The organism is Pseudomonas sp. LBUM1663 (assembly GCF_059695905.1).
Map to the genome: position 1 here is coordinate 4,060,713 of NZ_CP166792.1, position 113,323 is coordinate 4,174,035.

110 protein-coding genes and 7 pseudogenes (2 of these 117 only partly in view) are annotated in these 113,323 nt (G+C 59.0%); 57 read left to right on the forward strand and 60 right to left on the reverse strand.

The window, feature by feature from the left end; translation table 11 throughout:
* The 6 genes and pseudogenes from ACA075_RS18590 to ACA075_RS18615 all read left to right on the forward strand — a co-directional run.
* A protein-coding gene (locus ACA075_RS18590) for a chorismate mutase (protein ID WP_497294484.1) crosses the window boundary here: on the forward strand, positions 1-4 show its 3' end. Its footprint begins 569 nt before the window's first position; the window shows 4 of its 573 coding nt (coding positions 570-573); its start codon lies off the left edge, out of view; its stop codon occupies positions 2-4.
* 131 nt (positions 5-135) lie between these two features.
* The gene (locus ACA075_RS18595; protein ID WP_497294486.1) at positions 136-498 is read left to right on the forward strand and encodes a hypothetical protein; all 363 of its coding nucleotides are present in this window, start codon (positions 136-138) and stop codon (positions 496-498) included.
* A 197-nt stretch (positions 499-695) separates the two neighbouring features.
* Positions 696-1,124: a nuclear transport factor 2 family protein gene (locus tag ACA075_RS18600; protein ID WP_219097290.1), complete on the forward strand. Its 429-nt coding sequence runs from the start codon at positions 696-698 to the stop codon at positions 1,122-1,124.
* A 221-nt stretch (positions 1,125-1,345) separates the two neighbouring features.
* Positions 1,346-2,377, forward strand: a complete 1,032-nt coding sequence (gene ahr, locus ACA075_RS18605; protein WP_497294488.1) for an NADPH-dependent aldehyde reductase Ahr — start codon at positions 1,346-1,348, stop codon at positions 2,375-2,377.
* Positions 2,378-2,379: 2 nt separating this feature from the next.
* Positions 2,380-2,658, forward strand: a pseudogene (locus tag ACA075_RS18610) (Dyp-type peroxidase); the annotation flags it as partial.
* A gap of 47 nt (positions 2,659-2,705) precedes the next feature.
* On the forward strand, positions 2,706-3,158 hold the full coding sequence (locus ACA075_RS18615; protein WP_497294490.1) for a hypothetical protein: 453 nt from the start codon (positions 2,706-2,708) through the stop codon (positions 3,156-3,158).
* Positions 3,159-3,172: 14 nt separating this feature from the next.
* On the opposite strand, the gene ACA075_RS18620 is transcribed toward ACA075_RS18615, so the two are convergent.
* From ACA075_RS18620 to ACA075_RS18630, 3 genes are all read right to left on the reverse strand, one after another.
* The gene (locus ACA075_RS18620; protein WP_497294491.1) at positions 3,173-3,631 is read right to left on the reverse strand and encodes a MarR family winged helix-turn-helix transcriptional regulator; all 459 of its coding nucleotides are present in this window, start codon (positions 3,629-3,631) and stop codon (positions 3,173-3,175) included.
* Between the two features lie 253 nt (positions 3,632-3,884).
* Positions 3,885-5,090 (reverse strand): epoxide hydrolase family protein, encoded by a 1,206-nt coding sequence (locus tag ACA075_RS18625; protein ID WP_497294492.1) that lies wholly within the window; start codon positions 5,088-5,090, stop codon positions 3,885-3,887.
* 261 nt (positions 5,091-5,351) lie between these two features.
* Positions 5,352-5,804 carry an Ohr family peroxiredoxin gene (locus ACA075_RS18630; protein ID WP_497294494.1) on the reverse strand — a complete coding sequence of 151 codons (453 nt, stop codon included), beginning with the start codon at positions 5,802-5,804 and terminating at the stop codon, positions 5,352-5,354.
* Between the two features lie 354 nt (positions 5,805-6,158).
* Between ACA075_RS18630 and ACA075_RS18635 the strand changes: the two genes are divergently transcribed.
* Positions 6,159-7,076 carry a LysR substrate-binding domain-containing protein gene (locus ACA075_RS18635; protein ID WP_497294495.1) on the forward strand — a complete coding sequence of 306 codons (918 nt, stop codon included), beginning with the start codon at positions 6,159-6,161 and terminating at the stop codon, positions 7,074-7,076.
* 20 nt (positions 7,077-7,096) lie between these two features.
* On the opposite strand, the gene ACA075_RS18640 is transcribed toward ACA075_RS18635, so the two are convergent.
* From ACA075_RS18640 to ACA075_RS18650, 3 genes are all read right to left on the reverse strand, one after another.
* Positions 7,097-7,591, reverse strand: coding sequence for a cupin domain-containing protein (locus ACA075_RS18640; RefSeq protein ID WP_497294497.1), 495 nt, complete (start codon positions 7,589-7,591; stop codon positions 7,097-7,099).
* Positions 7,592-7,766: 175 nt separating this feature from the next.
* On the reverse strand, positions 7,767-9,626 hold the full coding sequence (locus ACA075_RS18645; RefSeq protein WP_497294499.1) for an ABC transporter ATP-binding protein: 1,860 nt from the start codon (positions 9,624-9,626) through the stop codon (positions 7,767-7,769).
* A gap of 266 nt (positions 9,627-9,892) precedes the next feature.
* Positions 9,893-10,255 (reverse strand): DUF6124 family protein, encoded by a 363-nt coding sequence (locus ACA075_RS18650; RefSeq protein WP_497294501.1) that lies wholly within the window; start codon positions 10,253-10,255, stop codon positions 9,893-9,895.
* A gap of 587 nt (positions 10,256-10,842) precedes the next feature.
* On the opposite strand from ACA075_RS18650, the gene ACA075_RS18655 reads away from it, so the two are divergent.
* Entirely contained in the window at positions 10,843-11,538 is a 696-nt protein-coding gene (locus ACA075_RS18655) for a tRNA (adenine(22)-N(1))-methyltransferase (protein ID WP_497294503.1), read from the forward strand.
* A gap of 59 nt (positions 11,539-11,597) precedes the next feature.
* On the opposite strand, the gene ACA075_RS18660 is transcribed toward ACA075_RS18655, so the two are convergent.
* From ACA075_RS18660 to ACA075_RS18675, 4 genes are all read right to left on the reverse strand, one after another.
* Positions 11,598-11,948, reverse strand: coding sequence for an antibiotic biosynthesis monooxygenase family protein (locus tag ACA075_RS18660; RefSeq protein WP_497294505.1), 351 nt, complete (start codon positions 11,946-11,948; stop codon positions 11,598-11,600).
* A 33-nt stretch (positions 11,949-11,981) separates the two neighbouring features.
* Entirely contained in the window at positions 11,982-12,965 is a 984-nt protein-coding gene (locus tag ACA075_RS18665; protein WP_497294506.1) for a zinc-dependent alcohol dehydrogenase family protein, read from the reverse strand.
* Positions 12,966-13,028: 63 nt separating this feature from the next.
* Complete coding sequence (locus ACA075_RS18670) at positions 13,029-13,331, reverse strand: ArsR/SmtB family transcription factor (RefSeq protein WP_497294508.1); 303 nt, start codon at positions 13,329-13,331, stop codon at positions 13,029-13,031.
* A gap of 91 nt (positions 13,332-13,422) precedes the next feature.
* A complete protein-coding gene (locus ACA075_RS18675; protein WP_497294510.1) occupies positions 13,423-14,349 on the reverse strand; it encodes a Gfo/Idh/MocA family protein in 927 nt (308 codons plus the stop codon).
* 897 nt (positions 14,350-15,246) lie between these two features.
* On the opposite strand from ACA075_RS18675, the gene wecB reads away from it, so the two are divergent.
* The 7 genes from wecB to ACA075_RS18710 are packed head-to-tail and all read left to right on the forward strand — an operon-like array spanning position 15,247 to position 25,834.
* On the forward strand, positions 15,247-16,419 hold the full coding sequence (wecB, locus tag ACA075_RS18680; RefSeq protein ID WP_497294512.1) for a non-hydrolyzing UDP-N-acetylglucosamine 2-epimerase: 1,173 nt from the start codon (positions 15,247-15,249) through the stop codon (positions 16,417-16,419).
* 41 nt (positions 16,420-16,460) lie between these two features.
* Complete coding sequence (locus ACA075_RS18685; RefSeq protein ID WP_497294513.1) at positions 16,461-18,674, forward strand: hypothetical protein; 2,214 nt, start codon at positions 16,461-16,463, stop codon at positions 18,672-18,674.
* Between the two features lie 12 nt (positions 18,675-18,686).
* A complete protein-coding gene (locus ACA075_RS18690; protein WP_497294514.1) occupies positions 18,687-20,801 on the forward strand; it encodes a glycosyl transferase family protein in 2,115 nt (704 codons plus the stop codon).
* Positions 20,798-23,341, forward strand: coding sequence for a bacteriophage N4 adsorption protein A (locus ACA075_RS18695; protein ID WP_497294515.1), 2,544 nt, complete (start codon positions 20,798-20,800; stop codon positions 23,339-23,341). The genes ACA075_RS18690 and ACA075_RS18695 overlap by 4 nt, the downstream gene beginning before the upstream one ends.
* An 8-nt stretch (positions 23,342-23,349) precedes the next feature.
* The gene (locus tag ACA075_RS18700; protein WP_497294517.1) at positions 23,350-24,003 is read left to right on the forward strand and encodes an alginate O-acetyltransferase AlgF; all 654 of its coding nucleotides are present in this window, start codon (positions 23,350-23,352) and stop codon (positions 24,001-24,003) included.
* Positions 24,004-24,011: 8 nt separating this feature from the next.
* Positions 24,012-24,974 carry an alginate O-acetyltransferase AlgX-related protein gene (locus ACA075_RS18705; protein WP_497294519.1) on the forward strand — a complete coding sequence of 321 codons (963 nt, stop codon included), beginning with the start codon at positions 24,012-24,014 and terminating at the stop codon, positions 24,972-24,974.
* The gene (locus ACA075_RS18710; protein ID WP_497294521.1) at positions 24,971-25,834 is read left to right on the forward strand and encodes an alpha-amylase family protein; all 864 of its coding nucleotides are present in this window, start codon (positions 24,971-24,973) and stop codon (positions 25,832-25,834) included. Before ACA075_RS18705 ends, ACA075_RS18710 begins: the two co-directional genes overlap by 4 nt.
* Positions 25,835-25,860: 26 nt before the next feature.
* On the opposite strand, the gene ACA075_RS18715 is transcribed toward ACA075_RS18710, so the two are convergent.
* The 5 genes and pseudogenes from ACA075_RS18715 to ACA075_RS18735 all read right to left on the reverse strand — a co-directional run bounded on the left by ACA075_RS18715 (position 25,861) and on the right by ACA075_RS18735 (position 38,889).
* Positions 25,861-26,340: a VOC family protein gene (locus tag ACA075_RS18715; protein ID WP_497294522.1), complete on the reverse strand. Its 480-nt coding sequence runs from the start codon at positions 26,338-26,340 to the stop codon at positions 25,861-25,863.
* 47 nt (positions 26,341-26,387) lie between these two features.
* The gene (locus tag ACA075_RS18720; RefSeq protein ID WP_497294523.1) at positions 26,388-27,596 is read right to left on the reverse strand and encodes an MFS transporter; all 1,209 of its coding nucleotides are present in this window, start codon (positions 27,594-27,596) and stop codon (positions 26,388-26,390) included.
* A 171-nt stretch (positions 27,597-27,767) separates the two neighbouring features.
* Positions 27,768-36,866 (reverse strand): annotated as a pseudogene (locus ACA075_RS18725) (non-ribosomal peptide synthetase); the annotation flags it as partial.
* A gap of 631 nt (positions 36,867-37,497) precedes the next feature.
* A complete protein-coding gene (locus ACA075_RS18730; protein ID WP_497294524.1) occupies positions 37,498-37,887 on the reverse strand; it encodes a c-type cytochrome in 390 nt (129 codons plus the stop codon).
* 36 nt (positions 37,888-37,923) lie between these two features.
* Positions 37,924-38,889 carry a GlxA family transcriptional regulator gene (locus tag ACA075_RS18735; protein WP_497294525.1) on the reverse strand — a complete coding sequence of 322 codons (966 nt, stop codon included), beginning with the start codon at positions 38,887-38,889 and terminating at the stop codon, positions 37,924-37,926.
* A 106-nt stretch (positions 38,890-38,995) separates the two neighbouring features.
* On the opposite strand from ACA075_RS18735, the gene ACA075_RS18740 reads away from it, so the two are divergent.
* Entirely contained in the window at positions 38,996-39,571 is a 576-nt protein-coding gene (locus ACA075_RS18740) for a thioesterase family protein (RefSeq protein ID WP_497294527.1), read from the forward strand.
* Between the two features lie 67 nt (positions 39,572-39,638).
* The gene (locus ACA075_RS18745; RefSeq protein ID WP_497294529.1) at positions 39,639-39,944 is read left to right on the forward strand and encodes a DUF7693 family protein; all 306 of its coding nucleotides are present in this window, start codon (positions 39,639-39,641) and stop codon (positions 39,942-39,944) included.
* Here the strand turns inward: ACA075_RS18745 and ACA075_RS18750 are convergent.
* The 3 genes from ACA075_RS18750 to ACA075_RS18760 are packed head-to-tail and all read right to left on the reverse strand — an operon-like array spanning position 39,941 to position 42,069.
* A complete protein-coding gene (locus tag ACA075_RS18750; RefSeq protein WP_497294531.1) occupies positions 39,941-40,909 on the reverse strand; it encodes a saccharopine dehydrogenase family protein in 969 nt (322 codons plus the stop codon). The genes ACA075_RS18745 and ACA075_RS18750 overlap by 4 nt on opposite strands.
* Entirely contained in the window at positions 40,906-41,307 is a 402-nt protein-coding gene (locus tag ACA075_RS18755) for a VOC family protein (RefSeq protein ID WP_497294532.1), read from the reverse strand. The genes ACA075_RS18750 and ACA075_RS18755 overlap by 4 nt, the downstream gene beginning before the upstream one ends.
* An 18-nt stretch (positions 41,308-41,325) precedes the next feature.
* Entirely contained in the window at positions 41,326-42,069 is a 744-nt protein-coding gene (locus ACA075_RS18760; RefSeq protein ID WP_497294533.1) for an SDR family NAD(P)-dependent oxidoreductase, read from the reverse strand.
* Between the two features lie 138 nt (positions 42,070-42,207).
* Here ACA075_RS18760 and ACA075_RS18765 point away from each other — a divergent pair, with 138 nt between their 5' ends.
* Positions 42,208-43,101 (forward strand): AraC family transcriptional regulator, encoded by an 894-nt coding sequence (locus ACA075_RS18765; RefSeq protein WP_497294535.1) that lies wholly within the window; start codon positions 42,208-42,210, stop codon positions 43,099-43,101.
* Between the two features lie 7 nt (positions 43,102-43,108).
* Here the strand turns inward: ACA075_RS18765 and ACA075_RS18770 are convergent, their stop codons facing one another.
* Positions 43,109-43,258: a hypothetical protein gene (locus ACA075_RS18770; RefSeq protein WP_497294537.1), complete on the reverse strand. Its 150-nt coding sequence runs from the start codon at positions 43,256-43,258 to the stop codon at positions 43,109-43,111.
* Between ACA075_RS18770 and ACA075_RS18775 the strand changes: the two genes are divergently transcribed.
* Positions 43,257-44,942: a sensor domain-containing diguanylate cyclase gene (locus ACA075_RS18775; RefSeq protein ID WP_497294539.1), complete on the forward strand. Its 1,686-nt coding sequence runs from the start codon at positions 43,257-43,259 to the stop codon at positions 44,940-44,942. The two genes, ACA075_RS18770 and ACA075_RS18775, sit on opposite strands and share 2 nt — an antisense overlap.
* 158 nt (positions 44,943-45,100) lie before the next feature.
* Here ACA075_RS18775 and ACA075_RS18780 read toward each other — a convergent pair whose 3' ends face one another.
* The gene (locus ACA075_RS18780) at positions 45,101-45,436 is read right to left on the reverse strand and encodes a hypothetical protein (RefSeq protein ID WP_497294541.1); all 336 of its coding nucleotides are present in this window, start codon (positions 45,434-45,436) and stop codon (positions 45,101-45,103) included.
* Positions 45,437-45,616: 180 nt separating this feature from the next.
* On the opposite strand from ACA075_RS18780, the gene ACA075_RS18785 reads away from it, so the two are divergent.
* The 3 genes and pseudogenes from ACA075_RS18785 to ACA075_RS18795 all read left to right on the forward strand — a co-directional run.
* On the forward strand, positions 45,617-45,991 hold the full coding sequence (locus ACA075_RS18785) for a hypothetical protein (protein ID WP_497294542.1): 375 nt from the start codon (positions 45,617-45,619) through the stop codon (positions 45,989-45,991).
* A complete protein-coding gene (locus ACA075_RS18790; RefSeq protein ID WP_497294544.1) occupies positions 45,988-46,194 on the forward strand; it encodes a helix-turn-helix transcriptional regulator in 207 nt (68 codons plus the stop codon). Before ACA075_RS18785 ends, ACA075_RS18790 begins: the two co-directional genes overlap by 4 nt.
* Positions 46,195-46,200: 6 nt before the next feature.
* Positions 46,201-46,353, forward strand: a pseudogene (locus tag ACA075_RS18795) (alpha/beta hydrolase); the annotation flags it as partial.
* A gap of 48 nt (positions 46,354-46,401) precedes the next feature.
* On the opposite strand, the gene ACA075_RS18800 reads toward ACA075_RS18795, so the two are convergent.
* From ACA075_RS18800 to ACA075_RS18810, 3 genes and pseudogenes are all read right to left on the reverse strand, one after another.
* The gene (locus ACA075_RS18800) at positions 46,402-46,818 is read right to left on the reverse strand and encodes an MFS transporter (RefSeq protein WP_497299294.1); all 417 of its coding nucleotides are present in this window, start codon (positions 46,816-46,818) and stop codon (positions 46,402-46,404) included.
* 24 nt (positions 46,819-46,842) lie between these two features.
* Positions 46,843-47,325: pseudogene (locus tag ACA075_RS18805) on the reverse strand (MFS transporter); the annotation flags it as partial.
* A gap of 130 nt (positions 47,326-47,455) precedes the next feature.
* On the reverse strand, positions 47,456-47,728 hold the full coding sequence (locus tag ACA075_RS18810) for an RNA-binding protein (RefSeq protein WP_497294546.1): 273 nt from the start codon (positions 47,726-47,728) through the stop codon (positions 47,456-47,458).
* A gap of 136 nt (positions 47,729-47,864) precedes the next feature.
* Here ACA075_RS18810 and ACA075_RS18815 point away from each other — a divergent pair, with 136 nt between their 5' ends.
* Positions 47,865-48,065 (forward strand): Com family DNA-binding transcriptional regulator, encoded by a 201-nt coding sequence (locus ACA075_RS18815; RefSeq protein ID WP_424481137.1) that lies wholly within the window; start codon positions 47,865-47,867, stop codon positions 48,063-48,065.
* A complete protein-coding gene (locus ACA075_RS18820; protein WP_497294548.1) occupies positions 48,026-48,610 on the forward strand; it encodes a DNA cytosine methyltransferase in 585 nt (194 codons plus the stop codon). The genes ACA075_RS18815 and ACA075_RS18820 overlap by 40 nt, the downstream gene beginning before the upstream one ends.
* 726 nt (positions 48,611-49,336) lie before the next feature.
* On the opposite strand, the gene ACA075_RS18825 is transcribed toward ACA075_RS18820, so the two are convergent.
* A complete protein-coding gene (locus ACA075_RS18825; protein ID WP_497294550.1) occupies positions 49,337-49,762 on the reverse strand; it encodes a DUF1801 domain-containing protein in 426 nt (141 codons plus the stop codon).
* Between the two features lie 129 nt (positions 49,763-49,891).
* A complete protein-coding gene (locus ACA075_RS18830; RefSeq protein WP_497294552.1) occupies positions 49,892-50,827 on the reverse strand; it encodes a Ppx/GppA phosphatase family protein in 936 nt (311 codons plus the stop codon).
* Between the two features lie 213 nt (positions 50,828-51,040).
* Here ACA075_RS18830 and ACA075_RS18835 point away from each other — a divergent pair, with 213 nt between their 5' ends.
* Together ACA075_RS18835 and ACA075_RS18840 are read left to right on the forward strand one after the other, a co-directional pair.
* Entirely contained in the window at positions 51,041-51,493 is a 453-nt protein-coding gene (locus tag ACA075_RS18835) for a thiol-disulfide oxidoreductase DCC family protein (RefSeq protein WP_497299295.1), read from the forward strand.
* Positions 51,490-51,858, forward strand: a complete 369-nt coding sequence (locus ACA075_RS18840) for a DoxX-like family protein (RefSeq protein ID WP_497294554.1) — start codon at positions 51,490-51,492, stop codon at positions 51,856-51,858. The genes ACA075_RS18835 and ACA075_RS18840 overlap by 4 nt, the downstream gene beginning before the upstream one ends.
* A 70-nt stretch (positions 51,859-51,928) precedes the next feature.
* Here the strand turns inward: ACA075_RS18840 and ACA075_RS18845 are convergent, their stop codons facing one another.
* Positions 51,929-52,528, reverse strand: coding sequence for an HD domain-containing protein (locus ACA075_RS18845; protein ID WP_497299296.1), 600 nt, complete (start codon positions 52,526-52,528; stop codon positions 51,929-51,931).
* A 327-nt stretch (positions 52,529-52,855) separates the two neighbouring features.
* On the opposite strand from ACA075_RS18845, the gene ACA075_RS18850 reads away from it, so the two are divergent.
* A complete protein-coding gene (locus ACA075_RS18850; RefSeq protein WP_497294556.1) occupies positions 52,856-53,920 on the forward strand; it encodes an alpha/beta fold hydrolase in 1,065 nt (354 codons plus the stop codon).
* Between the two features lie 94 nt (positions 53,921-54,014).
* On the opposite strand, the gene ACA075_RS18855 is transcribed toward ACA075_RS18850, so the two are convergent.
* The 7 genes from ACA075_RS18855 to ACA075_RS18885 all read right to left on the reverse strand — a co-directional run bounded on the left by ACA075_RS18855 (position 54,015) and on the right by ACA075_RS18885 (position 58,036).
* On the reverse strand, positions 54,015-54,473 hold the full coding sequence (locus ACA075_RS18855) for a metallophosphoesterase family protein (RefSeq protein WP_497294557.1): 459 nt from the start codon (positions 54,471-54,473) through the stop codon (positions 54,015-54,017).
* A 56-nt stretch (positions 54,474-54,529) separates the two neighbouring features.
* On the reverse strand, positions 54,530-55,138 hold the full coding sequence (locus ACA075_RS18860) for an eCIS core domain-containing protein (RefSeq protein ID WP_497294559.1): 609 nt from the start codon (positions 55,136-55,138) through the stop codon (positions 54,530-54,532).
* A 90-nt stretch (positions 55,139-55,228) separates the two neighbouring features.
* On the reverse strand, positions 55,229-55,393 hold the full coding sequence (locus tag ACA075_RS18865) for a DUF2986 domain-containing protein (RefSeq protein ID WP_497294560.1): 165 nt from the start codon (positions 55,391-55,393) through the stop codon (positions 55,229-55,231).
* A 354-nt stretch (positions 55,394-55,747) separates the two neighbouring features.
* Positions 55,748-55,873 (reverse strand): hypothetical protein, encoded by a 126-nt coding sequence (locus ACA075_RS18870; protein ID WP_497294562.1) that lies wholly within the window; start codon positions 55,871-55,873, stop codon positions 55,748-55,750.
* A 173-nt stretch (positions 55,874-56,046) separates the two neighbouring features.
* Positions 56,047-56,487, reverse strand: coding sequence for a hypothetical protein (locus ACA075_RS18875; protein ID WP_497294563.1), 441 nt, complete (start codon positions 56,485-56,487; stop codon positions 56,047-56,049).
* Positions 56,447-57,445 (reverse strand): acyltransferase family protein, encoded by a 999-nt coding sequence (locus ACA075_RS18880; protein ID WP_497294565.1) that lies wholly within the window; start codon positions 57,443-57,445, stop codon positions 56,447-56,449. The genes ACA075_RS18875 and ACA075_RS18880 overlap by 41 nt, the downstream gene beginning before the upstream one ends.
* A gap of 249 nt (positions 57,446-57,694) precedes the next feature.
* On the reverse strand, positions 57,695-58,036 hold the full coding sequence (locus tag ACA075_RS18885; protein WP_497294567.1) for a hypothetical protein: 342 nt from the start codon (positions 58,034-58,036) through the stop codon (positions 57,695-57,697).
* Between the two features lie 206 nt (positions 58,037-58,242).
* Between ACA075_RS18885 and ACA075_RS18890 the strand changes: the two genes are divergently transcribed.
* Both ACA075_RS18890 and ACA075_RS18895 read left to right on the forward strand, forming a co-directional pair.
* Positions 58,243-58,479, forward strand: coding sequence for a hypothetical protein (locus tag ACA075_RS18890; protein WP_497294568.1), 237 nt, complete (start codon positions 58,243-58,245; stop codon positions 58,477-58,479).
* Positions 58,480-58,586: 107 nt separating this feature from the next.
* The gene (locus tag ACA075_RS18895) at positions 58,587-59,762 is read left to right on the forward strand and encodes a GGDEF domain-containing protein (RefSeq protein ID WP_497294570.1); all 1,176 of its coding nucleotides are present in this window, start codon (positions 58,587-58,589) and stop codon (positions 59,760-59,762) included.
* Here ACA075_RS18895 and ACA075_RS18900 read toward each other — a convergent pair.
* Complete coding sequence (locus ACA075_RS18900; protein WP_497294572.1) at positions 59,749-60,132, reverse strand: VOC family protein; 384 nt, start codon at positions 60,130-60,132, stop codon at positions 59,749-59,751. The genes ACA075_RS18895 and ACA075_RS18900 overlap by 14 nt on opposite strands.
* Before the next feature lie 196 nt (positions 60,133-60,328).
* On the opposite strand from ACA075_RS18900, the gene ACA075_RS18905 reads away from it, so the two are divergent.
* Positions 60,329-60,811: an HIT family protein gene (locus ACA075_RS18905; protein WP_497294574.1), complete on the forward strand. Its 483-nt coding sequence runs from the start codon at positions 60,329-60,331 to the stop codon at positions 60,809-60,811.
* Positions 60,812-61,414: 603 nt separating this feature from the next.
* Here the strand turns inward: ACA075_RS18905 and ACA075_RS18910 are convergent.
* Entirely contained in the window at positions 61,415-63,088 is a 1,674-nt protein-coding gene (locus ACA075_RS18910; protein ID WP_497294576.1) for a cyanophycinase, read from the reverse strand.
* Between the two features lie 381 nt (positions 63,089-63,469).
* Here ACA075_RS18910 and ACA075_RS18915 point away from each other — a divergent pair, with 381 nt between their 5' ends.
* The 4 genes from ACA075_RS18915 (at position 63,470) to ACA075_RS18930 (ending at position 67,871) form a co-directional block, all read left to right on the forward strand.
* Positions 63,470-64,246, forward strand: a complete 777-nt coding sequence (locus ACA075_RS18915; RefSeq protein ID WP_497294578.1) for an ABC transporter substrate-binding protein — start codon at positions 63,470-63,472, stop codon at positions 64,244-64,246.
* 58 nt (positions 64,247-64,304) lie between these two features.
* On the forward strand, positions 64,305-65,417 hold the full coding sequence (locus ACA075_RS18920; protein WP_497294580.1) for a succinylglutamate desuccinylase/aspartoacylase family protein: 1,113 nt from the start codon (positions 64,305-64,307) through the stop codon (positions 65,415-65,417).
* Between the two features lie 69 nt (positions 65,418-65,486).
* Complete coding sequence (locus ACA075_RS18925) at positions 65,487-66,413, forward strand: MurR/RpiR family transcriptional regulator (protein WP_219097347.1); 927 nt, start codon at positions 65,487-65,489, stop codon at positions 66,411-66,413.
* A 528-nt stretch (positions 66,414-66,941) separates the two neighbouring features.
* Positions 66,942-67,871, forward strand: coding sequence for an alpha/beta fold hydrolase (locus ACA075_RS18930; RefSeq protein ID WP_497294581.1), 930 nt, complete (start codon positions 66,942-66,944; stop codon positions 67,869-67,871).
* 249 nt (positions 67,872-68,120) lie between these two features.
* Here the strand turns inward: ACA075_RS18930 and ACA075_RS18935 are convergent, their stop codons facing one another.
* Positions 68,121-68,591: a hypothetical protein gene (locus ACA075_RS18935; protein WP_497294583.1), complete on the reverse strand. Its 471-nt coding sequence runs from the start codon at positions 68,589-68,591 to the stop codon at positions 68,121-68,123.
* 463 nt (positions 68,592-69,054) lie between these two features.
* Complete coding sequence (locus ACA075_RS18940; RefSeq protein WP_497294585.1) at positions 69,055-69,966, reverse strand: SDR family NAD(P)-dependent oxidoreductase; 912 nt, start codon at positions 69,964-69,966, stop codon at positions 69,055-69,057.
* A gap of 190 nt (positions 69,967-70,156) precedes the next feature.
* Here ACA075_RS18940 and ACA075_RS18945 point away from each other — a divergent pair, with 190 nt between their 5' ends.
* Positions 70,157-71,053 carry a LysR family transcriptional regulator gene (locus ACA075_RS18945; RefSeq protein WP_497294587.1) on the forward strand — a complete coding sequence of 299 codons (897 nt, stop codon included), beginning with the start codon at positions 70,157-70,159 and terminating at the stop codon, positions 71,051-71,053.
* Between the two features lie 39 nt (positions 71,054-71,092).
* Here ACA075_RS18945 and ACA075_RS18950 read toward each other — a convergent pair.
* Positions 71,093-71,449 (reverse strand): annotated as a pseudogene (locus tag ACA075_RS18950) (KUP/HAK/KT family potassium transporter); the annotation flags it as partial.
* Between the two features lie 261 nt (positions 71,450-71,710).
* Between ACA075_RS18950 and ACA075_RS18955 the strand changes: the two are divergent.
* The 6 genes from ACA075_RS18955 to ACA075_RS18980 all read left to right on the forward strand — a co-directional run bounded on the left by ACA075_RS18955 (position 71,711) and on the right by ACA075_RS18980 (position 75,656).
* Positions 71,711-72,175 (forward strand): thiol-disulfide oxidoreductase DCC family protein, encoded by a 465-nt coding sequence (locus tag ACA075_RS18955; protein ID WP_497294589.1) that lies wholly within the window; start codon positions 71,711-71,713, stop codon positions 72,173-72,175.
* A gap of 153 nt (positions 72,176-72,328) precedes the next feature.
* The gene (gene folE, locus ACA075_RS18960) at positions 72,329-72,889 is read left to right on the forward strand and encodes a GTP cyclohydrolase I FolE (RefSeq protein WP_497294590.1); all 561 of its coding nucleotides are present in this window, start codon (positions 72,329-72,331) and stop codon (positions 72,887-72,889) included.
* 35 nt (positions 72,890-72,924) lie between these two features.
* Positions 72,925-73,635, forward strand: a complete 711-nt coding sequence (locus ACA075_RS18965) for an SDR family NAD(P)-dependent oxidoreductase (RefSeq protein WP_497294591.1) — start codon at positions 72,925-72,927, stop codon at positions 73,633-73,635.
* A gap of 14 nt (positions 73,636-73,649) precedes the next feature.
* Positions 73,650-73,955, forward strand: coding sequence for a DUF6482 family protein (locus tag ACA075_RS18970; RefSeq protein ID WP_219097325.1), 306 nt, complete (start codon positions 73,650-73,652; stop codon positions 73,953-73,955).
* A gap of 25 nt (positions 73,956-73,980) precedes the next feature.
* Positions 73,981-75,519 carry a cryptochrome/photolyase family protein gene (locus ACA075_RS18975; RefSeq protein ID WP_497294592.1) on the forward strand — a complete coding sequence of 513 codons (1,539 nt, stop codon included), beginning with the start codon at positions 73,981-73,983 and terminating at the stop codon, positions 75,517-75,519.
* Complete coding sequence (locus ACA075_RS18980; RefSeq protein WP_497294594.1) at positions 75,516-75,656, forward strand: DUF2256 domain-containing protein; 141 nt, start codon at positions 75,516-75,518, stop codon at positions 75,654-75,656. The genes ACA075_RS18975 and ACA075_RS18980 overlap by 4 nt, the downstream gene beginning before the upstream one ends.
* A 943-nt stretch (positions 75,657-76,599) precedes the next feature.
* Here the strand turns inward: ACA075_RS18980 and ACA075_RS18985 are convergent.
* Positions 76,600-77,400, reverse strand: coding sequence for a GNAT family N-acetyltransferase (locus ACA075_RS18985; RefSeq protein ID WP_497294595.1), 801 nt, complete (start codon positions 77,398-77,400; stop codon positions 76,600-76,602).
* Positions 77,401-77,698: 298 nt separating this feature from the next.
* On the opposite strand from ACA075_RS18985, the pseudogene ACA075_RS18990 reads away from it, so the two are divergent.
* Positions 77,699-78,124 (forward strand): annotated as a pseudogene (locus tag ACA075_RS18990) (alanine--glyoxylate aminotransferase family protein); the annotation flags it as partial.
* Positions 78,125-78,370: 246 nt separating this feature from the next.
* On the opposite strand, the gene ACA075_RS18995 reads toward ACA075_RS18990, so the two are convergent.
* Positions 78,371-78,733 carry a DUF6124 family protein gene (locus tag ACA075_RS18995; RefSeq protein WP_497294596.1) on the reverse strand — a complete coding sequence of 121 codons (363 nt, stop codon included), beginning with the start codon at positions 78,731-78,733 and terminating at the stop codon, positions 78,371-78,373.
* Between the two features lie 647 nt (positions 78,734-79,380).
* On the opposite strand from ACA075_RS18995, the gene ACA075_RS19000 reads away from it, so the two are divergent.
* Genes ACA075_RS19000 through phnE form a run of 4 tightly spaced genes read left to right on the forward strand, consistent with a single transcriptional unit; the run spans position 79,381 to position 82,611 of the window.
* Positions 79,381-80,232, forward strand: coding sequence for a putative selenate ABC transporter substrate-binding protein (locus tag ACA075_RS19000; protein ID WP_497294598.1), 852 nt, complete (start codon positions 79,381-79,383; stop codon positions 80,230-80,232).
* On the forward strand, positions 80,229-81,026 hold the full coding sequence (locus ACA075_RS19005) for a phosphonate ABC transporter ATP-binding protein (RefSeq protein ID WP_497294600.1): 798 nt from the start codon (positions 80,229-80,231) through the stop codon (positions 81,024-81,026). Before ACA075_RS19000 ends, ACA075_RS19005 begins: the two co-directional genes overlap by 4 nt.
* Positions 81,020-81,847 carry a PhnE/PtxC family ABC transporter permease gene (locus tag ACA075_RS19010; RefSeq protein ID WP_497294602.1) on the forward strand — a complete coding sequence of 276 codons (828 nt, stop codon included), beginning with the start codon at positions 81,020-81,022 and terminating at the stop codon, positions 81,845-81,847. Before ACA075_RS19005 ends, ACA075_RS19010 begins: the two co-directional genes overlap by 7 nt.
* Positions 81,844-82,611: a phosphonate ABC transporter, permease protein PhnE gene (phnE, locus tag ACA075_RS19015; RefSeq protein ID WP_497294604.1), complete on the forward strand. Its 768-nt coding sequence runs from the start codon at positions 81,844-81,846 to the stop codon at positions 82,609-82,611. Before ACA075_RS19010 ends, phnE begins: the two co-directional genes overlap by 4 nt.
* A gap of 21 nt (positions 82,612-82,632) precedes the next feature.
* Here phnE and ACA075_RS19020 read toward each other — a convergent pair whose 3' ends face one another.
* On the reverse strand, positions 82,633-83,025 hold the full coding sequence (locus tag ACA075_RS19020) for a GFA family protein (protein WP_497294605.1): 393 nt from the start codon (positions 83,023-83,025) through the stop codon (positions 82,633-82,635).
* A gap of 29 nt (positions 83,026-83,054) precedes the next feature.
* Positions 83,055-83,387 carry a hypothetical protein gene (locus ACA075_RS19025; RefSeq protein ID WP_497294606.1) on the reverse strand — a complete coding sequence of 111 codons (333 nt, stop codon included), beginning with the start codon at positions 83,385-83,387 and terminating at the stop codon, positions 83,055-83,057.
* Between the two features lie 86 nt (positions 83,388-83,473).
* On the opposite strand from ACA075_RS19025, the gene ACA075_RS19030 reads away from it, so the two are divergent.
* The 5 genes from ACA075_RS19030 (at position 83,474) to ACA075_RS19050 (ending at position 87,409) form a co-directional block, all read left to right on the forward strand.
* Complete coding sequence (locus ACA075_RS19030) at positions 83,474-83,644, forward strand: hypothetical protein (protein ID WP_497294607.1); 171 nt, start codon at positions 83,474-83,476, stop codon at positions 83,642-83,644.
* Between the two features lie 31 nt (positions 83,645-83,675).
* Positions 83,676-83,912, forward strand: a complete 237-nt coding sequence (locus ACA075_RS19035) for a hypothetical protein (RefSeq protein WP_497294609.1) — start codon at positions 83,676-83,678, stop codon at positions 83,910-83,912.
* Positions 83,913-84,136: 224 nt separating this feature from the next.
* Positions 84,137-85,681: a multicopper oxidase family protein gene (locus tag ACA075_RS19040; protein ID WP_497294610.1), complete on the forward strand. Its 1,545-nt coding sequence runs from the start codon at positions 84,137-84,139 to the stop codon at positions 85,679-85,681.
* Positions 85,682-85,693: 12 nt separating this feature from the next.
* Positions 85,694-86,830, forward strand: a complete 1,137-nt coding sequence (locus tag ACA075_RS19045; RefSeq protein ID WP_497294611.1) for a hypothetical protein — start codon at positions 85,694-85,696, stop codon at positions 86,828-86,830.
* Positions 86,831-86,833: 3 nt separating this feature from the next.
* Positions 86,834-87,409: an SCO family protein gene (locus tag ACA075_RS19050; protein ID WP_497294613.1), complete on the forward strand. Its 576-nt coding sequence runs from the start codon at positions 86,834-86,836 to the stop codon at positions 87,407-87,409.
* A gap of 36 nt (positions 87,410-87,445) precedes the next feature.
* Here ACA075_RS19050 and ACA075_RS19055 read toward each other — a convergent pair whose 3' ends face one another.
* From ACA075_RS19055 to ACA075_RS19070, 4 genes are all read right to left on the reverse strand, one after another.
* The gene (locus ACA075_RS19055; protein ID WP_497294614.1) at positions 87,446-88,243 is read right to left on the reverse strand and encodes a transporter substrate-binding domain-containing protein; all 798 of its coding nucleotides are present in this window, start codon (positions 88,241-88,243) and stop codon (positions 87,446-87,448) included.
* A gap of 69 nt (positions 88,244-88,312) precedes the next feature.
* Positions 88,313-89,482 (reverse strand): NAD(P)/FAD-dependent oxidoreductase, encoded by a 1,170-nt coding sequence (locus tag ACA075_RS19060; protein WP_497294615.1) that lies wholly within the window; start codon positions 89,480-89,482, stop codon positions 88,313-88,315.
* Between the two features lie 4 nt (positions 89,483-89,486).
* Positions 89,487-91,142, reverse strand: a complete 1,656-nt coding sequence (locus tag ACA075_RS19065; RefSeq protein ID WP_497294616.1) for an FAD-dependent oxidoreductase — start codon at positions 91,140-91,142, stop codon at positions 89,487-89,489.
* A gap of 46 nt (positions 91,143-91,188) precedes the next feature.
* Entirely contained in the window at positions 91,189-92,535 is a 1,347-nt protein-coding gene (locus ACA075_RS19070) for an NAD(P)/FAD-dependent oxidoreductase (protein ID WP_497294617.1), read from the reverse strand.
* 127 nt (positions 92,536-92,662) lie between these two features.
* Here ACA075_RS19070 and ACA075_RS19075 point away from each other — a divergent pair, with 127 nt between their 5' ends.
* Positions 92,663-93,535, forward strand: coding sequence for a LysR substrate-binding domain-containing protein (locus ACA075_RS19075; RefSeq protein ID WP_497294619.1), 873 nt, complete (start codon positions 92,663-92,665; stop codon positions 93,533-93,535).
* 209 nt (positions 93,536-93,744) lie between these two features.
* Entirely contained in the window at positions 93,745-95,451 is a 1,707-nt protein-coding gene (locus ACA075_RS19080; protein ID WP_497294620.1) for an amidase, read from the forward strand.
* A 278-nt stretch (positions 95,452-95,729) separates the two neighbouring features.
* On the opposite strand, the gene ACA075_RS19085 is transcribed toward ACA075_RS19080, so the two are convergent.
* From ACA075_RS19085 to ACA075_RS19115, 7 genes are all read right to left on the reverse strand, one after another.
* Positions 95,730-96,881: a carboxylate-amine ligase gene (locus ACA075_RS19085; protein WP_497294622.1), complete on the reverse strand. Its 1,152-nt coding sequence runs from the start codon at positions 96,879-96,881 to the stop codon at positions 95,730-95,732.
* Between the two features lie 167 nt (positions 96,882-97,048).
* Positions 97,049-97,873: a DUF3618 domain-containing protein gene (locus tag ACA075_RS19090; RefSeq protein ID WP_497294624.1), complete on the reverse strand. Its 825-nt coding sequence runs from the start codon at positions 97,871-97,873 to the stop codon at positions 97,049-97,051.
* Complete coding sequence (locus ACA075_RS19095; RefSeq protein ID WP_083377121.1) at positions 97,870-98,301, reverse strand: phage holin family protein; 432 nt, start codon at positions 98,299-98,301, stop codon at positions 97,870-97,872. Before ACA075_RS19095 ends, ACA075_RS19090 begins: the two co-directional genes overlap by 4 nt.
* Positions 98,301-98,927 carry a hypothetical protein gene (locus ACA075_RS19100; RefSeq protein WP_497294626.1) on the reverse strand — a complete coding sequence of 209 codons (627 nt, stop codon included), beginning with the start codon at positions 98,925-98,927 and terminating at the stop codon, positions 98,301-98,303. Before ACA075_RS19100 ends, ACA075_RS19095 begins: the two co-directional genes overlap by 1 nt.
* 318 nt (positions 98,928-99,245) lie before the next feature.
* Positions 99,246-100,571, reverse strand: coding sequence for an OprD family porin (locus ACA075_RS19105; protein ID WP_497294628.1), 1,326 nt, complete (start codon positions 100,569-100,571; stop codon positions 99,246-99,248).
* Positions 100,572-100,709: 138 nt separating this feature from the next.
* Positions 100,710-102,059, reverse strand: coding sequence for a GntP family permease (locus tag ACA075_RS19110; protein ID WP_497294629.1), 1,350 nt, complete (start codon positions 102,057-102,059; stop codon positions 100,710-100,712).
* A 184-nt stretch (positions 102,060-102,243) separates the two neighbouring features.
* Entirely contained in the window at positions 102,244-102,624 is a 381-nt protein-coding gene (locus tag ACA075_RS19115; protein WP_109632739.1) for a RidA family protein, read from the reverse strand.
* Positions 102,625-102,786: 162 nt separating this feature from the next.
* Between ACA075_RS19115 and ACA075_RS19120 the strand changes: the two genes are divergently transcribed.
* Positions 102,787-102,942 carry a hypothetical protein gene (locus ACA075_RS19120; RefSeq protein WP_497294631.1) on the forward strand — a complete coding sequence of 52 codons (156 nt, stop codon included), beginning with the start codon at positions 102,787-102,789 and terminating at the stop codon, positions 102,940-102,942.
* A gap of 63 nt (positions 102,943-103,005) precedes the next feature.
* On the opposite strand, the gene ACA075_RS19125 is transcribed toward ACA075_RS19120, so the two are convergent.
* The gene (locus ACA075_RS19125) at positions 103,006-104,022 is read right to left on the reverse strand and encodes a M14 family metallopeptidase (RefSeq protein WP_497294633.1); all 1,017 of its coding nucleotides are present in this window, start codon (positions 104,020-104,022) and stop codon (positions 103,006-103,008) included.
* Positions 104,023-104,195: 173 nt separating this feature from the next.
* Here ACA075_RS19125 and ACA075_RS19130 point away from each other — a divergent pair.
* Positions 104,196-104,681: pseudogene (locus ACA075_RS19130) on the forward strand (TetR/AcrR family transcriptional regulator); the annotation flags it as partial.
* Here ACA075_RS19130 and ACA075_RS19135 read toward each other — a convergent pair.
* The 5 genes from ACA075_RS19135 to ACA075_RS19155 form a co-directional block, all read right to left on the reverse strand.
* Positions 104,637-105,644 carry a DMT family transporter gene (locus ACA075_RS19135; protein ID WP_497294635.1) on the reverse strand — a complete coding sequence of 336 codons (1,008 nt, stop codon included), beginning with the start codon at positions 105,642-105,644 and terminating at the stop codon, positions 104,637-104,639. The pseudogene ACA075_RS19130 and the gene ACA075_RS19135 sit on opposite strands and share 45 nt — an antisense overlap.
* Positions 105,644-106,342, reverse strand: a complete 699-nt coding sequence (locus tag ACA075_RS19140; protein ID WP_219097633.1) for an ABC transporter permease — start codon at positions 106,340-106,342, stop codon at positions 105,644-105,646. The genes ACA075_RS19135 and ACA075_RS19140 overlap by 1 nt, the downstream gene beginning before the upstream one ends.
* A 5-nt stretch (positions 106,343-106,347) precedes the next feature.
* Positions 106,348-107,061, reverse strand: a complete 714-nt coding sequence (locus ACA075_RS19145) for an ABC transporter permease (protein ID WP_077748790.1) — start codon at positions 107,059-107,061, stop codon at positions 106,348-106,350.
* A 131-nt stretch (positions 107,062-107,192) separates the two neighbouring features.
* Positions 107,193-107,981, reverse strand: coding sequence for a transporter substrate-binding domain-containing protein (locus ACA075_RS19150; RefSeq protein ID WP_497294637.1), 789 nt, complete (start codon positions 107,979-107,981; stop codon positions 107,193-107,195).
* A gap of 28 nt (positions 107,982-108,009) precedes the next feature.
* Positions 108,010-110,013 (reverse strand): aminotransferase class I/II-fold pyridoxal phosphate-dependent enzyme, encoded by a 2,004-nt coding sequence (locus ACA075_RS19155; protein WP_497294639.1) that lies wholly within the window; start codon positions 110,011-110,013, stop codon positions 108,010-108,012.
* A 735-nt stretch (positions 110,014-110,748) separates the two neighbouring features.
* Between ACA075_RS19155 and ACA075_RS19160 the strand changes: the two genes are divergently transcribed.
* Entirely contained in the window at positions 110,749-112,503 is a 1,755-nt protein-coding gene (locus ACA075_RS19160; protein WP_497294640.1) for a caspase family protein, read from the forward strand.
* Positions 112,504-112,526: 23 nt separating this feature from the next.
* Complete coding sequence (locus tag ACA075_RS19165) at positions 112,527-113,231, forward strand: NlpC/P60 family protein (protein WP_497294641.1); 705 nt, start codon at positions 112,527-112,529, stop codon at positions 113,229-113,231.
* Positions 113,232-113,267: 36 nt separating this feature from the next.
* Here the strand turns inward: ACA075_RS19165 and glcC are convergent, their stop codons facing one another.
* Positions 113,268-113,323: the end of a transcriptional regulator GlcC gene (gene glcC, locus ACA075_RS19170; RefSeq protein WP_497294643.1), read on the reverse strand. It continues 712 nt past the right edge of the window; only the last 56 of its 768 coding nucleotides appear in the window; its start codon lies beyond the right edge, outside the window; it ends in the stop codon at positions 113,268-113,270.

Here is a 113,323-nt window from a genome sequence, read left to right on the forward strand (position 1 = left end):
GTGACAGGCCGACGGCGGTCTCTGGCAGCCATTGACCGCATCAATAGTCACCATTAACTCAATGAAGTTCTCTTAAAAACTCCGGGGCGTACCATCGCCTCCATACCAAACAACTACACCCCGGAGCACACCATCATGAAACGCCAAATCCTTCTCAGCATCGCTTTCTCGGTTTTTGCAGTTAACGCTTTCGCCGCTACATCTGCTCACCCGGTTGTCGCTGAAGGCGGCTCGGATCGTCTGATTGAAAGTCGTGTGGCTGAGGGTGGTTCGGATCGTCTGATCGAAAGCCGCGTTGCTGAAGGTGGTTCCGACCGTCTGATCGAAAACCGTGTTGCTGAAGGTGGTTCCGACCGTCTGATCGAAAACCGCGTCGCTGAAGGTGGTTCCGACCGTCTGATCGAAAACCGCGTCGCTGAAGGTGGTTCCGACCGTCTGATCGAAAACCGCGTCGCTGAAGGTGGTTCGGATCGTCTGATCGAAAGCCACGCTGCATAAATGAATGGCTATACCGATGCACCCAACGAAAAGCCCGGCCTAATCAGCCGGGCTTTTTCGTGAGCTACTTTTAATAAATTCGCATAGCCGCCAGTCGATCCTCGCGGCACTATTGAAGTTCTGCAGCAAGCCATCGTGCAATTCTGCATATGCAACACTGAAGCGTTCACAGAACAACAAAAATACAGGAGTTGAAAATGTCTGAGCTGAACCTGCATCCCAACGCCGCAAAGTCCTTGCACCAATGGCACGACATGATCCTCAAGGGCAACTTGAGCGCCCTGCCCGAGTTGTTGGACCCGCAAGCGGTGTTCCGCTCGCCCATGGCCCACAAGCCTTACCCGGGAGCGCCCGTGGTATCGATGATTCTCAACACGGTCGTCAAGGTGTTTGAGGATTTCACCTACCACCGCGAACTGTCGACCGCCGACGGCTTGAGCGTCGTCCTGGAGTTCAGCGCCAAAGTCAGCGGTAAAGAGTTAAAGGGCATCGACATGATCCGGTTCAACGAACAAGGGAAAATCGTTGAATTCGAGGTGATGGTCCGCCCCTTCAGTGCCTTGCAAGCCTTGGGCGAGCAAATGGGACAACGCCTTGGCGCTTACCTGGCGGCCAGCAAAGCCTGATTGCGTTGCGTCGTCCGGAGTGAGGTGCTGCCGCTTGGCACCTCGCTTGCGGGTGCAGATCGCGATCAAGGCGCAATGGCAACCCGGACGAACTGATTGTCGGGCCACGCCCTCGGTTCCAGATCCCGGACTATCCTTTCATGCGGTCGCCGCGCTTGCCTTGCTCCGCCGCGACACCCTGAGCAGCCAAATCCCCATGTCTCCTGATCTGGAGGTATTCCATGAGTGACAGCACCGAAGTCACGACTTTCACCGGCTGGGCCGCAATGGCCGCCGGCGCGCCACTGGAGCGTTACAGCTACGACCCCGGCCCATTGGGGGATGAGGAGGTGGAAGTCGCCGTGGAATATTGCGGCGTCTGCCACTCCGACCAGTCGTTGATCGACAACGAATGGGGCGTCAGCCACTACCCTTTTATCCCTGGCCACGAGGTGGTCGGCAGCATTGTGCGGGTGGGTGCGCAGGTCCGCGGCCTCGAAGTAGGTCAACGGGTGGGCATTGGCTGGTACAAGGGCAGTTGCATGCATTGCTCCTCATGCATCGGCGGCGCCCACCATCTGTGCAGCATCGCCAAACCCACCATCATCGGCAGCAACGGAGGCTTCGCTGACCGGCTGCGTTCGCACTGGGCCTGGGCACTGGCGATACCGGGTGAGCTCGACCCGTCGATGGCCGGGCCGCTGTTCTGCGCCGGTTCGACGGTGTTCAACCCGCTGGTGGAGTTTGGTGTCAAACCCACTGACCGGGTCGGTGTGGTGGGCATCGGCGGCCTCGGTCATCTGGCGCTGCGCTTCCTCAACGCCTGGGGCTGCGAGGTCACGGCGTTTACCTCGTCGTTGAACAAGACGGACGAAGCCCGGCGCCTGGGCGCGCACAACGTCGTCGCCTCGACCGACACTGACGCGTTGAACGCCATTGCCGGCACCCTGGATTTCTTGCTGGTGACCGCCAACGCCAACCTCGACTGGACAGCCATGCTCGCCACCCTGCGCGGCAAGGGTCGCCTGCACTTTGTCGGCATCGTGCCCGACGCTATTCCCGTGCATGTGTTCAACCTGATTCCTCAACAAAAGACCTTGTCCGCCTCGCCGGTCGGCTCGCCGAGTACCACTGCGACCATGCTGGAATTCTGCGCCCGTCATCAGATCCTGCCGCAGGTCGAGCTCTTTCCCATGAGCCGGGTCAACGAAGCGATTGATCACCTGCGCAGCGGCAAGGCGCGTTACCGCGTGGTGCTGGATGCGAGCAAATGAAGGACCAAGTGAAAATCCTGCGCGACAACATGCCTTTTGGTCGGCCGGGCGCGGGGGAATCTGGTACTTATTTCATTGGCTATGCACGGTCGCCTGCGCCGCTTGAGCTGATGCTGGAGAACATGCTCGTGGGCAGGCCGGAAGGCAACTATGACCGGCTGCTGGATTTCAGTACGGCGGTGACCGGGGGGTTGTTTTTTGTGCCTTCCGTGGAGGGGTTGGAGGGATTGGCTGAGCGTCAGGGAGAATTGGCACAAGCAGCACCGGGCGGCGATAAATGAGCTATACCGGCTAATCACCCATTGCAGTTCTTACGCAGGAGTTGGCAATGAACCTCAGACACTCACTTGCAACCCTAATGATCAGCGCAAGCCTCTTCGGCTGCGCCACTTCAACAGACCATGGCGTGTCTGTCCCCTTGGTCGCCACCCGACAGAACACCGGGCAGATCGGCAACGTGACGCTGACAAGCTGGGACAAACAAACCGGACTCAGCTTCTTCATCACGGGTGCTCCAAGCGGAGCGACTCTACCCTTGCGTCTCTATAGCTTCATCCATAAAGGCAGCTGCCAGCAACCCGGGCCAGTGGCCTTTGCAATGAACGACAAGGTCAACACCCAGCGCGAAGCTGTACGCGGCTGGTCGTTCTCAAGAAGTGCACCGATAGCCCTGCAAGACCTGCTTTCCGGCGGGTATTCCATCGTCGTGCGAACGGCTCCAGAGAGTGGCAACGTCGATATTTTTTGCGGTGACATCAAGCAGGGAGGCGCAGTGAAGTAGCCATTCGAAACGGCTTATTCCCTGTCTTTCGTAGTACGGATGAGGTTGTCCCGTAATTTCACAATGGCTTTCTGCATTTGCACGAATTCGTCGGGATCAAGACCGGTTTGCGGGAAGCCTTCTTCCGTGAGGCCTTCACGCAGTTTACGTCCCTCGTTTGTGAGGCTGATGCGGACCTGGCGCTCGTCTTCCGGGTCGCGTTGGCGCAACAGGTAACCCATCGCTTCCAGTTTCTTCAGGATCGGCGTGAGGGTGTTGGATTCGAGGAACAGCTTTTCGCCGAGGCTGCCAACGGTCTGGTTGTCTTCTTCCCACAGCACAACAAGGGTGATGTATTGCGTGTAGGTAAGTCCGAGCCGTTCGAGCATTGGCTTGTATGCCTTGCCGAAAGCGAGGTTAGAGGAATAGACCGCAAAGCACAGGAAGTCGGCAAGCTTCAGGTCGAGGGCGGCTGTTTTTTCGGTGGGTTTCATGAGCGTTCTCTGGGGCCGAAGACGGATGGACTGCAAGGCCAGACTATACATCGCATGCGATGGTATCGGAAGTGCTCACTGCTACGGTCGTCGCTTTCAGGTCGATCAGGCCTGTGAAGGCCGACGACCGGTTCAACGGGAACGCCCTCTGATCGCGCGGTTCGGGTCACTTTCACGCATGACGATCAACGATCCGAACCGAGCCATCCTGATCATGACAAGATCAGTACTTCGATGCCTTCGGGCCTGTCACTTACCTCATCGGCTTGAACCCGGCCCGGACTTCCTGTGAGAACAGCTCCGGCTGCTCCCACGCAGCAAAGTGCCCGCCTTTGGGAAGCTCGTTGTAATGCACAAGTTTGGGATAGGCCTGTTCCGACCAACTTTTCGGCGCCGCATACAACTCATCGGGAAACACGCTGACCGCGACCGGGATGTTGACGCCCTTGACGGCGAAGAATGTTGACTTGTTCTCCCGATAGAGTCGCCCCGAGGAAACGGCCGTTTTGGTCAACCAGAACAACGTGATGTTGTCGAGGACGTCATCGGGCGTGAGACCTTCCGGGTGCCCGTCGATGGAGCGCGCAATCATCTCGTAGCTTTTCGGATCGTGATCAAGCATGAAGGCCGCCAGCCCAACGGGTGAATCATTGAGACCTGTCAGCGACTGAGGCCGATCTCCCATCATGATTGCGTAACCGATGTGCTTGTAAGTATTGGCGAGTTGATCAGCCGCTCGCTTCTCTTCCTCCGACAGACCACTGGGCACCGGGTCGCCGCGAAACAACGCCGCATCAAGGTCGGGGGGGATTACGCCAGGCATGTTCGAATGAATACCGATCAAGCCAGCTGGCGCCTTTACAGCCATCAGATCGACAACGATAGCCCCCCAATCGCCACCTTGCGCCCCATACCGGGTGTACCCGAGGCGCTTCATCAGCTCGATGTAGGCATCGGCGATACGATCGGGATTCCAACCGGCCACGGCCGGTTTTTCCGAAAAGCCGTAACCCGGCATCGATGGAATCACCAGGCTGAACGCCTCGCAAGCGCTGCCGCCATACGCCACAGGATCGGTAAGTGGCCCGATGACTTTCATCAACTCGATCACTGACCCAGGCCAGCCATGCGCCATCAGCAGCGGCAACGCATTCTCGTGTTTTGAGCGGACATGAATGAAATGGATGTCCAGGCCATCAATATGGGTGATGAAGTTTGGAACTGCGTTTATCTTCGATTCGATGACTCGCCAGTCGTACCGGGTCGCCCAGTGTTTGGCCAGTTTTTGGATCGTCGCCAGTTGTACACCTTGAGAGGAATCATTGACGGTTTCCTTGTCCGGCCATCGTGTTGCTTCTATACGCCTGCGCAACTCTGAAAGATCAGCCTCTTTAGCGCTGAAATGAAAGGGGCGTATTTCAGCGGAAACACTATTTGTTTTTGTTGAAGTATTAGTCATAGCGTCAGTCCTGATGGATAAACCGAGTAACCCTAGCGGTGCGACAGCGCAAGTCACTGCAGCAGCGCCGCAAAAATTACGTCTGGTCAGGGAAAGTTGTTTGATGTGTTTTGACATATCAGGCTCCCAAGGCGCGAAGCCACCCTTAGATCCCCTCTTTGATTGACGGGACCCTAACGACAAATAGGTATTTATGGCGGGCGTTGTAACAACCCGGATCGGTGTTTTTTTATAGCCTGGGTAACAAAGCAGAAAGTTAAATCACGACGTCTGCACATTTAATGAAACATCGATATTGCCGCGCGTTGCCTTCGAGTAAGGGCACATCTGGTCCGCAGCATGTGCGACAGCGCAAGCGACCTCATGCGACAGACCTGGCAGCCGTACATTGAACCGCGCCTGCAGGAAGTAAGCGTTCCCGGTTTGACCCAGATCGATCTCGACCTCGATGGACACGTCGGCTGGAATCGTTACCTTCAGTTCTTTGCCGGCCAAGCCAACGGCGGCGATGTAGCAGGCCGACCATGCCCCGGCAAACAACTGTTCGGCGGTCGGATGCGGTTGAGTAGCGGCGAAGACGTGGGCCGGTTTGGCGTTCCCCGGCGTCGAGAGTTCGATGTCGAGGTTGCCGTTGTGCCCGCGAGAAGTGTTTCCAGTGCTGCTCAGGGCGGTGTGGGTTTTGCCGGTAACCAGGACTTTTTCGATGTTGCTCATCGGTGATTCCTTGAGATTTTAGTGAGCGTCAAACAGCAGGAAAGTGACGTAACTGTCTGACGGGATTGATTTTATAGGCGTGACCAAGGGGTCGAGAAGAACGGAAAAAGCGATCACCTTCGGCTTTTCCGCCCACCACCGCTCGTCGCCAAGGCGTAACGTCCGCTTTGACATCACTGGGGGTTTAGTTGAATATTTATACATCGCATGCGATCTAATCGACTACGATAACAACCCACCACATCCCCTGCCGTTAGGAGATTCAGTCATGAACACCGGAAGCAGCCACACCCTGTTGAGCAATGCCCATCACGCTTCCTGTGGCCACAACGGCAACAACTGGATCATTGCTTCATGAAGCTGATTCAGCTTCGAGCCTTCTGCTCAGTGGTCGACAGGGGCAGCTTTCGTTCGGCGGCACGGGAACTGGACGCCGCCCAAAGCACGCTGACAGAGTCGGTTCAAAGTCTGGAAAGAGAACTCGGGGTCACCTTGTTGGTGCGCTCCAATCAAGGCATCAGCCTGACCCTGGCCGGCAAGGTGTTCCTGAACCGGGCACGCTCGATCATTCTGGATTGCGATCGCGCGGTACAAGACGTCCGACAATGGAATGGAACGCCCGAAGGCCAGATCGCCTTGGGCGTCACAGCGGAACCAATGGCCGCGTGCCTGATGCCGGTCTTCAGCAGTTTTACCCGCCGATTTCCAAAAGTGCAGCTGCACGTCGCCAGCGGAAAGACCAGGATGCTGATCGAGATGATTCGCGCTGGCCAACTCGACTTCGTGATGGGTCCACTGAGTCCCGACGTCTGTGATATCGACCTGCACATCGAGCGCCTTTACAGCTCGCAAACCAGCGTCATTGCACGTAAGGGGCATCCCCTGGCGGGAGCACGCTCAGTGCACGACCTGGCCGATAGCGAGTGGATCAGCGTCCGGCCGGCGGGAGTCGTAGGCAGCGCGGAGAACCATTTGATCGAGCTGTTCAAAGCCCAAGGCTTATCCCCTCCGAAGATCGCAATCACGACTGAATCGCTGCTGGAAATCCTGCACATCATTTCCGAAACGGATTACCTGACCATAGAGCCCAGCTTGCTTCCCGGCATGAAGCTGTTTTCCTCGTCGCTTATCAGCATTTCGATCCGCGAGCCCTTGGAGTCGTGCGAGGTGTGCTTGATCAGCCGCCGAGTGTCACCGCTCACCCACGTGACGCAGGAGCTGACCAGCATGCTGATTTCATACTCGCGCTTGCGTCACCGGGCCAAGGGCTGAGCCTGCCCCGCCTCTCCTTTTCACTTTGACGCATGACGAGGATCGTCACGACGGTCAATGTACTCAAGCCCCAGCGGACCTGTTCCATACACCTGAGAAATATATTCCCCCGATCTGGCCCAATGAAAATGCGGAGTATTGGCCGGGAGCACCACGACACTGCCCGGGCCATAAGCGATCAACTTGTCCGGATCAAATACCGAGCCAAAACCAATGTAAAACACACCGGACATGACGGTGTATATACGGTCTTCAGGATGGGTATGGGGCATTAACTTCGTGCCATTCGGCACTTTGACTCGCACAACGTAGGGGCCTGGCTTGGCAGGATCACCGACCAGCACCGCCAGTTTTACTTCTTGCGGAAACGCTGGAAAGCTACGCCACTCCACGTCTTCGTTATACAAAGCACCGGTTTTACCGAGCGGCAATGGTTGTGCTTGAACCACCGACAGGGTTGTACACAGGGCAAGAAACGTTGTCAGGCAAGCAGTTTTCATAATGCTCTGAATCATGGGAGGCACCCGAGAAAAATGTCCTCTCTACTGTAGTGGTAGTGCTCTCCTGTGATAATGCCGCTGATGCGTATTTCAGTTGATGCGCAATGTAATCAATAAAAAAACAGAGGTAATAGGCCGGTCGGCACCGCCAAAAAAACCATACCGATACATTCGTACCTCCCTCCCCCCCTCACACCTGATCCATCGCCTCGAACACGCCCTTGTCCTCTCCCAGGAACCCGCCGCTTTGATGCTGCCACAGCCGCGCATAGACGCCGTTCTTCCCAAGCAATTCGCTGTGAGTGCCCTGTTCGATGATGCGTCCGTCGTCCATGACGATGAGCCGGTCCATGGCCGCAATCGTGGACAGCCGATGGGCGATAGCGATCACGGTCTTGCCCTGCATCATTTCATCTAGGCTTTCCTGAATGGCGACTTCGACTTCCGAGTCCAGCGCGCTGGTGGCCTCGTCAAGCAGCAGGATCGGGGCGTTCTTGAGCATCACACGGGCAATCGCGACGCGTTGGCGCTGGCCGCCCGACAGCTTGATGCCGCGCTCACCCACAAGGGTGTCGTAGCCGGTACGGCCTTGCCGGTCGCTCAGTTGGCTAATGAACCCATCGGCCTGGGCATTTGCGGCGGCGCTGCGAATTTGCGCGTCGGTCGCATCGGGACGGCCGTAGGCGATGTTGTCGCGAATAGAACGGTGCAGCAGGGAGGTGTCCTGCGTGACCATGCCGATGGAGCCGCGCAGGCTTTCTTGCGTCACGTGTGCGATGTTTTGGCCGTCGATTCGAATCACCCCGCTGTCGACGTCATAGAAGCGCAGCAGCAAGTTGATCAGCGTGGATTTGCCAGCACCAGAGCGGCCAACCAGGCCGATTTTTTCGCCCGCGCGGATGCTCAGGCTCAGGCCATCGAGCACTTGGCGCTCGCCATTGTAGTTGAAGCTCACCTTATCGAAGGTTACCGCGCCGCCAGAAGTCGCTAGCGCGCCCGCACCCGGTGCATCCTGCACCTTGGCGCCCAGGGTCAGCGTTGCCATACCATCCTGTACGGTGCCGATGCTCTCGAACAGCGAAGTCATTTGCCACATGATCCAGTGCGACATGCCATTGATACGCAACGCCATGGCGGTGATCGCCGCCACGGCACCCGCGCCGACTTCACCCTGGTGCCATAGCCACAGGGCATAACCGCCTGCTGCCATGATCAGCGCCACTACCAATGCCTGGTTGACGATCTCGAACAGGCTGACCAGGCGCATCTGGCGAAAGCCGGTTTGCTTGAAATCCTCCATCGCTGCACGCGCGAAGTGCGCTTCACGATTGGAGTGGGAGAACAGCTTCACCGTCGTGATGTTGGTGTAGGCGTCTGAGATACGCCCGGTCATCATCGACCGCGCATTGGCCTGTTCCTGCCCTACTTTTCCCAGACGGGGTACGAAGTACAGCATGGCCAGACCGAACAACACGACCCAGGCAACGAACGGCAGCATCAGCTTCAGAGCGAAGCCGCCGGCCAGTGCGATGATCGCGATGAAATACACCCCGATTCCGGGTGCGATTTCGATCAGGGTGAAGAGCACGTCGCGCACCGCTAGCGCCGTCTGCATCACCTTGGTCGTGACTCGGCCGGAAAACTCATCGGAAAAAAACGAAAGGCTTTGGCGCAGCATCAGGCGATGGAAGTCCCAGCGCAGCCGCAACGGCAAGTTAATCGCCAATATCTGGTGCTGCACCATGGTGCGCAACGCCACCAGCCCGACACTGGTCACCATGACGATGCCCATGCCCCACAACACGCGACTTTCCTGAGCAGCCGCTTCACCGCCCGCCTGCCAGGTCGAGAGCAGGTCCACGACCTGCCCGAGGAAGGAAAACAGCCAGGCTTCGTAAATCGACACGCAGGCACTGAGCAGCGCAAGCGCAAGGATGTAACCGCGCGCACCCCGAGTACAGGCCCACAGGAAACGAGCCAGACCGGCGGGTGGCGGTGGTACCTCGTCAGGAGGAAAGGGGTCAAGTCTTCGTTCAAACGCACGAAGCATGGTGTTCTCCAATACGATCAAGTGGGGAGATTCTGCCATTGAACGGTTGCTTTGAGGGTTTTGTGAAGTTGAGGTAGGGTGCTGTTGGCCGATTGCAGTCATGCACGAACGCCCGCAAATGACCCTAAGCGCCCTGAGCAATGGACTGGGTTCTTCGTGCAAATTTTCCATTGCCGACGGCCCCTCCGGTTCGGGACCTTTGATTCTGACGCAGTAACCTCCCCTCTGTGACGACGGGTTAACCCACCGCCACAGGGGGTTCGCTCTTACTCCTTCATCTCAACCTTATCCAACGCCTGATTCACCGCCAATTCCCCCAACATCACCACTTGCGTGATCCCCAACAGCGTCTTGCGATGTGAGTTATCCAATAGCGCCGCAAAATTGCTAAGCATGGTAGTCGCCGAGCCCAGTGATTCGCTGGCGTTGGCCAGCAGGGATTCGGTGTCGTATTTGGGGTTGGCGAGGAACATGGGTTCGGGTTCGTGGTTGCTGGCCATGATGTGGGCGCCCGGATTGAGGTAATGGTCGAGGGCGCGTTCGGCGGCTTCGTGGAGTTTTCTGGAATCGAGTGATTCGTAGGGGGATGCCGGATCGGTGTCCGGTGGGTTGGGTGTTGGTTTGATCATAGATGAAACTCCTATTGCAGATTTTAAGGAGCCATCACCCTTGCTACCAAACGAGGGTGGCGGCCATACGCGGGTTGGTAGACCGGCTGCAATAGGAAACCCGGCGCTCACAAAGGAGCCCCACGCATGACCACCATATAAAGCCGAGCCCCAAAAAAGGTGGCTGCATAAGGTGTTGCCATACGGCTATTTGCAGGCGGGCTACCAAACCCGATCACTGTTTTTCAGTGACCAGGAAACGATATAGCCCACCCCAAAGCCGCACAAGCCGGCGGATTCTGGCGCACGCGTAGGTAACGACGCAAGGCGTTGTAGCCGTTAGGACGTAACACCGAGTGTCTTTAAACACGCACCTTCAAACACGTTTAAGTCAGTGCCTCCGATCACTGCGCCAGTCGCAAATTTCTAACCGCCGGACTGTCTCAGTAATGGCAAAAAGAGCTCGGATTTAGGTTCGCTTCGAGCGCTAAGGCACGGGTCGAACCATGGCCCCGGTCGCAGGAATTTGAAATGCGCGGCGTTGCTCGACAGAATGGCGCCCCGATTCGGCCAAAGTGCCGGACGTTCGTGGTGAAAAGGGGTTGCGGTTGAACGAACAGACATTGTCCATGCGCCTGGAACGCGTGGCGGCGCATGTGCCCGCCGGTGCGCGCCTCGCCGATATCGGCTCGGATCACGGCTACCTGCCGGTGGCGTTGATGCGCCGCGGCGCCATCGCATCGGCGGTGGCCGGCGAAGTGGCATTGACGCCGTTCCACTCGGCCGAACGCACCGTGCGCGAGAACGGCCAAGACCTGTGGATCACCGTGCGCCTGGCCAATGGCCTGGCGGCCATCGAGCCGGGAGACGGGATCACGGCGATCAGCATCTGCGGCATGGGTGGCGAGACGATCCGCGACATCCTCGACAGCGGCAAGGCGCACCTGAGCGGCCAGGAACGCCTGATCCTGCAGCCCAACGGCGGCGAGCCGCCGTTGCGCCAATGGCTGATGGACAACGGCTACCGCATCCTCTGTGAGGAACTGCTGCGGGAAAACCGTTTCGACTATGAAATCATCATCGCCGAGCGCGCCGCTCCGGTGCTGTACACCGCCGAGGAGCTGTACTTCGGCCCACTGCAGATGCAGGCACGCAGCCCGGCGTTCCTGCTCAAGTGGCAGCGCATCCTGCGCCACAAGCAGCAGACCCTGACCCACTTCGCCCGGGCGCGGCAGGCCGTGCCCGAGGAGAAGGTGCAAGACATCGCCCGGCAGGCCCGATGGATCACCGAACTGCTGGCTTGAGATTGTGAAGGGCTTACGCGAACAGTGCCGAGCGGTGATCCGGCAAAGCTACAAACGCCTCAGGCAACAGCATTCCCCATGCCGACGGCGCTGTTCGGATCATCATATTCACCTGTAGCAAAAGCTCCCCCCTCAAGGTGATAGACCGTCGGTTCTTCCGAAAAATACTCCTCCAAGCCCATCATGAATAGCCGATGGTCTTCACTCGCCTCGAAGCCAGGCGTGTGATCCTCGAGTGATTGCCATCGCACGATCAGGTTGAATAGCTGGGGGGTTTCGATCCCTTGCGCGAGCAAGTGACCGCGGTATCCCTTTGCGCGGCTGAGCAAAGGAGCGACCTCGGCAAAAGCACGCCTGAACGTTTCAATGTGTTCTTTGTGAACGGGTAGCAAAGCGATTTCATAAATCATGGCGTTCCCCTAAAGTGAGTTCAACGGTCAAAATTACGCACTGACGAGATGGGACGACGGCCCTACGGCAATCGCGATTTTTCCTTGAAGACCGTTGTTGGGCCTCTCCAGAAGCGCATGGGCGAGCGGAATGTCGGCAAGCGAATAGACGGCGCCAACGTGCGGCCGCAGCTGACCGCGCGCTATCAATGCGCTCAACTCATCAAGCTTGCCGCGGTTTTGTCTTGTGAAAACGAAGTGATAACTCGCGTTCTTGCCCCAAGCCTGAACGACGTTTTGTGGCTGGGCAATGTCCACAATCGAGACCACGCGGCCCAGTTGCGCGAGCACGTCGGGGCTACGCGACAGTGTGTTGCCGCCGATGGTGTCGAACACGACATCGACTCCGCGACCACCCGTTTCACGGATGATGGCGTCGACGTAATCCTCCTTTTCGTAGTCGATGATCACGTCGGCACCCATACTTCGTGCGAACTCAACGTTTGCTTCGCGCACGGTGGTGTAGACCTTTGCTCCGATGGCTTTTGCCAGCTGGATCGCCACATGACCGACGCCTCCCGCGCCGCCGTGGACCAGGATGCTTTCCCCCACTCTGAGCGCCGCACGCACGACCAGTGCTTCCCACGCCGTTCCGCCGACCAGGCTCAGGCTTGCCGCCTCAAGATGGCTGAGCGAAGGAGGCTTCTTCCCGACAATGCTTTCGGCAGCAACGTGGTACTCGGCATAACTGCCTGGCCCGTCGAAGATTTGCGGGGTGTACCAGACTTCGTCTCCCGGAGCGAAGGTCGTCACACCCGGCCCGACGGCTTCGACAACGCCAGATACGTCGTGTCCGGTAATGGCCGGCAGTTGCACCAGGTCGGGATAATCGCCACGTCGTACCTGGTAATCCAGCGGATTGATGGAGGTTGCGTGTACCCGGACCAGGACCTGTCCTGTGTGCGGCACTGGCTTGGGCACGTCGCGAAGTTCGAACGATTCCGGGCCGCCAAACGATTTGAGTATGAGCGCTTTCATGGTCAATCCTCGTTTCGATAAAAAGGGATATCGGGATTTCTCGATATCTTGTGTTAAAAAAAACTACAGCTCTTGCCCTATGATCTCGGCAAGAGCGCTGATGGTTGCTTCATTCCGCTTGTAGTAGGTCCACTGACCGATGCGCCTGACTTCGACCAAGCCCACTCGTTGCAGCGTTGCAAGATAATCAGACACCGTCGACTGCGACAGGCCGACGCCTTCTTGAATACTACTGACGCAGACGCCCACCGTATGAACGTCACCTTCATCCTGAGGAGGGAAGTTCTTGGCGGGATCCTTCAAACCTTTCAAGATTTCAAGGCGTGTACGATTTGAGAGAGCTTTGAATATTTCGAGTAATTCCATGACCCGAAGATATCGAAATTTACCGATATGTCAATATATCAATGCGCGAGCCTCGGGCTGACGCTTGCGTCAACCTTTGCCCGAGCGGCCGTTAATCGTAGAACGGCTCAACCGATACCCGACTGCCGACAAAAAAACTGTCGGCAACCAATCGCAGCGGCTGGAGGTCCAGGTCACTGGTTTTGTCGCCAATCAGCTGTTGAAAATGTCGATACACCGCCGCGTACTCGCCCTCCTCCGAGACGGCCTGGCGCACGCCGTCGATACTCAACAGCGCGCCACCATTGTCCAGTCGCAGGGTGCCTTCGTTGCAGCGAATCTCGATGCTCCAGAGCTCCTCATGACCGTGGTCGAAATCGAACTCTGCGCGGACGTCGAGGTGACGGGCGTCAGACATTTTGATGGAAGCGGCAATCGGCGACTGGCAGTTGCTGGGGACTCGCAGCTCGGCAGACTCGACAAACAGCGGCAGCGCCAGCAGATGGGTTGCAATCGACAATGCATTGATACCCGGGTCGAAGACGCCCAGGCCGCCGGGTTGCCAGATCCAGGCCTGACCGGGGTGCCATTTGCGCACGTCTTCCTTCCAGTCGATCTGCACGCTTTGCAGGGTACGGGTGGCCAGCCAGGCACGGGCGGCTTCGATACCGGGCGCGTAGCGTGAATGCCAGGCGAACAAACCGCTGACGCCTTGCTCCTGCGCCTGGCTCACCAATGCCATCGCTTCACCCAGCGTGGCACACGGCGGTTTTTCGACCAGCACGTGTTTGCCAGCGGCCAGCGCTTGTTGCACCAGCGCGAAGCGACCTTGTGGCGGCGTGCAAAACGCAATCGCATCGACCCGCGGGCCATTGTCGAGCAGCTCGCCCAGGGACCGAAAGTTTTCGACCCCGGCGCAGGGCTGCCCTTGCGTTGCGACAGACACCAGCTGGAACGCGGGGTTGGCGTGGATAGCGGGAACGTGTTGATCCTGGGCAATCTTGCCGTAGCCCACCAGACCGAGACGGATCGGTTGCATCAATGACTCCTGATTCTTTGTCTTGTTTTAGTTGTCGAGTCGGCAAGATTACGTTTGTGCAGCAGGGAAGTCATTGATGACGTGCTGACGCTCCGTCCAGCACATTGCGCAGGTCAGCCAACTATTAAATCGACCTGCGAGGGACAGCGCACAGGTGCAATCGCTTAGCGGGCCAACCGGGCCTGGCTGACCCACCGTGACACGTCCGCACTTGTTACAGGAAGGGCGCGACAGTTGGCCAATATCAGCAGCCAAGTACGTTGGCAACGTGTTTACACGGCACAACCGAACACGCTGCCCGCGACGAGTGCGCAACAGCGGTATTGGCATAAACTTTATTAGTTCAATAATAGTATCCAGTGTATCGTGACATTATTCAGGCGTCATATAAGTGACTGAAACTCCAAAAAACCACATCGCAATAACGCCGATCTCGACTGCAATAACCAATCAAAAATTCAACACTGCCGACGAACGGACCATAAAACAATAAACACTTTAAAAACAATCACTTACACCTATAAAAAACACTAAAACAAAATTTTAAAAAAAACATAAAACCCAAAAAAGACAGACCACAACTATAAAAGTTTCAAACTTATTTATTAAATAAAAAATCCCATATAACGCTTTGAAACTTCGTTCTTCGATGCTAATAATTCGGCCGCTTCCGGGTTTACAGGCGATACACCCTCTCACAAGAAGTGAACATCGGCGCCCACGCTGCCCCCCCGGCATTACGCAAACTCAAATAACACCAGCTTGCTCAAGTCTTAACAAAACTTGGGCCCGCATTGTGCTGCGCATAAAAACCGCGCGAGGAAGGACATCATCGTTCGCCATCATTCAAGGATTAAAATCCTTTCGATCTTCGGTACCCGTCCAGAAGCCATCAAGATGGCGCCGTTAGTCAAAGCCCTCGCTGCGGAACCCGGCATTGATTCGCAGATATGCATCACTGGCCAACATCAAAGCATGCTCAAGCAGGTGTTGGATCTGTTCGACCTCAAGGCCGATCACACCCTCGATGTCATGACCCCGCAGCAAACACTCAACTCCCTGACGGCGGCACTTTACGGTGCGATTGACCCGGTGCTGGAAATGACCTGCCCGGACCGGGTGCTGGTGCACGGCGACACCACCTCGGCCATGGTCGCCGCGATGGCGGCGTTCCATCGACGCATCCCGGTCGGTCATGTGGAAGCCGGGTTGCGAACCGGCGATATCTATAGCCCGTGGCCGGAAGAAATGAACCGTCGCTGCATCGACCTGGGGGCGGACATGCTGTTTGCGCCAACCCACGAGTCGCGCCAGAACCTGCTCGACGAACGCCTGCAAGGTCGCACCTTCGTCACCGGCAATACGGTGATCGATGCGTTGCAGATGACCGCACGGCGCATTGAGCAGGACGCCGACCTGCGTGCCAGCCTGGACCGGCAGTTCTCGTTCCTGCAGACCGGCCGCAAGGTCCTGCTGGTAACCGGGCATCGTCGGGAAAATTTCGGCGAAGGCTTCCTGGATATCTGCAAGGCCCTGAGCCATCTGGCCCGGCGCACGGACATCCAGATCGTTTATCCGGTGCACCTGAACCCGAACGTAATGGGCCCGGTCACCGAGCATCTGGGCGACCTGCCCAACGTGCACCTGATCCAGCCGCTGGACTATCTGGCCTTCGTGCGCCTGATGCAACGGGCCCATGTGATCCTCACCGATTCCGGTGGCGTGCAGGAAGAAGCGCCGTCCCTGGGCAAACCGGTGCTGGTCATGCGTGATGTGACCGAACGCCCTGAAGCTGTCGCGGCCGGCACTGTGCGCCTGGTCGGCACCTCACCGGACTCGATCATCGCCGGCGTCAACGCGCTGTTCGATGACGACCTGTTGTGGCGCCGTTGCTCCCAGGCGGCCAACCCTTACGGCGACGGCAAGGCCAGCGCGCGCATCGTCGATGCCCTGATGGGTCGCCCGGTGAGCGAGTTCATCGTGACCGGACAGCCCTTGCCCAGGTTTCTGCACGCTCCGTCAGCACAGCCTGTGCCCGAGAAGCATTACCCGGCTTTTACCTCTCGATAAACCAAACCGCTCCTCCCCTTATCAGCTCGAGATCTACCTGAATGAAGTCTTCCGTTGCCATCCATACGGGTGCACTCAGCGCCCTTGCCTGTGGTGTGAGCCTGCTCGCGCTCATGCCGACCTTTGCCTTGGCCGCGGACAGTCCGCTCACCCAGGCGATCAACCGGCTCAACGCCGACACCCGGCAAGAGCGTGAGGTGCGCTTGAGCGATCTGGGGATCGATGCACCGATCATCCTCGGCTCCACCGATGCCCGCCGCGAACTGTATCTGCCGGTGCCGGCAGGTGTTCCGCTGACGGATGCGACGTTGAATTTCGACGCCAGTTACCTCAACGGCGAAGGTGGCCGCAACACACTGCTGCTGTCGCTGGACGGTTATCCGGTGCGTGCCGAAGGGCTCAGCGAACCCCAAGGCGACGCCAGTGCCACGCTGGGCGTAGACAAGAAAGCACGGGACAGCGGCTCGGTGCGCTTGGGCATCGCCTGGTCGTCGATCGTGTCCCGTGTGCTGTGCGAAGACGAACGCGCCATCGGCAACGTCCTGCGTATCGAACCGGACACCCGCCTGACTTACAGCTACGACGCCAGCCAGTTGCGCGACGTCGGTGCAGCGTGGACGGCATTGCCCGGCAAACCGGGGATCATGGTCGCGCCGGGCACCTTATCCGCTGAAAGCTACGATTCGGCATGGCGTTTGGGTGTGGCACTGGAGCGGATTGGCAAGCGCAGTCAAATCCTGCCCTTCCCTGCCGTACAAGACAGCGTTGACCTGAGTGGCCTGCGCATTCCGGCCGAACTGCAAGGTATTCCAGCGTTCGCCAGCCTCAACGGCAAAGGTCCACACACGTTGGCGAACCCGGCGGAGATCGGCGCATTGCTGGTATTGGGCCAGACGCCGAACGTCCGGGCGGATCTGGCGGTCAACGACCCGCAACTGCTGCAAGCGATCAATGAATCCCTCGACGCGCTGCAGAGCCAGATCCAGGGCCTCGATGCCACGGCGGCCAATGCGTTCACGCAATGGCGTGAGAAACATATCAATGCGGGCCTTGCCGCCGATGGCACAGACAATGTGCGCCTGGCCTTGGTAGGCACGCGTCCGGTTCTGATGATCGCGCCGCATGCCACCGGCAAGGCGCTGGCCTTGTTCGGCACAGCCTGGAACAAACTGGCACGCAGTCGCCAATTGACCGTCAGCGAAGCGCAGCTGCCTTTGAGCACCGACGGCCGTGTCGCCCTGTCGCGCCTGGGTGGTCATCCCGGCGCTATCGACGTGCTGGCCAAGTCTGACTGGAGCACTTCGTTCCCGCTGGGCAGCGTGGCCTACGACGGTCGCTTGCCGGTGAAGGCTGTGGTCGACGTGTCTGCCGCGCCCGGCGCCTCGGACACCGCGCCGGTGGCCTCGCTGTTTCTCAATGATTACCTGATTGGTGCGCAGCAGTTGGTGGCCAACGGTGAAAAGCAACGCATCGAAGCGCGCATCCCGCGTTACGCCGTCGGCGCGACCAACGTGCTGCGCGTGTCGTTCCAGCGTCAGCCAGTGAGTGATCGCTGCCTGGAAACGCCACAAGCCTTCCCGGTGTCGGTGCTGCCGACCAGCCACATCGTGCTGGAAAAAACCGCCTTGGGTAATGACTTCTCCGGCATGGCCGCGCGCTTTGCCGAGGACACGCAACTCCTGGTGCCGCGGGCCTACCTCGAACATCCGGCGAGCAGCTTGCCGCAGGTGATTTCGGTCGCCGACGCCGCCGGTGTCTCGCCGCTGCGAGCGCAATTGAAGGTCGTCACTGACCCGAGCGCCTCGGCCACGCAGGACAAGGCCTTCCTCGCCTTCGAGCTGCCGATCAAGGACAGCAAGGAGTCGGTGCAGGTCGATGAGCAGGGGCGTCTGCGCATCAATCACAAGGACCAGGTGTTGCTTGACGTGCATCCCCTCAACCACCTGGCCTCGTTGCAAGTGGTGGATGCCGGTGGCCAGCATGGCATGGTCTATCGCGCCCTGGGCAATGACACGCCACGTTTTGCCAAACAGATTCTGCTGACCCGCGGCGATGTGGCGATCCTCGATGACAACGGCGCCCTGACCACCTTCGACACTCAAGATCCAAGCGGAAGCCAATTGATCGACAACGAAGAACCCAAAGGCCTCGACGCCTGGCGGACACCGTCGCTGTTGTGGCTGATTCCGGGTGGCATCCTGTTGGTTCTCATCCTGTTGCTGGCTGGCCGTAACGCCCGTCGCAATCGCCAGTAACGGAACCCTTCGATGACGTCGCTTTATTGGCCCTATTGGCTGGCCCACTACTACAGCTTCCTGGAGTTCTCGACCATTGTGGTCGCGGTGCTGATCCTGATTTCCAGCCTGGATGACCTGTTCATTGACCTGTGGTACTGGTCCCGCCGCCTGTTTCGCAAGTTCACCGCGGACCGCAAATACCGGCCGCTGACCGCCGAGCAGTTGATGGCCCGGGATGAACAGCCGCTGGCAATCATGGTCCCGGCCTGGCTGGAATATGACGTCATCGCGCCGATGATCGAAAACATGGTGTCGACCCTCGATTACCAGAACTATGTGGTTTTCGTCGGCACCTACATCAACGACCAGCGCACCATCGATGAAGTCGAACGCATGCGTCGACGCTACAAGCAGTTGCATCGCGTGGAAGTCCCGCATGCCGGGCCGACCTGCAAGGCCGACTGTCTGAACTGGGTGATCCAGGCGATTTTCCTGCACGAGAAAACCCACGGCATGACCTTCGCTGGCGTCGTGCTGCACGACAGCGAAGACGTGCTGCACCCGATGGAATTGCGGCTGTTCAACTACTTGCTGCCGCGCAAGGACATGATCCAGTTGCCCGTGGTGTCGCTGGAGCGCAACTGGTACGAATGGGTTGCTGGCACCTACATGGACGAATTTGCCGAATGGCATGGCAAGGATCTGGTGGTGCGTGAAAGCATGACCGACACGGTGCCCTCCGCCGGCGTCGGCACCTGTTTTTCCCATCGTGCCCTGCGTGTGCTGGCCGGGGAAACCCAGAACCAGCCGTTCAACACCGACAGCCTCACAGAGGACTACGACGTCGGCGCACGCCTGGCCAAGGTCGGCATGAACGCGATCTTCGTGCGCTTCCCGGTGCAATTTCGTGTGCTGCGCAAATCCTGGTTTCGCAAGCCTTACGAATCGACCTTGAAGATGCCGTTGTGTGTACGGGAATTTTTCCCCGACACCTTCCGCACCGCGTTCCGCCAGAAGGCTCGCTGGACACTCGGCATCGGCCTGCAAGGCTGGGAGCAAATGGGCTGGAATGGTTCACTGGCCAACCGCTATTTGCTGTTTCGTGACCGCAAAGGCGTGGTGACGGCGTTCGTCAGCATCATCGCCTACGTGATTCTGGTGCAGCTATTGGGCCTGATCATCTTGCGCCAGAGCGGCCTGTGGGACGTGAGTTTCCCGACTCCATTTGAGTCCAATAGCTTCATCAAATACTTGCTGCTGGGCAACGGTGTCGCGCTGGCCTGGCGCATCGCCCACCGCTGTTATTTCACCACGGTGCTGTACGGTTGGCAGCACGGTCTGCTGTCGATCCCGCGCATGGTCGTGGGCAACTTCGTCAACTTCATGGCCGCGTCACGGGCCTGGCGCATGTTCCTGGTCGGCAAGGTCATGAACCGCAAACTGGTGTGGGACAAGACCATGCACGACTTCCCGTCCACTGACCTGGTTGCCGCCGCACCGCGCAAGCTGGGCAGCGTATTGCTGTCCTGGCAGGCGATCAACGAAAGCGACCTGCAAAGCGCCCTCGCCGAACAGAAAACCCGGCACATGCCATTGGGGCGGATCTTGCTCAGCAATGGCTGGCTGGACGACGAGACACTGGCCGAAGCCATCGCTTTCCAAAATGACCTGCCGCGAGTGTTCGATGTGGCCCATAAGGCGCAAGCATCGACCCTGACCCTGGACGATGAATTCGCCCTGCGCTGGCGTGTGGTGCCGGTGGGCTTGAATGCTGAAGGCCGGGCGCAACTGGCCGTGGCCAGTCCGTTGCCGGCCGAAGGTCTGCAACAAGTCAGCGAGGTGCTGGGCAGCGAACCGGTGCAGTTGATTGCCCGGGAAAGCGAAATCGTCGCGCAGTTGCGCCTGATGAACGTGCGCGAAGGCCAATCCGTACCGGATGCCCGTGCGCCACTGCTGGGTGACCTGTTGATCGAAATGGGCCTGCTGGATCGCGACGTGTTCAACCACACCATGTTGCAGTACCGCCCGCAGCGTCACGGACGCATCGGCGACTATCTGGTCGACAGCGGCGTGCTGCCCCGCGCCACCATCGAAAAGGCCGTGGCACGCCAGCACAGCCACTACCCTGCGGAGCTTCCGGCATGAATCGCCCCTTGCTGACCCTCATGGCCACAGGGCTGAGCCTGATACCGACGCTGGCTCATGCCGAGACGCTACCATTGCCGTTGACCGGCCCGGCCTATGTCACCGCCAACGAGGCATACAGCGCCTACGAGCGCAAAGACTACGACCTGGCCATCGCCAAGGCTCGCGAAGCGTTGCGTCAGCGCGCCGACATCACCCGTTTGAACACGCTGATCGTGCTGGCGCAACGCGACAAGGACCTGCGCGATCATCCCAAGCGCTACCCGCAGTCGCGTCAGGCGCCGGGTTTCGGCGCCGCCGCCCAAGCTTTCAAGGCCTATGATCGCGACGATTTCGGCGCGGCGGCACAGGCGTCACGCAAAGCCATCGCTCAGGCACCCAAGCGCATGGATTATCGACTGCTGCTGATCGAGTCGTTGCAGCGTCAACAACATCTTCAAGAAGCGGATCAAGCCACCACCCAGGCACTCGCCGTATTCCCGGACGACGACACCTTGCTGATGCGCCGCGAAGCGATTCGTCGGCAATTGGCGGCGCCGCTGGCAGTCGAGGGTTATCGCGCCCTGGAGCAAGGCCAGGTTCCGTTGGCCGTGGACCGGGCCAGGAAAGCCGTCGCCTGGGCGCCGGAGATCGGCGCCAATCAGCAACTGCTGATCAGCGCCCTGCTCGCGGCCAAGGATTACCGAGGGGCCGAGCTGGCCGCGTCCGGCGCACTGGCGCAGGACGATGGTGAAATTGCACCGTGGATTCTGCGCAGCTACGCCCTTGATCGTCAGGGCAAAACAGCGGCGGCCCAAGCTGACCTGAACCAGGCTCTGGCGATCGATGGTCTGCTGGAAACGGAAACCCGTGACATTCGTTTCTTCGCCGCCGACGCCGCGCTGGCCCATGGCGAGCCTCAGCGGGCGCTCGATCAGCTGCAGCCTTTGGCCGACGACGAAGGCGGCGAAGTGGCCCGCCGACGTACCGCCGCCCGAATGGCGCTCAGGCAAAAAAACAATGGGTTGAACGCTGTTGCCCAGTTCCCGGCCCCGGCTTTGAACTGTCAGGAAACGGCCTTTGGCCTGGTCTGTGATATCTGGCCGGGCAACCAGCGCGACGGCGGAACCGACAAGGCCGGCCAGGCCTACGCCGCCCTCGCCAGCAAGGACCCCGCCTCAGCCGTCGTCCTGGCCAACGAAGCCATTGCCCGTGCGCCGCAGAATCCGGCGTATCGGCGACTGCTCGTCAGCGCCTTGAGTGACCAGAAACGAGTGCCAGAAGCTATCGCGGCAGCCAGCGAAGGCCTCAAGCTCACCGGCGATGACGCGCGGCTACTGGCCCAACGCGGTCGTCTGCGCCAGCAATCAGGTGACGACGCCGGGGCCCGTCAGGACTTTACCCAGGCCTTGGCGCTGGGCAGCCTGCCCGCTTACGAAGAAGCCAGTCTGTATAGCGCGATCGGCCAGCGCCGAACCGCGCGCGAGCGCCTGCAACAAGCGCGGGACACCGGCGAACTGGAATCGATGAGCGACCTGCAAATCGCCTACTTGTCGGTCCAGGCCGGCGACGATGATGCGGCCCACGCATCGTTCCGCAAAGCCGATGCCGACACCCGACTCACGCCGACCGCCACTCAGGATGCCGCCTACAACGCCATGCGGGTCAACGAGGACGAGCAAGCCGTCAGCTACTTCAAGCGCGTCATCGACGCCAACAATGCCGGTGAACTGAACATGCCGCCGCAGCAGCTGTTCGACACCCGTCGCGCCGTGGCCGATGTATCGCGCACCTGGGGTTTGACCAACACCACCAGTTATCGCGGCAACAGCACCAGCAGCGGCCTGAGTTCGGCCCCGAGCGGCGGCAATAGCAGCAATGACAGCCTGCAAAACAGCACCGAACTGTCATGGCGCCCTTTGGGCTATCGCAACGCACGTTTTGTCGAACTCTACGGCCGCGTCACCGACACGCTGTGGAGCAAGAACAGCGATTCGGACACCGGTTTCGATGCGCTGCAAGGCGCGGTGGGTGTGCGGGTCAAACCCTTCACGTCGCTGAACGTGATGGCCGCCGTCGAGCGCACGTTCCCTCTGGGATCGTCGGACGTCGACGGTGACTGGCTGCTGCGTCTGGGCTATGGCGCAAGCGTCGGAACCGACCTGCGTGTGGATGCTTCCAGCTGGTGGACTTCGCAGTTGTTCGCCGAGGCCGGGCATTACGTCAACGACTCGCGGGACTATTTCAACAGCGAATGGCAGGTCGGTCGCAGCTATGCCATCGGTGGCACGGGCTCGCGCTGGGTGACGTTCCCCCATGTGGTGGCCGCGTTCGATTACGACTCGAAGATGAACAGCGGGACCGACTCCGACGGCAAGACAGACTCATCGTCCGGCAAGGCCGGTGGCATCGGTGTCGGCAACAACGTGCGCTACTGGTTCCGCGAAGATGCGTACAACGCGCCCCGCTCCTATGTCGACTTCTCCCTGCAGTACCGCGTCAAGGTACTGGGCGATGATCGCGCTCAAGGTGTCTTTGGTCGCCTGACTTATTCCTATTGAGGACGTGCATGAACATTCGATTCTTTTTGTGGCTGGGACTTGGCCTGAGCCCGATGTGGGCAAACGCCGCCCCTGAAATTGCCCAGTTGTACGCGCCAAAACTGCCCGAGGGTTCGGCCTGGGTGCGAGTGGTCAACCCCTCCGACACCGCCATGCAGGTCGAAGTGGGCCAGGGCGCGAGTTTCGCCCTTTCCACCCAGGCGACGGTGGCCAGTCCTTTTCAGGTTGTGGACTCGCGACAGCCGCTACAAGTGACCGTCAACGGTCGCGAGATAAAGGGCCTGAGCGCGCCGAAAAGTGCGTGGGTCACGCTGATTCTCGACAGCGACCCGGCACGGGCACCCCGCCTGGTCATCGATCCGCCGCTGCGCGGCAAAGACCTGCGCGCCGAACTCAATATCTACAACCTGGCCAACGGTTGCGAAAAGGCCGAGGTCAAACTGGCTAACCATGCCCCGGTGTTCAATCAGGTGCCGTTCAACGGCCAGGCCCAGCGCACGATCAACCCGGTGCAAGCGACGCTGGTTGCCAGTTGCGAGCAGAACATCAGCCTGCCGTTCAAGCTGGCGCCCTTCAAGGCCGGTGATCGTTACAGCCTGTTCCTGGTCGGTTCCCGGCAGGCTCCACGCCTGATCGGCCTTGTCGACCAGACCGCGCCATGATCCTTGCAATGAAGTCTCGCTTGCCGGTTGCAGCCATGATCGCCGGTGTGTTGTTGAGTCTGTCAGGCCCCGGCGTTGAAGCGGCCTCGGCGGTCATCACTGGCGAAGGTGGCTGGCTGTTCCCGGCCTGGGAAAGCTTGAGTAAGGTCGATAACCCCGGCATGGACCGCAACATTGCGCTGGTGAAACAACTCCAGCAGAACCTTGCCCGGGAACACATCAGTCTGGTCGTATTGGTGGTGCCGATGAAAGCGCCGTTTTATGCCTCGCGCCTGCCCGCCAATCAGCCCTTGAGCCCGGTCGTGATGCAGCGCTACGAGCACTTGCAGAGCGACCTGACCCAGGCAGGCCTGACCACGCTGAACATCAAGCCCGTCCTGCAACGCACCGAACACGGCAAACTGACTGCGTTTTACCGCGCCGACTACCACTGGACAGCCTGGAGCGCGGAAAACACCGCCGACGCCACGGCGCAACTGATTACCGAGCGTTACCGTCTGCAAGGCGAACCCGGCGGTGGCGCGGCGCTGGGCGACTGGTTCGACCGACGCGCGTTCGGTGATCTGGCGAGCAATTTCCTGCCGGCCATCAAGCGTAAATCGATTGGTCGCGACATCTACACCGTTCGCCATCAGGCACAGAACGACTTGCTGATCGATGACGCACCGGCACCGGTTCAGGTGATCGGCAACAGCTTCGTCCAGCCTTACTTGGGCTTCACGCAAAAGCTTTCCAATGCCCTTGACCGTCCCGTCGCGCTGACCTGGAATCCTGGCGATGTCGGCCCATGGGCTACGCTGCTGCAATACTTGGAGTCTGCGGATTTCGCCCAACACAAACCGCAGGTGATCGTCTGGCAATTCAACGAGGGCCAATTTCACCTGGGCCCCGATGCTGCAGGCCAGTGGAACGCCAAAGGCGTCACCTCGCTGAGCCAATGGCATCAGCGCATCAACAAGGCCCTTCCGTGAACATTCTTGGTTACACCGCCAGTCGCGCGACCGTTGTGGGTCTGTTGTTTACCGTCATTCTCGGCACCGGGACCGGCGTGCTCTACGTGACGGACAAAAAGGCTCAGCCCCCAGGGATCGTCGGCATCGTCTGGCAGCCGGACAACAAGACCGTCGGCATCAACGGCCATTGGGAAAAACTTGGGGCCCGTGAACTGCTTGTGCAGTGGACCGTCGTCGACGATCAGGCATTCGTTGCCGGGACCGGCCTGCCCAGCGTACCGGTTCTGCCCGATTGGGCACGAATCGCCAAGGCCCCTTGGGCGCAAGACGTCATCCTCGGCCTGGCCGGTTATTTCAGCGAGAACCGCTCACGGGACAACATCGAGCAATTGGCTGCAGTCTCGGAACGCATTGCCAAATTGCCGACGCCCTTGCACGTCACCGGCTGGTATTTCCCCGCCGAAGTCGACCCCAGCTGGACCCGCGCCAAGGAACTGCCCGCCCTGCTGGCCAAGCTACCGCGACCGTTATGGATCAGCGTGTATGACGGCGCCAACATCGGTCCCGTTGCCACGGCTGAATGGCTCAAGCAGTGGCTGCCGAATGACATTGGCGTGTTCTTCCAGGACGGCGTCGGTGTCTACGCCCGCACTGCACCGGTCGCCAGGACATACGCTGACGCCTTGCGCCAGCGCCTGGGCAAAGACCGGGTGCGAATCATCGTCGAAGCCTTCCGGCCCAACTTCGGTGGTGGATTCCGCTCCGCGACCGCCGCCGAGCTCAAACCGCAATTGGCGGCCTATGACGGCTATCCGCTGTACCTGTTCGACGGACCGCACTACGTGACGCCAAAGCTGGTGGAGCAACTGGCGCGATAACATCGATCACGCAGCGTCAGGCCGGGTTAACCCTTGACCGCCGCTTCGATCGCCGCGACGTCGATTTTCCCCATCTGCATCATGGCGTTGAACGCGCGCTTGGCCGCCGCTGGATCAGGATTGTTGATGGCGTCCGTCAACACCCGGGGCGTGATCTGCCACGACAGACCCCATTTGTCCTGGCACCAGCCACAGACGTTTTCCTGACCGCCGTTTCCGACAATCGCGTTCCATAAGCGGTCGGTTTCGGCCTGGTCGTCGGTCGCCACCTGGAAGGAGAACGCCTCATTGTGCTTGACCCCCGAGCCACCGTTCAAGCCGAGACACGGAATGCCCATCACTGTGAACTCGACCGTCAACACATCGCCCTGCTTGCCCGCCGGATAGTCGTCAGGCGCGCGAAGGATGGTGCCCACCGCGCTGTCGGGAAACGTCTCGGCGTAGAACGTCGCGGCGTCCAGCGCGGCGCCGTCGTACCAGAGGCAAATCGTGTTTTTGCTGACCATGCTGGTTCTCCAATATTGGGGAATGAATGATCATTCTAGCTGGCTGATTACTGGAAACTCGGCTCAGCACACACCGCAGACGTGGCACGAAGTGTCCGCAGCCCCAACAGCACGATCACCACCATGATCAGCCCCGCGCCGATGGCGACGCCGAACCCTGCCCGTGCGCCATAGGCGTCGACGACCAGACCCGCGAGTACGCCACCGAGCGCCACGCCGATGCTGATGCCCGTCGTCATCCACGTCAGGCCTTCTGTGATCCTGGACGGTGGAACGATGATCGTGCCGAGGTTCATGACGACGACCATCGTTGGCGCGAACGACATGCCTGCCACAAACAGCATCCCGGAAAGGATGTAGACATCCGGCGAGAACATGGGCAAGACGGCTGTGACTGCCGTGATCAGTACCCCGACGAAGAACTGCTTTTCGATCGACAAGGAGACCCTCAACGCGCCGAACGTCAGGCCCGCGATCATTGAGCCGAGCGCATAGGCTGCGAGGATGAAGCTGGCGGACGCTGGCCAGTCTTGTGCGTTGGCGAAGGCCACCACCGCCACATCAATTGATCCGCCAATCACCCCCATCGCCAAGAGTGCCAGAACGATGGTGCGAACGCCGGGAATCAGCAAAGTCGAGCCGGTGCTCTTCCTGACGCCCACGACCACCTTCGGTTCTGTCTGCTTTTGCAGAAGAAAAGCGGTCACGCCGATGACCAGCAGCAAGACCGCGACAAGAGGTCCGGCTTCGGCGAAAAAGCTGACGCTCAAACCAATGGCAAGGGGTGGACCGATAATGAACGCGAGTTCAGTCAGCACAGTGTCCAGGGAGAAGGCCGTGTGCAGCTGCGGCTTGCCACGGAAAAGCTGTGTCCAGCGTGCTCTTATCATCGCGGGCATGCTGGGCATCGTGCCCGCCAGTGCTGCAAGAATAAACAGCAGTGGGGTCGGCGCCCTCATAGAGACGGCAACGATCAGCGCCAGCAACATACCAATGCTGAAGGTGGTCACTAAGGGCAGCACCCGACTCTGCCCCCGCTGATCGACGAGCTTCGACACGTGCGGGCCGATCAGCGCATTTGCCAGGGTAAAGGTACCGGCGACCGAGCCAGCCAGCCAATACAGACCCGTCTGCTGCACCAACATGGTAATGATGCCGATGCCGATCATTGCCTGCGGCAGACGGGCAATGGAACTCGCGATCACCAACCCCATGACGCCTGGGGTGGTGAGCAGTTCGCGGTAGGGATTTGCCATGATTTCTCCTTTTTATAATGCTTCGCTGATGGGTACCCCGCTGCACGCACGCAAACTATTGCGGGCGGCTTATCGGCGACTCAATGGCGCATGTGAACAAGCACGCAAGCGAGGCAGTTACAACCGTTGTAACAGCCCGCTTGCAAGCCGATGAGCGTTACGCTCGACCGCTTACAAAAGCGCTCGACTGAACGCTTCTGCCAAGTGTTTGCGATGACTGATGTCCTCCATCATGGACACATGCGTGCCTGGAATAGAAACCGAACTTATCGCCAGATCCGGCAATAATTCTCTCCACCCCCCGACCATATCCACCTGCGGCAGACGGGTACGCTCACGGTCAGCCGCGTAGAAATGGTAGAGATTGATCGGCAATGGCGAGGGCTTATAGGCGCCGGCAATCTGTGAAAAATGATAAATGGCTTGCCATTTGATTGTTTCCAGCAAGAGGTCGGCATTTGAGTCATAGCCACCCAGATCCTGGGCTTTTTTAATCAGCTCAGCCAACTCGTCAGCCTCATTCAGCCCATCGAATTTATGACAATCAGCCTCCGGGGCCACCGCCTTAAAATGCTCAATAAAGTACTGCTTTATGTCTCGGTTCTTATAAAGCAACTTATGAGGCGCAGGCACGTCAACAAACCCTAAAAACTCGACACTCGCTTCTTTGCGCATCAGCGCGTGGGCGATGGCATAAGCGAGGATCCCGCCAGAGGAATAGCCTGCGATTCGATACGGCCCTTCCGGCTGGATCGCCTGGATGAGCGGGATCATTCGTTCGGCCATATCCTCCATGGATTGAGGTTGCGGCTCACCAATGGCCGACCACGGCAATACGTGGATCGGGCAGCTCACCCGGAGCTGTTGCGCCAGCGATATCGCATACGAATAATCAGCCAGTCCCGACGGCACAAAAAAGACCGGAGGCTCAGTCCCGTCCGCACGCACCGTGATCGCTCCGACAGGCGGCTTGAGCGCAGGAGACTGTGCGATCCGAGAAGCAAGATTAGCCAATCGCGGGTGTTCAAAAATGTCGCTCAGCGAACACTCCAGACCATAACGCCTGACTCTTTGCATCAGCTGGACGGCCATGAGCGAATGGCCGCCGAGGGCGAAGAAGTTGTCATGGCGACCGACCTGCTCAACCCCGAGCAGTTCTGACCAAAGCGCGGTGAGGATCGTCTCGATCTCACCTTGCGGTTCCTCATACACCGCATGGGCAAAGGCCTCGCCCTCAGGAGCAGGCAATGCCTTGCGATCCAGCTTGCCATTAGGGGTGAGCGGCAAGCGTTCGATCAACACAAAGGCCGACGGCACCATGTAGTCGGGTAAACATTCACTCAGGTAATCACGCAGTCGTCCTGCCAGCGGCAAACCGGCCTCTGGCTGAGCCACGACATAAGCGACCAGTCGCTTGTCCGGGTCGACGCCTTGCACCTCCACAACCGCTTCGCGGATGGAAGGATGCCCGGTCAATATGGCTGCGATTTCACCCGGTTCGATCCGCAAGCCGCGGATCTTGACCTGATCGTCGTTGCGGCCCAGGAACACCAGGTTTCCGTTGGGCAGATAGCGGGCCAAATCCCCCGTCTTATACATCCGCGCGTCAGGCTTGCCGGCGAATGGATCGAGCAAGAAGCGCTCAGCCGTCAGTTCGGGCAGGTTCAGGTATCCACGTGCAACTCCAGTGCCCCCGATGTACATCTCACCCACCGCACCCAGCGGAACAGGCTCGCCATGCGCGTCCAGAAGATAAACGCGTGCGTTTGCAATCGGACGGCCTATCGGAACCGGATCAACGTCTGCAGAGGAACAGCGATGAACCGCCGCCCAGACGGTCGCCTCCGTCGGACCATACTCATTGAATAATTCAACGCGAGTGAATGCCGAGGTCACTTCCTGGACCAGCTTCGCAGGACATGTTTCACCCGCCACGATCACCTGACGCAGTTGTCCATAGCCGAGCTGGGCGACTTGCGGCAGAACCAGCCTTGCCAGAGACGGCACCATCAGCACTGAGGTGACTTGGTTTTCAATCAACAGCCTGCTGATGAGGTGTGGATCTACCACTGCATTGCTGCCTGGCAAACACAACGCACCACCGGTTGTTAACGTTCCGAAGATACCTGCCACGGAACTGTCAAACGCCACCGACGACAACAGTAAAAATACTGAATCGGTTCCCGGCTGATAGACCGTGGTCCGTGCCAGAGTCGACGCGATCAATCCACGGTGTTCGATCATGACGCCCTTGGGCTGTCCGGTTGAACCCGAGGTATAGATCAGATAAGCGAGGTTGCGCGGTGTGAGGCCCGGAATCTGGAGATTGCCTTCTGCTTCCGTCGGGACTTCATTGGGATCAAGCGCGGTATGGGCCTGCAACGCCTCACCCAGCGCCTGCCGTCCGGCCGCATCGGCCAGCACCAGGACCGGAGCGGTATCGGCCAGAATGTAAGCCAGTCGATCACCCGGATAGGCCGGATCAAGCGGCACATAAGCGCCGCCCGCCTTCAGGATTGCCAATAGGCCGACAACCATGCCTGCCGAACGCTCGACACAGATCGCCACCCGCTGGTCGGGCCCGACGCCCTGCTCGATCAACCGATGGGCCAGTCGATTGGCCCTGGCATTGAGCTCAGCGTAACTGAGGGTCCCTCCCTCAACGATCAGTGCCGTGGCCTCTGGATCGCGCGCCACTTGCGCCTCAAATAAATGATGAATGCACAGATGATCCGGGCAGGATGCATCCGTCGCGTTCCACGTCTTGAGCAGCAAGGTACGTTCAGATGCAGGCAGAATGTCCAGCTGTCGAACCGGGCGGTGCGGCGAGCGTTCCAGTGTCTGCGCCAAGCTGTCCAGCGCCTGCTCCATGTAGCCACACACGCGAGCGGAATCGAACGGCGCGACCACTTGGGTCGTCAACCCCAGTGAGTGACTGAAATCTTCCACGGACAAGGTGAACGGATAATTGGTCCGTTCTTGTTCACTCAAGAACTCGACGCCCGGCATTTTCCCCAGGGTCTGGACAATGTTGTCCGCACCCGCCAGATCGTTGTGCCGATAGTTGAGCAATGCGCTGAACAGCGGCGTACCGGTGGCGACCCCGCTGCACCTTTGTGCCAACGCCAACGAGGCATGCTCGTGGGCCAGCAGCTCGGCCAGTCGGGCATGAGCCTGCCGGACACTTTCAGCGGTCTCAATGCCGCCTGAGTCGAAGCGTATCGGCAGCGTGTTGATGAACATGCCCATGGCTCGATCCGACCCATCGCCCGCTTGCATGCGTCCGAACAGCACCGTCCCGAACACGACCTTTTCCTGGCCGCTGGTGCGTGCCAATACCTGGGCAAAGGCAACGTGACACAGACTGGCGAGACTCACATTCAATCGCCGCGCCTGCGCCCGCAGCCGATCATTGAGGTCGGCCGACACCATGCGGTGGGTCTGCCCTACCTGCGCGCCGTCCAGATGCACTTCCGCCAGTCCAAATGGCAACGTCGGCTCTTCGATGTCCGCCAGCATCGATTTGAAGAAACGCTCATGTTCCGCCACGCTCTTGCCCAAGCGCACCTGACCGATCAGGTTGCGGAACGGCTGAGGCGATGGCAGTTGCTCACCCCGACCGGCAAGGAAAGCTTGAACTTCGTTATAGAAAAACTGCAATGAAGAAGCATCGTCAATCAAGTGATGCTGCAGTTGCATCAGGATGAAGCGGCCTGCAACAGGATCATGGGCAACAATAAATCGCAGCACAGGGGCCTGGGTCAGGTCAATTCGGTGCCGGCAGGAATCAAAGCGCCGGGAAAGCTGTTCGGCAATGGCGCCATCGGCCGGATCGAGCACCACATCAGTGACCGAGAGTGGAGCCTGTCGCCACACCACTTGAGCGGCGCGAGACAACCCTTCCCAGACAAACGCGGTGCGCAAAATGTCGTGACGGTCGACCACCTGCTGAACGGCGCCGAGATAGCGTTGCAGTGTTTCACGATCAGCAAAGGCCATCTGGGCCACCAGCAAATAGGGGTCACCCTCCTTGGCCAGCATGTGGTGAAACAGGATGCCGTCCTGCATCGGTGAGAGTGCGTAAATATCCTGGACGTTGGCGGCGCCTCCAGGAACCTGCGCCACAATCAGGTCGATGTCCGACTGGCTGAGATCGATCAACGGCAGTAGTTCGGGGGTGATTGTGCTTGTCTCGGGCTTGATCCGGTTCGGCGGCACCACCACCTCTCGGTGCTGCCCAAGCGTGCTGGCCAGCACCGACAATATGGGGGTCTGGAACAGATCACGCACGGCAAGGCTCAAGCCTTGGCGGCGCAAGCGCTCGATCAACCGCACCGCCAAAAGTGAATGGCCGCCGAGGGCGAAGAAGTTGTCATGGCGGCCTACGTGCTCAACGCCAAGCAGCTCTGACCAGATCCCCGCAAGGGCCACTTCTGTCTCGCCCAACGGCGCCTCGTAGGCCGCATGGGCAAAGGCATCGCCTTCAGGAGCAGGCAACGCCCGCCGATCAAGCTTGCCATTACCTGTCAGGGGGAAGCTTTCCATCTGTACAAAGGCAGACGGCACCATGTAGTCGGGTAAACGGCTGCTCAGGTAATCACGCAACACGCCCGCCAGCGTCAAGCCGGCCTCCGCGTCTACCGACGCCTCCTCAACCTCGGGCTGCGCCACAACGTAAGCCACCAGGCGCTTGTCGGTTTTCTCGCCTTGTGCCACCACCACCGCCTCGCGGAGGGCGGGATGCTCGGCCAGTCGGGCCGCAATTTCACCCAGTTCGATTCGGAAGCCGCGGATCTTGACCTGATCATCATTGCGACCCAGGAACGCCAGATCGCCGTTCGGAAGATAACGGGCCAGGTCCCCCGACCGGTACATTCGCGCGTCTGCCTTGCCCGCAAAAGGGTCGTGCAGGAATCGCTCTGCCGTCAGCTCGGGACGGTTCAGGTAGCCGCGCGCCACCCCGGCGCCGCCGACGTACATTTCACCCACGGCCCCCATCGGGACTGGCTGGCCAAACGCATCCAGAAGATAGAGATTCAAATCCGGCAGACGCCGACCGATCACGCTGTCGTCTTGTTGCGCATCGGCTGAAGTCAGCGGGTACCAAGTGACGTGGACCGTAGTCTCCGTGATCCCGTACATGTTCACCAGTTGCGGGGCAGATTCGCCACGCATCCTGTACCAGTCGCGCAGGGTCGACGGTTGCAACGCTTCGCCGCCAAAGATGACGTAGCGCAAACGGTCCGATGAAGGTTGTGCATATTCCATCAAGGCGGTGAAGGCGCTTGGGGTCTGGTTCAGGACGGTGACGCCCTGCTCGCAAATCAACTGATAGAACGCTTGTGGAGAACGGGTAATCGCATGCGGGACCAGCACCAGGGTGCCGCCATAACGAAGGGCGCCCCACAATTCCCAGACCGAGAAGTCAAAGGCAAAGGAGTGGAACAGGCACCAGACGTCACTGGCGGCAAAACCAAAGCCGGCGTGTGTCGTGTCGAACAGGCGCGCCACCTGGGCGTGCTCGACCATGACGCCCTTGGGCTGCCCGGTTGAGCCAGAGGTGTAGATGATATAGGCGAGATTGTTGGGGGTAAGGTCGGAAACTTGAGGGTTGGCGTCCGCTGCAGCCTGGACCTCATTCGGATCGAGCACGGTAAAAGCCTGCAAAGCGTCGCCCAGCGCCTGGCGCCCGGCCGTATCAGCCAGCACCAGCACCGGGGCCGTATCGCCAAGAATGAACGCCAGTCGCTCTCCCGAGTACTCCGGGTCGAGCGGCACATAAGCGCCACCCGCCTTCAGGATCGCCATCAGGCCAACCACCATGGCCGCAGAGCGCTCGACACAGATCGCCACGCGCTGGTCAGGCCTGACGCCCAAAGCAATCAGCCGATGTGCCAGTCGATTAGCCCTGGCGTTGAGTTCGCCATAGCTGAGCGCCTCGCCCTCAAAGACCAGTGCAGTGGCTTCCGGGCTGCGCGCCACCTGCGCCTCGAACAGCTGATGCATACACAAATGAGCGGGACAGGCCTGATCCCTCGAATTCCACGTCTTGAGCAACAAGGTGCGCTCAGACACTTCAAGCAGGTCGATTTGGGCAACCGTCTGGCTGGCATCCCGTGTCATCTCGGCAAGCACAGCTTTCAGGTAACCCACATGTCGCTCGATCGTGCTCGCGTCAAACAACGCCGTCGCATAACCAAGAGCACCGATGATTCGATCGCCCGCCTCCGCCAGGTTCAGCTCCAGATCGAACCGGGCGACCTCATAGGAAGACCCCACCGGAATGGCTTCAAGGCCGGGCAAGGCCCATTGGCCGGCATCATGGTTTTGCCAGGCAAACACCACCTGGAACAGCGGCGTATGGCTCAATCGTCGTGGCGGCTGCGTTATCTCCACCACCTGCTCGAACGGCAGGTCCTGATGGTCTTGGGCCTTGAGTGCCCTCTCGCGAACTCGCGCAATGAGCTCCGCAACGCTCGGGTTGTCGCCAAGATCGATGCGCAGCGCCAGGGTGTTGACGAAGAAGCCGACCAGCGGCTCGATGTCGCAATGGCCACGGTTGGCACTTGGCGCTCCGATCACAATGTCTTCCTGCCCCGACAGGCGTGACAGCACGGCCGCCCAGGCCGACAGCACGGTCATGAACAGCGTTACCCCCTGCTGCTGGCTAAAGCGCTTGAGGGCGTTTGTCAGCTCGGCACTGAGTTCGATCGGCACAGAGGCGCCCACGACGGACTGTTGCTCAGGCCGACGCCGGTCGGTGGGCAGGTCGAGCAGCGTTGGCGCATTGACCAGCGCCTGCTTCCAGTAAGCCGCCTGCTCATTCAAGCGCTCCCCCGACAGCCATTGCCGCTGCCAGGCGGCATAGTCCGGATACTGGATCGCCAGCGGCGGCAATGGACTGGCCTGCTGGTTGCTGAATGCCGTGTACAGCGCACTCAACTCAGGCAAGAGAATGCCGAGCGACCAGCCATCCGAAACGATGTGGTGTTGTGTCAGCAACAATACATGCTCATGCACCGATGAGGCGGCAGGCACCCGGATCAGGCAAGCCCGGATCAGCGGCCCCGTAGCGAGATCAAAGGGTGCACGAGCTTCTTCGGTGCAAAGCCTTGCAAGCTCGGCTTCTGCACTCGATTCAAGAAGAACAATCCGGCGCAATGGCAAACCCTGGTCGCTGGCCAGCAGACGCACCTGGACCTCGCCCTCTTCGGTGACAAAGATCGAACGCAATGCCTCATGGCGCGACCACAGTGCGTCAAGGGCCTGTTGCAAGACCGTCACGTTCAACTGACCGCGCAATCTCAGGGCCAGGGGGATGTGATAGGCGTCGCTGATTCCACTGTCGAGCTGGGCCAGAAACCACAGTCGCTGCTGAGCAAAGGACAGCGGCAAGGGCTCATCGCGAGAGAGGGTCGTGATCGATGCACGCGCCACAGCGCCGCCGTTGCGCTGGGCTTCAATCGCCAACGCCACGGCCTTGAGCGTGGGAGACGCGAACAAGGTCGCGAGGGGCAACTCAGCCCCGAGGGTTGCTATGCGACTGACCAGCCGCACGGCCATGAGCGAATGGCCGCCCAGGGCGAAGAAGTCGTCATGACGACCGATGTGTTCAACACCAAGCAGCTCCGACCAGATCCCGGCCAGGATGACCTCGACCTCACCCAACGGCGCCTCGTAGGCCTCGCGGGCAAAGGCGCCCTCTTGCGGAACAGGCAATGCCTTGCGATCAAGCTTGCCATTGGCCGTCAGCGGGAAGCTTTCCATCTGCACAAAGGCAGATGGCACCATGTAGTCGGGTAAACGGTTACTCAGGTAATCACGCAGTGTTCCCGCCAGCGCCAAGCCCGTTGCAGACTCTACCGATGCGTCCTGAACCTCGGACTGCGCCAACACATAAGCCACCAGGCGCCTGTCGGTCTCCTCGCCTTGCGCCACCACCACCGCCTCGCGGAGGGCGGGATGCTCGGCCAGTTTGGCCGAAATCTCACCCAGTTCGATCCGGAAGCCACGGATCTTGACCTGGTCATCATTGCGACCCAGGAACGCCAGTCTCCCGTTCGGAAGATAACGAGCCAGGTCCCCCGACCGGTACATCCGCGCATCAGCCTTGCCCGCAAAAGGGTCGTGCAGGAATCGCTCTGCCGTCAGCTCGGGACGGTTCAGGTAGCCGCGGGCAACACCGGCGCCGCCGACGTACATTTCCCCCACTTCCCCCATCGGGACAGGCTGGCCATGCGCGTCCAGGAGATAGAGCGTCAAATCCGGCAGACATTGACCGATCACGCTGTCGGTTTGTTGCGCATCGGCTGACGTCAGCGGGTACCAAGTGACGTGGACCGTAGTCTCCGTGATCCCGTACATGTTCACCAGTTGCGGGGCCGATTCATCACGCACCCCATACCAGTCGCGCAGGGTCGACGGTTGCAGCGCTTCGCCGCCAAAAATGACGTAGCGCAGCCGGTCCGATGACGGTTTTACGTGTTCCATCAACGCGGTGAAGGCGCTCGGTGTCTGGTTCAGGACGGTGACGCCCTGCTCGCAAATCAACTGGTAGAACGCCTGCGGAGAGCGGGTAATGGCATGCGGGACCAACACCAGCGTGCCGCCATAACGAAGGGCGCCCCACAATTCCCAGACCGAGAAGTCGAAGGCAAAGGAGTGGAACAGGCACCAGACGTCATTGGTCGCAAAACCAAAGTGTGCGCATGTCGTGTCGAACAGGCGCACCACCTGGGCGTGCTCGACCATGACGCCTTTGGGCTGTCCGGTTGAGCCCGACGTGTAGATGATATAGGCGAGGTTGTTGGGGGTAAGGCCGGGAACTTGAGGGTTGGCGTCTGCTTCAGCCTGGGCCTCACGGGGATCAAGCACGGTGTAAGCCTGCAAAGCGTCCCCGAGTGCCTGGCGCCCGGCCGTATCAGCCAGGACCAGCACCGGAGCCGTATCGCCAAGAATGAACGCCAGTCGCTCCCCCGAGTTCTCGGGATCGAGCGGCACATAGGCGCCGCCCGCCTTCAGGATCGCCATCAGGCCCACCACCATCGCTGCCGAGCGCTCGACACAGATCGCCACGCGCTGGTCAGGCCTGACGCCCGAAGCAATCAACCGATGCGCCAGACGATTGGCCCTGACGTTGAGTTCGCCATAGCTGAGCGTCTCACCCTCAAAGACCAGCGCCGTGGCTTCAGGACTGCGTGCAACCTGGGCTTCGAATAGTTGATGAATACACAGATGAACAGAAAATTCAGACGTAACTCGGTCGTGCATCCTTGCCTCCAGAAGTGAACAACTCACTTCTATCGATTGTTCGCACTTACATCATGCAAGTGCAGTCCATGGAATATTATCTAATCAATCTAACCTGCCATCTTCCGCAAACTATCCAATGGCAACGCGTCGATAATTAGAACTAACTATTTAGGGCAGGCCTGTCCGCCAACCCCCTCTTACCCGTGTTATCACACATAACCAACATCAACCAAAACGCCCACCCCAGACAGCTCGCAGCTAACAAACACGGTGAATTCACGGCGCATGAAAAACAACATTCACGGCCATAAAACCAGAATATTTTGTTTCTGCACTAGAGATACATGTTGATCTTTTAAATGATTTGGCAAGAGGGTTTCTATCCGGTTTCAGCTACGGGATCCAGCGACACCAAGAGTCTACCCCTGAAACATCGAAGTCAATACCGGGCGAAAAATGACACATCCTAACGAAGTAAAACCGCCCCATGCGGCGGTTATCCGGTTCGATTATGAGTGTGAAAAATCATGGTTTCGTGAGTTTTTGTAGGTGCCTTCCTACATATAGATTGCCATGGAACGCACGTCGCCTTGCTGAGGGTGGTTCCGACCGCCTGCTCGAAAGCCGCGCTGCGTCAATGCAGGGTGCCCTACTGCGGCTGAAAGGTCTGAAGATACGCCAACAGGTTTTCAATCTTCTGCGGATCGCTGAGCCCCCAGAAAATCATCCGGGTACCGGGCACCACTTCCTTTGGATCTTCGAGGTACGCGGTCAGGGTCTCGCGTGTCCAGACGATGCCGGCCGATTTCATAGCGTCGGAGTATTGATAATCCGTCGTGCTACCCGACGGACGTCCAAAAATGCCATTGAGTTGCGGCCCGAACGAACCGCGCGCCGACTCCCCGATTTGATGGCAGCCGCCGCATATCCGTTTGAACAGCGTCGCGCCCGCTTCGGGATCGCCGGTCGCTTGTGCCTGCGCGCTGAACAACCCGGCAGTGACTAGCAAGACCAGGGTGAGTGCTGCGGCTTTCTTCATGTCCTGCTCCAGATCATCTGTGGCTTATCGTGTGAATCAACTCGTACCCGGTTGAAACTTCTTCCTGTAAGCCGCCGGCAGCAAACCCACTCGCTGGCGGAAAAGTCTACGGAATGAATTGCCATCTTCGTAGCCCACGGCGTAAGTGATGCTGTCCAGTGTCATTCGCGTGGATTCAAGCAACTGCTTGGCCTTCTCCAGACGCAGGGTTTGCAGGTAGGTAATCGGCGTGTACCCGGTGGCGTCCTTGAAGCGCCTCTTGAAGTTGCGCACACCGAAACCGAATCGCTGGGCGACATCATCAATCAGCAGCGGTTGATCGAAATGTGCCTCCAGCCAGTTTTGCGATCGCAGGATATCGCCATCCCCGTGGCTCTTGGGCAAAGACCACATGACGTACACCGATTGCTCGCTGCGCACCGTGTCGACCAACAGGTATTTGCCACACTTCTGCGCCAGATCCAAGGAGGCGAACCGGCGCACGATGTGCAGCAACAGGTCCATGGCCGCACTCGCGCCGCCGCTGGTGATCAGGCGATTGTCCTCGCAGAGGATCTGCGTCTCCTCCAGACAGACCTCGGCATACCGACGACGAAACAGATCTGCAAAAGCCCAGTGCGTGGTTGCGCGAACGCCGTCCAGCAGGCCCGTTTCGGCCAGCATGAACGCCGCCGTACACATAGAAGCCACCACGGCCCCCTGCGAGTGCTGTTGACGCAGCCATGGCCCGTAAGCCGAAAACGCCGGCAAGGCGTCCTTCAGGGTGAAGAGAAATCCGGGGATCAACACCAGGTCGGTTCGCGGGATCTCGCCGGTGGACAGGTCCGCGCGTAGCGTTTGCCCTCCCCACGCGGCGACATCATTGCCATCGAGTGAGGCGCTGACGACTTCAAAAGGTGCGCCGGGCGTGTCTGCGAACAGGTTGGCGGCGCTTAGCACTTCCAGGGCCAGGGTGGCGCTGGCAGCGGAACATTGGTCCGCGAGTAAAAGCGTGACGTGCATAAATGATCCAATTGCGCTTTTCGCATGAAAAAAGTCATTTGCGCACCTACCTTACCTGATCCCTCCTGCCTAAAGTGCACCGGTCACTCAAATCATCGGCGTACTTATGAATCTCTGGTTCCGACTGTTCCTCATGCTGTTTCGTCGTCCGTGGCGCAAGCCGGTTGATGCCTTGGCCACCACCGTCATCCGCCTGCGCGTCTGGCCACTCGACCTCGACCTCAACCGTCACGTGACCAATGGCCGCTATTTCACCCTGGCGGACATCGGGCGCATGGATTACGTGCTGCGCAGCGGCGCATTCCGGGTGGCGCTGCGTAACAAGGCGGTGCCGATCGTTGGCGATACCTGGGGCAAATTCCGTCGTGAGCTGAAGCTGTTAGAAGCGTTCGAGATTCACACCCGGATGCTGGGCTGGGACGATAAGTGGAGCTTTATGGAGCACCGCTTCGTGAGCAAGGGACGCGTGGTCGGCGTGGTGGTGATGCGCGGTCTGTTTCGCGCAGGCAAAGGCACGCTTGCACCCGGCGAGTTCGCCCGGGAACTGGGCCTGGCGGAACAATCGCCGCCGATGCCGCAGTGGGTGAAAGACTGGTCGCAAAGCTGCAACGACATGAGCCGCGAGCTTCGCGAGGAAGAGGGTCAGCCTGCCCGGCGCCCGCAGGCAGTCGAGGAAGTTTGAGGCTCCGCTGACAGCGACAAGCGCAGGCTCTATCCTGTACACCCTCGCAATTTCACCGGAGAACGCTGTGCCGCCCCTGACCACCCGCGAGGTTTACCAGCAATTGCGCGATGCCGCGCTGGAAGTCCGGCCTCTGATACGGCTCGGCGAACAACCCGAGCCCGGCCACGTGCACGTCGATATCGAAGGCTGGCGCCTGAGCCTCGGTGTCGACGATAATCGCCTGCTGCATTGCAAACGTTGCCAACGCCCGGACGGCCGCGAGGGTGATCTCGACCGTTGGCAACGTTACGGCACCGACCCGGTCAGTTTGCTCAGCACCTGGGAGCTGGCGCAGATCGAGCGCTTGCTGTGCCTTCAGCGCCAGCCTTAGAGATCAACGATCACCGTTTCGGCAATGCTCTCGGCAAACCCCACACCGAACAGACGACCCGGTGTCTCGAACCCGGAACGCCTCTCCCCGGCCAACACGCGTCGCGCCGCTTCCACCGCGGCCAACGGTGTGTAGGAGTAGCCGTTGATCGTCTTGATCATCGACCGCGCAACCAGCCCATCTGCCCCCGTCACCTCGGCAATCGCACGGGCCCGATGAGACAGGCGCTCTTGCTCGCTGGGGCCATCGGGAAGTCGGGACAAGTCGCCCTCGGGAAACGCGTCAGCGCTGATGTGCACGAACATCGCGATGTTCGCGATGCCCGTTGAGCGCCCACCGGTGACCAGGTCACCGAACGACAGCGGCGCGCAGAGCACAGGCCCTGCGCCGAAATCGAAGTGACGCGGCTGCGCATCCGGCGCAGGAACGAGTACGCCGTCGACCCGCGCCATCAATCCCGCACCGATGATCTCGCCAACGCTATTGGCCGATCCGCGGGACATGGAGCCTGCGACCTGCAGCGCGATCCGTAGCGACTGCGGCTGTTCGACGCGACGGGCAACGTGCAGGGCGAGGCAGTCCGTGGGGACAACGTCCCAGCCGACGCCAGGCAACAGCATCACACCGGCGTCCTCGCCCAACCGCTCCGCCAGCCGGTAAACGTTGATTTCGGCAGTGATGTCGAGATAGTCGACCCCGGCCTCGATGCAGGCCCGCATCAACGGTTCTGCGGTCAGCACAAACGGGCCGGCGCAGTTCAACAGGACGGTGACGCCGCTCAGCGCTTGCGCCGATTGAGCGTCGGGCGTGAAGGTGCGATAGGGCACGTTCAGTTGCCGGGCAAGCGCGGCCAATCTTGTCGCATCGCGTCCGGCGATTTCGAAGTCCAGCCCGGCTGCTTTCGCCTGTGCCGCGACCATCCGACCGGTGTACCCGGTTGCGCCATAAATCAGAAGTCTGCTCATTGTGGGTGCTGCCAGTTTTTATAGACGAACTCGAGGCTGTAACCATCCGGGTCCAGGACGTTGGCCGCGTAATAATTCGGGTCGTAATGCAACCGTGCGCCGGGAGCGCCGTCATCGGTAGCGCCTGCTTTCATTGCAGTGGCATAGGCCGCATCGACCTCGCCCCTGCTGTTCGCAACGAACCCGACATGCGCAGCCCGCCCCTCCACCACACCTTCACGCAGCCAGAAAAACACCCGGCCTTGCGCGCCAAAACCCTTGAGGTCCGGGTGGCCCGGCGGGCCGTCCTTGCCGTCATAATCCAGCCGGTGAGAGATCCCGAGCGGTGTGAGCGCCGCGGTGTAGAAATTGACCGAGCGTTGGGTGTCGCTGACGGAGATAAAAACATGATCAAGCATGGAATGCGCCTCGCTGATTCAGATGATGTAACCGCCGGAAACCTCAATGGATTGCGCGTTGACCCAGGCACTTTCTTCGGACATTAGCGTGGCGATTACTCGACCGACGTCGTCCGGTTCGCCGATGCGACCGAGCGCCGTTTGCGAGGCCAGCAGCGTCTCGAATTCTTCGCTCAAACCACCCCCCAGTTCGGTGCGAATGGCGCCAGGCGAGACGGCATTGGCACGGATGCGCCGCTCACCAAACTCCTTGGCCATGTAACGGGTCAGTACTTCCAGCCCGCCCTTGAAAGCGGCATAAGGCGCTACGCCCGGGGTGACCACCCGTGTCGTCGCGCTGGTCAGGTTGACGATGCTCGCGCCCTCCTCCATCAGCGGCAACAAGGCCTGCGTCAGGAAGAACGGGCCTTTGAGGTGAACGTTCATGAGGTCGTCGAACTGCGCCTCGGTGACCGTCTCAAGTGGGTTGAACAGGCCGTGGCCGGCATTGTTGACCAGACCACCCAGGGTGGTGGTTTGCCAGTTCGAATGCAGCGCTTGTCGTACCGCATCGACGAATACGCCGAAGGCCCCGGCACGGCTGACATTCAGTTCGAGGGCAACGGCAGTCCCGCCTTCGGACCTGATGCGCTGAACAACCGAATCGGCCGCCTGCACGTTGCTCTTGTAGGTCAGGATGACGCCCATCCCACGCCGGGCACAGTGCACTGCGGCGCTGGCACCGATGCCTCGACTGCCGCCGGTAATGACGATAACGCTCATGGCTTGCTCCACTGTTAATCAGATGAGCAACCACGGTAACCATAGTCCCTCCGGCGAGCGCAGCCGTTACTACTCCAATCCTGCCTGTTTCTGCTTTTCGCTTGCGTCGTGCGTCACCCTGCGGTCAGATGTCTCCCCATGGAAAACCAACTGCATGAACTCAGAACCCTCGCCGCCAGGGCCGAAAACCGGCGTACAGAGACGGGCATTCCGCGCGTGGCCATGGTCCAGGGTGCGATTCCCGAACATCAGTTGGCCGCTGTCTATGAGCCGATGATCAACCTGATCCTGCAAGGCAGTAAGTCGATGACCATCGGCGATCGCACACTGAGGTACGACCCTGCGACCTATTTCGTGATGTCGATTGAACTGCCTGCGGTCGGCAGTGTGCACCCGGCCACGTCCGGCGAACCTTACCTCGCCGTCGCCTTGACACTGGACCCTGCCGTTCTGGCGACATTGCTGACAGACCTGCCAAAACCTGTCGCACCGTCTGAGCAGGAAGCCGGTTTTTCGGTGGCAGCGGTCACACCCGAGCTGATGGACGCCTGGGTGCGCATGCTGCGATTGATGGACCGGCCGGCGGACATCCCGGCGCTGAGTCCGGTGTACGAGCGGGAGATTCTCTATCGGGTTTTGCAAGGACCGCACGGCTGGATGCTCCGCGAAATCGCCGCGCCCGATACGGCCATGGCCCGTGTCAGCCTCGCCATCCAGTGGATCCGCCGCGCCTTCGCCGAGCCGCTGCGGGTCGAGGACATGGCCCGCACAGCGTCGATGAGCGTGTCTGCGTTCCACCGCCATTTCAAAGCCGTCACCACGCTCAGCCCCTTGCAGTATCAAAAACGCGTGCGGTTGCTCCAGGCGCGGACCTTGTTGGTGGCGAACGCTAAAAGCGTCACCAGCGCCGCGTTTGATGTCGGCTATGAAAGCGCGACCCAATTCAGCCGGGACTACGTTCGTGTCTTCGGTTTGCCTCCGGCCCGGGATGCTGCGCGGATTCTCGCGCAAATGCGCGGCCGTACCGACTGAGGGCTTTTCAGTCCGGCTTGAAACGCGGCCTCTGTTTATTGTCATCGCGCTGGCGAATGCGGGGATCGATCATGGCCATGAAAGCGCCGCCACTGGCAGCGACCCCTCCATTGCGCATACCATGCCGCGATTCCAAAAACTTCAGATAGGCCCCCATGATCAAAGCCAGTCTGCGTAGTCACCTGACACTCTGGTTTGCCGGCTTGTCGCTGCTCACGCTGGTCAGCGTGGGGTTTTATGTCGGCCACATCGCCACCGAGCAGATGAAGCAGGCCAGCGGCAACGCGTTGTTGAGCACGGCAAGGTCTGCGGCCGAGTTGCTGGGCGCGCAACTGCATGAGCGTCAGCTCGAAGTGTCCCTGCTCAGTCGAGCGCCGTTTTTCAAGCATGGCGACCTGGACGATCCGGATATCTTGTCGTCGATGGAGCTGCGTTCGCAGTCCCGCGCCGAGTACGCCTGGATGGGCGTGGCTGACGCCAACGGGCGTGTACGGCAAGCCGTGAACGGCCTTCTGGTGAATCAATCGGTGAAGGAGCGCCCCTGGTTCCAGGCCGGGTTGCGCGGTGCCTATACCGGCGATCCTCATGAGGCGGTCCTGCTGGCCAAACTGCTGCCCGGAACCGCCAGTGGCGAGCCTTTGCGCTTCATCGATTTCGCCGCGCCGATCCGCAATGCCGAGGGCCAGGTAATCGGTGTGCTGGGCGCGCATGCCCATTGGAGCTGGGTCACGCGGATTGTCGACTCGGCCGTGCTGCGCAAGGACATGACGCCTGAAGTGGAGGCCCTGATCGTCGACCACGACGGCAAAGTGCTCTACCCGGAATCGCTCATGGGGCAACACGTGCCGAACATGCCGCAGGCCCGGGAAAACCATTCCGATACCGCTGGCTGGTCAGTGGGCAATGGTTACCTGACCAGCGTTGTCGCGGTCCCTACTCCCTCAAGCACGGACCTTGCGTGGTACATCGCGGTAAGGCAACCGCTGGATATCGCGCTTCGGCCGGCACGTATCCTGTTCTACAAGTTGCTGCTGTTGGGCGTGATTGCCGCGATCGTGTTCGCCTTGGTAGCTTATTACCTCGCGCTGTACCTCAGCCGCCCGATAGAGTTGTTGGCCAAGTCGGCCAAACGGGTACAGAACCAACAGCCAGGTGCAACGTTCCCCCAAGACCATCCGGTGCGGGAAATTGCCCAGCTGGGTCAATCCCTCCAGGGCATGACGCAATCCCTGCTCGGCAAGGAACGCGAGTTGCAGGAGGCCAATGCCTCGCTGGAAGCCACCGTCGCACAACGCACCGCCGCCCTTACCCAGGCCAACGCCGATCTGTTGAAACTGGCCACCCACGACGCACTGACCGGCGTGTACAACCGGCGCCGATTCGACGAGAAACTGGATGAGTGCAACCTGCTGTTTCAACGCACCGGACGGCCGTTTGCGTTGCTGTTCATTGACGCCGACCACTTCAAGCAAATCAATGACACCCACGGCCATGCGATTGGCGATGAAGTGCTGCACCAACTGGCGCGGCTGATTCAGGACAACACCCGCGCCACCGATTTCGTGGCCCGTTACGGAGGCGAGGAATTTGCGGTGCTGTTGCCGGAAGTCGAGGAACCGGAGAGTCCCGAAGTCGTTGCCGAGAAGATCCGCGCTGCGATTGCCGAAGCCAGCTTCGCCACGGTCGGGCACGTAACGGTGAGTATCGGCATCGGGCTGGCCGAGTCATCGGACAGCAACACCACCGCACTGATCAAACGTGCCGATCAGCAGCTCTATCAGGCGAAGTGGTCGGGAAGAAACCGGGTGGCTCCGCAGACCAGGGTGACGGAGCGCCACTGATCATTCCCACCCTGTGGCGAGGGGGTTTACCCCCGTTGGAGTGCGAAGCGCTCCCAAAATCTTCGACAGTGCCGAGACCTTGGGGCTGCTTCGCAACCCAACGGGGGCAAACCCCCTCACCACAATTGCGCGCCCGCCAAGAAGACCGGGTATTGCGCTTACTGAACGTTTTTCAGCTTGACCACATCACCGGAGATCTTGGTGGTGTAGCCGGTCAGGACCCAGGCCCAGAACCAGTTTTCCTGCACCTGGGTGTTGATCATCGCGTCGCCGCCCTTGGCTTTGATCGCCGCGTTCTGAGCGCGAACAAAACGGTTGTTCTGCTGGATCGGGATCACGCCGAACAGCAGCAGGCCAGTGGCGCTCGCTTCACTATGGCCCAGGACGGTGTATTGGCTGCTTTCATAATGCTGGGTGTTCATCGGCGTGCCGGTGCAACCCGCCAGAACCAGACCGAACAAGGCAACCGCGGCAACTTTACTAACGTACTTCACTGAAAAAACTCCATGAGATATTGCCCGGGATCCATCTCTCGGGCGGCGCACACCTTAACGGATGTGATGGCCAATTGGTATCTCCTACGCAGGACAGCAAAAACCCAATGTAAAGGGTGCTTTACATCCACAAAAACATCGAAGAATATGTAAAGGACGTTTTACATCAAGGACTATGAAATGAAACGGTACTACTGCGAAATGGGCGTTGCGCTCGCCCTGTATTCGGTCGTGTTGATGGCTTCGATATTCCTGCTACTGCGCTTGCAAGACGCCAATCTTGTTCTGCGCACGGTCATCACGCTGACCCCGGTGATTCCGGCTGCCTTGATATGCTGGGCCGTGGTCCGGCAGCTTCGGCGCCTGGACGAAATGCATCTACGCATCCAGTTTGAAGCGCTCGGCTTTGCGTTTGCGGCCTCTGCTCTACTGACCTTCAGTTATGGCTTTCTGGAAAACGTCGGCGCGCCCCATCTGCCGTGGTTGTGGGTATGGCCAGTGATGGGGTTGATGTGGATCATCGGGCTGCAAGTTGCCAGACGCCGTTATCAATGAAGAACCGACTCAAGGAACTTCGTGCCGAACGCAAATGGTCGCAGGTCGATCTGGCATCGCTGCTGAACGTCTCGCGACAGACGATCAATGCGATTGAAAACGGTCGGTATGATCCGAGCCTGCCACTGGCATTTCAAATCGCCCGGGCATTTGAGTTGCCCATTGAAAGTATTTTTGACGATGGGTTTTCCAGTCAGGGCTGATGCGTGGATCCGTTCTTCATCCCGCCCGGCGCCGAGGCTTTCACGCTAGACAATCCCAATGCCATCGTCGAGTTGCTGGACACCGGACACTTCGCGCTGGAGACCCCTGTGGTGTACATCGCAAAGCGAATCATCGAAGTCATTGATAGCGCCGTGTAGTGGTGTGAAAGGCGGGCGCACTCTTGTGTCCGCCCTCCCCTGATCGCCTCAACCCTGGGTAACAGCAACCTGCGAATGCGCAGATGAAACCGGCTCGGGAGCAGGCTTGTCGTCCAGCTTGATAAACATCGCCAGCACCGGTCCCATCAGCACCACGGCGATGGAAGCGCAGAACGCCACCGCCCAGTTGTTCCCCGTGATGTCGAGCAACCAGCCAATCACCACCGGTGACACGGCGCCCGCCAGGGCCATGCCGGTGAAGGTGCACGCGCTGGAGGTCTCGGAGTGTTCGTGGGACACCTCGGTGCCGATGACCCAGAGCGGCGAGTCGGCCAGTTCCGAGCAGAAGAACGAGAAGCTCAGGCCGCAGGCGCAGATGATCAAGTCATGGGTGGACATCAGTGGAATCAAGCCGATGATCGAGGCCAGGAAGCCAAAGATGATCAAGTCACGACGTGAGCGCAGACGGTTGCCGGTGACCTTGAAGCGCTAGTCCGAGAGCATGCCGCCGACTGCGGTGCCGACGGTCCCGCCGAGCAGCACAAAGGTCGAAAATAGGGCGGTGTGGGTCAGGTCCATGCCGTAGCGCTGGGTGAAGAACGACGGTATCCAGTTCAGGAAGAACCACAACACCCAGCCATGACAGAAACAGGTGGCAGCGGCCGGCCACACTTTGCGCAGCATCTGCGGCCAGTTCACCGGTTTGGCCGCCACGGGTGGCAGTGGCACGGTGGCGATGGCGATGGCGATGGCTTCGACCAGTTTCTTCGATTCGCTCAGGCTGAAATACATGATGAACATGTAGATCAGCGTCACCACGCCGAGGATGACGAAGGTCAGGCGCCACGAGAACTTAATGATCATGAACGTCACGATCAACGGTGCCAGTGCATTGGCCAGGCGCCCCGACGCATGCATCATGCCCTGGGCCGTGCCGCGTTGGGTGATAGGGATGGCGCGGGCGATCATGCGGGCGGCTGTCGGCTAGATAGGCGCTTCACCGATGCCGACCACGAAACGTGCAATCACCAACACCACCAGGCCACTGACCAGCCGGAGCAGATCCGACAGCCCCTGCAACGGGGTACATACATTTTCGCGCTCACCTCATATCTTGCCTACTAAGGCTTTCTTCGAATAAAGCAGCGAAACTCTCGTCACCTTTATAAAAAACCACCTTAGACTTTCCAGAACCCATCATTTTAGCGGCAGCGGTGGTGCCGTCTTCATATTTAACCACTGCAGTTTTTTTCAGCCTATTAACTACAACACCTAACACTTTCCATCCTTTCTCTTCGAAATATTTTCCGAACTCGTCCTTAATTGTTTCTTCATCAAACCTTGAAGAAACATTAATCGTCATTTCATAAATCATGCCTTTGCCCTCAGCTGCGTTCGTACGGTGCCTAACCCACGACGCTTCTGACTTCTGGCCACTGTAAGAAATAACAGTTTTTTAGACCAAATCGAAATCATGGCTATTACCCGAACCGCAAAAACGGGACATATAAATGCAAGACATACGTTGCGGCCACTGCCACCGCAAACTCGCCGCCGCTAGCGGCTTCATTGAATTACAGATCAAGTGCCCGCGTTGCCGGACACTGAACCACTTGAAGGCCCAGAGCCTCCCCCAAGCGTGCCGCGAGCATCCAGAACAACGAGTTCATGAATGCAGCAACCCACCCTTGGCAGCCTGTTCGCAGGCATAGGAGGCTTTGATGTCGGATTTGAAAACGCAGGTTACCGCAGCGCCTGGCAAGTTGAACTCAACCCGGTCAACCGGGCTGTGCTTGCCGATCGATTTCCCCATGCACGCCAATTTGAAGACGTGCGCCAGTGCGGCGCTCACGACCTCTGCCCCGTCGATGTCCTCACCGCCGGCTTCCCCTGCCAGGACATCAGCGTCGCCGGCGCCCGAGAAAGCAACCGAGACAGCCGCGGACTACGCGGCGAACGCAGCGGGCTGTTTTGGGAAGTCATACGAATCCTCAAAGAAACACAACCTCGCTGGGTGGTCCTTGAGAACGTCGTTAACTTGCTCGCTGTCAACGATAGCCAAGACTTTGAAACAGTCATGGCGGTGGCTTTTAACCTTGACCAAAGCCCGGCTAATGGGCGTCCCATTTGTTCATCTTGGGATGGCACCTACAGATATCAAAGAAGTACCCTACAAGAGCTTGAGAAGCACATGAGAAATATCCTACTTTTGACAGTTAATTTTAGACAAAAAAAAGCCCGCCTCAGCCGAAACTGAAACGGGCTTTTCCCCATATCAACGACCGTTACTTCAAGTCGTCAAAGTGGTCTCGCAGGAACTCGTAAAAGCGAAACGCTTGAAACGATCCCCATACGAGACTCAGTGTACGCAGCAATTGCTTCATACGTTTTGGCCTCCAGGTTGGGGGCCAAACCTCCAGCGCACTTACCGGATCACGCGAGCCTTCGGGCATACATGCTAGTGTCACCCCGAGGCGGCCGGTTGAGTTCCCCCCGAGTCATCATTCCGGCACGGGTGCAAAACCGTGTCTGAGGGCGTGAAACTGTTAGGTCACTGGCCAAACCCCATCAGTCGCACCAGCATGTGAGCGCCGGCATATTAACCTAGATACTCAGGCGCAATGGTTGATCTTTGACGTTCCAGGGCAAAGGGATGACATGTTTTTGTAAAACGTTATTTCTGTTAGGTTATAGCTACCGCTATGAACACACCAATTCACTACTGTTATCTTCAGATGACGTAAATCAACCGAAGCAAAACAACGTTGCAAGGATAAGCAAAGCTTAATATCATGCCCCACGCTAGTGTTGCCCGTGAGACGTACTAGGCCCCAGTCGCAAGCTGTGGCTTACAAAAAAGAACCGCCCCGCAAAGGCGGTTTTTTTTCGCCTGGCGTTTTTGGACCTTGGCCATGTTGGCTGCGCTTCGCCCGCCATATCGCGCGCAATGGGATCACGGTGAATAACCCCACCTCCCTTGCTTTCATTTCGCCGGTTTGGCATGCGCGGTCGTTCGCGAGGTGTTGAACGCGACGGCGGCAACGATCAGCGCCCTCAACGCTTTCTCATCTATCTCATCGCCTTCATGCACATCAATAGCCCGTCGAGTGTTGCCTTCAAGACTGGCATTGAAAAGCCCCGAAGGATCCTCCAGCGACGCACCCTGGGCGAAGGTCATCTTCACGGCGTTCTTGTACGTCTCGCCGGTGCAGATGATGCCCGCATGCGACCACACCGGAACCCGCCACTTCCATTCTTCGACCACGTCAGGGTCGGCCTGTTGGATCAGCGCTCGGACCTGGGCGAGCGTTTCGCCACGCCAATCACTCAGTTCCTTGATTCTCGCGTCTATCAACGAAGAGGCATCTTCACCCTCTCCGTCCTTTGCACTGATGGTTTCCTTCGTCATGGGGTACAGCCTCCTTCAGGATGGTTTCGCCCGGTTCATGATAGTTGGCGTTCGCCCGCGCTTGAGTAGCGCTGACTGAAGACTTGCATCCATGACCCGCAAAGACTGCAGTCAGTCGACAGCACCCTGTCAGTGCCTGGCCATCAACCCATGAAGCACGCCGACCCTTAATCCCGCTTCGGAAGGTGTCATCTGCGAGATACCAAAAACCTTGAACGCGGCCAACATGACCACCAGACCGCCCGGCAAACTACTCAGCCGATGGGGTTGCAAACCTGCCAGCCTGAGGTGATTGACCTGCCCCGCCTCAAGCAGGCGCAACGACAAGCGCAGCAAGCCGCCGTAGGTGATTCCGCTTTGGCCATCGTCATTCAAGCCGTTGGCCTTGAGGACTTTGGCCAGCATCCGCGCGGTGCCTGAAGAGCCGATGGCCTGCTGCCAACCCAGTGCACGGTAACGACGTGCGACCTTTTCAAACTGCACAGTGGCGACACGCTCGGCTTCGAGCAGGGCCTGAGCCGTGATGCACCCTCCGTGAAAGTAACGCGAGCCAAAAGTGCTGCTGCCAATGGCAATGCTTTCGGTCAACAGGGGCTGGGCGCCCTGTCCCAGAATCAACTCGGTGGAGCCACCGCCAATATCCACCACGAGCCGCATACTCGCGGCACTCGGTGTCGTGTGGGCAACCCCGGCATACACCAGCCGGGCTTCTTCATGCCCGGAGATCACGTCAATCCGAAAACCCAGATGACGCTCAGCGCTGGTCAGGAATAGCTGGGCATTGTCGGCTTCGCGCACCGCGCTGGTCGCCACGGCCCGCACCCGTCCAGACTCAAAACCGCGCAGTTTTTTACCGAATCGCGCGAGCGCTTGCCACCCTCGATCCAACGCCAACTCATCCAACGCGCCGCCCTGAAAACCTTCGGCCAAGCGGACGGGCTCGCGAAGGGTTTTGACTTCCTGGATCACGATCTGCTGGTTGCGTCTGACCGACTGGCCAATCATCAGGCGAAACGCGTTGGAGCCCAGGTCAATGGCCGCAAACAGAGAGGCGTCTCCTTTCATGGTGAGGATTCCTGGAAAAATTCATCAGCCCGTGGGCGGGGGTTGCGCTGGGTGTTCAGGACGGTTTGCGATGATCTTGCCATGCCTTAGGTGACACCCAGATGACACCGCCCTTTGTTGGCCATCCTCGATAGAGGCTGGCGCTTCCCGTAAAGACTTCCGCCCAGGCACGCGGGTATGATCCGGGATAACCCATTCCCCATGGCCCCCTCTATGCCAGCGTGCACCATCCGCCCCTCCCCCGCGCCCTTGCTCCAGCCAGGCGAAACCGTGGTCTTGTTCGACGGCGTGTGCAAGCTGTGCAATGGCTGGGCAAAGTTCCTGATCCGCCACGACCGCCACCAGCGCGTGCGGCTGGCGGCAGTGCAATCGCCCGAGGGGCAGGCGCTGCTGGCGTGGGCAGGGTTGCCTCTGGATCAATTCGAGACCATGGCCGTGATCCGTGACCGGCACTACTGGGTGCGTTCGGATGCCGTTTTCGAAGTCATCGCCCAATTGCCCGGTGCCTGGCGTGCATTGAGACTGTTGCGTGCCTGCCCACGCAGGCTGCGAGATTGGGCCTACGACCGCGTTGCGCTGAATCGATATCGGCTCTTTGGAAAATACGACACGTGCCTGTTGCCCACGCCCGACCATGAGCGTCGATTTTTGAAAACGCCGACGTGAGCGCCTTGAAACGCACTCACTGGATCGCCCGGGGAAGCCTGGCGTTCATGTTTGCCTACCATGGCCTGGTGCCCAAGCTGCTGTGGCTGAGTCCTGGCGAGCGGACCATGATTCAGTCTCATGGTATCCATCAGGTGGAGGTGTTTGCCTATTCCGCCGGGGTCGCGGAGATTGCCCTGGCCTTATGGATACTGCTCGCGCAACGCATCGCCTGGCCGCTGATCGTTGCCTCGGCGGCGCTGGCTGGCCTGCTGCTGGATGTCGCGATTTTCAATGCCTCCATGCTCAGGGATGCCTTTAATCCCGTCACCCTCAATGTGGCCGGTCTTGCGTTGTGTGCGGTGACCTGGAATAGCAGGGTTTGAGCGAACAAGTGCGAACCGATCCGCGCACGGAACGTATCCCGGCCAAAACCTGAAATACCGCGTGGAAAACTCACCGCTCCCAACGCGAATTCAGAATAACGCTGCAAAGATTCACCCGCTGGGAACCCGGATCCTTGTAGGCCAGGAAATCATCGTTGAAGGTCCCGAATGTACTCTGGGGCCGATGCTGCAGCCCGTGATAAAACGCGTCGATCATTTGATGGGCAAAGTCGGTATCGCGAGGATAGGCGGCGATCACCGCTTCGCGTTGTTCGTCCGTGAACAGCTCAAAACCACGCCCCGCCACGTCCATTCCCGCGCCGGCCTGCACCAGCGCAATCTCTGAATGCATGTGCTCTGGAATGCCCGGCGTCGTATGGAGCGCGACGGCGTTCCAGACTTTCTCGATGTCCCCTTCGGCGATGTGATGGCCTCGCAGGAAATCGCGCGCGGCATTCGCACTGTCCACCTCGAAGCGAAGCTGACTCTCGCGATAGATCGAGGTCAGGCCGAGGTCGTGGAACATGGCAGCGACGTAGAGTAACTCCGGGTCGAACGCCAGGCCCTTGCGCACCCCGAGCAACGCCCCCCAAAAGTAGACACGCGTGGAGTGGGAAAACAGCAACTCGCTCTCGGTATCGCGAATGAGCTGCGTCACCTCGCGGGCCATTTTGCTGTCAGGGATTTTCACGCTGAAAAGGTCGTTCGTCGCCACGGTTTATCCTCTGTCACAGATCGGCCCGCTGATCTGAAAAAGGGTACGCGTCGCTCAGGCCGCGACCCAGCGCCAATATCGCGAATTTTCAAGGCACCAATTGCAGCTTTTTCGCTGCGCCGCTGTGTATCACAGTGTGTATGGCTATCCTCTTGATACATCCGTTTTCACCGGGCCTGCGTTTCGACACAGGTCAGACACGTCGCCGCGTTCAAATGCTCTCAAGGTTTCAAGGGGCTCAGCCAGAACCCCTGGCCAACGCCTTGCAACGGAGACATCACCATGAAGATGGCAATGCAGAACAAAACCGGCATGACTCGCCGCCACCTGGTCGGCTCGTCGATCCTGGCGTTTGCCCTGTTCGGCGCGCTCGGCGCGGCCCACGCGCAAACGACCGCCACCGTGCAGCCAGCCGCGACCAAGGCCGACGCCACTTATTCAACACCCTCCCCGTTCGGCCCGCTGAAGCACATCAAGGCCGGACTGCTGAACGTGGCCTACGCCGAAACTGGCCCGGCCGACGGGCCGGTGGTGATTCTTCTGCACGGCTGGCCGTATGACATTCACAGCTATGACGAAGTCGCCCCGCTGCTTGCGGCGAAGGGGTATCGAGTATTGATGCCGTATGCGCGTGGCTACGGTGATACGCATTTCCTGTCCGAGACAACCCTTCGCAACGGCCAACCGGCCGCGTTGGCCAGTGACGTCATCGACTTCATGGATGCACTGAAGATCAAACAAGCCGTTCTCGGGGGTTACGATTGGGGCGCGCGCTCCGCCGACATCGTCTCGGCGCTGTGGCCAGAGCGGGTCAAGGCGCTGGTTTCGGTCAGCGGCTATCTGATCGGTAATCAGGCGGCCGGCAAGAACCCGCTGCCGCCCAAGGCGGAATTGCAGTGGTGGTATCAGTTTTACTTCGCCACCGACCGCGGTCGTGCCGGGTACGAGAAAAACACCCATGACTTTGCCAAGCTGATCTGGCAACTGGCTTCGCCAAAATGGGCGTTCGACGACGCCACTTTTGACCGCAGCGCCAAGGCCTTGGAAAACCCCGACCACGTCGAGATCACCGTCTTCAACTACCGCTGGCGCCTGGGCATGGTCCAGGGCGAGCCTCAATACGAGGCGCTCGAACAGAAACTGGCCACGGCGCCGTCCATCAGCGTGCCGACCATCACCCTTGAAGGCGATGCCAACGGTGCGCCGCACCCTGCACCCGAGGATTACGCCAAGCGCTTCACCGGCAAATACGAGTTCCGGTTGATCAACGGCGGCATCGGTCACAATCTGCCGCAGGAAGATCCACAGGCGTTCGCCAAGGCGGTGATTGATGCGGATCACCTCTGAGGACGATCTGAAATAGCCCTTTCACAACGACGGCTCGTTTTATCAACGAGCCGTTTTTTGTTGGTAAAAATCCCGTTGACCCAGCTCGCGAACATCATTCCAGCAAAGAGACCAGACGCGGCTCCAGGGACGTTTCGAACACATCCAGCAGCGCCAACGTCACCGGCAACTTGAAACGCCGCCGTCCCGCACTGCCGGGATTGAGGTAAAGCTGTTCGCCACGCCACTCTATCCTTGGCTTGTGCGAATGACCGGTGATCACCAGTTTGATGGCTGAGTCGAGCGCGGCCGGGAGATCGGCGATGTCATGCACCAGCAGTGTTTCCCATCCGTCGAGATCGAAACGAAGAAGGTCGGGGATTTTTTCTGCCCAGGGGGCGTCCAGGTCATTGTTCCCGCGGACGACGTACAGCGGGGCGATAGCCTTGAGTTGATCGAGAATGTCGGCGTTGCCGATGTCGCCTGCGTGAATGATCCGCTCACAACCCGCCAAAGCAGCCAGGGCTTCGGCGCGGAGCAAGCCGTGGGTATCGGAAATCACACCAACTTTCATGCGCCGCTCCAGATCAGGTTCAAGGATGAGCGCAGTGTAACGCTGCTGTGAGCATGCTACGGAACAGGCTCAATGACTGATCCCGTTACAGGTCCGTTGCGCACCGTCCGCCTGACCTCAGCCTGTATGGCATAAGCCGGCGCCTCCACAGCATTGAAATCTTGTGTATACCGCTGGGCAAATCCTTCTACCCCCCATTCCTGAAACTGCTGCACATGCTTGAGTTCGTGAGCCCAGAGCACGCTGTTCTGTTCTGCGGTTTCAGCATCTCGGAAGAGGATGATGTCGATCAGCGTAACGGCTCCGACATCCGGGTTTTGCAGCATGGCAGTGGCGGCGTTGAACTGGCCGTTGTCGCTGACTTTGTAACGTGCGGCATCGAGGACGCTGGGGTCGTACCAGCGCAGCAGTTGCTCCCGGATGTGCGGCGGAATGGGTTGGAGGCCGGTGATGGCGGCGTCAGCACGGGCTTGGGTCAGCCACAGTGCTAAAGCCGGCGCGGCGATCTGGTAGAGGTCATCCGTCAGTCCCATGTCTGGCAGGCAGATGCAGCCGTCCAGGCACACTTGTTTCTCACCGGCCGGGCAGGCGCCGGTCTGGGCTGGCACTTCAAGCGTGAGGCAAAGAACAAACAGCGCCACCAGGCGCGTGGTGATGGGCGGCATTGGACGCTCCCGGGAAGGACGCGGTGCGAACAGTGAGTCGGCGCGTCGGCAAAACATCGCTGGACACGACAGACCACTGTTTCCTGCAACTCACTCGCTCTCAGAGGAAGTGACAGGGTCGAGACTGGACTCAGCAGCGAGCTTCAAGCGGTCAGCCTTGCTGATGTATTTAGACTTGCTTGCCGGCGCCAGTTTCGCACTGGCCTTTTTGGCGTGCGCCTTTAATAACTGCTTTATTTTTTTTTGACGATTCATGGTTTTCCACTCGGTGTGTCAGCGCTCGAATGATATCAGCTTAAATTGCCGGACCCGATCCCCGGGTTGCGCACAGGGTGCACAACCCGGGAAAGGGACGGTAAATCGCAGGCGCTGGCAGAACCGCCCGTCACCGAACGCCTGCCACCGCCGCAATCTGCCTAAGGCTGCGTAAAGCACTACCCGAGGGAATAGACAGGGAAGTCCGTATAACCGACCTCGCCGCGTCGGGTGCAATACGTTGATCGGTCCGCTTCGGCTAACGGCCAGCCGTGCTTGAGGCGCTCTGCAAGGTCCGGGTTGGCGATAAAGGGTCTGCCGAAGGCAATCAAGTCCACAGCAAGGTTTCCTCGGTCAGCGGGTCCGCCGGAATACCGTGGAACTTGCCGAACGAGACAGGCGCACACCCACACGCCCCGGACCCCATTCCCGCACCGCCGCTTCAACGACTTCCAGCAGGAACCGTGTACGGTTTTCCACGCTGCCTCCTCCATATAAATCGGTGCGCGTATTGAGCACCGAGTTCATGAACTGCTTGACATGGCATAACCATTGCTGGACGGAGTAACGTCCGTTGCCTCGGCGACGATCAGGCCGGCACTGGCTCGCTGCCCGTACTGTTCGTAAATCAGGCCTATCTACACACCGTTTAGTCAGTGGTACCCAATGAAGACAATCAATAGACTGCCGGGCTTGCCGAACACAGAATGGTGAGCCGGCAAGCCAGTGCCCTGGATCGTCAGGGGATCGAATACCTGCTCACCCCGCTGGGTGAAAGCCTGCGCTCCATCCTCGAATCGCTGATCGAATGGGGTGTCCATCACGCCATGGAACTCGACGAGGCCCATCGGCTGTTGCCCTGTGAGGCGGTTGTTCGAGATCGTGTTTACTGACTCGTATCGATATTGCTGTCCTGGGTCGATAGCCGCTCGGTGCATCTGCCAGCAAAGCCAGGGCTGGAAGCTCAGGTCTGATATCGATCGGTATTCGTTTACCCGATCGGATAATGAAAACGTATGACCGAGAAAGACCGGCATAACGCCATTGACAATACTAAGTCGCTGTTTCGCCGCCTTGCGGTTTAACCGCGCCATACCTGACACCAGCCCGAAGCGCATGACGGAGTTTCAGCGCCGGTCGCTCGATGTAGTAGTACGAAACGCAACTCAACCCGAACGACAGGACCAGAACGGCTGCAACGATGTGCGCGTCGTAGGCAACGGGCCAGAAAGCACGCAGGAAGTACATCACCACAAAGTGATTCAAAAACACGCCATAGCTGATGTCCCCGAGGAACTCGTCAACCCGATGAAACTTGAGTTTCGTCAGCACATACACAGCAGGGATGCCTAACGCTATGCCCGCTGTCACCTCCGCGTTAAACGGCCGGCGCTCAATCAGTCCCGCTTCGATTGCCGCAAACATCAAGGCAGCCGCCACGGCAGTGCCGGCAGCGATCGCTAAACCCTTCGCCTGCGGTTTGTACAGGTAGCTGCCGCACAGGAACATGAACAAGGCGCCCGGCAACAGGCGATAGCCGTACACATCGGTGTTGATGAAACCAAGACACGCGGTCATAGATACGGCGACAGACATGGCAAACGCAACGCCCCTCGCCTTGTAGATCATCAGGAAAGGAATCACCAGGTAGAAACACATTTCGAGCCCCAGTGACCAGGCCGGCGGCAAGACCAGCGACCCTGCGATTCCAAACATATAGAAACCGAGGGGCACCATAGTGAGGCTCGCCGCGATGTTCCCGAGCGTCAGCTCGGCGGCTTGAGGCGTGCCGGGCAGCAGGAAATAGATCACGGCGCAGGATGCCAGGAAGTAGAACAGGAACTGCGGGTAAAGCCTCAAGGCCCTGTCCATGTAGAACAGGCCGATTTTCTCCGGCGCCTTGTAATTGCGCTCGATGAGCGAGGTCATTACGAAGCCGCTGATGATCAGAAAGGAAATAACGGCAACCACGCCGGGGTTAAGCCCCGCGAACGTCTTGCCCATATGAGAAACGGCCACAAGAATAGCCAACAGCAAACGATAAGCGCCCATTTACACCCCAGACGTCCTTGTATTTATGGCGCGTAAACTACGATGCTTTTCGTCCAGAGGACAGGATTATTTCATGCTGCACAAACCTGCCTTCATCCGCGCGATATCGACCAGGCGATCCGTGCCGTGTTGGGCCTTCAAATTGGCCCGCGCAAAAAAAAGCCCCGCAACCGAAATGCGGTGCGGGGCAGAAAATTGGTTGGTTGCGGCCAACCAAAGGAGCGCTTGAAAAACATTTACAGGCCGGGGTCAAATGCAATCCTGGGCGGCGCGTCCAAAACTCGAAGGCAGTAAATTCGAGGCCAGCAAGTGTCGCTCGTAGATGAACACCTTGCCGCCACTGCCGGCCTTGTAGGCTTCCAGCACGTTGTCCGCAGAGACTTTGCTCGGCACCACGATCCGGTAGCTGCGCTGGGTCTGCGAGACGGTCGGGTTCAACGCACTGCCCTGCAATTTCGGCACGACGCAGTCGGCGTACTGGGCGGGTGTCTTGTGGGTCTGCAACGTCAGCGTCGGGTCGTTCGGCGCAGAGGCGCAACCGCTGAGCAACAGAGAGGCAAACGCCATGGCAGGCACACATAAAGGGCGCATGGATGTCATCCTGAAAATAGAAAGTCCGGTTCATCACGCGACGGGACAGCGTCACGGCGGTGTTCGATGGGGGCGATTTTCCGGGTAATTGCGACAAAGCAGAACTTGTGTTTCTTGATTGTCACTATTGCCTCCAGCAATAGTTGCGCACCGTGCAGACTCGTACACACTCAATCACAACCGAAAAAGATTGATGAGGCCTCTCCTTGAGAACGTTTGACCTGATCCGCGACGCCGTCCTGCCCGAGTTCCGTGACCGGGTGGCCGAGTACTTGATCGAGTACGAAACCGTACTGCTGTGCGAAAACCCACCCGACCCGGAGCTAACCCGTGCCACCGCCAACCAGTTGCGCGGTTATTTGCGCGGGTTGAACACCACGCGTGTGTTGGGCATGGCGGATTGGGAAGAGCTGGATCGGCGGGTGGTGAATATGTGGCTGTAGCGCCCGACCAATGACAGGCTCGGCGAGTCGCGCCTGATTCTGTCCGGACCCAGGCTCGCTTACAATCGCCCCCGTCCTTCCCAAAAACCAGGCAGGTCTGTCAGGAAATGCCGCTCGACCCTCCCACACTGTTGACCCTTTCGATCGCCCTCGCAGCGGCCGCCGCGCTGTATCTGGCCATCGAATGGCGCAGCATTCGTGAGCCTTCGCTGCTGTTCTGGAGCGCCGGGTTTGCAACGATCTCCGTGGGCAGCACCCTCGCCTTGCTGCGCGTCAGTGGGTATCTCCTGATCGGCATCTGGTTCGCCAATGGCCTGTTGGTGACCGCGCACTTTCTGTTCTTGCTGGGCGTCGCACGTTTCACCCAAACGCGGCTGTCCCGTGCCTGGTACCTGATCTTCGTCGCCTGGTTTGCCATGCTGTCCTTGTCGGACGGGGAAATGTGGTCGAAGGCCATGTTGGTGGTCAACTCATTGCTCGTGGCGCTGTCGACGCTCAGGGCCAGCTTTCTGCTGCGTCCCCATGGCAAGTCATTGAGCGTCGGTGCGGTGCAACTGCGGTATGTGCTGCTGGCCCACGGGATTTTCTACGTTGCCAAGGCATTGACCGCCGTGATTCCCGGCACGCTGATCGATCTAACGGCGTTTCGTGGCGAGATCATTCAGATTTCCCTGGTCGAAGGCGCCATGGCAATCATGCTGATCGCCTTATCGATGACCGGGACCGAGCGCTACCGGCGCGAAAAACAGATCGCACGGCTGGCCGAGCGGGATCCTTTGACCGCCCTTTACAATCGCCGAGCCCTCGAAGTGCGGGCGCCGCGCCTGTTGGAAAAGGTCTCGTCGACCCGACCCGGTGCCTTGCTGCTAATCGACATCGATAACTTCAAACTGGTCAACGACCTGTACGGCCATGCCGCAGGCGACAGGCTGCTGGTGGCGCTGAGCGAGATGATTCGCTCGGTACTGCCCGAAGAGGCGTTGGTGGCCCGCTTGGGTGGTGACGAATTCGTCATTCTGCTGAACAACGCATCGACCGAGCGCATTGTCGAACTCGGCAATACGCTGCGTGACCGGTTCCACACCACGTCCTCTCAAACGTTCGCCACGCCCGACGCCGTGACACTGAGCATCGGCGGCGCCCTGTTCGACATACCGCCCGTCAGCCTGACGGCGCTGATCGAACAAGGCGACGCGGCGCTCTACGAGTCCAAACGTGGCGGACGCGACAGCCTTCGGTTGACCGGACTCTTAATGCCTGTGGAGTCGCTTAATCGGGACTGAAGCAATAGGCCGCCAGTTTGTTGCCGTCCAGATCACGGGCATAGGCCGCGTAGGCATTCGGTGCCCAGCCACGCGGTCCCGGCAGGCCTTCACAGGTACCGCCAGCGGCCAATGCGGCAGCATGAAACGCGTCGATGGCGGCACGCGTCGGTGCTTCGAAACTGATGGTCACCCCATTACCGACGCTGGCAGGTGCGCCGTTCGCCGGTTTCAGAACGAAGAAAGACGGTGCGTTTTCGCCCCAGATAGATCCGTTGTCGCCGAGGTCGGCAATGCGCTTCTGGCCCAGTTCGCCCAGTACGTTGTCGTAGAAACTACGGGCGTTGTTCAAATCATTGGTGCCGACTGTAACGTGAGTGAATACGCTCATTTTTTAGCTCTTCGTCAGGTGGAGAATGACGCGCAGTACGGCGTCGGGGTTTGGCCAAGAATGTGCCCCGAGCATTTGAAAGAACAGTGATGAATCGGCATTAATCCGATGTGGGAAGCGCATAGACACAGAGGTGGCCTTCACAACAGTCGATGCCTTGATACTCTGTGTGCCCCACGATCATGGACATCAGCACATGGAAGTAGCACCACAATTCGTCATTTTTGAAACCACCCACTGGCTTCTCAATCATCACCTGTCGTCGGCGCTTCCAGGCTATCTGATGCTGGGGTCGAAGACTCACGTCAACTCGCTGGCTGAACTTCCCGAGGGTGCACTGGCGGAGTTGGGTAGGCTGATGGCCAACATCCAGAAAACCCTTGAATGGCAGCTGAAGCCTAAATGGCTCTACATCAGCCGATTCGGTCACGACCCTGGCTACCCCATCCACTTTCACTTCATTCCGGTGTACGCCTGGGTCGAAGCGCTTTTCTGGAAAGATGCCCGGTACAGGCTGTTGCAGACATTCGCCAGCGACGAAAACGCCCAGTCACTAACTGACGGAGCGGAACTCACGCTGTTCATTTGGCGTGAATTTGGGGAGAGTCCTGAGCCGCCGGAAGCTCAAGGGCCGTCAATCAAGCAGGTTATTGATGATTTACGCATAGCATTCAGATAGGGGCAGCAAGTGTCCGTTCGGGGTCGATGTCCTTCTTGAGCGGTAACTATTGGTCGGTCACGAAGGGCTGCCGTAAAGCTAAGCCGCCGCACCGTCACGATCCATGCACAAGCCGTTCGCGAAGATCAGCTGGACGAGATGAAAAAATTGGAAATCATCCCGTCTTTATTGGCATGCAGACCTTCTATCGAGGAGACTGACACCGAGACGTCACCATGGGCACAATTGCTCGGGCAGCAACTCCGAAGGCCATCCGCCCGAACAACTGAACGCTTCCAAACACAAAGTCCGGTTGTCCTCGGACCAGCAGACAAAAACGCCCCGTCGACTCAGCGAGGCATGATCGAATGTCCAGCACCGCTCCTTCACTTCATTTGCCCATCGCCCCTCTAGCGAACACTGAATGATCGAGTAAAAGCCAGCGTTGGTTTTCTCGCGTGCAATCACTCGAAACATTGGGTTATCACTCTTTGCCGAAGCCGAACCTATTTCTTCGCCAGCAAACAGGTTAGAGAGCGCGAAAATCTCAATCTGGTCGAGGGGCATCTGAGTCAATTCATTTAGTCAACGCGCATGGACTGCGTAGCCGAATAACAGCCGACTTCAAGATTTGTCTACAAGATCGTAAGCCTGGGCGATCAGTTCGGCCACTTCATCACGGCGTACGGTCGAAGCTTTACTCGACTCAGGTACCACCGTTGTGACACGACCTTGAGCAACCAAAACCTTGGCGGCTTCAACCCACTCTTCTCGGGTGACCGGTTTGTTCGCTTCAAACGCCGGCCCACTTTTCATCCAGCCATTTGAAACCACAATCTCGACTTGATCTAACAAAGGGGAATCCGCTGGCAGATCAGTGAAGACAGCTCGCTTTTCGACCTTCATCTCACCGGCCAACGTCATCTGCAACGTGTTGGCTAACTCCCCTCGGGTAATGGCACGAGCCGGCTCAAAGGCATTGGCCTCATTACAGGTCATCAGCCCGCGGAAAACCAGCGCGCGCACTGCGCTGGATGCCTGATTCGCCGGGATGTCGGTGGGCAGGCTTTTTTGCGGAGGTCTCAACCAGGCGTCAACCGGCGTGACGTCCAGACTCACGCCCTGTGCGGTGTAGTTGGTCAATGAGTCATAGGTCTTGCTGTGAGCAACAAAACCTGGGGCCTTAGAAAAATCAAACCGATACCCGTAATGGTATCCAGTGGAAGGGTTGTATCGAGTCATCAATCCAGACTGACGGGTAGCTGTGTTGTCCGCCAGACCATACAGCACTGCACGGCGCATCGCCGCCACTGCCGATAAGTCCGTGATCATTTGGTTACCCACAAGGTACTCATCGCCTGGCTTGATGACCTCCTTGCCTTCAGCCGGTGAAACCGCATTTGTCGAAAGGCTGTAGCGATCGCCGTTGCCAAGCATCGCGAGTTGCACGTTATGCAATTCAGTCCCGTAGACGCCGAACTGCCTGGTTGCATGGCTGGCGTCCATCACCGTCAAATAACCCTCACCAATGACCTCGATCTGACCGTCTGGCTTCACCCACATGGCCGTGTTGGTATCCAACCCGAAACCCTTGCCGCGCTGGTCGCCTACCAGATAACTGGCCATGCGCGCCGTTCGCCCGGTACTGGTCTCTTCGAGCTGATCCAGGTGCTGATCGATTATCCCGGCCTTGAATAAGCCAGAGCCTTTGAGCAATGCCGCACCGCGCTGCCCAGCGGACTTCGCGACACCAAAGTCCAGCGTATCCATGACAACGCCGTAAGCCGTCGGCATCTGCGCACCGAGAATACTTGCGCCCGCGCTGGTGCCGCCGATTACTCCGCCCTGCTCATACACTTTGCGCACGGCTTGCATCGCCAGCGAATCACTTCCATCGGCGTTAAACAGCGCTTTGGCAATTCGCGCTTGATCCCCGCCCACAAACCATACGGCGCTTGCTTCAGCGATTGGCCTGACGGCCTCGGGGTCATTCATGGTTTGTGCGTAGTTTTTGCTATCGATCGACGCAATCGTGACGTGCGAAGCCGGCACACCCAATGCCACTAGCTCGGCTTGAAAGCGCTTGCTCGAACCCAGGCTGCCACTGGCGGTGGGGAAAATTACAATCTTTGCCGCACCAGACCCGCCCGCCAGATCCACGAATTTGTGATACACGGGCAAATTGCTCGCCCTCAGCATGCCCCCCACCGCCAGTAAATGGCCATCCGCGAGCGCCGATGTCGCTGAAGAAGCGATAACCAACGCGGCCAACACCCTGCCCTTTCTCACTTTGCTCATCCGTATTGCTCTTTTTGTTGGGGAGAACATCAACGGCTTCACAGCCGATCCTGATAGTGCCTATCTGAAAATTTTTCTATCAAGCTGACACCATATGAAATCTTATACGCCGCATTTTTTTACTGATCAAGACCTATGATCTGAGCTGAATAATTCACTAAATCGCCAATAAACAATTTTTAATTGTTATATATCAACCACTTATATTCTACTCATGAAAAATTTGGCGTCTCGCCTCATAATATGATTATTTTCTTGTTTTACATTCTGTGAAAATAATCGTTTCATTACAGCTGTAGCCGCACCCGATCCTAATCAAACGCCATACGTGCTCGTCGACTGCATTCACCCTCCCTGATACCCGCTATAAGGAGTAGTAAAATGAAAACAATCACACTTCTCGGCGCCGTGGCGCTGACTGCCATGAGCACATTCGCGATGGCAGAAGAACAGACACTGCGCATCGGTATCGAAGCGGCTTATCCGCCCTTCGCGTCCAAAACAACAGACGGCGCAATCACCGGTTTCGACTACGACATCGGCAATGCGCTGTGCGAGAAAATGGCGGTCAAATGCGTATGGACTGAACAGCAGTTCGACGGATTGATTCCATCGCTCAAGGTGCGCAAGATCGACGCAATCCTCTCCTCCATGTCGATCACGCCCGATCGGCTTAAATCGGTCGATTTCAGCAAAAGGTACTACCACACCCCTGGCAAGCTGGCGATGAAGGCCGGCACCGTCATCAACGACCCGCTGGTTGACCTCAAAGGCAAGCGAGTAGGCGTTCAGCGCGCTTCTACCTACGATCGCTATGCCAGTGACAAATTCGCCGCAGCAGGTATTGAAGTCGTGCGCTACGGCTCCCAAGGTGAAGCGTTCCTGGATTTGGCGTCCGGACGCCTGGATGCGACTCTTGCCGACATCGTCAACATCGATGAAGGCTTCATCAAAACCGACGCAGGCAAGGGTTTCGCATTGGTAGGCCCCGACTTCACCGACAACAAATACTTCGGCAACGGTGCGGGTATTGCGGTACGCAAAGGCGATTCCGCAACCGCTGAAAAACTCAATGCCGCCATCGACGCCGTTCGCGCAGACGGCACTTACCAAAAGATCCAGAACAAGTATTTCAACTACGACATCTACGGCGGCTGATCACTTGCGCAGGAGTTGTGATTCAGCGACTCCTGCCTGCCTTCTTCAGGAACTCTCCATGGAACACATTGAGCACTTGCTGCCTTGGGGCAGCCCGGGTGTCGAGCGACGTCTGTCGGTTTTTCGTTTTGGTAGCGGCCCACGAAAAGCCTACATTCAGGCATCGCTGCACGCCGACGAACTACCGGGCATGCGCGTTGCGATCGAGCTGAAAAAGCGCTTGCGCGAGCTGGAGCAAGAAGATCGGCTGAACGCGACGATTGAACTGGTTCCGGTGGCTAATCCCATCGGGTTGTCACAGATGTTTCAAGCCACTCATCAGGGGCGATTCGACTTTGCCAGCGGCAAAAATTTCAATCGGGGTTTCCCGTCACTCGGTGAGACGGTGGCTGCCCGGGTTACCGGACGCCTGAACGGCAAGGCCAAGGATAATGTGGAGGTCATCAGAGCGGCCATGCACGACGTGCTGAGCGAGCTGCCGCAAGCGAACTCCCCGCTGGAAGGGTTGCAACGCCTTTTGTTGACTCACGCCTGTGATGCGGATGTGGTGCTTGATCTGCATTGCGACTTTGAGTCCATTCTTCTGCTTTATTGCCTGCCACAGCTTTGGGACTCGCTTGAGCCATTGGCCAATCGCCTCGGCGCCGGCGCAGCGTTGCTGGCAGAAGCAGCCGGCGGCGATTCCTTTGACGAAGCATGCTCCACCCCTTGGCTCCAATTGGCCAGGCAATTCCCAGACGCAGCCATTCCGATGGCTTGCATGGCGACGACCTTAGAACTGGGCGGTATGGCGGACACCGGTCACGTCGCGGCCGAAGCTCACGCAGAAGCCATACTGGCGTACTTGGGTGACCTGAAGATGATCAGCGGCGACTGGCCAAAAGTGCCCCCCTCGTACTGTGAAGCCACACCATTTGCAGGCGCGCAGTATGCTTATGCGCCACACGCAGGGGTTGTATCGTTCCTGGAACCATTGGGTGCGCGGGTGAACAAAGGGGATGCGCTTTTTGAGGTCTTCGATCCGATAACTGATATCCATACACGCGTTTGCGCCACCACGAATGGCGTTCTCTATGCCCGAGAGCGTCTAAGGTTTGCTCAGCCAGGCCTGTGGCTAGCCAAGGTCACGGGCAGCGACCCCATTCGCCAAGGGCGACTCTTGACCGATTGAGGCGACACTCCCGTGAATTCGCTCGCTTCAGATACACTGGGGCAACTGATCGACAGGCCGGCCCAACCTATGCTCCAACCTCCTCGCAATGCCACCGTTTATACAGCCCCTATCATGCGCAACCTCGCCGAGGCTGCACCGGATTTACAACCTTCACTGCGCAAGGTGGCTGACTTCATCTTGCGTCATCCGTTGAAGGCCGCAACCCTGACCATCGAAGAGCTGGCGCAGGAGTCTCTGACGTCACCGGCTGCGGTCAATCGGCTTGCGCGCGCCATAGGCCTGAAGGGCTACACGCAATTGAAGGTTGAACTGGTGGCGACCTTGCAGGACATGGTTTCGCCTGTCGACAAATTGCGCAATGAGATGGCCCATCGGCCCTCGGGCGAATTCGGCTTGACCGAACAACTTCAAATCGCAACCAGTAACCTGAGCACGACCAACACCAACAACCCTTCAGAAGTGTTCGAAGCGTTTGTCAGTGCCCTGATTCAGGCGCGTAAGATTTATATTCTTGGTTTTGGAAACAGCGCGTACATGGCGGGACTGGCAGCATCCAACCTGATTCCCTTCATTGCTGATGCGCAGGCAATAAGTATGGAAGGTGGCAACGAGAACGCAGCCTATCGATTGGCATCCATCACGCCCGCCGACGTCCTTCTGGCGATCTCGCTGCCCCGTTACTCCCAGGACACACTGCAATTAGCGAGGTTTGCCAAAGAACGGGGAGCCTCAGTGCTGGCCATCACCGACTCGCCAGCATCGCCTTTGGCCAACATCGCTCATCACACACTGTTTGCTGCGGCGAACCATCCGGTGCTGATCAGCTCAAACTCGGCTGTTTTAGCGTTGATCGAGGGGTTGGTCGCTGCCGTTATGACGCAGAACAAGGAAGCGGTCAGGCTTTCTGCCGAGCTGACAGAAAGCGTGCTGTCCTATCTGCATGTTTCAGCGAATAGCAAGCCAAGCTCGAAGAGAAAGCCGCTTAGCCGTTAACACGTGTGAGAAATGGCTATTGCGACACAGTTGACGCTCGGCAATGTAACTTCAGTTGCGAAAGCTCGGCGAGTTAATCGTAAGCGTCCGGCAAAGTCACCTTCCAAACCCCTGCAATACGGGCGATGTTCTCCACTTAAAAATACGTGGACACGATCGCCCTTATCCTCAGGATTGCCATGCGCTAGAGGCCCTCATGGTGATCAGCCAAAACGCGAATACACGATATGTGTCCACGACTCCAACCCGATTGCACTTCGCGCGTATGAGTTGCTGTCAGAGTGTTTTCAGATCGGACCTGCCGAGTTCGTGCTGCACCTTCAAATACCGCCACCGCGAAGCTGTCTATCTCAGCGTTACACCGTGGCCAGGTGGGCACTCTTTCACGAGGTGAAATACCGCATTGTCATAATTAGCCATTCCGCTCATCCAGCGATTTATCGACAATTAGACTGAGCGCACAAAACAATAATGCGCGCAAACCCGGGTCTTTCGCAGAGTTCCTCTGCACCACAGTGGAGTACGGTGATGCACCTATTTAAATACCTCGCGATGGTGGCATTGCCAATGCTTTTCGGCTTCGGACACGCGCAAGCTGAATCCCCTAAAATGCAATACCACCAGGTAACAGTTGATGGGGTCAATATTGCTTATCGTGAAATTGGTGACTCTCGTTACCCCGCAGTGCTGCTACTGCATGGAGTCCCCAGCTCTTCGCGAATGTATGAAGCACTCATGAAGCAATTGGGCGACCGATTTCACCTTATTGCTCCTGACTATCCAGGCTTTGGCAACAGTGCCGCCCCATCTCCGGAGCAGTTCCAATACACCTTTGATAACCTTGCAAAGGTCATGGAGCATTTCACCGATATCGTTGGACTCAAGCGTTACAGCCTTTTCATGCAGGATTATGGCGCTCCCGTCGGTATGCGACTTGCTATGGCGAGACCACAGGCAGTGACCTCGATGGTTTTCCAGAATGGCAACGTCTACGCTGAAGGATTAGGCAAATTGTGGGACTCCCGCAAAGCATATTGGGCTGATCGCAACGCCTATGAGGCAAAGTTCCAAGCTGCTCATTTGTCTGTGGACGTGACTCGCCAGCGCCATATCGGCAGTGATCCAGACGTAACAGCATACGACCCAGATCTTTGGCAAGACGAAGTAGCCTTTCTCAATCGCCCCGGTGAAGGCGCTATCCAAATGGAACTGATTTACGACTATCGCACCAACCTTGAAGCTTATCCGACGTGGCAGAAATGGCTGCGCGAACATCAGCTACCTACACTAGTAATATGGGGTAAGCACGATTTAGCTTTCACCGTCGCAGGAGCTGAAGCCTTTCATCGGGATCTTCCTAAGGCGCAGATCGCGATCCTCGAGGGTGGGCATTTTGTGATGGATACCAGGCTGCTAGAGGTGGCCAATCTCACCCGCCAATTCCTAATGAAGCACTGATGAAAAACGAGCGCCCTAGTCATATTGGAGGGTTTCCCCTTCCAGCTCACGACTATCAGCTCACGGACAAATTCGTCCGATTAATGCGACTGCGTATATTGAGCACACCCTCTCGAGAAAAAATAGTCGATGTCATCACCATCGCATCCGCGGTGGCGTCTGAAGGCTAGCCGCTCGAAGCTGTGCGACCAATAGATTAGCCAAACTCTAAAGTAGCTACGCGTAGTTTCGAAGGGTGAGTTTGGTATGTCAGTTTTTAGGGGCTGAAAGGTAGCTAGAGAGCTTTTTCATTGATGCTGAAAGCTTCATTTCGTTTTCAGTCCGATGTAAATCATTTGAGCTTGTGGTGAGCTGGCTTGTGAGCACACCCAACTCTCCCAAAATGCCTTCAACCTTGGCTTCGCGCTCTTTTTCGCTCAGCAAATTATCTTTTTTGACCGCATCCAACTCATCCATTTTCTTTTGAATTTTCTCCTGTATCTCTCTAATAACCTTCAGGATTTTCTTCACACCGTCGGGCAGGTTACTCGCATCAATGTCCGCATTTTTACCGCTCTCGCCGGACGACTTCGCAGTTCCTTCAGCGGATAATGTCACCTTCACACCAGAAGTAGGCTCTGTTTTTTCGGTGTCGCCCGTCGCTTCTACGGGCTCATTCTTGACCACATTGGAGGGTTCAATAATTCGAGTCGGAGTGTAGGTAGCGGAACTGATTTGCATGAGGCTGTCTTTTTTTTGTCCCTTCTTTATCGACTGCGTCTAAAAGTACTTTAAGGCCCAACGTTGAAAAACCGGCCCCGCAAACCTGTTTGCTTAACAGTTTTTGAGCGAATTACTGAGCACCTCCGTGTGTACAACTACACTGCGAATTATGTCGGGGACCCCGAGGAAAATAGGTACACGACGTCCGCCAGTAATGGTCCATCCTCTGTACTGAAACGTATCTGGCCCCCGCCGTGATTCACCGTGATTCACTGAAGCAAGTTCTGGACACATCGTCAAAACCTCAACGCCTAGTGAAGGCAAGCGGGGCGTGGAGTAAAGACTCATGGTTTAAATCGCCGAAACACTTGAGCACTTAGTCTGTCCACTTCTCTTAAGCACGCACAGGTTTCGTCACGGAGAACCTTGGTCGCCAAGCCCGATAAATCCAATCCGAATGATTTTTATTTTGGACATGTCTTTACCCGATCATTCGAGTGGCAACTTCCCACAGCCGCTTCGCGTTATCGGGATCAATGGCGTAAGTCGCAACCCCCATGTAATCGGCAGGGCGTTTGTTGACCACATGCGCCTCGTTACAGTCTTCGAAATAACGACCACCAACACCTTCCAACAGTGGAGAGGCTGCGAGTAGTACAGAGGTTGCAGCACCTTGTTGCGCGGTCTTCTGGCGCTCAACGGGTGTCTTGAGACCGCCGGTGTGCTTCTGAAGGTTGGTTGCGATAGCCCCTGGGTTTAGAGCATTTGCGAAAATGCCACGATCAGCCCAGCGACGCGTGATCTCTACGGCTATGAGCGCGCAGGCGGATTTCGCTTGAGAATATGATGCGAAAGGCTCGTAAGGGCGGAAGTCGAAATTGATATCGTCGAAGACTATTGGCCCTAACAGATTTGCGCTTGAACTCAGCGATACAATTCGAGCGCCCTCGGCTTTGATCAAGGCGTCCTGCAACCCAAGCACGAGAGCAAAATGGCCAAGAAAATTGGTCGCAAACTGCATTTCCCAGCCCTGCGATGTCAACTTTCGCTCAGGCAGTGCCATGATGCCTGCGTTATTGACCAGGATATGAAGTGGCTCTGACCAGGACTCAGCAAACGATTTCACCGAACAAAGATCTGCGAGATCAACTAATCGAACATCAACGGTGCCCCTACCTTCCGAACGCAGCTCAGTAGCTATTAATTCAGCCGCGTCCGGGCGTCGGACCGCAAGCGTGACGTCCGCACCAGCATTGACCAAAGCTCGGGCGGTCTCAATGCCGATACCGGCAGCACCCCCCGTGACAATTGCCCGTTTACCGGTGAGGTCGACCCCTTCGATAACTTCCTGTGCGGTTGAATGAAACCCAAACGGGGTCGTAATACGTGTCATGAAATTTTCCTCACATGTGCATTTGCCCGCTAAGACGATCTGACCTGCGGGAACACCGGACATCCGGTGCTTAAGACCATTTACAGTTTGCAGATTCGATCTCGTTGAGGTCGCTCGGATCAAGATAAGCCCCTGCACTGACGCAAACAATCGGGCTAATATCGTATGAACACATGCAGGAATTAGCACAATGCAGAAATCGGGACTGCTCGAACTTAACGCTGTGGTTGCAGTGTCGACGCATCGAAGCTTCCGTCGCGCGGCAGCGGAACTGGGGATGTCGCCATCAGCACTGAGTCATGCAATCGCCGCACTTGAGCAGCGCCTGGGCGTAAGGTTGTTCCACAGGACCACTCGCAGCGTTTCGCTTTCCGAAGCCGGTGAGCAGTTTTTGATTCGAGTCCAACCCGCCTTGCGCGAAATATCGGCAGCCATGGAAGCCGTTAGCGAGTTCCGTGATACACCGGCCGGAACACTGCGCTTGAACACCTCCGAAGGTGCCGCGCAGATGGTGTTGACCCCGATAGTGCTGGAGTACTTGAACCGCTATCCAGACATGCGAGTGGATATCGTCACCGATAGAAGCCTGGTAGATATCGTTGCTGGCGGTTTCGATGCAGGGATACGTTTGGCGGAAAGCGTCCCACAGGACATGATTGCAATCCCTATTACCCCCCCGCTCCGTTTTGCGGTGGTCGGAGCGCCCCAGTACTTCGAAAAACGCAAAAAACCAAAGGTTCCGGCAGACCTTATCGCGCATAACTGCATCCGCGTCCGCTTCCCCAGCGGCACTATTTATAAATGGGAGTTTGAGAAACGCGGTGACGAGCAGTCCGTAGACGTCAGCGGATCGTTAACGCTCGACAGCCACCACTTAATGATAGAGGCAGCCCTTGAAGGTGCAGGCATAGCTTGGACCAACGAGTTTGCCGCCTCCTCCCATTTAGAATCGGGGAGACTGATACGCGTATTGAAGGATTGGACACCGCCGTATCCGGGCTTGAGGCTCTACTACCCTGCCAATCGTCACATGCCGGCGGGACTACGGGCCTTCATCAATCTCGTCCGAGAAGTCGTCAGCCCATAGCTGAGTTTTGGATTGCGCGGGAACGATGCGGACACGAAGTCAGCCAACGTACAACATTTCCTCAGCGTCGGAGGATACGTGAGGCTCCTCCATAAAACCGAAGTGGAAACTGGCCCGGAAGAACCCTTCGCCATAAGCTTCTACCTCAAACCTTCGGTCAGCGGTCACCCGAGGGCTGTCTTCGGACACTACGATGAGCAATACCACCTGCTCTTGCAGCACCTGGTTATGCAACAGGTTGTGCAAGAGTGCATGGGGAGCGGCATCGGCCGCCCTGGCCGTCAGGAAAACCGCGGTACCTTGAACCCGATGCGGGGGCTGCGAACGAACGCTGCTGATGAACAACGGCAGAGGCAGTGCGATCTCATCTAACCGCTCGACGGTGATTTTACGCCCGCATCAAAACAAAAAACATTCAATCCTTAATTGCCATTCCCGGCCTGGATTTCTGCGCCCCCGCGTACGTGGAAATCCCATGTACGACCAAGCCTGCACGGTTCCCCCTAGACGACTTACGCCGCTCCCAAGGGTCTGGCTGATGAAAGCCTCGGGCTGCGGGTCGCATTGGCCGATGGTGAACAGGCACAAGCAAGGAGCACATTGTCAGGTGGTTTTTTTGGGTCTATCTTATACAAAACCTATACAAGACCATCATAAATGTACAACAAAGAGCATTGGCCACTGACGCTGTACTTTGACGGTAACTGTCCGTTGTGTGCGCGCGAAATTATGATCCTGCGCCGACACGCCTCAGAGAGTCGGCTGCTGGTTATTGACATAAACAGCGCTGAGTTTGACGCAAAGAGACTTGGGTTCACGTTCGAGCAAATGCAAGCGTCGCTTCATGCCTGTTTCGCAGATGGCCGCTGGATTAATGGCCTGGACGCCACCCTATGGAGCTGGCGTGCCGCCGGCATGGGATTTTGGGCCACGCCGCTGACATGGCGTGCACTCCGACCGCTGCTTGCACTCTGTTATCGCCTGTTTTGCCGCTTACGTCCCCATTTGGCGTGGTTACCTCACCCGGATGGCCGCCGTCGATGTGTCGATAACTGTTGCGCGCTGCCGGAATCAAAACCCGCACCCGATGAGCTGATCACCTTCAAAACAAATCAGCCATAGAACGCTTCACTTTGGTATTGGCCTGATGAAGAACCTGAGCCACAGGTGATCTCGCGAACCTCGTGTTATCTGCGTCAGATCGTGCGCAGCTGAAACGCCCTACAGCCAAGGATTGCCCTCACATGAAGCGCAGCATGGCTGCGAGGAATCTAAATGAACCCATCAATAGCCGAGCATTACCGTGAAATTCTCGTCGGCGTAGGCGAGAACCCTGAGCGTGAAGGACTGCTGGACACACCCAAGCGCGCAGCCAAAGCGATGCAATACCTGTGCAACGGCTACACGATGAGTCTGGAGGACGTGACCAACGGCGCCCTGTTTGAATCGCAAAACGATGAAATGGTCATCGTGCGCGACATCGAACTGTATTCATTGTGTGAGCATCACCTGCTGCCCTTCATCGGCAAGGCTCATGTCGCGTACATCCCCACAGGAAGGGTGCTGGGTCTATCAAAGGTCGCCCGAGTCGTCGATATGTTCGCCCGCCGCTTACAGATCCAGGAAAACCTCACAAAACAAATTGCTGATGCCATCCATCACATCACCGATGCGGCCGGCGTGGCAGTGGTCATTGAGGCAAAGCACATGTGCATGATGATGCGGGGCGTGGAAAAGCAAAACTCGGTGATGACGACCTCAGTGATGCTGGGTGCCTTTCGCGAGTCGTCCGCTACGCGTCTCGAGTTCCTGCAACTGATTGGGCGACGCAGTTAAGGCCCAGAAATCGCACACGGTGTGGGAGAGGCGAAATGAACAGTTCCTTTGCGATGAACTCACTTGGCGACGGCTACCGCGCCTTAGTGATAGGCGCCAGTGGAGCGCTTGGCGCGGCGTTTTGTGAGTTGCTGAAGGAAGATCCACGATGCTCGGTTGTTCGTGAGCTGGGGCGCAAGAGTGCTCCAGGATTGGACCTGGAAGAGCCCGACAGTATCGCGAGGGCGGCCGCCGAATTAGCTGAAGAAGCCCCGTACCAGTTGATCTTGCATGCCGCCGGGCTGCTCCATCGCGACGACATCAAGCCTGAAAAAAGTTACTCCGCGATTGAAGCAGATGCGCTCCAGGTGATATTCCAAGTCAACACGCTTGGGCCTGCGCTGGTTCTGCGTCACTTTCTGCCCTTGCTTGATCCTCGTGGCGCGATGGCGATGCTCTCCGCCAAGGTGGGCAGTATCGACGATAACCGTTTGGGCGGCTGGTATGCCTATCGCGCCTCAAAGGCGGCGTTGAACATGTTGATTAAAACGGCTGCGATCGAACTAGCGCGAACACGCCCTCAGACCCGCTTGCTGAGTCTTCATCCAGGCACGGTAATTTCAAGTCTGTCGCAACCCTTTCACGGGGCCTCTGCCGCTAGGCCGGCGAGCGTTGCCGCCGGTGAATTGTTATCACTGATCGACCGCTTAGTACCTGCCGACAGCGGCCATTTTTTTGCTTATAACGGAGAACGCCTACCGTGGTAGGCAGGGAGTGAACCTTGAATCTGCAAGCGTTGACCGAGCGGGCCGCGAATGGCGAAGTACGTGAGTTGGAGCTGCTGTCTCTGGAAGGCGGTTTTTATCTGGCGCGAGTCGGGCTGGATCACGGCCAGTTCACGCTGCTGGACGATACATCGAAGCCTATGCACCTTCGCTCCATCAATCACCTGCGTGAGTTATTGCAGCTTGTCCCGCCATTTCCCTGCGTACTTGTGCAGCAGTGCGTCCATGACGAGATGTGCGGTTCACGTGAAGGGCCCATTGAGTCGTTACGTATTCCTTTCTCGCTGACTGCGCCTTGGTGAGTCACCTTCCGTTGGACTCTGTCGAATGAATAAGAGTCACCGGCTATGCCTGGTATTGGGCGATCAGTTGTCTTTTGACCTGGCCTCATTGAAGGGGCTGGACAGCGAGCGCGATACGGTTTTACTGGTCGAAGTGATGGAGGAAGCCAGCCATGTCCCCCATCATCCGCAAAAAATCGCATTGATCTTCAGTGCCATGCGCCATTTTGCTGAGGCGTTGAAGCAGTGCGGCATCCGCGTGCAATACGTCACGCTCGATGATCCGCAAAATAGTGGATCGGTGCCGGGCGAATTACGGCGCTGGCAGTCACTGCTGCAACCGGATGAGCTGCACCTGACAGAATGCGGTGACTGGCGCCTGGAGCAGTCGCTGAAAGATTGTGGCTTGGCGATCCAGTGGCATACCGATAGCCGTTTTCTCTGCACCCGACTCGAGTTTGCGTCCTGGGCCGAAGGCAAAAAGCAGCTGCGCATGGAGTTCTTCTACCGTGAGATGCGACGCAAGAGTGGCCTGTTGCTCAACGGCGACGGCAGCCCGGTCGGCGGCGCCTGGAACTTTGATGCCGAAAACCGCAAGTCACTGCCCAAAGGCGTGAGAGCTCCCTCGTCCATGCACTTTTCGGCAGATGCGATAACCCAGGACGTGGTGTCGCTGGTCGCAAAAACCTTCTCCGGCCACTACGGCGCCCTCGACACCTTTGACTACCCGGTAACGCACGCCGATGCCCAAGCGTTGTGGGACTACTTCCTCGACTGGGGTCTGGCCGCCTTCGGAGACTACCAAGATGCCATGGCCAGTGATGAACCCTTCCTGTTCCATGCGAGGATCAGCGCCGCGCTGAATATCGGCCTGCTGGACCTGCGTCAATTGTGCAGCGACGTCGAAGCGGCGTATTGGGCGCGCAGGATTCCGCTAAACGCCGCCGAAGGCTTTATCCGCCAACTCATCGGCTGGCGCGAATACGTTCGGGGCGTCTACTGGCTGAAAATGCCCGACTACGCCGGCGGCAATCTGTTTGGTAACAGCAGGCCGCTTCCAGCGTTCTATTGGACCGGCGACACCAAGATGAACTGCATGGGCCAGGCGATCGGCCAAAGTTTGAAACATGCCTACGCCCACCACATCCAGCGGCTGATGGTGACCGGCAACTTTGCACTGCTGGCCGGCATTGCGCCGAGCGAGATTTGCGATTGGTACCTGGCCATCTACATGGACGCGTTCGACTGGGTCGAACTGCCCAATACACTGGGCATGGTCATGCACGCCGATGGTGGTTACCTGGGCTCCAAGCCCTACTGCGCCAGTGGCCAATACATAAAGCGCATGTCTGACTACTGCCGTAACTGCGCGTACAAAGTCAGTGAAAGCACGACGGACGACGCCTGCCCTTTCAACTCGCTTTACTGGCATTTCCTGATGCGTCACGGCGACCTTCTGCGCAGCAATCATCGCATGGGCATGGTCTACAAAAACCTTGATCGGATGACTGAATCCAAGCAACAAGCGCTCTGGGAACGTGGCGAGAAACTGCTCGCCAAACTGGATGCCGGGGAGTTGCTTTGAGGAAGAGCGAACTCCCGGTCAAAACGTGTGCGGTCTGCGGACTACCCTTCGCCTGGCGCAAGAAATGGGCGCGCTGCTGGGCGGAGGTGCGCTACTGCTCGGAGCGTTGCCGGCGGCAAAGACGCATTGAACGCTGAGCATTCATACTAGATACGATTACAAAGTGCCAATTCGATTAGTAAACTCAACTCCAGGCAGTAGTGCCTAGTGCCTTATAGCTACAAAAAATTAGATAAATATGTATAACGCACATATGAACACTGCTCTGAAGTGTCAATTTGTAGTGGCTAAGCATTGAGCCGCTCACACTCTTTTTAGCCTCTAACCGGGTTGAATAAGTACTCTTCAGACACAGCTTTTCTTTATTGTCGTAGATATTTAAACCTATAGGCGAAGTTTGGCTGTAGAAGCGTACTCCGTTGCGTGTCGAACCAGTTTCTGTAGGGATTGCAGGAACAACAACAAATCTCAAGGTCATCCCCACATCCTCTCCATGAGCCACCACTATTAGCGGCTTAAAAGCCACCACGACAAGCGATGCTGATCAGTATCCGATGAGCAGCACGAACTGCTGAAGACGTGGGATCCTAAACAGGCTATGTAAGAGCTTCTCTGCTGACAAAGCATCTCATCACAGTCAAATTCATCGACTTCTAAAAATTATCTTACTGCTACGCGTCCTTATCGATGGACGGATTGTATCGGCTGGAAGAGAACATCGCCAAGCTGAAGACGCAAATGTAGGAGCTTCAAGCGATCGAAATCCAGCTCAATAATTCGCCGGATAAACAGGTCTCACTGACCGATCCAGACAGCCGCTCCATGATGCGACTCGACGACGAGTTCGACGCTGGGAGCATGAAGCCGTATTGGAGGAGATGCAGCTTCGGCTGAGCAAAGCACCAGCTCGAACAGCTTGATCAACAGGGCCTCCCCCATGAGGAGTACCAGAAGCGCTACAAGCTGATCATGGCTGACTAGGCTCCGTACCGGTCCTGACATGCAGTTGAGGGTCGTTTGCCGTCCTTCGCGACAGGCACAAAACGGCCAGAAGCGAACGGTCAAACTCAGCCGTTTATTTCAGCTATCTGCCAGGCGGTATAGTGCTTGAGCATGGGATGCCGTTAACCCGGCACGTTGCAGATTTCGGCGGCTTTGGGAGCTGGCCAGCGCGGTCGCAGCGACCCAGTGGCAGCAATGCTTCTTTGCTTGCTCTATTCGGTGAGAAATCAGTGCTCCGTGGTAGCCATAGCCCCGGGCATCCTTTCGGGTTGCAGCCGTTCCAAGGTAGGCAATGCCATTGCTGGCCAAGTACATCGAAGCTCCTGCCACCACTGTCCCGTCCGCTTTCAGGACGTAGATTTTCAGACGTCCGTCAGGCGTCTGCCCTGCAAAGGAAGCCTGATTCAGCAGCCGGTGCTCCGGCTTGGTATGAAAGCCGCCCGCGTGCACATCTGCGAATAGAGCCAGAGTCTTCGACGTGACCTCTTCAATTTCGAATGAGTGACGACTCAAAACCACCTTTTCAATGGCACAAGCGAATTGCAAGTGGGTCCACCCCCTCAAACGCTCAAGCCGTACTTCGCCCACTAAAGCGTATTGCTCCAGCGCCGAAGGTTTTCCGATAAGAGGGGTTACGGTCGAATGTTCCGCTGACTCATTGAGCAATTTCAACACTGTCAGGGGATCGCCGGCGATGTCACCGTAGATGCGGTTGAACATTGGGCTAGGCGACGCCTTCACTTGAAAGCACGGAAAGTCTGCGTTGAAAAAAACACGTGCGCCATAAGGATTTCCGCTTACCCCTGCCAGGCTCTCAACGCGCGAACGTAAATACTCGCTTTCTGCGGCCTCAATTTTATGAGCCAGTTCAACATCCATGTTCGTCGTCCTTTTTGAAGAATTCCAAGAGAGGTAAAGCGCATCGACCGGTTGAATCCACAGCCATAAGCAGTCAGTGGACAGACTAGGCGCAACCTGATTGCCGCGTTGCACCATCGTTGTCGACAAACCGGATTGGGGGTAGTTGCACCGTTTCACTCGTTATAGGTAATTGTCTGCTTTTTACCGTTGTATTTCATGTGCGCAATCTGCGCAGTTAGAACCAGTTGCCGCCCACAGGTGATGCCAGCCGCTCGACAGAAGTCGCCATTCAATCCCGAGCAATCTTGTCATTTGCATGCAGGCCTACGAACAGGGCGGACATGCCTACCATGCGACCATGCCCAGCGATTCCCTCGCGCGATTTAACGAAGTGATGAAAGAGACGCAAGCCTACGGTTTCGACAAGGTCCGCGGCGAACAACAGGCGCTGGGCGATCGGGTGCGCGCAATGTTCACCGGCAAAGGCATCAAAAGCGTGGCCGCAGCTGGCTTTCAGGCCCCTGGTTTAGTGGTGAGCTACACCGATGATGCCGACATCAAGAGCGGTAAGAAATTTGCCAGCCACGGCCTACAGATCGCCGCCGGAGTGCCATTGCAATGCGACGAGCCGGCCGACTTCCAGACCTTCCGCATCGGTCTGTTCGGACTCGAAAAGCTGCACAATATCGAGCGCACGGTCAGCACCCTCGAGCAGGCACTGGACGAGGTGATGATTAACTAAGCCCTCATCGTGGCCGCGGCAGATACCGAACTTGTGAATTCCAGGAAGTCATCCTGCCCTGGGCACTGCCGGCCCATGGCGCTGACCTTCGACGCCGAAGAGGGACGAACACACCTGAGCAATGAGCTGGGCTACTTCGTGCAAATCTTCATAACCGAATGCCCCTCCGGTTCGGACCTTTGATTCTGATGCAGTAACCTCCCCTCTGTGACGACGGGTTAACCCACCGCCACAGAGGGTTCACTCTTACTCCTTCACCTCAACCTTATCCAACGCCTGATTCACCGCCAATTCCCCCAACATCACCACTTGGGTAATCCCCAGCAGGGTCTTGCGATGTGAGTTATCCAGCAACGCCGCAAAGTTACTGAGCATGGTGGTGGCCGAGCCCAATGATTCGCTGGCGTTGGCCAGCAGGGATTCGGTGTCGTACTTGGGGTTGGCGAGGAACATGGGTTCGGGTTCGTGGTTGCTGGCCATGATGTGGGCGCCCGGGTTGAGGTAGTGATCGAGGGCGCGTTCCGCGGCTTCGTGGAGTTTTTTCGAATCGAGGGATTCGTAGGGCGATGCCGGATCGGTGTCCGGTGGGTTAGGTGTTGGTTTGATCATAAATGAAGCTCCCGTCACAAATGTAAGGAGCCATCACTCTCGCTACCAAACGAGGGTGGCGGCCATACGTGGGTTGGTAGACCGGTTGCGACAGGAAACCCGGCGCTCACAAAGGAGCCCCACGCATGCCCACCATAAAAGCAGAGTCCGAAAAGAAGGGACTGCCTAAGGTGTCGCCATGCGACTGTCACAAGCGGGCTACCAAACCCGATCACTGTTTTTCAGTGACCAGGAAACGATATAGCCCACCCCAAAGCCGCACAAGCCGGCCGATTCTGGCGCACGCGTAGGTAACGACGCAAGGCGTTGTAGCCGTTAGGACGTAACGCCGAGTGTCTTTAAACACGCGCCCTCAAACATGTTTAAGGCATTAAAAAAACAGGGACGCGTAGCGCTCGCCCAAAAGCGTACACGCAGGCCTGTTTGCGTCAGAAAACAATGACAGAGATTAAAATGCCGGTTGAATGCCAACGGTGCGGTCAAGGTTCACTTCGAGCAATGGTTGTGCAGTCCTTCACGATACCCATTGACGAGGTCAAAAGCGGTTAATATGCCCCCCGCTTCGTCTACCCTCACAAAGCGCCAGGCACGATTCCGCTTGTGCCAGGCGCGTCAATATTTTTCCGTTCATTCACCGGAGAGCTTCCATGCTCAAACGTACCCTGGCATTGGCCGTCGGCCTTACCCTGACATTTGGCAGCCTGTTGGCGCAGGCCGCCGACACCTTGAAAGTCAGCGCGATTCCCGATGAAGCCCCTACTGAGCTGCTGCGCAAGTTCAAGCCGCTTGGCGCTTATCTGGAGCAAAAACTCGGGATGAAGGTCGAGTTCGTTCCCGTGAGCGACTATCCGGCGGTGGTCGAGGCGCTGGCCACCGACCGCATCGACATGGCCTGGCTGGGCGGCTTCACGTTTGTACAGGCACGCCTGAAAACCGGCAATGCCATTCCGCTGGTGCAGCGCGAACAGGACGCCCAGTTCACCAGCAAATTCATCACCGCCGACCCGAACGTCAAATCCCTTGCCGACCTGAAAGGCAAGACCTTCGCCTTCGGCTCGGTGTCCTCGACGTCGGGCAGTCTCATGCCGCGCTATTTCATGCTCAAGGATGGCATCAAGCCTGAAACCTACTTCCGCCGCGTCGGCTACTCCGGCGCCCATGACGCCACTGTCGCCTGGGTCCAGGCCGGCAAGGTTGACGCCGGGGTGCTGAACGCCAGCGTGTGGGAAAAGCTGGTCGCCGCCGGCAAGGTCGACACCGCCAAAGTCAAAGTGTTTGCGACCACCCCGGCCTACTTCGACTACAACTGGACGGTGCGCGGGACCCTCGACCCGGCGCTGGCGGCGAAAATCAAGGCCGCTTTCCTCGCACTCGATCCAGCGAACCCGAAGGACAAGGAGATTCTCGATTTGCAGGCGGCCAGCCGGTTCATCGAAACCAGTCCTGATAACTACAAAGGCATCGAGGAAGCCGCACGCGCCGCCGATCTGCTGAAATGACATTACGTCTGACCCAGGTCAGCCTGACCCACGCCAACGGCGTCCAGGCATTGCGAGACGTGGATCTGCACATCGGTGCAGGCGAACAGGTTGCCGTCGTCGGCCCGTCCGGCGCCGGCAAGTCGAGCCTGCTCAACCTGTTGGCCACCGCTTTGCCACCGGACAACGGCGAGTTACAGGTGCTCGGCGAACCCGCGTGGCAGCTGTCTGCCCGGCAGCGCCAGCGTTTGCGCGCACGCATCGGTCTGATCCATCAATCGCCACCCCTGCCACCGCGCCAGCGTGTGGTCACCGCGGTGCTGGCCGGAAAGCTGGGGCAATGGGGCCTGGGCAAGAGCCTGCTGAACCTGATGCATCCGCTGGATATTCCGGGCGCCCGCGCTGCACTGGCCAGGCTCGACCTGAGCGACAAACTCTTCGCCCAATGCCAGCAACTGTCCGGCGGACAGCTTCAGCGGGTGGGCATTGCCCGCGTGTTGTATCAAGCGCCCGAGGTGTTACTGGCCGATGAGCCGGTTTCGGCGATGGACCCGGTGCTGGCCGAACACACGCTTTCGGTGCTCTGCCGCCACGCCCGGGAGCACAACGTCACCCTGGTCGCCAGCCTGCATGCGGTGGAGCTGGCCCTGGCGCACTTTTCGCGGATCATCGGCCTGCGTGACGGGCAGATCCTGTTCGACCTTGCGGCCGGCGATGTCGACCGCGAGCTGCTCGACAAGCTCTACGCCAATGAGCAACTGCACTCTTCGCCGGTGCCTCCAGTGTCCTTGAGTGTGCAGATTCCCCGATGCTGACGTCTGCCGCCCGCGACCCCGCCGCCCTGCCCCGTTTGCTCCTCAGCCTGCTGGCGATCGCCCTGTTGTGGCCGGGCATCCACTTCAGCGAATTGGACCTCGGCGTTTTAGTGGCGAGTGACAGTCAGAGCGAGATGGGCCGGTTTGTCTCCGCCTTCTGGCCTCCGGCCCATGACGCCGAGTTCATCACACTGCTGTTGCAAGCCACGCTGCAGACCCTGGCCATCGCCACGGCCGGCATGGCCCTGGCGTTGCTGTTGGCCGTCCCTGCCAGCCTGCTGGCCAGTCGCGCCCTGTCGCTGTCGGCAGCCTCCCGTGCCGGTCGCCCAAGCTTCGGCGGCCAACTGCTGCGTTGGCCGGTACGCGGTTTGCTGATCTTCCTGCGCAGCGTGCCGGAAATCGTCTGGGCCCTGCTGTTCGTGCGCGCCGTCGGCCTCGGCCCGACCGCCGGAGTATTGGCCATTGCGATTACCTACAGCGGCATGTTGGGCAAGGTCTACGCGGAAATTTTCGAGTCGGTCGACCAGAGACCGGCCCATGCATTGCTACGTTCAGGCAGCGGTCGACTGGCAGCGTTTTGCTACGGGATCTTGCCCAATGTCGCGGCGGAGCTGATGTCGTACACGGTGTACCGCTGGGAGTGCGCCATCCGCGCCTCGGTGGTGATGGGCTTCGTCGGTGCCGGCGGTCTGGGTCAGCAAATGGATCTGTCGTTACGCATGTTCGCCGGGGGTGAAGTGGCCAGTTTGTTACTGACGTTCCTCGTCCTGGTGCTGCTCGCCGATCAACTCAGCCGCCTGCTGCGCTGGAGGCTGACATGAATCGCTTGATCAACCTGGCGCTGGTCCTGGGCATTGGCGCCGCGGTAGTCGCCTCGTTCATCTACCTGGGCATCGACCTCGGCGAACTCGGCGGCGCCGGCAACCTGAAGCAGATGGCGGCCTATGTGCAGCGTTTCCTCAGCCCGGACCTGAGCGCGGGTCATCTGCAAGCCATCGGTCACGGCGCGCTGGAAACCATTGCCATGTCCGCCTTGGGCACCCTGCTCGCGGCGGTATTCGGCCTGCTGTTGGCATTGCCCGCGGCCGGGCGTTTCGGCTGGCCGTTGCAGAGTGCGTCGCGTCTGGTCCTCAATGCCTTGCGTGCGGTCCCGGAACTGGTATGGGCGGCGCTGATGGTGCTGGCCGCCGGACTCGGCCCCAATGCCGGCACCCTCGCCTTGGCCCTGCACACCACCGGCGTACTCGGCCGGCTGTTTGCCGAAGCACTGGAAAACACTCCGCCCGAACCGGCCGACGCCATCCGCCTGCAGGGTGGCAATGCCGTGTGGGCGTTCTGTTACGGCACACTGCCCAACCTGTTGCCGCAGTTGCTGGCCTACATCCTGTACCGCTGGGAAAACAATATCCGCATGGCCAGTGTGCTCGGCTTCGTCGGCGCCGGTGGTTTGGGACAAATGCTGTATGTCAGCCTCAGCCTGTTCCAGGAAGCTCAAGCCAGCACGGTGATCCTGGCCATGTTGCTACTGGTGTTCGCCGTCGATTCATTGAGCAGCTGGAGCCGTCAACGCTGGGTCAAGGCCTGACTGCTTCTTTCGCAGAACGGCCTACTCCTCCAAACGCCCCGTCCCCTCACGGTCGTGCTTGTAGTGTCTGATGAGCGCAAACGCCGGCAACCAGGACTCGCGACGCACCATCCAGCTTTCGTAGGTTGGCGTCAGTTGATCAGGGGCATCGAGGGATCCCAGGTTCACTTCGATTTCGTCGGCGGTGCGTGCGAAAACAGACGAACCGCAGCGCGGACAAAAATGCCGCCCGGCGTAGTCGCGTGTTTCGCCCTCGATCTTCACTGCCTCCTGAGGGAAGATCGCGCTGGCGTTGAACAGGGAACCGTGATGCTTGCGGCAATCGAGACAGTGACAAACGCCGACACGGTAGGGCCGTCCTGACGCTTCGATTCGAACATTGCCGCACAGGCAGCCGCCGGTGAATCGGTCCATGTTGCGTCTCCTCTGAATCCGCCCCTGCCTCACGCTGTCGACATGGCAAACGTGATGAACCCTGTCGTGATGGTGGTCAAGGTCAGCCCGAGCAAAAACAGGCCGTCGGCAACGCGCTCCAGTTGATAATTGCGCTTGGCCTTGCGGGTCCGTAGCGCCCAATAGGCAATCAGGCTCGTCGTCAAATAAACGATCGCGTTGATCGCCAACAGGTTCTGCCCGATAACGTCCTCCTGCCTGACGTTGATCACCACCCGAAGAATCCCGACAACGGTGAGGCAGACCCCTACCATCGCCCCGGATGAGGCGAATATGTGGACACAGATGTCGTCATCCAGCGTGGTGTTTCGTTCGGAAATCATCGAGCCACCTCGTCATTGCAGATGAGATTATCGGTCACGCTCATTGGCGTGGCCGAGCAGGATCATTGACTCAGTACGTGTATTGAATGGAAACCAAGGCCTTTGATCTGGTCAGGTTCAGCGTAACCCAGAAGCCAAAATCGGCATTCTGCGACCCGGGAAATCAGATAACCGGCGCGATGATTCAAGCCAGTCGAACACAGACCAGCGGGTTGGAAATATCGGACGAAACCGCCTACTTTTTCCTCTTTGAATGACAACGCGCAGTGGACGAAAAGGAGCCATCAAATGCGATCCCTCAAAATAATTCTCGTTACATCACTGCTCGGCGCAGGTCTGATCGTTCATATGGGCATCGCGAATGCCGAAGGCGACGTTGCGAAAGACGTCAGAGAAGACGTTCGTGATGTGGACAAAGATGTCGACCGAGACGGAAAAGACATCGATAAAGAAGCGAAGAAACTGGACAAAGAACGACATAAAGAAGGTCATCATCTCGATGAAGAGGCGAAAAAAGACCTTTGATGCTGATAGAAATGTGCTGCTCATCACCTGGACGCTGCTCCTTGGATCCCAAAACTTGCGCGTAACGAGAATTGTTCTAAGCTGCGAAAAGTTGCACGCAAAACCTCTCAACGCCATGCAGGACGTGGCCTTGCGCATTTGCGCGGTGTCTTCTGATCACCCTTCGGCAACGTACAGGCCAACTGCGCACGCAGTTCCTTGCCAAGCCATCGAAGGTCGCGATCATGCCCAGAGCTTTCAGCGTCCGCCCCTTTGCATTCTGCGCGAGCGTGTTGACGCTTGCATTGACCGGTTGTGCGACGCAGCAGTCCGCTGAGCCTGCGTCACAACCGCTGCGCCAGAATCCCGAATTCACCTACGATGCCAGCGGCGTGACCCACGCCACGCTGACGGCGGCCGAACAGCAGGTCAACGTCGGGAACGAGCGTTATGTTTCGCTGGTGTTCAACGGTGACTACGATTCGCCGCTGATTCGCACGCGACCGGGCGGCACCATGGCGATCCGCCTGGATAACCGCATGGACGAAATCACCAACCTGCATTTCCACGGCATGCAGGTGTCGCCCCTGGATCAGGGCGACAATATTTTTCGCGTGACCCAGCCCCATCAGGTCGGCGACTACAACGTCAAGCTGCCCCTCAATCACAGCCCTGGCGCCTACTGGTATCACAGCCATTTCCATGGTGGCTCCCAGCGTCAGGTGTCCGCCGGGATCGCCGGACCGATCCTCGTCGACGGCATGCTCGATCCGTTTCCCGAACTCAAGGGCATCAAGGAACAAGTGCTGGTCCTGCGTAACTTTCAGAAAACCCTGACGGGTAAAGTCGCCAGCGACATCATCACCAGCGCGCCGTCGATTCGCACGGTCAACGGCCAGGAAGTGCCGATTATTGACATCAAGCCCGGCGAAACCCAGCTCTGGCATTTCATCAATATTGCGGCGAACCAGTATTTCCGGATTCGCATCAACGGTCAGTCGGTGCAGGTGTTGTCGCGCGATGGCAACACCGTCACGCGCCGGGTCGACGCAGATCAGGTGCTGATCGGGCCATCGGCGCGGTTCAGCGTGTTGGTGGTCGGGCCACCGGCAGGCACCTACGAAGTCGACACAGGCTCCGGCAATACCGGCCCGGCCGGCGATGACTACCCGGCGGCCAAACTGGCGGTGTTGCGCTCCAGCGGTGAACGGGTCGCGACCCGGCAGATCACCAGCGCCTATCCGCCGGCAGAGGACTTCAGCAAGATCGCGGTGAACAAGACGCGTCAGTTCGCCTTCCAGGATTCAGACACCGACTCCACCGCGTTCTTGATCAACGGCACCCGCTTCGAACTGGACCGGGTCAATACCACGGTCAAGCTCGGCGATGTGGAAGAGTGGCGCCTGTTCAACCCGTCCCAGGAATTGCACCAGTTTCATATTCACCAGGTGGACTTCCAGGTCACCGAAATCAATGGCAAACCGGTGCAGTTCAGCGGCTACCGGGACAATGTGTTCATCCCCGCCACGGGCTCGATCACCGTGCGCATTCCGTTTCGCGATCCGGTGATTCTCGGCAAGTTTGTCTACCACTGCCACATCCTCGAACACGAGGACGGCGGCATGATGCAGGCAATCCAGGTGGTCAAGCCCGAGGACTATGAGCAGGCGGTCAAGCTTGAGCCCCTGGGCGGGCTTTACGGTGAAAACAACCAGTTGTGCTCCTACCTGCGCAACACCGGACAGGACCCGAAAGCGTCCAGCCCGCCGATCAAGCCGCTCATCAAGTAAAAGGGGGGCGCCATGAGCAATTATCGCTTGGCTGTTTTGCTGGTGGGATCGGTGTGTGCCGTTGAATCGACGCTGGCCGATGACGGGCAATACCCCAACGTCGGCATGGATTACGACGCGACTTTTCAATATGACCACGTGCATGCCGATTCGCCCCAGGGCGGCAATCGCAACAGCACGGATGCCTACCCGGACATCAACACCACGTTTTACTTCCGTTTCACCCACGACCAGCAGATCCGGTTTTCCACCGAGATCAACCCCATAGCGGGCCCGGAACCTGGGCAGAAACGTTTTTTTGAAGACGTGGGACTGGTGATCAACGACCTCAACTATTACCAGAACAACGCCAATTCGGCCTTCAGTGTCGGCAAGTACCACGTGCCGTTCGGTCGAGCCCAGGACCAGGCACCCGGCCTCTACACCAATGATTACGTCGCCACCTACGACCTCGACGGCATGCTCGGCGGCACGGTGGCGTATCGGTTTTTCGATCAGCGCCTGGGCATGATCGAACCCAACGTCAGTGTCTACACCGCCGACAATTCTTTTCTCGGCCGGCCTTACCTGCGCCATGGCGAGAAGCTCCAGCGCAGCGACGGTGGTCCTTCGAACACCGGGAAGCTCGACTCCTATGCGGTGACGGTGAACTGGCTGGCGATTCCGGCGGTGCCTTATCTGGAAACGCAGTTCGGCTACATGTTCAACAAAAAGGCCGAGGACGAGACGCAAGCCAATCCACCGGGTGAAGACGATGAAACCATCAAGATCGCCTCCGCCCGCTACATCTGGGCCTACGCGCCGAGTACCGACCTGGAGCCGACGCTGGCGGGGCGTTACTTCGATATCGTGCCCTTCATCGAATTCGCCGATGTCGACAATGAAGATGGCATCAAAGGCAATGACACCCGTTACCTCACCACCTCGCTGACGTTCGATTTCGGCGACTGGGCCCTTGGCGCAACTCGCACCGACAAGCATCGCGAATCGACCGGGGGCGCGGATCACCAGGATTACCTCAACGAACTGAGCCTGACCTACAACATCACCGGCCAGATCAAGCTCGGGCTGTCCGCCGGCACCCAGAAAGAGGACGGCCAACTGTCTGAACTGGTCGGGCTGGCGTTGACCTATTCGGGAGGGTATTGAGCGATGAACAGCCTACGCGTGGCAGGCCTTCTGTTGCTGATGGGGCTGGCGAGCGACGTCACGGCGGCGGCCCGTACCGACATCGGCGGGCCGTTCCAACTGACCAACCAGAATGGCCAGCGGGTCACCGAACGCAGCTTTGGCCAACCGGCGTTGCTGTACTTCGGGTTCATGACCTGCCCGGCCATTTGCCCTACTGACCTGGCGAAAATGGCCCGTATCAGTCGGCAACTGCAAAAAGACAAAGGCATCACGGTGCGACCGGTTTTCGTCACCATCGACCCGGAACGTGACACGCCGAAAAAACTCAAGGAGTACGTAGGCTACTTCGCCAAAGACTTCGTCGGCCTGACCGGCTCGGCGCAAGACATCGTGCGCATCACCGACGCTTATCACGTGTATTACAAGAAAGTGCCGTCCGGAGACAAGCCGGACCAGTACATGATGGACCACTCGACAATCCTGTTTCTACTCGACAGCCAGGGCCGCTACCTCAAGCATTTCGGTCGCGGGATGGATGAGCAGGACATCGAGAAACAGGTGGTCGCTGCACTGGAAAATACGGCGACCGGTCGTTGAATCAATTCCCCCAAGTTGCTTTCCGTTGACCAGGTTTCATTGTGGCCAGAGATCCACCGGAAAGTACTTCTGCGAAATTTGCGTGTACTCGCCCGAATCATGCAATTGCGTGAGCGCCTGATCGATTCGCGCCTTGAGTGCAGTGTCACTCTTGCGCAGGCCCGCGCCGACACCCAGGCCATAGAGCAAGGGGTCCATCTTGACGCTGCCGATGCCTTTCTCCTCGTAGGCCAACCCGTCCTGGGACTTCAGGAAATCGATGTCGCCGAGCTTGTCGAGGAACATGACGTCGATACGGCCCGCCAACAGATCGGCGTTGCAGTCATCCTGCGTGGTGTAGATGCGGATGTTCGATGCCTTGCCGTAAGCGGTCTGGATGAATTCGGCGTTGGTGGTCGAGCCCTGCACACCGATGGATTTACCGGCCAGGCCTTCCGGTGTCAGCGTCAGGTTGACGTCCTTCGCGGCGACAAAGATCCCCGTGGTCTCGTAGTACGGACGCGAGAACGCGATGACTTTCTGCCGTTCCGGGCTGATGCCCATTGAGTTGAAGAGCACGTCGAACTTGTTGGCGAGCAGGGCCGGAATGATGCCGTCCCAGGCCACTTCCTTGATCTCGCACTCGGCTTTCATCTGCTCGCAGAGCGCGCGGATCAGGTCGGGCTCGAAACCGGTGTATTGCCCGGTGGGCGTCTTGACGAGGAACGGCGGATACGGTTCGGCGGCAACGCCGAAACGCAGCTTGTCTTCTGTTGCGCCGGCCGGAGCGGTCAAGGCACTCAACGTCAGGCCGATGGAGGCCAGCAAAGCCAGATTGCGGAATATTCGTTTCATGGTCGATCCCTTTTTTTCAGGAGGATGGTTGCAAATAAAACGATTCAACATCAGTACAAAACAGCCTTTCTACGCCTGGGGCACCGGCAACGGCAGCCATCCCTGGATCGCTTGCCAGTCCGATTCCAGGCTCGCAAAACGAGAGAGCGAAAAGGTCGACAGATCGGCAAAACTGCATTCGCCGTCGACAACGAGATCGCGAATGGCATGACCGCTCGCCGGCGAGAGCCCGAAACCGACACCGGACATCGTCGCGACGGTGAGGTTATCCAGCGCGGCGGGACGGTCGATGACGGGGCGTCCGTCCGGCGTGTTTTCGATGAACCCTGCCCAACTGCGAATGACCCGTTTGTGAGCGATTTTGGGGAACAGCTCGGCCAGTCGTTTGGCGATGTTGCATTGCAGGGGCGTCGACTGCGGACGTGTGCCGCGCAGATCGGCGAGCTCGACCCATTCGTGCGGGCCGCCCCCGTAGGCCAGGTTGCCGCGCAGGGTCTGCCGACCATACAAACCGTTGCCATCCACGCCCCCCACCTCCAGTAACGGCAGCGGTTCGGTCACGATCATCTCCGCGCGAGCGGTGACCAGCGGAATGTCGACGCCCAGTTGGGCCGCCAACTCGCCGGTATGTGGGCCGGCGGCAATCACCAGGTGGTCGCAGGCGATCAAGCCTTGTGCCGTGCGCACGCCCGTCACGCGGTCGCCTTGGCGTTCGATGGCGACGACAGGCGTGTGCTCGAGCACACGGCCGCCGAGATTTTGCAGCGCCCATGCATAGGCCTGCAGGGTGCGGTGCGGATTGGCGTGGCCGCCGAAATGGTAGTAATAGCCCGCCAATACGTTGTCGCCGGCGAAGGGCACGAGTTCCCGCACCTCCTGAGGGTCAAGGAGGTCAACGCGCAACCCATAATACTGGGCTTCGTCCACGACTTTTTTGTCGAGTGACAACTGGTGTTCGGTGAGGTCGATACTGATGCGGTCCGGGCGATATTCGGTCGGGTAACCGAGCAGTTCGTCCATCATCGGCCACAGGCGCTGTTCTTCGAGAAACAGCGGGCTGTGGTGATGCGAGCATCCGCCGCCATTACGGCCCGAGGCGCCCCAGCCAATCAGGTGGGCATCGAGCACCAGCACATCGACGCCCTCGCGCGCCAGCCACCAGGCGGCGCTCAATCCGGTCACGCCGCCACCGACGATGACGACGGACGCACGGTTGGACGATTTCTTGACTGCGTGCATGGTGTCAGCCCTCGTTGTGCGGCGGGTTCAAGTGATCGACGACATCCTGTGGCCGCCTGGCGACGGTTGGCTGGCCGGTACACAGCCAGAACGGCGTCCACTGTGACGGCATGTCGAACCAGGCATCCCAGCGGCTATGCATCGGTGGCGCTTCCTCGACCTGGCCGATCTGTCGCAGTGACAGCGGACGAACCGGCGGACGAAACGAGGCCAGCGCAATGTCGCCGACACTCAACCCGGCGCCAATGCCGAGCAAGGCCGCCACCTGTTCGCGGCAACGACGTCCCTGGCAGGGTCCCATGCAGGCCCGGGTGAGACGCTTGGTCACGTCCGGGTTGGGCGAGTCGTTTTTCATGGTGTTTTGCAAGGTGGCGTCAGCGGGTGTCCAGTCCAGATAGCGCGGCGGTTGCTGTCCGAGAATTTCGCTGGCCGTGACCTCTTCGCACAGGCAAACGAAGGGTTCGTTCTGTGCATGGACGGTGGACGCGCGCACCCAGGCCTCGCGATTGGCAGCCACATCACAGACCGGTTCGTCGGGCACCGACGCCTTGTCGTTCTGAGCAAGGTCGACCCCCAACGCCGACAACGCGGCGTATGCGGCGATCCGCCCTTCGCGCCGGGCAATCGTGTTATCGAGGCTTTTCGAGGCCCAGACACCGGCGCAATCGCCCGCCACCAGAACAAACGGCAACGAGGTGCGCTGTGCAGCGTCCGTGTCGGTGACGTGGCCGCCGCGGTCGGCCTGAAATGAGGTGCTGCACCCAGCGGCCTCGACCAGTTCGATCGCCGGAATCGCCGCCACGCCCAGCAGCACCGTGTCGCACTCGATCTCGGTCAGAGCGCCGCCAACGGGGCTACCCGACGCGTCGACAGTGACCACCAAAATCCCCGTGACGCCGAAGGCATCCCCGACCGCTTCGCGAACGACATGCCCCGTCAACACCTGAGCGCCCTGCTCGACCAGCAGCCTGAGGAGCGTTGGATCACCGCTCACCTGTGCGGCCTGTTCAATGATTGCCACGATATGCACACCCTTGCCGATCAGCGCGTGGGCCGATGCCAGGGCTTGCGTGTCGCTGCCGACCAGCACCGCGCGCTTGCAATCCAGCGCCTCGTAAACCGTCGCCAACCGATGCGCAGCGCTGACGCCCATGACGCCGGGGCGATGCCAACCATCGAAGGCGAGGCCCATGTCGCGCCTTCCGGCGGCGACGATCACCTGCTTGAAGCGCAGCAGCCAGGCATTTTCGTCATCGGCGAGGCCGGCGACCGCGCCCTCGATCCACGCCGTGGTGCGTTGCTGGGGAAACAGGCCCCAGACCGCCGTGCCGAGCCGCACGTCGACCCCGGCTTCGAGCGCCTCGACGATCTCCGGGCGGGCGTCGAGCAGCGTCTGCAGCACGCTGTTGCGGTTAGCGACCCCGGCGCCCATTCGGCCACCGAAGTGCAGCGGCACCTCTTCGCCCATGGTTTCGAGGGGCACCGGGTTTTCGTCCACCAGCGTCACGCGCAGGCCCTGCCCGGCGGCGGTCAAGGCGGCCGCGAGCCCCGCTGGGCCCGCGCCGACGATGAGAATATCGGTCTCGTCGCTGATCGGCGGTGCTTTGCCTGCCAGCGACGCGGGATCGTAGTAGATGTCGGGTGTCAGAGGTCGTTTCACGGTGTTTCCCCCGGAAGGCGCGTGCGCGTTGGTTCGTGGGTATCGACTAGAACAGCGAAGACGGCGGCTTGACGTCGCCCTCGGCGAATCGCGACAGACGCAGCTGGCGCATGTCCAGGCCCGGGTTGCCAGAGTTGATCCAGTCAGCCAGGGTCTTGCCTGTGATCGGGCCCATGGCGAAGCCGTGGCCGCAGAATCCGGTGGCCACCGCCAGGCCCCGTGGCGACGTTTGCGCGTCGATCACGGGAATGCCGTCCGGCAAGACATCGATAGCGCCCGCCCATCGGTCGGCGATCTGCGTATTCACCTGCCCGGGAAACGCGGCTTTGAGCGCGCGCATGGCGGTTCCCAGCCCCTTTTCGTTGGGGTGGATAAGCGGATTGCGCTGGTGAATGCCCGCGCCGAGCCGCGACGCTTCCGACCACGGCATGCGCTGGTGCAGGTCCGTCAGGCACGCACCGTTCAAGTGGAAGCGAAACGACTTGCGCTGCGCCCAAAGCGAAGGCGCATACCAATGGAGGGCGCGCAGATGGCCCAGCGTCATGTCGACATCGACATGGGCGTCGTCGGCGATGTTGAAACTGCCATCGAGCCGTTGCCGAAAGCCCACACCGTTGGCGATCGTAGAGATGCCGCTCAGCGTCGGGCCGGCCGTGGTCCGCGCCACCGTGCCCCTGACCAACTGCTGCGGCAGGGAGATGCCGAGCATCTTCAGCAGGCGGAACGTCGTCGCTCCAGCGGCGCACACCACCGTTTTTGCCTTCACGTAGCCGCGCTCGGTTTCAACGCCGACGACCTGGCCGGCGGCGACATCGATGCCTTTGGCGCCGCACTGTTCGACGATGTGTGCACCCAGTTCACGGGCACGCATTGCATAGGCGCGAGCCACCAGCGTGGGTTCCGCCTGACCGTCGCTGGCGGTAAACAAACCGCCCAGTTGCGGGACCGCGTAACCCGGCAGCTTCTTCGCCACTTCACGCGGCGACAGCATCACGGTGTCGAGCGAAAAGCTGCGCGCCACCGTCAGCCACGATTCGTATCCGTCACGTTCGACCTCATTGCCCGCAACAAACAGACAGCCGTCGTTGCGCCATCCCAGGTCGGTCTGGAGTTCGTGCTCCAACGAGCGCCAGAGCTCGATGCTGGCTTGCATCAGGGGCACTTCGGCCTCGTCGCGCGATTGCTGGCGAACGAAGCCCCAGGCACGGGACGATTGCTGCCCCGCCAGCAGGCTTTTTTCGAGTACCAGCACCTTGGCGCCCGCTTTGCTGAGGTAGTACGCGCACGCACACCCCATCAGGCCACCGCCGATGATCGCCACGTCGACTTCACGAGGCAGGAGGTCGTCCCTGGTTGCCGAGACCTTGGCAAATGCCGCTGCTGGAGTGTTCATGAGGAGGACCGCCAGGTTGGAAATGACGCGTAGCGCCGTGTTGTTATTTCGGCTAAGAATGTGCCTCGATCATCTGAAGTTACAGTGATGTATCTGCATTAATCCCATGCGAGGAGCGCATAGACACATGAGCCGCCAACTGCCATCCATCGAGCTTTTGCAGGCGTTCCTGACAGTTGCCAAGACCGGCAACTTTGGCAAGGCCGGTGAGCAGCTCAACCTGAGCCAGAGCGCGGTGAGTCGGCAGATTGCGCAGCTGGAGACGCGCCTGGACAACCGTCTGTTCGAGCGGCACACGCGCAAAATCGTCCTCACCGCCGAAGGCCGGTCGCTGGTGCCGGTGGCGGAGCAGGTCATCGGCCTGCTGTCGGATGCCTCGCACATGCTCGCCACCGTGGGGCGAAGTGTCAGCCTGCGCGCGCACCCGACGATGGCGGCGCGCTGGCTGATTCCACGGCTGACGGCGTTTTATGCCGTGCACCCGGAGGTGACCGTCAGCGTCGACACGGTGTATCACCGCTTTCCCGACTTTGCGTTCGAATCGATCGACGCCATGATCGCCTACGGAACCGCCACCTGGCCCGACTTCGAAGCGCTGGAGTTGTGGGAAGAGGAACTGATTCCGGTGTGTTCGCCGGCATTGCTCGTCGGGACGACCCCCGAAGAGGTGCTCAAGACCGGGCGCCTGGTGGACTCAAGCATGGATCGCCTGGACTGGCGCCGCTGGGAAGAGTATTACCCGGGCTCGACCGGGGCCGATAACGCGCATCTGACGTTCGATACGCTGGAGTCCGCAATCGTCGCGGTGAAATGTGGTCAGGGCATCGCACTCGTCGACGCCGTGCTCACACGCGACGAGTTGCTCACCCAGCAACTGACGCGTGTGCATGCCGGCCGAATCGTCACCGGCGGACGTTATACGCTGGTCTATCCAAAGCGGGTGAAGCGCTCAAGCGGCTTTTCCGAGTTCCTGGAATGGCTGGAACAGGAAGCTTTGTGACAGGCATAAACCGTTTCACCGTTTCCTTCTGCGCCCGCCTTGGTGCTAAATAGACGGCCCAGGTTTCAAGTCCAGCCCCTGTCGCGTATTGCCGTGCAACGAGAAATCGATATGAACACCCCTTTTGAGACACGTGATGCCCCTGAGCCCAAGACCCGGCAAGCGGCCAACCTTCACCTCCTCCTCCCTCAGCCGTCAGTGGTAACAGCATGATCGAAGTCACCGAAGTGTCCATTGCCCAATTGCGTGCGGCGCTGGCGTCTGGCCAGACCACGGCGGTTGAGCTGGTCCAGGCCTACCTTGCCAGGATCGACGCCTACGACGGCCCCGACACGCCCACCGCGCTCAACGCGGTAGTGGTTCGCAACCCCGAAGCGCTCAACGAAGCGCAAGCGTCCGATGCACGCCGGGCCAAGGGCGAAACGCTCGGCCCGCTGGATGGCATTCCCTACACGGCCAAGGACAGTTACCTGGTGAAAGGCCTCACCGCGGCCTCTGGCAGTCCGGCCTTCAAAGACCTGATTGCCTATCGCGATGCCTTCACCATCGAACGGCTGCGCGCCGCCGGGGCGATCTGCCTGGGCAAGACCAACATGCCGCCGATGGCCAATGGCGGCATGCAGCGCGGGGTCTATGGCCGTGCCGAGAGCCCGTACAACGCTGACTACCTGACGGCGCCTTTTGCGTCGGGCTCATCGAACGGTGCCGGGACGGCCACCGCCGCCAGTTTCGCGGCCTTCGGCCTTGCCGAAGAAACCTGGTCGAGCGGACGCGGTCCGGCCTCTAACAATGGCTTGTGCGCCTATACACCTTCGCGCGGGGTGATCTCGGTGCGCGGCAACTGGCCGCTGACGCCGACGATGGACGTGGTCGTGCCCTACGCGCGAACCATGGCCGACCTGCTTGAGGTGCTCGACGTGGTGGTGGCGGAAGACCCCGACACACGTGGCGATCTGTGGCGGATGCAACCGTGGGTGCCGATTCCGAGCGTCGCTTCGGTGCGCCCTGCTTCCTATGCCGAACTGGCCGTGAACACCGACGTGCTCGCTGGAAAACGCTTCGGCGTGCCGCGCATGTACATCAACGCAGACCCCGAAGCGGGCACCAGCGCGGCGCCAGGCATTGGTGGCCCGACCGGGCAGAAAATCAACACCCGCCCTAGCGTGATCGGCCTCTGGGAAGAGGCTCGCAAGGCACTCGAAGCAGCGGGTGCCGAAGTGATCGACGTCGACTTCCCGCTGGTCTCCAATTGCGAAGGCGATCGTCCGGGCGCGCCGACCGTGTTCACCCGTGGCCTGGTGTCCAAGGAGTTCCTGCACCATGAGTTGTGGGACCTGTCGGCCTGGGCGTTCGATGATTTTCTGCGGGCCAACGGTGATCCGAAACTGCACCGCTTGGCCGATGTCGACGGGCCGCTGATCTTCCCGCACGACCCGGGCACCCTGCCCAATCGCGAAGACGACCTCGCCGCAGGCATGGACGAATACGTGAAGATGGCCGAGCGTGGCCTCACGCCGTGGGACCAGATCACCACGCTGCCGGACGGCCTGCGCGGGCTGGAAGAGACACGTCGAATCGACCTGGAAGACTGGATGGATCGACTGAATCTGGATGCGGTGTTGTTCCCGACAGTGGCCGACGTCGGGCCGGCGAATGCCGATGTCGATCCGCAGTCGGCGGACATCGCGTGGAGTAACGGCGTGTGGGTCGCCAACGGCAACCTCGCCATCCGCCACCTCGGCGTGCCGACGGTGACGGTGCCGATGGGCGTCATGCCGGACATTGGCATGCCGGTCGGGCTGACCTTTGCCGGTCGTGCCTATGACGATTCAGCGCTGCTGCGCTTTGCTTCGGCGTTTGAGTCGGTCGGCAGCAAACGAATGATCCCGCCTCGGACACCGCCGTTGTCGAGCTGAGAAAACGGCGAGCGGGATTGGGCCAGTGCAGGCTCCAATCCCGCCTCGCAATCAATGCGCCAGAATCCAAAAACTCAAACCCTCGCTGATCCAAAACAATCTCCAGTCGAACAAGAACCCTGTGGCGAGGGAGCTTGCTCCCGCTGAGTCGCGAAGCGCCCCCAAAAAGGGCCTGCTGCGCAGTCCAACGGGAGCAAGCTCCCTCGCCACAGATACGACGTTGCGTTTAAGTGAACAGCATTACTCGCCATAGGGGGCTTGTTCGGCTGGAGATTGTCTTAGGTGAGCGCCATTTCACTGATGCACGGCGCTTGCGACGTTTCCATCAGCAACTGATCCACGACTTGCGACAGCGCGGCGTCAACACCCTCTCCCCCACGCACGGCTCGCGCATAGACACTCCGCTGCCGGTCCGCACTGGTGCCGTCCCGGACAATCCGGCGGGCCTGGACGAACACATCCTCCACGCCCATCTTCTGCGCCGTGTCCCCCAGAATCTGTTGCGCCCTGAACAGCCATTGCTCGGCAGAGAATGGCCGGTCGTAACCTTCGATGATGAATGAGGCGTGGATGCCCGACCGTTTCGCCCGCCACCGATTTTCCTTGAGGATCCATTGCGACGTTTGCGAATAACTCGATCCCGGGCGGGGTTGGTCAATGGCATGGGCCACCAGCAAGCGAAACAAAGAGGCAATGCACAAGACGTCATCCAGGCGTGGGCAGGCGTCCGTCATGCGCATCTCCAGCGTCGGGTACTTCGCGGCGGGGCGTAAACCCCACCAGCAATCGCCCGCCTGCTTGATGGTGCCCGTGCGAATCAGCATGGCGACGTAGGCGTTATAGGCGCTTTGATCTTCGAAGAACTCCGGAATGCCCATCCGTGGCCACTCATCACACGCCGTTTGCCGGTAGCTCATGAAGCCGCTGTCGGCGCCGTCCCAGAAAGGTGAAGAAGTGCTTAGTGCCAACAACAACGGCATCCAAGGCAAGACTTCGTTCATCACCTGAATACGGTCCACATGCCCAGGCACTTCAACATGCACGTGCAGGCCGGACAGCACGCTGCGCCTTGCCACGCGCTGGTAGTCTTCAAACAGATGAACAAAATGCGGGTGGTCGGTGGCGTGCTGCAAACGCCAGTCGGCCAACGGATGGCAACCGGTACTGAGCAGTCCCAGCCCGTACCCTTTGAGCGTTTGCCGCAACCTTGTGCGCGCAGAAAACAGGTACTCCGCTGCTTGCGCGACGCCGGTGAAGATGGGCGACGCGACTTCGATTTGTCCCTTGAACATCTCATGGGCGAAACAATCGCCGAGCACCACCTGACACGCTTCAATCGAAGCAACGGGAGGATTCTCGGCCATGCGCCGGGTGGCCAGGTCCGTGATGAAGTATTCCTCTTCGATGCCAAACTTCAGGTGTCTGTCCATCGATTCTCCTCTCGCCTTGCACACGTGATACCCACAAGGGCCGACCCGAAAATCAGGCTCAGCCAGCCGCCACTTTTCCCCGAGGCGTTTTCATCGTTCAACGGGCCTCGGCAATCGGAAGAAAAGCGGGAGATGTGTGCCAGACCTCCCGCCGTTCATGCCACGCTTTATGAGGTACCCAAACCTCGGGACAGATCGGCTGGCGTATCGGAGGCCGCGCGGTACTCCCCTTCCGGTTTCGTATCTACGTCCGAGTGGTCGGTGGTTTTGGTGACGGTATCGCGCACGGCCTCGAATCCCTCCCTCGCCTGTTGCTTTACCTTGTCGGCCAGGCCAGCGCTGGTTTTGCCCATGTAGCGTTGCTCGGTCGCTGTCGAAGGCAATGCCGCGCCCAGCATGGCGCCCAAGGCGATGCCCGCCGCCGCGACCATCAAAGGTTGCTCCTTCAACAACTGACTGAACTGAGTGCCCAGCACCTGCGTACTGCGGACCAATCGGTCACTGGCGTCATGCACGGCATGGCTGATGTTGTCAGTGGCAGCCCCCAGGTTGTCGCCCAGGTGGGCGGCCTTGCCCTTGATGTTCTGATAACCGTCCTTGAGCGTGTCAGCCGTCTGGTGCAAATGGTCACGCGCACTGTCGATGCCGTCAGCCAGGCCATCGGCCCATTCTCCGACTTTGTCCTGATCCGGACCTACGCGATAGCCTGGACGGGGTGACGGCGGGCGATTCTGACTCATCATCAACCACAGCAAACCGACGGATGTCAGCACGGCGGGAACCGGATTATTGCGAACGCTGGTCCCCAGGTTAGTCAGGAATGTCGTGCCGTTGCTTTGCATCATCGTCAGCGCCTGATCGAACATCTGGCCAGGGGTGAACTTGCTTTCCAGCGCATCGACAATGTTGCCGATACTCGCCCGCTGAGCGTCGATTTCACGCTCGATGGCTTCGGGGCTTTTTGCCGCTTCGGTGTCGAATTCATTGTTCATGAGACTTTCCTCCGCAGGGCTTCCTGGTCTTTGTTCAAGGCATCCAGCGTGCGATCAGGCTTGAAGTGGGACGGCTCGAATTGTTTTTTCCCGGACTGCAGCATGGCGAACCCGACGATCATCACCACCACGCCGACAATCAGCGCCGCCAGCCACGGCGCCATCACGGTGCTGAGGCCATAGACCGCGGACATCAACAAAATGATGAACCCCGCCAACAGGACAATTGCCCCCCCCGCAACCCCGGCAATGCCGGCTTTCAGCGTCGTGAGACTGGCTTGAAGCTCGGCTTTGGCCAGCGCCAGTTCCTTGGTGAACAGCGCGGGCACTTCACGGGATAACTGACGTAACAGGCCGACGACCGAAGCGTCATGGTCAGGCGCGTGCACAGGTCTTGAGCCTGGAAAATCTGGATCTTCTCTGTTCATCACAGTGCTCCATTGAAGTTTGTCGAACCCGGTGTCGAGGTCGTCGCGAAGTCCGAAGGATGGTCATAATCGCTCGGTGAGGCCGGCGTGTTGTCAGTGCGTGATGCGACGGAGGTTTCATAGGGACGTTGCGCACCAAAGCCGCCTGACGGCGGCATCGAGTGTCCGGCTGCCGGGTTGTTGGCATCGGTGAAGGTGGCCGCCGGGGAACTGCCGGCCTTCAGGAATCGCGACAGACCGAAGCCCAGCGCAATGCTGCCGGCAATGAACAGCCCTGGATTGCTGCGGGCCAGCTCGGCCCCTTCATGCAGCAGCTGTTCGGCACTTTTGCCGCGCAGGTTTCCGGCCAGGCCACTCATGGATTCCGCCATGTCGGCCAAGTAGTCGGACATGCCGAGGGTGTCCTTGCTTTCGAGTTCGGAGACCACTGATTTCGCGCCCTTGGCCAAGGCCTCGATCTGATCGGCGGCGGTGTCGCGGTATTGTCCGAACTGTGCGTCGGCCTGTTGTCGTGCGCCCTCTAGTGCCTCCGTTACGTCCTCCTTCAAGTGTTGGTAGCCTGGCTCTGGCCCTGGGGAGTTGGGCTGGTCTGGCTGACTCCCGGTGGTGTTGTCTGAAGTATTCATGTCATCCCTCGCCTTCTGTTTTTTTAATCAAGCGTTCCGGGAGTTCGCAATGAGTGCCAGGCTCCCTCACTGCAGATGACGAAGGGGGGGATGGGGAGTTCCAATGAAATGATGAGTGATGTGTTCAGTTCGTCGGCTAGCTGTTTTTGGTGTGATCGAGAGGGGGCATATCCGTTATTTCGGTTACGGCGGGTATTGGTTCCGCCCTTACGGCGGGTCACTTGGAAAAGCCCCAAGTAACCCGCCGTAAGGGCGGAACCAATAGAAGCCATTACCGCAAAAACGGATATGTACCCGACCCCAGCGACCAAAACGCGGTTACAACAGCGAAAGCGTGTAGTTAATGATGAACCGATTCTGATCCACATTCCGCCCCGCATCAGTATTCGATTTGCCATTACGCAAACTAAACCCAAGCCCCTTCAGCGACCCCGATTGCAGCACGTAATCAAGCGTCATATCACGCTCCCACTCAGACTGATCCCCCGCGTTTTGCGCCTTGATCCCCGTCCCCTTCAGATACACGATCGTCGCCTTCAAACCCGGCACCCCCAACGGCGCGAAATCATAGCTGTACTGCCCGAAATTGGTCTCCTCGCCCGCACGGGCAAAGCTCTGGATCATCCGATCCGTCGGCAGGTAAACGCTACCACCACCCGCCCCCTTATCAATCAGGCTGCCCTGGTTCGGCTGAACAAAGTTGCTGCCATCACCCACCTGCTGATGCCCCAGCGACACCGCATGACCATTGTTGGCATAGGTGACCATTGCCACCCAAGTGTTGTTGTCGATCTCACCGTTGTTGTCCTCGGTGTAACCCGACACCCGATAACCCTGCGCCCTGCCTGCGGCTGAACTGTTGGCACCGGTCGACGTGGTGCGGAAATAACGCAAGTCAGTGGTGAAAGAGCTTTTGCCATCGATCGGCAACACATGCGTCAGGCCGAAGAAGTTCTGGTTGTAGAAGTCTTCCATCTGCGCGAAGTAATACTGCGCCTTTAGGTCCTTGGTGACGTTGTAGTCACCCCCGGCGAAGTAGAACTTGTTGCTGTCCTGGGTGCTGCCCGCCACCGACAGTCCGGTGCGGTCAGTCGAGGCACGACCCACTGCGTGTTCAAGCACGCCACTGGTCAACATCAGGCCATCGATGTCGTTCGAAGTGATCTGCGCACCGGTGAACGACTGCGGCAATACCCGGGCATCGTTCGAGATCAGGATCGGCAATTTTGGCAGCAGCGTGCCGTAGCGGAATTCGGTTTTGGAAATGCGCATCTTCGCCGTTGGGCCGAAGCTGCTCCAGGCGTCCGCCGCGCCGTCGCCATCGGTCGGGATCATGCCGCTGCCGTTGTGGCGCCCGGTGCCGCTGTCCAGCGTAACCCCGAGCAGCGCCTGGGCATCGACCCCGAATCCAACGGTGCCTTGGGTAAACCCGGATTCATAGCGCAGCACAAACCCCTGCGCCGCTTCCTCGGTTTTCGAGGGCTCGGCGGCGCCGTCGCGGTTGTCGCTGTTGAAATACAAGGTGCGCATCGACAGGCTGGCTTTGCTGTCTTCGAGAAATCCGTGGCGGGTGGTGTCGGCTGCCTGTGCGCACATCGAACCTGTGGCCAACAAAAATGCGGTGGGGATTGCGTGCTTGAACATACGGAGCTCCAGGGTGTTTTTTTGTTTTTTTGACTGTTTGGCGACCGCTCTCCGCCCTTGGCACCCAACTGCGGCGCGCACGATGACGCGCTCAATGGGTGACCATGAGCCTTGAGGAAAGCGATCGGAGTGTTCGGTTTAAATCAGGTAAGAAAGACCCACGGTCAGCGCGAAAGCCACCACCGAAATAATGGTCTCGAGCACAGTCCAGGTCTTGAAGGTCTGGGCAACGGTCATGTTGAAGTATTCCTTGATCAACCAGAAGCCGCCGTCGTTGACGTGGGAAAAAATCACCGAGCCCGCGCCCGTCGCCAGCACCAGCAACTCCGGATGCGGATAACCCAGACCAATGGCCACCGGCGCGACGATGCCTGACGCGGTGGTCATCGCCACGGTAGCGGAGCCGGTGGCGATCCTCATCAACGCCGCAAACAGCCAGCCCATGATCAGCGGCGACAGGTGAAATTCGTGGGCCAGGCTGACGATCTGATCGGTGACCCCGGCGTCCACCAGAATCCGGTTCAAACCGCCACCGGCGCCGACCAGCAAGGTGATGCTGGCGGTCGGCGCCAGGCATTCGTTGGTGAATTTGAGGATCGATTCACGGTTGAAGCCCTGGGCGATGCCGAGGGTCCAGAAACTCAGCAGCGTCGCCAGCAGCAGCGCAATCACCGAGTTGCCGATGAACAACAGAAACTGGTTGAAACCGCTGCCCGGCGTGGAGATCAGGTTGGCCCAGCCGCCGATCAGCATCAACACCACCGGCAACAGAATGGTCGCCATGGTGATGCCGAACCCCGGCAGGCTGTCGCGCGGTTCGCGGTCGAGGAACTGCCGCTCCAGCGGGTTCTCCGCCGGCAGTTGAATGCGCGGCACGATGAACTTGGCGTACAGCGGCCCGGCGATGATCGCCGTGGGAATGCCGATCAGAATCGCGTAGAGCAAGGTCTGCCCCACCGACGCCCCATACACCTGCACCGCCAGCATTGCCGCCGGGTGCGGCGGCACCAGCGCATGCACCACCGACAGCCCGGCGACCATCGGCAAACCAACCATCAAAATCGACACGCCAACCCGGCGGGCCACGGTAAAGGCAATCGGCACCAGCAACACAAAACCGACCTCGAAGAACAGCGGCAGCCCGACCAGAAACGCGATGCAGACCATCGCCCAGTGCGCGTTCTTCTCGCCGAAACGGTCGATCAAGGTCCGCGCCACCTGCTCGGCACCGCCGGACTCGGCCATCATCTTGCCGAGCATCGTACCCAGCGCCACCACCAGCGCAATGTGCCCCAGGGTTTTGCCAACCCCGGCCTCGTAAGCGCCGACCACGCCGGACGGCGGCATTCCGGCCAGCAGCGCCAGGCCGATGGACACCAGGGTGATCACGATGAACGGATTGAGTCGGTAACGGGCGATCAGAACGATCAGGGCAATGATGGCGATGGCGGCATACACCAGCAGCCAATAGCCGAAAGACAGGGTCATGCGGTACTCCTCGAAAGGGTCACGTCGAATGGGTTGTGAAACTCATAAAACATTTCGAGACGTGATTTTCAAACGAGGCGAAACTAATTTTCGTAGAGGGATAAGGGTTGTCGCGCAGAGGCATGAATGGTCGGTGTTTTTGAAACTGGGTCAGGCGGATTTTCATCACGCCTGACCCGCGCCGTCAGGCTTTGGCGGCCATTGCGGTGACTTCCACGCGCATGCCTTCGACCGCCAACGCGGCCACACCGACGGCGGCACGAACCGGCCACGGTTTGGCGAAGAAGCGTTTATAAACCTCGTTGAACGCGGCGCGGTCGGCCATGTCGGTGAGGTAGATGGTCAGGTGCAGCACCCTGTCCATGGAACTGCCGGCGCCTTCTAGCGCGACCTTTAGCGCCTGCAACGTGCATTCGCTTTGCAGGGTGATGTCGCCCAGCTCCAGGCTGCCGTCGGCGCGGGTGGGAATCTGCGTGGAGACCAGAATGCCGCCGAAGCCGGTGACGTCGGAGGAGATGGAATCCGCGTCAGGATCAGGAGTAAACGCGATGTCTTGGTTTGCCATGGGGGATCTCGTGCTTGAGGTGGTAAAGAGGCGGTCGATGCCTTTTGCGCGGACAGTTTACAGTCCGAAGCCTGGATTGCGTGCGCGGCTGCCTCCAGGAAAAAATCTCGAACTCCCTCCCAGGTGCTGCATCCAATGTGTAGGTCAACGGAGGTACGCACGATGAACAACGATGACAGTGTCAGTGACACCGAAAGGGATCGGAAGGACAGGGACGCCGAAGAGGTCGATGAAACAACGCCTCCCGAAGAGAATGAAGCCGAGGCGATCCAACGAAAAGTAGACGAGATACAACGCAAAGTGGCGGATGGGAACTAGTGTGAAGGCCACCCCGCTTATCTTCAGCGGAGGTGGCCAACAGGCTGACCAAATGCTCTGCACCTAGTCCGGGTCCAACAACCTGCCACTCCAGTTGCGCGAAATACGGCTCCCGGTGAATTTCGCCACCACCATGCCCTGCGACACCAGCCGGTCCCGATAGCGTGTGACCATCCGCCCCGCTTGCTCGGCCACCAGCACCACTTCGGAAGACGAATCACCGGGCCGTCGCAGAATCCGCGCAAAGCGCTGCCCTTCCTCGACGAAGTCGCCCAGTTCCTTTTCAAAGATCAGCACCCCGGGTTGCGGCGCGAGGATGGTTTCCATCTGGCCCATTTCCATCGCTTCGACGGGCCAGTCAGCGGGTGACAGCGCTTCGTCGATGACCCCGTAACTGCACAGCCAGGCGTACAGTCCCGCGGCATCCTGCTCGGCCAACCTGTCGCTGACATCGCCCTGCCCGCGCAGCTCCAGGGTCGCGGCCATGCGCTGCTCGGTGACGCCATCACGCAGCCACGGCGCGATGATGGTTTCTTCAAAGGAGCCGTCGCCGCCGTCATCCCAGATGATCGCCACGTCCATCTTCATCGCCGCCGCCAGTTCGCGGCCACCGGGCCAGAAACGGCGGTGCACGTAGAGGTAGGGCAAGGCTTCGTCATCAGTGTGCAGGTCGAGCATCACCTCTGCGGTGGCCGCCAGTTGCACCAGGCTTTTTTGCCATTCCTGGACGTTGGTTGAAGGTTGCTCCATCGCGGCCGACTGGTCGAACGACCGGTTGAAGTTATGCCCGGTCGCATCGTGAAAGCGACCGAGAATCCGCCCCTGGCGAAACTGCCCGATGCCCAGGGGATTGGCCTGCGGCACCACCGTCACACTGCCCTTGAGCCGGCCCTCGGCCTCGACGACTTGAAGCCGTTGCATCAACAGATGCAGCACCAGCATCCCGGCGATTTCGTCGGCATGCACCCCTGCCTGCAAATGCACCTTCGGCCCGCTGCCGTCGCCCTCGAAACGCCAGGCGCCGACCTGCACCGCGTCGCCATTGTTGTTGCGAACACTGAACGAAATATCCTGCGCCATCCGCTTGTCCTCCCCCGTCATGAACGTTAAAAACCGATGCATCGCTGCGGCCGACACTGGAGATTGAACGCATGTTCAACTAAGCTCGCCAACCTGGCACTGCACCCAAGGATTCCCTTGTGACAACCCCCTCTCCAAAAAACCGTCGCGCAGAACCCGATGAACGCCGCGAAATGCTGGTGGCCGCCACGGTGCGTTGCCTGGTCCGTGATGGTCATGCCGGCATTTCCGTGCGCCGTATTGCCACCGAAGCCGGAGTGTCCGTCGGCCTGCTCAATCACCATTTCGGCAGCATCGATGCGTTGATCGCCGACACGTACCAGAAGATCGCGAACGAACTGACCACCGCCCTGCGCCAGGAAATCCAGCAGGTCGCCACCCCGGCCGAAAAGATGGACGCGTTTCTCAAAGGCTCTTTTTCGCCGAGGGTCATGGACCCGCAATTGCTGAGCGTCTGGGTGGTGTTCTGGAGCCTGATCCGGCACTCCGAACACGTCAGCCAGTCCCACGAAAAAAGCTACCGCGCCTACCTCGATCTGCTGCGCCAGTTGCTCGATGACATGGCCGCCAGCGAAGGTTTCGTGATCGGCGACACGCGCCTGGCCGCCATCGGTTTATCGGCGATGCTCGACGGACTCTGGATCGAGTGGTGCCTCAACCCCGAAACCTTCAGCCCCGCCAACGGCCTCCACATCTGTCGCTGCTGGATAAAGGGGCTGCGTCACGGAGCATTCAGCACCGACGACATCCTGTGAGGAATGGCGCCCGAAGATCATCGCCAGGGTGCCGCTGACCGCGATCAGGCCGGCACCGATCATCAGCGATACATCCATCAGCGTGCCCCAGATCAGACTCGACAGCAGGAACGCCCAGATCAACCCGGTGTATTCGAACGGCGCGAGCAAGGTGGCAGTGGCCCGTTGAAAACTGGCAAACAGCAGGAACTGACCGATACCGCCCACCAGGCCGGCAACCAGCATTCCCAGCCACGCCGGCGTCGGCGCCGGGGTGAACGTCCAGGGCAGCGCGACCGTCATGCACAGCACGAACACCACGTTGGTGATCAGCATCTGCTCCAGCACCGACGTCTGGTCATCCACCTGGCGCAACTGGATGTAAGTGAACGCCCAGCACATCGCCGCCAGCAGTGTCAGCACGATGGGCCACGGATCGGCGATGTTGCTCGGCCGGCAGGCGATGATTACCCCGACAAACCCGAGGATCAGGGAAAACCACTGCCAGCCGCTGGCCCGCTCCTTGAGAATTACCGCCGCCAGCACCGTGACCATGATCGGCGCGGAGAAATACAGCGTGGTCATTTCCGCCAGGGACAGGTCCCGGGCGGCCGTGTAATACAACAGCCAGGCCACAATCGACAGCAAGCCTCGCACCACCAGCAAGCGCCGGCTCGGCGAGCGCCAGGCCCGCTGGACCAGACGAAGGCGCCCCGCCAACAGGCACGCGACGACCACCACCAGGCTGCGCCAGAACAAGATGGTGACCACCGAATAATCGGCCACCAGCCACTTGATGACCGCGTCCTGCAACGCCAGGAACGCGTACCCCAAGGTGCACAGGCCAATGCCCTGCAGCGATCGGTCGACGACCTGCGACGTGCTCATTACACCGACCTGCGCACAGGCGTCCCGCGCCGTTCGGCAAAGGCAAACAGCGCCTCGATCAGGAAGGTCAGGCAGACGTAGACCCCGGCCACCAGCAACAGCGGCTCATAAACCTGCAAGGTCTGCGCCCGCACCACGTTGGCGGCACCCAGCAGATCGACAATCGCAATCGTGGAGGCCAGGGCCGTGGATTTCAGCAACATCACGGTTTCCCCGGCCAGTGTCGGCAACAGCAACCGCAGCGCCCGAGGCAAGCGCACCCGCAACAGCGATTGGCGTGGTGTCATGCCAAACGCCGAGGCCGCTTCCATCTCACCCTTGGGCACCGCTAACAGCCCGCCGCGAATCACTTCACCGACATATGCGCCCACCGACAACACCAGGGCGAACACGATGTACCAATAACCATCGCGCAAATACGGCCAGAGAAAACTGCCGCGTATCAGCGGGAACTGCGCAAACACGCTGCCGAGCCCGTAGTAGAAGATGTAGATCTGGATCAGCAACGGCGTACCGCGCAACACGCTGGTGTAGAACAGGCTGGCCTTGGCGATCACCTTGTTTTTCGAGATCCGCGCCAGCGCCACCAGCACCGCCAGTGCAAAACCGAACACACTGGAAATCAACAGGATGGTGATGGTCGTTTGCAGTCCCCGGCCCAACAGCGCCGCGTATTCAACTATCCACGCTGGAATCATTTCATTCACTCAGCCAAAGGCATCCAGCGACGAATACGCCGCTCGAGCCGTCCAGACAGGTAGTTGGACACCAACGTCACCGCGTAATACAACGCCGCGGCCGTAAGGTAGAACAACAAGTAATGACGCGTCGAACCCGCCCCTTGCTTGGCGGTGTACAACAGCTCGTTGGTGCCGACCACGCTGATCAAGGCGCTGTCCTTGATCAGGTTGATCCACAGGTTGGCCATCCCGGCCATCGCATACGGCGCCATGATCGGCAGCGTGACGCGTCGGAACAGACCGAAACCGCTCAGGCCGAAGGCCTTCGCCGCTTCAATCTGGCCGAAGGGAATCGCCTGGATCGCCGCGCGGAAAATCTCCGAAGCATAGGCGCCCTGCACCAGCCCCAGTACCACGATGGCGGCTAACGGGCCGCTGACATTGACGACGCCGTAGCCCATCTGCGTCATCAGCGAATTGAGGAGCATGGAGCCGACGTAGTACAGCAGCAGGATCAGCAGCAACTCTGGAATCGCCCGGAACAAGGTCGTGTAACCGCGCATCAGCGCTGCAATCGGCTTTGGCGCGCCGAGCTTCAGGCAGGCCACCACCAGACCGATGAACAGCCCGACCACAAAGGCCCCGGCCGATATTTGCAGGGTCATCCAAAGACCCTTCAACAGCGCACTGCCCCATCCTGTTTCGCTGAAGTTGATCAATTCGAACATGGCTGGCATTTCAGTCTCCAGTTAGCGCACATCCCCTGTGGGAGCGAGCCTGCTCGCGATAGCTATCTATCATTCAACTAAGAAGTCGACTGATACGCCGCCATCGCGAGCAGGCTCGCTCCCACAGGTTCCGGGTCAGGTCAGAAGGCGGGTTTCACGCTGGTACCGAAGTAGTGCTGGGACAGGTCGTCGTAGTCTTTGCTGGCCAGCAAGGAGGTGATCGCCTTGTCGAGTTTGGCCTTGAGCTCGGCGTCATCCTTGCGCAGGCCGGCGCCCACGCCTTTGCCGAAGATCGGGTCATAGGGCACGGCGCCCAGGTATTCGAGGTTGCTGTTGCGGGCATCCGGGGTCTGGACGAAAGACGCCATCGCCGTGCCGTCCGCCATCATCAGGTCGATGCGACCGGCAATCAGGTCGGCGTTGGCCGAGTCCTGGGTGTCGTAATACTTCACGTCAGCGATTTTTTCGTAGTACTGCTTGAGGTAGCTGGCGCTCACCGTCGAGTTCTGCACGCCGATGATCTTGCCCTTGAGGTCATCCGGATACTTTTTCACCGCCGTGCCCTTCGGCCCGACAATCGCAATCACGGAGTCGTAATACGCCTTGCTGAAGGCGATCTGTTTTTCGCGTTCTTCAGTCACCGACATCGACGAGAAAATCACGTCGATCTTCTTCGCCAGCAACGATGGAATGATCCCGTCCCACGCCACTTCCTTGATCTCGCACTCGGCTTTCATTTCGCTGCACAGCTTGTGGATCAGGTCGACTTCAAAACCTTTCCATTCACCGTTGGCCTGCTTCTCGGTATACGGCGGATAGGGTTCCGCTGCGACCGCGAACCTGATCGGCTGGGCCTGGGCCGCGCTCATCCCGGCCAGTAATACGCAGGCCACGCCCGTCATCCAGTTTGCCAAACGTCGATTTCCCATGATGTTGCCCCGTCTTTTTATGATGTTATTAGCGAGTCTGATGAGCGTTGACGAATTGTCGGCAACGCTCGCTGCGTGGGTGTACGAAAACGTCGTCCGGCGAACCGGTTTCCTCGATCAGCCCCTGGTGCAGATAGGCGACTTTGGAGGAGACATCGCGGGCGAAAGCCATTTCATGGGTCACCAGGATCATGGTCCGGCCTTCTTCCGCGAGGGAGCGGATCACCCGCAGCACTTCGCCGACCAGTTCCGGGTCGAGTGCCGAGGTGGGTTCATCGAACAGCATGACCTTGGGCCGCATGGCCAGGGCCCGGGCGATGGCCACCCGTTGCTGCTGTCCCCCGGAGAGAAACGCCGGGTACTCGTTGCGCTTGGCCGCCAGCCCCACGCGTTCGAGCAAGGCTTCGGCCCGTTCAGTGGCCTCGGCACGGCTTTCACGCAGGACCTGGGTCGGCGCCTCGATGAGGTTTTCCAGCACCGTGCGATGGGGCCAGAGGTTGAAGTTCTGGAACACCATGCCCAGGCTGGAACGGATGCGCACCAGTTGCTTGGCGTCCTTCACCAGCGGCGCGCCCGGACGATCGAAGTTCAGGTGAATGCTTTCGCCGTCCACCAGAATGCGCCCCTGGTCCGGCACTTCGAGCATGTTGATGCAGCGCAGCAAGGTACTTTTGCCCGAGCCGCTGGCACCGATCAGTGAGATCACATCGCCTTCGCGGGCCGTCAGGGAAACGCCTTTGAGGACCTCGATATTGCCGAAGCGTTTGTGCAGGCCATCGACCTCGATCATGGTCTTGGCCTTGACCGGTTCAGCGATCGCTTCGCAAGTGACACGGCTGATCACCGGCCGCGGCGCTTCGCCTTTCAACACCAGGACAAAGTCGCGAATACGCTGGCAGGCCTGGGCCAGTCGTTCTTCACCCAAAGTGAACGAGAGCCGCACAAAACCTTGGGCAGGCTCACCGAAAGCCGCCGCATCCAGCACCGATACGCGCGCCTCGCGCAACAGCCGCCAGGCGAATTCCAAAGAGGTCAGGCCGGTGTCACGCACGTCCACCAGCACGAACATGCCGGCATCGGGAGTGAGCACAGAAATACCCGGGCAATTCGACAGGCTGGTCACCACCAGATCACGACGACGGCGGTAGATGTCGCGCATGCCGTGGGTCACCTCTTCATGGGCCAGAACCGCCTTGAGCGCAGCCTCCATGACAAAGCCCGGCAAGCCGTAAAGCATGCTCAACACCAGGGTTTCGGCGTGAGCCACGAGGGCTTCATCGGCGACGATCCAACCGGTACGCCAGCCGGTCATGGCGTGGGATTTCGACAGACTGCCGACCACCACGCAGCGCTCGGCCATGCCCGGCAACGCTGCCAGGCTGAGGTGCGCGCGCTCGAACGTCAGGCTCTCGTAGACCTCGTCCACCACAACCCACAGGTCATGCTGGATGGCGAGGTCGGCGATGGCTTGCAGCTCTTCGCGGTTGAGCACGACACCGGTCGGATTATTCGGATTAGAGAAGAACAGCGCCCGGGTGCGCGGGGTGATGGCCTTGGCCAGCACGGCGGCATCGAGCCGGAAACCTGAATCCGCCGCGCAGGGCACGCGCACCAACGTGGCGCCGGACGCCTTGAGCGTTGCCTCATAGGTCACGTACATCGGGTCCAGGGCAATCACTTCGTCGCCGGTATTGAGCAGGCACATCGAGGTGATGAACAGCGCGTTCTGTGCCCCCGCCGAAATGATGACGTTTGGCGCCGTCACCTCACGGTCGAACAGCACGCTGTACCGAGCAGCGATGGCTTCACGCAAAGCCTGGCGACCGGCGATCTCGGTGTAATGGGTGTCACCCTCGCGCAGCGCATGAATCGCGGCATCGGTGATGAAATCGGGTGTGGGGAAATCCGGGTCGCCGACGCTGAGAATGATCACATCCTCACCGCGGCGCTGGGCTTCAAATGCCGCATTGTGAATATCCCAGGCGGCGACACCGTCGCCTGAAATCCGCTCAACAAAGGGTGAAAACCGCATGCCAGTGCCTCGTTCGAAAAGAAGAAACGCAAGCCCGCGCAACCAGCCGGGGAGGTGGAACGAACATAGTCGAAGCTGAACACTCGTTCAACAGAAAAGTGACCAGGGTTCGCGTTCAGCGTAAACAGGTCGTTTTTACGACAGTCGTGCCGTTTCCAGGTCCTGGATCGGACATGGGTTCGGAGTACTTCGTCAGCTGCCCATTATTGTCGTGACCGGACTGCTTTGGTTCTTCATTCGAAGTTGCAACTGCGATTTCAAGCCCCCCTGCAACTTATGATTTATTATTTTCACATAGGCATTCGACACAATTAACTGTTTCAAAAATGACTCTATTGCTTCACGTCTGGCACACTTATTTGTAACGCAAGTAAGACACTTGAAATCCAGAACGCACAGGGTTCAATAAGCGCCACTCAAAATCCGAAAAGATGCACCTCATGAATTGTTTTAATTACAAAAGAAAATATTCTTAAACTCGACATAAAACAATGCAAATCAATATGTTATTAATCCTAATAAACAGTAACAACTTACCCTACTGAAAAATGACGCCTTCATTCCAATTCATCATAAAAAAAATTCGAACTAATCCAACCCCTCTAATATGCTCAACACCACAGTACTTGTCTCATCACCATATTCCTCTCCAAACGCCGGGCGTTAATAGTCCACCACTCAACAACTCACTTTGAACGTCGCCGGCAAGTCAGCTCTCACTGCAAGGGAATGAAAATGAAAATTCTGTGTATACATGGCATAGGCCACGAAGAGGCAGACGAGAGTTTTCAGGCGTCCTGGCACCGGGCGATTACCACGGCAGTGGCGCGCGTGGCACCGAGTACCGACGTCGAGCTGGATTATTTTCAATACGACGAGCGCTTTTCCTCCAGTGGACTGGGGGCGGCCGACATCGCCGAAGCCACGCTGCGCCTTCTGACCAGCGCGGTCATCCATTCAGTGGGTGACGTGTTCCGGCGCAATCGCGGCATCGGGCAGTTTCCCGATCGCCTGCGCTGGACGGCCGGCATGGTTGCCCAGTGGTCCGCGGACGAAGCGCTACGGACCACCCTGCGTAAGGACCTCGCCAGTGTTATCAGCGATTCGCAACCGGACATCGTCTGTGCGCACAGTCTGGGTACGCTGGTCGCCTACGACACGTTCCGTCGGGATCCCTCCCTGATGAACAACCGGGTGCTGATCACGTTCGGCTCGCAGATTGCCAACCCGGCAGTGCGCGAGACATTTGGCGGGCGCATTGAAGGCATCGACGATGCGCGCAAGTGGTATCACCTCTACAACGAGCACGATCAGGTTTTTACGGCGCCGCTGTATCTGCGCGATACCAACTTCACCCAGGTCATGACGCCGTTCGATAAGCCCGGCGACGTCCTCAATCATGACGCGACTTACTACCTCGGCCATGCCGAGACCGTGACTAATGTCTGGGGCCCCCTGTTGCAGGCCGGCAAAGCGAAAGGCTTCGACAAGCGGCTCGCCGCCGTCGACAAGTCACTGGGCATTGCTGTCCCCAAGCCGCGCACGGTGCGGCGCTCGCGGGACAAGGCGTTGCTGATCGGCATCAACAACTACCCCAATCCGTCCGATCGACTCGAAGGTTGCGTCAATGACGTTTTCCTGATGAGTTCTTTGCTGCAAGAGTCGAAATTTTCGCCGGACGATATCCGCGTCGTCCTCGATGACCGCGCTACCGCTGCTGGCATTCGCGATCGCCTGCATTGGTTGCTCGACGACGCCCAGGCCGGTGACCGCCGGGTACTGTTTTATTCCGGGCACGGTGCGCAGATTCCCAACACCAATGCCACGGGTGAAGCCGACCGCATCGACGAATGCCTGTGCCCGTGGGACTTCGACTGGACGCCGGAACATGCCATCGTCGACAACGACTTTCGCGACCTCTACATCCAGCTTCCGTATGACACGCAGTTCATCACGATCTTCGATTGCTGCCATTCGGGCGGCATGACGCGCGACGGCGCACGCCGCGCACGCGGGCTGACACCGCCGGATGACATCCGCCATCGCGCGCTGCGCTGGGAGCCCGGGCTGCAAATGTGGGTGGAACGTGACTGGGTGAAACGGGCCCGAAAAAGTGCAAAGAAAGCCGAGGCAGCCAATACCGTGAGCAATCGCGAGGGTATCCGTCGCGTCGGCCAGGCCATCGCGGTGCGCGGTTACGACGACAAGCTCTACGACAAACGACGCGCCGCTTATAAACACGAAGGGCCCTTTCTGCCGATCCTCATGTACGCCTGCGGCGAATCCCAGCTGTCTTACGAATACCGTCACGGCGTTATTTCATACGGTGCGTTCACCTACGCGCTTGCCCAAACGCTGCGCTCATCCAAGCAGAGACCGACGTTCAATGCCCTGGTTCGCGCCACTGGCAAGCTCTTGGCCGAGCTGGGTTATGACCAGAAGCCGGCGATCGTCGGGCCGAAGGATTTGCTCGGCAAAGTCGTTCCCTGAGTCGCCATCGTCTGGAGATTGATATGAGCAGTGAAACGGTAAGAAGTATTCAACAGGCACTGATTGCCGACGGCTTTTTTCCCGGCGAAGTGGACGGAATCTGGGGGCGCAGAACCATCGCCGCAGTGAAAGCCTTTCAGGACAGCGTTGGGCTGGAGGCCGATGGCATCGTCGGTCCCAAAACCTCCTCCGCCTTGTTTTCTGACGTTGACCATATCCCTGCGGGACCACTTTTGCCGTGGCTCGCGGAAGCAGAGAATTTGATCGGCACCAGGGAAGTCCTTGGCCGCAAGAGCAATCCCACCATTCTGGATTGGGCCGACGATCTCGACCTTCACTATCCCGGCGACGAGGTGCCTTGGTGCGGTCTGTTTGTAGCGCATTGCGTGGGTTCTACGATGCCCGAAGAAGTACTTCCTTCGAATCCCCTGGGTGCGCGGCAATGGGAAAAATTTGGCGAATCCACCGTACCACGACTCGGCGCGGTGATGGTCTTCTGGCGTGAATCAAAAAACAGCGGCAAGGGTCATGTCGGGTTCTATACCGGCGAGGATAGCAACGCGTACCGGATTCTGGGCGGTAATCAAACGGACAAGGTGTGCCTGACATGGGTAGGCAAAGATCGATTTCTCAAAGCACGCTGGCCGCGCAAGGCAAGCTCTTTGGGTGGAGGCGACGCCATCATCGTCATGAACAGAACCGAGGATTTGTCCAGGAACGAAGCTTGAAATCGAGTGCGCCCGAGCTTTCCGGCGAAGGCGCCCTTACGCCCACCCTTCCAGGCGCAACGTGGCCCGGACCAGACGCTGCTCCTCCCTTT

Coding starts and splice junctions, on each gene's coding strand:
- ACA075_RS18595 (WP_497294486.1), top strand. CDS start 136: ATGAAACGCCAAATCCTTCTCAGCATCGCTTTCTCGGTTTTTGCAGTT.
- ACA075_RS18600 (WP_219097290.1), top strand. CDS start 696: ATGTCTGAGCTGAACCTGCATCCCAACGCCGCAAAGTCCTTGCACCAA.
- ahr (WP_497294488.1), top strand. CDS start 1,346: ATGAGTGACAGCACCGAAGTCACGACTTTCACCGGCTGGGCCGCAATG.
- ACA075_RS18615 (WP_497294490.1), top strand. CDS start 2,706: ATGAACCTCAGACACTCACTTGCAACCCTAATGATCAGCGCAAGCCTC.
- ACA075_RS18620 (WP_497294491.1), bottom strand. CDS start 3,631: ATGAAACCCACCGAAAAAACAGCCGCCCTCGACCTGAAGCTTGCCGAC.
- ACA075_RS18625 (WP_497294492.1), bottom strand. CDS start 5,090: ATGACTAATACTTCAACAAAAACAAATAGTGTTTCCGCTGAAATACGC.
- ACA075_RS18630 (WP_497294494.1), bottom strand. CDS start 5,804: ATGAGCAACATCGAAAAAGTCCTGGTTACCGGCAAAACCCACACCGCC.
- ACA075_RS18635 (WP_497294495.1), top strand. CDS start 6,159: ATGAAGCTGATTCAGCTTCGAGCCTTCTGCTCAGTGGTCGACAGGGGC.
- ACA075_RS18640 (WP_497294497.1), bottom strand. CDS start 7,591: ATGATTCAGAGCATTATGAAAACTGCTTGCCTGACAACGTTTCTTGCC.
- ACA075_RS18645 (WP_497294499.1), bottom strand. CDS start 9,626: ATGCTTCGTGCGTTTGAACGAAGACTTGACCCCTTTCCTCCTGACGAG.
- ACA075_RS18650 (WP_497294501.1), bottom strand. CDS start 10,255: ATGATCAAACCAACACCCAACCCACCGGACACCGATCCGGCATCCCCC.
- ACA075_RS18660 (WP_497294505.1), bottom strand. CDS start 11,948: ATGATTTATGAAATCGCTTTGCTACCCGTTCACAAAGAACACATTGAA.
- ACA075_RS18665 (WP_497294506.1), bottom strand. CDS start 12,965: ATGAAAGCGCTCATACTCAAATCGTTTGGCGGCCCGGAATCGTTCGAA.
- ACA075_RS18670 (WP_497294508.1), bottom strand. CDS start 13,331: ATGGAATTACTCGAAATATTCAAAGCTCTCTCAAATCGTACACGCCTT.
- ACA075_RS18675 (WP_497294510.1), bottom strand. CDS start 14,349: ATGCAACCGATCCGTCTCGGTCTGGTGGGCTACGGCAAGATTGCCCAG.
- wecB (WP_497294512.1), top strand. CDS start 15,247: ATGGCGCCGTTAGTCAAAGCCCTCGCTGCGGAACCCGGCATTGATTCG.
- ACA075_RS18685 (WP_497294513.1), top strand. CDS start 16,461: ATGAAGTCTTCCGTTGCCATCCATACGGGTGCACTCAGCGCCCTTGCC.
- ACA075_RS18690 (WP_497294514.1), top strand. CDS start 18,687: ATGACGTCGCTTTATTGGCCCTATTGGCTGGCCCACTACTACAGCTTC.
- ACA075_RS18695 (WP_497294515.1), top strand. CDS start 20,798: ATGAATCGCCCCTTGCTGACCCTCATGGCCACAGGGCTGAGCCTGATA.
- ACA075_RS18700 (WP_497294517.1), top strand. CDS start 23,350: ATGAACATTCGATTCTTTTTGTGGCTGGGACTTGGCCTGAGCCCGATG.
- ACA075_RS18705 (WP_497294519.1), top strand. CDS start 24,012: ATGAAGTCTCGCTTGCCGGTTGCAGCCATGATCGCCGGTGTGTTGTTG.
- ACA075_RS18715 (WP_497294522.1), bottom strand. CDS start 26,340: ATGGTCAGCAAAAACACGATTTGCCTCTGGTACGACGGCGCCGCGCTG.
- ACA075_RS18720 (WP_497294523.1), bottom strand. CDS start 27,596: ATGGCAAATCCCTACCGCGAACTGCTCACCACCCCAGGCGTCATGGGG.
- ACA075_RS18730 (WP_497294524.1), bottom strand. CDS start 37,887: ATGAAGAAAGCCGCAGCACTCACCCTGGTCTTGCTAGTCACTGCCGGG.
- ACA075_RS18735 (WP_497294525.1), bottom strand. CDS start 38,889: ATGCACGTCACGCTTTTACTCGCGGACCAATGTTCCGCTGCCAGCGCC.
- ACA075_RS18740 (WP_497294527.1), top strand. CDS start 38,996: ATGAATCTCTGGTTCCGACTGTTCCTCATGCTGTTTCGTCGTCCGTGG.
- ACA075_RS18750 (WP_497294531.1), bottom strand. CDS start 40,909: ATGAGCAGACTTCTGATTTATGGCGCAACCGGGTACACCGGTCGGATG.
- ACA075_RS18755 (WP_497294532.1), bottom strand. CDS start 41,307: ATGCTTGATCATGTTTTTATCTCCGTCAGCGACACCCAACGCTCGGTC.
- ACA075_RS18760 (WP_497294533.1), bottom strand. CDS start 42,069: ATGAGCGTTATCGTCATTACCGGCGGCAGTCGAGGCATCGGTGCCAGC.
- ACA075_RS18765 (WP_497294535.1), top strand. CDS start 42,208: ATGGAAAACCAACTGCATGAACTCAGAACCCTCGCCGCCAGGGCCGAA.
- ACA075_RS18775 (WP_497294539.1), top strand. CDS start 43,257: ATGATCAAAGCCAGTCTGCGTAGTCACCTGACACTCTGGTTTGCCGGC.
- ACA075_RS18770 (WP_497294537.1), bottom strand. CDS start 43,258: ATGGGGGCCTATCTGAAGTTTTTGGAATCGCGGCATGGTATGCGCAAT.
- ACA075_RS18785 (WP_497294542.1), top strand. CDS start 45,617: ATGAAACGGTACTACTGCGAAATGGGCGTTGCGCTCGCCCTGTATTCG.
- ACA075_RS18790 (WP_497294544.1), top strand. CDS start 45,988: ATGAAGAACCGACTCAAGGAACTTCGTGCCGAACGCAAATGGTCGCAG.
- ACA075_RS18810 (WP_497294546.1), bottom strand. CDS start 47,728: ATGATTTATGAAATGACGATTAATGTTTCTTCAAGGTTTGATGAAGAA.
- ACA075_RS18815 (WP_424481137.1), top strand. CDS start 47,865: ATGCAAGACATACGTTGCGGCCACTGCCACCGCAAACTCGCCGCCGCT.
- ACA075_RS18820 (WP_497294548.1), top strand. CDS start 48,026: ATGCAGCAACCCACCCTTGGCAGCCTGTTCGCAGGCATAGGAGGCTTT.
- ACA075_RS18825 (WP_497294550.1), bottom strand. CDS start 49,762: ATGACGAAGGAAACCATCAGTGCAAAGGACGGAGAGGGTGAAGATGCC.
- ACA075_RS18830 (WP_497294552.1), bottom strand. CDS start 50,827: ATGAAAGGAGACGCCTCTCTGTTTGCGGCCATTGACCTGGGCTCCAAC.
- ACA075_RS18835 (WP_497299295.1), top strand. CDS start 51,041: ATGCCAGCGTGCACCATCCGCCCCTCCCCCGCGCCCTTGCTCCAGCCA.
- ACA075_RS18845 (WP_497299296.1), bottom strand. CDS start 52,528: ATGGCCCGCGAGGTGACGCAGCTCATTCGCGATACCGAGAGCGAGTTG.
- ACA075_RS18850 (WP_497294556.1), top strand. CDS start 52,856: ATGAAGATGGCAATGCAGAACAAAACCGGCATGACTCGCCGCCACCTG.
- ACA075_RS18855 (WP_497294557.1), bottom strand. CDS start 54,473: ATGAAAGTTGGTGTGATTTCCGATACCCACGGCTTGCTCCGCGCCGAA.
- ACA075_RS18860 (WP_497294559.1), bottom strand. CDS start 55,138: ATGCCGCCCATCACCACGCGCCTGGTGGCGCTGTTTGTTCTTTGCCTC.
- ACA075_RS18865 (WP_497294560.1), bottom strand. CDS start 55,393: ATGAATCGTCAAAAAAAAATAAAGCAGTTATTAAAGGCGCACGCCAAA.
- ACA075_RS18875 (WP_497294563.1), bottom strand. CDS start 56,487: ATGGCGCGGTTAAACCGCAAGGCGGCGAAACAGCGACTTAGTATTGTC.
- ACA075_RS18880 (WP_497294565.1), bottom strand. CDS start 57,445: ATGGGCGCTTATCGTTTGCTGTTGGCTATTCTTGTGGCCGTTTCTCAT.
- ACA075_RS18885 (WP_497294567.1), bottom strand. CDS start 58,036: ATGCGCCCTTTATGTGTGCCTGCCATGGCGTTTGCCTCTCTGTTGCTC.
- ACA075_RS18895 (WP_497294570.1), top strand. CDS start 58,587: ATGCCGCTCGACCCTCCCACACTGTTGACCCTTTCGATCGCCCTCGCA.
- ACA075_RS18900 (WP_497294572.1), bottom strand. CDS start 60,132: ATGAGCGTATTCACTCACGTTACAGTCGGCACCAATGATTTGAACAAC.
- ACA075_RS18905 (WP_497294574.1), top strand. CDS start 60,329: ATGGAAGTAGCACCACAATTCGTCATTTTTGAAACCACCCACTGGCTT.
- ACA075_RS18910 (WP_497294576.1), bottom strand. CDS start 63,088: ATGAGCAAAGTGAGAAAGGGCAGGGTGTTGGCCGCGTTGGTTATCGCT.
- ACA075_RS18915 (WP_497294578.1), top strand. CDS start 63,470: ATGAAAACAATCACACTTCTCGGCGCCGTGGCGCTGACTGCCATGAGC.
- ACA075_RS18920 (WP_497294580.1), top strand. CDS start 64,305: ATGGAACACATTGAGCACTTGCTGCCTTGGGGCAGCCCGGGTGTCGAG.
- ACA075_RS18925 (WP_219097347.1), top strand. CDS start 65,487: ATGCTCCAACCTCCTCGCAATGCCACCGTTTATACAGCCCCTATCATG.
- ACA075_RS18930 (WP_497294581.1), top strand. CDS start 66,942: ATGCACCTATTTAAATACCTCGCGATGGTGGCATTGCCAATGCTTTTC.
- ACA075_RS18935 (WP_497294583.1), bottom strand. CDS start 68,591: ATGCAAATCAGTTCCGCTACCTACACTCCGACTCGAATTATTGAACCC.
- ACA075_RS18940 (WP_497294585.1), bottom strand. CDS start 69,966: ATGACACGTATTACGACCCCGTTTGGGTTTCATTCAACCGCACAGGAA.
- ACA075_RS18945 (WP_497294587.1), top strand. CDS start 70,157: ATGCAGAAATCGGGACTGCTCGAACTTAACGCTGTGGTTGCAGTGTCG.
- ACA075_RS18955 (WP_497294589.1), top strand. CDS start 71,711: ATGTACAACAAAGAGCATTGGCCACTGACGCTGTACTTTGACGGTAAC.
- folE (WP_497294590.1), top strand. CDS start 72,329: ATGAACCCATCAATAGCCGAGCATTACCGTGAAATTCTCGTCGGCGTA.
- ACA075_RS18965 (WP_497294591.1), top strand. CDS start 72,925: ATGAACAGTTCCTTTGCGATGAACTCACTTGGCGACGGCTACCGCGCC.
- ACA075_RS18975 (WP_497294592.1), top strand. CDS start 73,981: ATGAATAAGAGTCACCGGCTATGCCTGGTATTGGGCGATCAGTTGTCT.
- ACA075_RS18985 (WP_497294595.1), bottom strand. CDS start 77,400: ATGGATGTTGAACTGGCTCATAAAATTGAGGCCGCAGAAAGCGAGTAT.
- ACA075_RS18995 (WP_497294596.1), bottom strand. CDS start 78,733: ATGATCAAACCAACACCTAACCCACCGGACACCGATCCGGCATCGCCC.
- ACA075_RS19000 (WP_497294598.1), top strand. CDS start 79,381: ATGCTCAAACGTACCCTGGCATTGGCCGTCGGCCTTACCCTGACATTT.
- ACA075_RS19005 (WP_497294600.1), top strand. CDS start 80,229: ATGACATTACGTCTGACCCAGGTCAGCCTGACCCACGCCAACGGCGTC.
- ACA075_RS19010 (WP_497294602.1), top strand. CDS start 81,020: ATGCTGACGTCTGCCGCCCGCGACCCCGCCGCCCTGCCCCGTTTGCTC.
- phnE (WP_497294604.1), top strand. CDS start 81,844: ATGAATCGCTTGATCAACCTGGCGCTGGTCCTGGGCATTGGCGCCGCG.
- ACA075_RS19020 (WP_497294605.1), bottom strand. CDS start 83,025: ATGGACCGATTCACCGGCGGCTGCCTGTGCGGCAATGTTCGAATCGAA.
- ACA075_RS19025 (WP_497294606.1), bottom strand. CDS start 83,387: ATGATTTCCGAACGAAACACCACGCTGGATGACGACATCTGTGTCCAC.
- ACA075_RS19030 (WP_497294607.1), top strand. CDS start 83,474: ATGGAAACCAAGGCCTTTGATCTGGTCAGGTTCAGCGTAACCCAGAAG.
- ACA075_RS19035 (WP_497294609.1), top strand. CDS start 83,676: ATGCGATCCCTCAAAATAATTCTCGTTACATCACTGCTCGGCGCAGGT.
- ACA075_RS19040 (WP_497294610.1), top strand. CDS start 84,137: ATGCCCAGAGCTTTCAGCGTCCGCCCCTTTGCATTCTGCGCGAGCGTG.
- ACA075_RS19045 (WP_497294611.1), top strand. CDS start 85,694: ATGAGCAATTATCGCTTGGCTGTTTTGCTGGTGGGATCGGTGTGTGCC.
- ACA075_RS19050 (WP_497294613.1), top strand. CDS start 86,834: ATGAACAGCCTACGCGTGGCAGGCCTTCTGTTGCTGATGGGGCTGGCG.
- ACA075_RS19055 (WP_497294614.1), bottom strand. CDS start 88,243: ATGAAACGAATATTCCGCAATCTGGCTTTGCTGGCCTCCATCGGCCTG.
- ACA075_RS19060 (WP_497294615.1), bottom strand. CDS start 89,482: ATGCACGCAGTCAAGAAATCGTCCAACCGTGCGTCCGTCGTCATCGTC.
- ACA075_RS19070 (WP_497294617.1), bottom strand. CDS start 92,535: ATGAACACTCCAGCAGCGGCATTTGCCAAGGTCTCGGCAACCAGGGAC.
- ACA075_RS19075 (WP_497294619.1), top strand. CDS start 92,663: ATGAGCCGCCAACTGCCATCCATCGAGCTTTTGCAGGCGTTCCTGACA.
- ACA075_RS19080 (WP_497294620.1), top strand. CDS start 93,745: ATGATCGAAGTCACCGAAGTGTCCATTGCCCAATTGCGTGCGGCGCTG.
- ACA075_RS19085 (WP_497294622.1), bottom strand. CDS start 96,881: ATGGACAGACACCTGAAGTTTGGCATCGAAGAGGAATACTTCATCACG.
- ACA075_RS19090 (WP_497294624.1), bottom strand. CDS start 97,873: ATGAACAATGAATTCGACACCGAAGCGGCAAAAAGCCCCGAAGCCATC.
- ACA075_RS19095 (WP_083377121.1), bottom strand. CDS start 98,301: ATGAACAGAGAAGATCCAGATTTTCCAGGCTCAAGACCTGTGCACGCG.
- ACA075_RS19100 (WP_497294626.1), bottom strand. CDS start 98,927: ATGAATACTTCAGACAACACCACCGGGAGTCAGCCAGACCAGCCCAAC.
- ACA075_RS19105 (WP_497294628.1), bottom strand. CDS start 100,571: ATGTTCAAGCACGCAATCCCCACCGCATTTTTGTTGGCCACAGGTTCG.
- ACA075_RS19110 (WP_497294629.1), bottom strand. CDS start 102,059: ATGACCCTGTCTTTCGGCTATTGGCTGCTGGTGTATGCCGCCATCGCC.
- ACA075_RS19115 (WP_109632739.1), bottom strand. CDS start 102,624: ATGGCAAACCAAGACATCGCGTTTACTCCTGATCCTGACGCGGATTCC.
- ACA075_RS19120 (WP_497294631.1), top strand. CDS start 102,787: ATGAACAACGATGACAGTGTCAGTGACACCGAAAGGGATCGGAAGGAC.
- ACA075_RS19125 (WP_497294633.1), bottom strand. CDS start 104,022: ATGGCGCAGGATATTTCGTTCAGTGTTCGCAACAACAATGGCGACGCG.
- ACA075_RS19135 (WP_497294635.1), bottom strand. CDS start 105,644: ATGAGCACGTCGCAGGTCGTCGACCGATCGCTGCAGGGCATTGGCCTG.
- ACA075_RS19140 (WP_219097633.1), bottom strand. CDS start 106,342: ATGATTCCAGCGTGGATAGTTGAATACGCGGCGCTGTTGGGCCGGGGA.
- ACA075_RS19145 (WP_077748790.1), bottom strand. CDS start 107,061: ATGCCAGCCATGTTCGAATTGATCAACTTCAGCGAAACAGGATGGGGC.
- ACA075_RS19150 (WP_497294637.1), bottom strand. CDS start 107,981: ATGGGAAATCGACGTTTGGCAAACTGGATGACGGGCGTGGCCTGCGTA.
- ACA075_RS19155 (WP_497294639.1), bottom strand. CDS start 110,013: ATGCGGTTTTCACCCTTTGTTGAGCGGATTTCAGGCGACGGTGTCGCC.
- ACA075_RS19160 (WP_497294640.1), top strand. CDS start 110,749: ATGAAAATTCTGTGTATACATGGCATAGGCCACGAAGAGGCAGACGAG.
- ACA075_RS19165 (WP_497294641.1), top strand. CDS start 112,527: ATGAGCAGTGAAACGGTAAGAAGTATTCAACAGGCACTGATTGCCGAC.